The 85219-nt window shown below is 65.3% G+C and carries 84 protein-coding genes and 1 tRNA gene; 45 read left to right on the top strand and 40 right to left on the bottom strand.

Annotated elements, in window-relative coordinates; all coding sequences use genetic code 11:
* Nucleotides 1-79 precede the first annotated feature (79 nt).
* The 3 genes from B1A78_RS00420 to cysD are packed head-to-tail and all read right to left on the bottom strand — an operon-like array spanning nucleotide 80 to nucleotide 3640.
* Complete coding sequence (locus B1A78_RS00420; RefSeq protein WP_077145060.1) at nucleotides 80-835, bottom strand: 3'(2'),5'-bisphosphate nucleotidase CysQ; 756 nt, start codon at nucleotides 833-835, stop codon at nucleotides 80-82.
* Nucleotides 832-2733, bottom strand: a complete 1902-nt coding sequence (gene cysN, locus B1A78_RS00415; protein WP_077145059.1) for a sulfate adenylyltransferase subunit CysN — start codon at nucleotides 2731-2733, stop codon at nucleotides 832-834. The genes B1A78_RS00420 and cysN overlap by 4 nt, the downstream gene beginning before the upstream one ends.
* A 1-nt stretch (nucleotide 2734) precedes the next feature.
* The gene (gene cysD / locus B1A78_RS00410; RefSeq protein WP_077145058.1) at nucleotides 2735-3640 is read right to left on the bottom strand and encodes a sulfate adenylyltransferase subunit CysD; all 906 of its coding nucleotides are present in this window, start codon (nucleotides 3638-3640) and stop codon (nucleotides 2735-2737) included.
* Between the two features lie 136 nt (nucleotides 3641-3776).
* On the opposite strand from cysD, the gene B1A78_RS00405 reads away from it, so the two are divergent.
* From B1A78_RS00405 to B1A78_RS00390, 4 genes are all read left to right on the top strand, one after another.
* Complete coding sequence (locus B1A78_RS00405) at nucleotides 3777-4946, top strand: isovaleryl-CoA dehydrogenase (protein ID WP_077145057.1); 1170 nt, start codon at nucleotides 3777-3779, stop codon at nucleotides 4944-4946.
* Between the two features lie 34 nt (nucleotides 4947-4980).
* A complete protein-coding gene (locus B1A78_RS00400) occupies nucleotides 4981-5820 on the top strand; it encodes a hypothetical protein (RefSeq protein ID WP_218667917.1) in 840 nt (279 codons plus the stop codon).
* Nucleotides 5821-5955: 135 nt separating this feature from the next.
* Nucleotides 5956-6306 (top strand): hypothetical protein, encoded by a 351-nt coding sequence (locus B1A78_RS00395; RefSeq protein ID WP_077145055.1) that lies wholly within the window; start codon nucleotides 5956-5958, stop codon nucleotides 6304-6306.
* Nucleotides 6303-6581, top strand: a complete 279-nt coding sequence (locus B1A78_RS00390; protein ID WP_077145054.1) for a hypothetical protein — start codon at nucleotides 6303-6305, stop codon at nucleotides 6579-6581. The genes B1A78_RS00395 and B1A78_RS00390 overlap by 4 nt, the downstream gene beginning before the upstream one ends.
* Nucleotides 6582-6629: 48 nt before the next feature.
* On the opposite strand, the gene B1A78_RS00385 is transcribed toward B1A78_RS00390, so the two are convergent.
* Nucleotides 6630-8714, bottom strand: a complete 2085-nt coding sequence (locus B1A78_RS00385) for a M13 family metallopeptidase (protein ID WP_077145053.1) — start codon at nucleotides 8712-8714, stop codon at nucleotides 6630-6632.
* Nucleotides 8715-8860: 146 nt separating this feature from the next.
* Here B1A78_RS00385 and B1A78_RS00380 point away from each other — a divergent pair, with 146 nt between their 5' ends.
* The 5 genes from B1A78_RS00380 to B1A78_RS00360 all read left to right on the top strand — a co-directional run bounded on the left by B1A78_RS00380 (nucleotide 8861) and on the right by B1A78_RS00360 (nucleotide 13981).
* Nucleotides 8861-10459, top strand: a complete 1599-nt coding sequence (locus B1A78_RS00380; protein WP_077145052.1) for a carboxyl transferase domain-containing protein — start codon at nucleotides 8861-8863, stop codon at nucleotides 10457-10459.
* Nucleotides 10460-10461: 2 nt separating this feature from the next.
* Complete coding sequence (locus tag B1A78_RS00375) at nucleotides 10462-10752, top strand: hypothetical protein (RefSeq protein WP_077145051.1); 291 nt, start codon at nucleotides 10462-10464, stop codon at nucleotides 10750-10752.
* Nucleotides 10749-12590 (top strand): biotin carboxylase N-terminal domain-containing protein, encoded by a 1842-nt coding sequence (locus B1A78_RS00370; RefSeq protein WP_077145050.1) that lies wholly within the window; start codon nucleotides 10749-10751, stop codon nucleotides 12588-12590. Before B1A78_RS00375 ends, B1A78_RS00370 begins: the two co-directional genes overlap by 4 nt.
* A complete protein-coding gene (locus B1A78_RS00365) occupies nucleotides 12590-13042 on the top strand; it encodes a MaoC family dehydratase (RefSeq protein ID WP_077145049.1) in 453 nt (150 codons plus the stop codon). Before B1A78_RS00370 ends, B1A78_RS00365 begins: the two co-directional genes overlap by 1 nt.
* A gap of 87 nt (nucleotides 13043-13129) precedes the next feature.
* Nucleotides 13130-13981: a CoA ester lyase gene (locus B1A78_RS00360; protein WP_077145048.1), complete on the top strand. Its 852-nt coding sequence runs from the start codon at nucleotides 13130-13132 to the stop codon at nucleotides 13979-13981.
* On the opposite strand, the gene B1A78_RS00355 is transcribed toward B1A78_RS00360, so the two are convergent.
* The 6 genes from B1A78_RS00355 to hisI all read right to left on the bottom strand — a co-directional run bounded on the left by B1A78_RS00355 (nucleotide 13982) and on the right by hisI (nucleotide 20229).
* Entirely contained in the window at nucleotides 13982-15007 is a 1026-nt protein-coding gene (locus B1A78_RS00355) for a TIR domain-containing protein (protein WP_077145047.1), read from the bottom strand.
* 67 nt (nucleotides 15008-15074) lie between these two features.
* Complete coding sequence (locus tag B1A78_RS00350; RefSeq protein ID WP_077145046.1) at nucleotides 15075-16562, bottom strand: phospholipase D-like domain-containing protein; 1488 nt, start codon at nucleotides 16560-16562, stop codon at nucleotides 15075-15077.
* 407 nt (nucleotides 16563-16969) lie between these two features.
* The gene (locus B1A78_RS00345; RefSeq protein ID WP_077145045.1) at nucleotides 16970-18772 is read right to left on the bottom strand and encodes an acyl-CoA dehydrogenase C-terminal domain-containing protein; all 1803 of its coding nucleotides are present in this window, start codon (nucleotides 18770-18772) and stop codon (nucleotides 16970-16972) included.
* Nucleotides 18773-18838: 66 nt separating this feature from the next.
* Complete coding sequence (locus tag B1A78_RS00340; RefSeq protein ID WP_077145044.1) at nucleotides 18839-19270, bottom strand: MerR family DNA-binding transcriptional regulator; 432 nt, start codon at nucleotides 19268-19270, stop codon at nucleotides 18839-18841.
* Nucleotides 19271-19334: 64 nt separating this feature from the next.
* Nucleotides 19335-19868 (bottom strand): hypothetical protein, encoded by a 534-nt coding sequence (locus B1A78_RS00335; protein WP_256837371.1) that lies wholly within the window; start codon nucleotides 19866-19868, stop codon nucleotides 19335-19337.
* Complete coding sequence (gene hisI, locus B1A78_RS00330) at nucleotides 19855-20229, bottom strand: phosphoribosyl-AMP cyclohydrolase (RefSeq protein ID WP_077145043.1); 375 nt, start codon at nucleotides 20227-20229, stop codon at nucleotides 19855-19857. Before hisI ends, B1A78_RS00335 begins: the two co-directional genes overlap by 14 nt.
* Nucleotides 20230-20350: 121 nt before the next feature.
* On the opposite strand from hisI, the gene purF reads away from it, so the two are divergent.
* From purF to B1A78_RS00315, 3 genes are all read left to right on the top strand, one after another.
* On the top strand, nucleotides 20351-21808 hold the full coding sequence (purF, locus tag B1A78_RS00325) for an amidophosphoribosyltransferase (protein WP_077145042.1): 1458 nt from the start codon (nucleotides 20351-20353) through the stop codon (nucleotides 21806-21808).
* A 4-nt stretch (nucleotides 21809-21812) separates the two neighbouring features.
* The gene (locus tag B1A78_RS00320; RefSeq protein WP_077145041.1) at nucleotides 21813-22547 is read left to right on the top strand and encodes an SDR family NAD(P)-dependent oxidoreductase; all 735 of its coding nucleotides are present in this window, start codon (nucleotides 21813-21815) and stop codon (nucleotides 22545-22547) included.
* A gap of 64 nt (nucleotides 22548-22611) precedes the next feature.
* On the top strand, nucleotides 22612-23022 hold the full coding sequence (locus B1A78_RS00315) for a hypothetical protein (protein ID WP_077145040.1): 411 nt from the start codon (nucleotides 22612-22614) through the stop codon (nucleotides 23020-23022).
* Between the two features lie 30 nt (nucleotides 23023-23052).
* Here the strand turns inward: B1A78_RS00315 and B1A78_RS00310 are convergent, their stop codons facing one another.
* From B1A78_RS00310 to B1A78_RS00280, 7 genes are all read right to left on the bottom strand, one after another.
* The gene (locus B1A78_RS00310; RefSeq protein ID WP_256837370.1) at nucleotides 23053-24129 is read right to left on the bottom strand and encodes a serine hydrolase; all 1077 of its coding nucleotides are present in this window, start codon (nucleotides 24127-24129) and stop codon (nucleotides 23053-23055) included.
* 128 nt (nucleotides 24130-24257) lie between these two features.
* On the bottom strand, nucleotides 24258-25538 hold the full coding sequence (locus tag B1A78_RS00305; RefSeq protein ID WP_077145038.1) for a cyclopropane-fatty-acyl-phospholipid synthase family protein: 1281 nt from the start codon (nucleotides 25536-25538) through the stop codon (nucleotides 24258-24260).
* Between the two features lie 36 nt (nucleotides 25539-25574).
* The gene (locus B1A78_RS00300) at nucleotides 25575-26960 is read right to left on the bottom strand and encodes a deoxyribodipyrimidine photo-lyase (RefSeq protein WP_077145037.1); all 1386 of its coding nucleotides are present in this window, start codon (nucleotides 26958-26960) and stop codon (nucleotides 25575-25577) included.
* Nucleotides 26957-27907 carry a metal-dependent hydrolase gene (locus B1A78_RS00295; RefSeq protein WP_077145036.1) on the bottom strand — a complete coding sequence of 317 codons (951 nt, stop codon included), beginning with the start codon at nucleotides 27905-27907 and terminating at the stop codon, nucleotides 26957-26959. The genes B1A78_RS00300 and B1A78_RS00295 overlap by 4 nt, the downstream gene beginning before the upstream one ends.
* Nucleotides 27908-27949: 42 nt before the next feature.
* Nucleotides 27950-28342, bottom strand: coding sequence for a GxxExxY protein (locus B1A78_RS00290; RefSeq protein ID WP_077145035.1), 393 nt, complete (start codon nucleotides 28340-28342; stop codon nucleotides 27950-27952).
* 41 nt (nucleotides 28343-28383) lie between these two features.
* Nucleotides 28384-29424, bottom strand: a complete 1041-nt coding sequence (locus tag B1A78_RS00285; protein ID WP_077145034.1) for a 2-oxoacid:ferredoxin oxidoreductase subunit beta — start codon at nucleotides 29422-29424, stop codon at nucleotides 28384-28386.
* Complete coding sequence (locus B1A78_RS00280; RefSeq protein ID WP_077145033.1) at nucleotides 29421-31283, bottom strand: 2-oxoacid:acceptor oxidoreductase subunit alpha; 1863 nt, start codon at nucleotides 31281-31283, stop codon at nucleotides 29421-29423. Before B1A78_RS00280 ends, B1A78_RS00285 begins: the two co-directional genes overlap by 4 nt.
* Before the next feature lie 199 nt (nucleotides 31284-31482).
* Here B1A78_RS00280 and B1A78_RS00275 point away from each other — a divergent pair, with 199 nt between their 5' ends.
* A complete protein-coding gene (locus B1A78_RS00275) occupies nucleotides 31483-32430 on the top strand; it encodes an alpha/beta hydrolase (protein ID WP_077145066.1) in 948 nt (315 codons plus the stop codon).
* A complete protein-coding gene (locus B1A78_RS00270; protein WP_077145032.1) occupies nucleotides 32427-32903 on the top strand; it encodes an RNA pyrophosphohydrolase in 477 nt (158 codons plus the stop codon). Before B1A78_RS00275 ends, B1A78_RS00270 begins: the two co-directional genes overlap by 4 nt.
* Here B1A78_RS00270 and B1A78_RS00265 read toward each other — a convergent pair.
* Complete coding sequence (locus B1A78_RS00265; RefSeq protein ID WP_077145031.1) at nucleotides 32864-33553, bottom strand: uracil-DNA glycosylase; 690 nt, start codon at nucleotides 33551-33553, stop codon at nucleotides 32864-32866. The two genes, B1A78_RS00270 and B1A78_RS00265, sit on opposite strands and share 40 nt — an antisense overlap.
* 23 nt (nucleotides 33554-33576) lie before the next feature.
* On the opposite strand from B1A78_RS00265, the gene folK reads away from it, so the two are divergent.
* Together folK and B1A78_RS00255 are read left to right on the top strand one after the other, a co-directional pair.
* The gene (gene folK / locus B1A78_RS00260; RefSeq protein WP_077145030.1) at nucleotides 33577-34098 is read left to right on the top strand and encodes a 2-amino-4-hydroxy-6-hydroxymethyldihydropteridine diphosphokinase; all 522 of its coding nucleotides are present in this window, start codon (nucleotides 33577-33579) and stop codon (nucleotides 34096-34098) included.
* 43 nt (nucleotides 34099-34141) lie between these two features.
* Nucleotides 34142-34217 (top strand) — tRNA-Lys (locus B1A78_RS00255).
* A gap of 152 nt (nucleotides 34218-34369) precedes the next feature.
* On the opposite strand, the gene B1A78_RS00250 is transcribed toward B1A78_RS00255, so the two are convergent.
* On the bottom strand, nucleotides 34370-35272 hold the full coding sequence (locus tag B1A78_RS00250) for a hydroxymethylglutaryl-CoA lyase (protein ID WP_372236858.1): 903 nt from the start codon (nucleotides 35270-35272) through the stop codon (nucleotides 34370-34372).
* A gap of 140 nt (nucleotides 35273-35412) precedes the next feature.
* Between B1A78_RS00250 and B1A78_RS00245 the strand changes: the two genes are divergently transcribed.
* The 3 genes from B1A78_RS00245 to B1A78_RS22150 all read left to right on the top strand — a co-directional run bounded on the left by B1A78_RS00245 (nucleotide 35413) and on the right by B1A78_RS22150 (nucleotide 37606).
* Complete coding sequence (locus tag B1A78_RS00245) at nucleotides 35413-36576, top strand: CaiB/BaiF CoA-transferase family protein (RefSeq protein ID WP_077145028.1); 1164 nt, start codon at nucleotides 35413-35415, stop codon at nucleotides 36574-36576.
* A 4-nt stretch (nucleotides 36577-36580) separates the two neighbouring features.
* Entirely contained in the window at nucleotides 36581-37285 is a 705-nt protein-coding gene (locus tag B1A78_RS00240) for a glutathione S-transferase family protein (RefSeq protein ID WP_077145027.1), read from the top strand.
* A gap of 99 nt (nucleotides 37286-37384) precedes the next feature.
* Nucleotides 37385-37606, top strand: coding sequence for a hypothetical protein (locus B1A78_RS22150; protein ID WP_144037614.1), 222 nt, complete (start codon nucleotides 37385-37387; stop codon nucleotides 37604-37606).
* Here the strand turns inward: B1A78_RS22150 and B1A78_RS00235 are convergent.
* Entirely contained in the window at nucleotides 37603-38328 is a 726-nt protein-coding gene (locus B1A78_RS00235) for a glutathione binding-like protein (protein ID WP_077145026.1), read from the bottom strand. The genes B1A78_RS22150 and B1A78_RS00235 overlap by 4 nt on opposite strands.
* The gene (locus tag B1A78_RS00230) at nucleotides 38328-38834 is read right to left on the bottom strand and encodes a DUF3237 domain-containing protein (RefSeq protein ID WP_077145025.1); all 507 of its coding nucleotides are present in this window, start codon (nucleotides 38832-38834) and stop codon (nucleotides 38328-38330) included. Before B1A78_RS00230 ends, B1A78_RS00235 begins: the two co-directional genes overlap by 1 nt.
* 135 nt (nucleotides 38835-38969) lie before the next feature.
* Between B1A78_RS00230 and B1A78_RS00225 the strand changes: the two genes are divergently transcribed.
* The 3 genes from B1A78_RS00225 to B1A78_RS00215 are packed head-to-tail and all read left to right on the top strand — an operon-like array spanning nucleotide 38970 to nucleotide 42417.
* Nucleotides 38970-41207 carry a TonB-dependent receptor gene (locus B1A78_RS00225; RefSeq protein WP_077145024.1) on the top strand — a complete coding sequence of 746 codons (2238 nt, stop codon included), beginning with the start codon at nucleotides 38970-38972 and terminating at the stop codon, nucleotides 41205-41207.
* 5 nt (nucleotides 41208-41212) lie between these two features.
* The gene (locus B1A78_RS00220) at nucleotides 41213-41707 is read left to right on the top strand and encodes a nuclear transport factor 2 family protein (RefSeq protein ID WP_077145023.1); all 495 of its coding nucleotides are present in this window, start codon (nucleotides 41213-41215) and stop codon (nucleotides 41705-41707) included.
* Nucleotides 41707-42417, top strand: a complete 711-nt coding sequence (locus B1A78_RS00215; RefSeq protein WP_077145022.1) for a glutathione binding-like protein — start codon at nucleotides 41707-41709, stop codon at nucleotides 42415-42417. Before B1A78_RS00220 ends, B1A78_RS00215 begins: the two co-directional genes overlap by 1 nt.
* Nucleotides 42418-42421: 4 nt before the next feature.
* On the opposite strand, the gene B1A78_RS00210 is transcribed toward B1A78_RS00215, so the two are convergent.
* Nucleotides 42422-43189, bottom strand: a complete 768-nt coding sequence (locus B1A78_RS00210; RefSeq protein WP_077145021.1) for an SDR family NAD(P)-dependent oxidoreductase — start codon at nucleotides 43187-43189, stop codon at nucleotides 42422-42424.
* 108 nt (nucleotides 43190-43297) lie between these two features.
* On the opposite strand from B1A78_RS00210, the gene B1A78_RS00205 reads away from it, so the two are divergent.
* The 6 genes from B1A78_RS00205 (at nucleotide 43298) to B1A78_RS00180 (ending at nucleotide 47844) form a co-directional block, all read left to right on the top strand.
* Complete coding sequence (locus B1A78_RS00205; protein WP_077145020.1) at nucleotides 43298-44593, top strand: MFS transporter; 1296 nt, start codon at nucleotides 43298-43300, stop codon at nucleotides 44591-44593.
* The gene (locus B1A78_RS00200) at nucleotides 44590-45477 is read left to right on the top strand and encodes an SDR family oxidoreductase (protein ID WP_077145019.1); all 888 of its coding nucleotides are present in this window, start codon (nucleotides 44590-44592) and stop codon (nucleotides 45475-45477) included. The genes B1A78_RS00205 and B1A78_RS00200 overlap by 4 nt, the downstream gene beginning before the upstream one ends.
* 10 nt (nucleotides 45478-45487) lie before the next feature.
* Nucleotides 45488-45883: a nuclear transport factor 2 family protein gene (locus tag B1A78_RS00195; protein WP_077145018.1), complete on the top strand. Its 396-nt coding sequence runs from the start codon at nucleotides 45488-45490 to the stop codon at nucleotides 45881-45883.
* A 10-nt stretch (nucleotides 45884-45893) separates the two neighbouring features.
* Entirely contained in the window at nucleotides 45894-46541 is a 648-nt protein-coding gene (locus B1A78_RS00190; RefSeq protein ID WP_056347445.1) for a carboxymuconolactone decarboxylase family protein, read from the top strand.
* A 74-nt stretch (nucleotides 46542-46615) separates the two neighbouring features.
* Nucleotides 46616-47233, top strand: coding sequence for a glutathione S-transferase family protein (locus tag B1A78_RS00185; protein ID WP_077145065.1), 618 nt, complete (start codon nucleotides 46616-46618; stop codon nucleotides 47231-47233).
* 17 nt (nucleotides 47234-47250) lie between these two features.
* Nucleotides 47251-47844 carry a VOC family protein gene (locus B1A78_RS00180; RefSeq protein ID WP_083733670.1) on the top strand — a complete coding sequence of 198 codons (594 nt, stop codon included), beginning with the start codon at nucleotides 47251-47253 and terminating at the stop codon, nucleotides 47842-47844.
* Nucleotides 47845-47909: 65 nt separating this feature from the next.
* Here the strand turns inward: B1A78_RS00180 and B1A78_RS00175 are convergent, their stop codons facing one another.
* Together B1A78_RS00175 and B1A78_RS00170 are read right to left on the bottom strand one after the other, a co-directional pair.
* Nucleotides 47910-48299: a hypothetical protein gene (locus B1A78_RS00175; protein ID WP_077145017.1), complete on the bottom strand. Its 390-nt coding sequence runs from the start codon at nucleotides 48297-48299 to the stop codon at nucleotides 47910-47912.
* 13 nt (nucleotides 48300-48312) lie between these two features.
* Entirely contained in the window at nucleotides 48313-49875 is a 1563-nt protein-coding gene (locus B1A78_RS00170; RefSeq protein ID WP_077145016.1) for a long-chain-fatty-acid--CoA ligase, read from the bottom strand.
* Between the two features lie 65 nt (nucleotides 49876-49940).
* Here B1A78_RS00170 and B1A78_RS00165 point away from each other — a divergent pair, with 65 nt between their 5' ends.
* Nucleotides 49941-51023 (top strand): 5-methyltetrahydropteroyltriglutamate--homocysteine methyltransferase, encoded by a 1083-nt coding sequence (locus B1A78_RS00165; protein ID WP_372236857.1) that lies wholly within the window; start codon nucleotides 49941-49943, stop codon nucleotides 51021-51023.
* 185 nt (nucleotides 51024-51208) lie between these two features.
* On the opposite strand, the gene B1A78_RS00160 is transcribed toward B1A78_RS00165, so the two are convergent.
* The 6 genes from B1A78_RS00160 to B1A78_RS00135 are packed head-to-tail and all read right to left on the bottom strand — an operon-like array spanning nucleotide 51209 to nucleotide 57882.
* The gene (locus B1A78_RS00160) at nucleotides 51209-51901 is read right to left on the bottom strand and encodes an alpha/beta fold hydrolase (RefSeq protein WP_077145014.1); all 693 of its coding nucleotides are present in this window, start codon (nucleotides 51899-51901) and stop codon (nucleotides 51209-51211) included.
* Complete coding sequence (locus B1A78_RS00155; protein ID WP_077145013.1) at nucleotides 51901-52821, bottom strand: NAD(P)-dependent oxidoreductase; 921 nt, start codon at nucleotides 52819-52821, stop codon at nucleotides 51901-51903. Before B1A78_RS00155 ends, B1A78_RS00160 begins: the two co-directional genes overlap by 1 nt.
* Nucleotides 52818-54116: a phosphopyruvate hydratase gene (gene eno / locus B1A78_RS00150; protein WP_077145012.1), complete on the bottom strand. Its 1299-nt coding sequence runs from the start codon at nucleotides 54114-54116 to the stop codon at nucleotides 52818-52820. The genes B1A78_RS00155 and eno overlap by 4 nt, the downstream gene beginning before the upstream one ends.
* Nucleotides 54113-55090, bottom strand: a complete 978-nt coding sequence (locus B1A78_RS00145) for a phosphotransferase family protein (protein ID WP_256837368.1) — start codon at nucleotides 55088-55090, stop codon at nucleotides 54113-54115. The genes eno and B1A78_RS00145 overlap by 4 nt, the downstream gene beginning before the upstream one ends.
* Nucleotide 55091: 1 nt before the next feature.
* Nucleotides 55092-56219: an alpha/beta hydrolase gene (locus B1A78_RS00140; protein ID WP_077145010.1), complete on the bottom strand. Its 1128-nt coding sequence runs from the start codon at nucleotides 56217-56219 to the stop codon at nucleotides 55092-55094.
* Nucleotides 56220-56247: 28 nt separating this feature from the next.
* Entirely contained in the window at nucleotides 56248-57882 is a 1635-nt protein-coding gene (locus tag B1A78_RS00135) for a long-chain-fatty-acid--CoA ligase (protein ID WP_077145063.1), read from the bottom strand.
* Nucleotides 57883-58082: 200 nt separating this feature from the next.
* Between B1A78_RS00135 and B1A78_RS00130 the strand changes: the two genes are divergently transcribed.
* Complete coding sequence (locus B1A78_RS00130) at nucleotides 58083-58493, top strand: MarR family winged helix-turn-helix transcriptional regulator (protein ID WP_256837366.1); 411 nt, start codon at nucleotides 58083-58085, stop codon at nucleotides 58491-58493.
* Here B1A78_RS00130 and B1A78_RS00125 read toward each other — a convergent pair.
* Together B1A78_RS00125 and B1A78_RS00120 are read right to left on the bottom strand one after the other, a co-directional pair.
* Nucleotides 58490-59065, bottom strand: coding sequence for an NADPH-dependent FMN reductase (locus tag B1A78_RS00125; protein ID WP_077145008.1), 576 nt, complete (start codon nucleotides 59063-59065; stop codon nucleotides 58490-58492). The two genes, B1A78_RS00130 and B1A78_RS00125, sit on opposite strands and share 4 nt — an antisense overlap.
* A gap of 71 nt (nucleotides 59066-59136) precedes the next feature.
* A complete protein-coding gene (locus B1A78_RS00120; RefSeq protein ID WP_077145007.1) occupies nucleotides 59137-59643 on the bottom strand; it encodes a MarR family winged helix-turn-helix transcriptional regulator in 507 nt (168 codons plus the stop codon).
* Nucleotides 59644-59812: 169 nt separating this feature from the next.
* Between B1A78_RS00120 and leuD the strand changes: the two genes are divergently transcribed.
* The gene (gene leuD / locus B1A78_RS00115) at nucleotides 59813-60397 is read left to right on the top strand and encodes a 3-isopropylmalate dehydratase small subunit (RefSeq protein WP_077145062.1); all 585 of its coding nucleotides are present in this window, start codon (nucleotides 59813-59815) and stop codon (nucleotides 60395-60397) included.
* Here leuD and leuC read toward each other — a convergent pair.
* The gene (gene leuC / locus B1A78_RS00110) at nucleotides 60394-61815 is read right to left on the bottom strand and encodes a 3-isopropylmalate dehydratase large subunit (protein WP_077145006.1); all 1422 of its coding nucleotides are present in this window, start codon (nucleotides 61813-61815) and stop codon (nucleotides 60394-60396) included. The two genes, leuD and leuC, sit on opposite strands and share 4 nt — an antisense overlap.
* Nucleotides 61816-62163: 348 nt before the next feature.
* Here leuC and B1A78_RS00105 point away from each other — a divergent pair, with 348 nt between their 5' ends.
* Nucleotides 62164-64428 (top strand): TonB-dependent receptor, encoded by a 2265-nt coding sequence (locus tag B1A78_RS00105; protein ID WP_179101943.1) that lies wholly within the window; start codon nucleotides 62164-62166, stop codon nucleotides 64426-64428.
* 65 nt (nucleotides 64429-64493) lie between these two features.
* Complete coding sequence (locus tag B1A78_RS00100; protein ID WP_077145004.1) at nucleotides 64494-66209, top strand: sulfatase-like hydrolase/transferase; 1716 nt, start codon at nucleotides 64494-64496, stop codon at nucleotides 66207-66209.
* Between the two features lie 13 nt (nucleotides 66210-66222).
* Here the strand turns inward: B1A78_RS00100 and B1A78_RS00095 are convergent, their stop codons facing one another.
* Nucleotides 66223-66840 (bottom strand): cation transporter, encoded by a 618-nt coding sequence (locus tag B1A78_RS00095; RefSeq protein WP_077145003.1) that lies wholly within the window; start codon nucleotides 66838-66840, stop codon nucleotides 66223-66225.
* Nucleotides 66841-66909: 69 nt separating this feature from the next.
* Between B1A78_RS00095 and B1A78_RS00090 the strand changes: the two genes are divergently transcribed.
* Together B1A78_RS00090 and B1A78_RS00085 are read left to right on the top strand one after the other, a co-directional pair.
* Complete coding sequence (locus B1A78_RS00090) at nucleotides 66910-67323, top strand: helix-turn-helix domain-containing protein (RefSeq protein ID WP_077145002.1); 414 nt, start codon at nucleotides 66910-66912, stop codon at nucleotides 67321-67323.
* A complete protein-coding gene (locus B1A78_RS00085) occupies nucleotides 67320-67658 on the top strand; it encodes a YnfA family protein (RefSeq protein ID WP_077145001.1) in 339 nt (112 codons plus the stop codon). The genes B1A78_RS00090 and B1A78_RS00085 overlap by 4 nt, the downstream gene beginning before the upstream one ends.
* Here the strand turns inward: B1A78_RS00085 and B1A78_RS00080 are convergent.
* Nucleotides 67655-69184, bottom strand: coding sequence for an acyl-CoA synthetase (locus B1A78_RS00080; protein WP_077145000.1), 1530 nt, complete (start codon nucleotides 69182-69184; stop codon nucleotides 67655-67657). The genes B1A78_RS00085 and B1A78_RS00080 overlap by 4 nt on opposite strands.
* 111 nt (nucleotides 69185-69295) lie before the next feature.
* On the opposite strand from B1A78_RS00080, the gene B1A78_RS00075 reads away from it, so the two are divergent.
* The 5 genes from B1A78_RS00075 to B1A78_RS00055 are packed head-to-tail and all read left to right on the top strand — an operon-like array spanning nucleotide 69296 to nucleotide 74404.
* A complete protein-coding gene (locus B1A78_RS00075; protein WP_077144999.1) occupies nucleotides 69296-69604 on the top strand; it encodes a hypothetical protein in 309 nt (102 codons plus the stop codon).
* A 5-nt stretch (nucleotides 69605-69609) separates the two neighbouring features.
* Nucleotides 69610-71115 (top strand): class I adenylate-forming enzyme family protein, encoded by a 1506-nt coding sequence (locus B1A78_RS00070; protein ID WP_077144998.1) that lies wholly within the window; start codon nucleotides 69610-69612, stop codon nucleotides 71113-71115.
* Nucleotides 71116-71124: 9 nt separating this feature from the next.
* A complete protein-coding gene (locus tag B1A78_RS00065) occupies nucleotides 71125-72111 on the top strand; it encodes an enoyl-CoA hydratase/isomerase family protein (protein WP_077144997.1) in 987 nt (328 codons plus the stop codon).
* A complete protein-coding gene (locus tag B1A78_RS00060; protein ID WP_077144996.1) occupies nucleotides 72108-73073 on the top strand; it encodes a CoA transferase in 966 nt (321 codons plus the stop codon). The genes B1A78_RS00065 and B1A78_RS00060 overlap by 4 nt, the downstream gene beginning before the upstream one ends.
* On the top strand, nucleotides 73070-74404 hold the full coding sequence (locus tag B1A78_RS00055) for an amidohydrolase family protein (RefSeq protein WP_179101942.1): 1335 nt from the start codon (nucleotides 73070-73072) through the stop codon (nucleotides 74402-74404). Before B1A78_RS00060 ends, B1A78_RS00055 begins: the two co-directional genes overlap by 4 nt.
* Before the next feature lie 150 nt (nucleotides 74405-74554).
* Here B1A78_RS00055 and B1A78_RS00050 read toward each other — a convergent pair whose 3' ends face one another.
* Nucleotides 74555-75739, bottom strand: a complete 1185-nt coding sequence (locus B1A78_RS00050) for a thiolase family protein (RefSeq protein ID WP_077144995.1) — start codon at nucleotides 75737-75739, stop codon at nucleotides 74555-74557.
* Complete coding sequence (locus B1A78_RS00045; protein WP_077144994.1) at nucleotides 75736-76140, bottom strand: Zn-ribbon domain-containing OB-fold protein; 405 nt, start codon at nucleotides 76138-76140, stop codon at nucleotides 75736-75738. Before B1A78_RS00045 ends, B1A78_RS00050 begins: the two co-directional genes overlap by 4 nt.
* A 104-nt stretch (nucleotides 76141-76244) precedes the next feature.
* Between B1A78_RS00045 and B1A78_RS00040 the strand changes: the two genes are divergently transcribed.
* From B1A78_RS00040 to B1A78_RS00020, 5 genes are read left to right on the top strand one after another with little or no spacing between them, the layout of a single operon-like run.
* Complete coding sequence (locus B1A78_RS00040) at nucleotides 76245-77558, top strand: amidohydrolase family protein (protein WP_077144993.1); 1314 nt, start codon at nucleotides 76245-76247, stop codon at nucleotides 77556-77558.
* A gap of 11 nt (nucleotides 77559-77569) precedes the next feature.
* Nucleotides 77570-78850 (top strand): cytochrome P450, encoded by a 1281-nt coding sequence (locus B1A78_RS00035; protein WP_077144992.1) that lies wholly within the window; start codon nucleotides 77570-77572, stop codon nucleotides 78848-78850.
* Nucleotides 78851-78860: 10 nt separating this feature from the next.
* Nucleotides 78861-80336: an aldehyde dehydrogenase family protein gene (locus tag B1A78_RS00030; RefSeq protein WP_077144991.1), complete on the top strand. Its 1476-nt coding sequence runs from the start codon at nucleotides 78861-78863 to the stop codon at nucleotides 80334-80336.
* 12 nt (nucleotides 80337-80348) lie between these two features.
* The gene (locus B1A78_RS00025) at nucleotides 80349-81578 is read left to right on the top strand and encodes a CaiB/BaiF CoA-transferase family protein (protein WP_179101941.1); all 1230 of its coding nucleotides are present in this window, start codon (nucleotides 80349-80351) and stop codon (nucleotides 81576-81578) included.
* Nucleotides 81579-81588: 10 nt separating this feature from the next.
* Entirely contained in the window at nucleotides 81589-82698 is a 1110-nt protein-coding gene (locus B1A78_RS00020) for a Gfo/Idh/MocA family protein (protein WP_077144989.1), read from the top strand.
* 125 nt (nucleotides 82699-82823) lie between these two features.
* Here B1A78_RS00020 and B1A78_RS00015 read toward each other — a convergent pair whose 3' ends face one another.
* The 3 genes from B1A78_RS00015 to B1A78_RS00005 all read right to left on the bottom strand — a co-directional run.
* Nucleotides 82824-83993, bottom strand: coding sequence for a thiolase family protein (locus B1A78_RS00015; RefSeq protein WP_077144988.1), 1170 nt, complete (start codon nucleotides 83991-83993; stop codon nucleotides 82824-82826).
* Nucleotides 83990-84385, bottom strand: coding sequence for a Zn-ribbon domain-containing OB-fold protein (locus B1A78_RS00010; RefSeq protein WP_077144987.1), 396 nt, complete (start codon nucleotides 84383-84385; stop codon nucleotides 83990-83992). Before B1A78_RS00010 ends, B1A78_RS00015 begins: the two co-directional genes overlap by 4 nt.
* On the bottom strand, nucleotides 84382-85219 hold an 838-nt coding region (locus B1A78_RS00005; protein ID WP_144037613.1), incomplete at its 5' end, for an MFS transporter. The genes B1A78_RS00005 and B1A78_RS00010, both read right to left, overlap by 4 nt.

The raw sequence follows: 85219 nt of genomic DNA, 5'->3' as shown, positions 1-85219 counted from the left end.
TCGCTGCCCCTCCCGCAAGCGGAAGGGGTAATCAGAGCACCACTCAACGGCAGCTAACGCCCGAAACCAGCCCCGCGTCCTACTCCGCCACAAACTCCGCCGCATAGCGCAGTGCCGGCTCGGCCAGTTCCTTCCGGCAGATCAGCAAATCGGGCAGATACGGGTTCGCGCAATTATAGACGAGCGGCGACCCGTCGACGCGGCTGACATGCAGCCCCGCCGCCATCGCGACCGCGGCGGGCGCGCAATTGTCCCACTCATATTGGCCGCCGGTGTGGAGGTAGATGTCGGCCTCGCCGCGCACCACCGCCATCGCCTTCGCACCCGCCGACCCCATGCCGAGCAGTTCGGCGCCGATCTTCTCGGCGACGAACACCGCTTCGGCGGCGGGCCGGGTGCGGCTGACGAGCATTTTCGGCGGCACATTCGCTGGCTCGAGCGGCTTCGGCGCGCCCGACGTCAGCGTCAGCCCGAGGCCCGGCAGCGCCACCGCACCCACCGTCGGCACGCCGTCGACCGCGAGCGCCACATGCACGGCCCAGTCGCTGCGCCCCTCGCTATATTCGCGCGTACCGTCGAGCGGATCGACGATCCACGCCCGGCTGCTCTCGCAACGCACGACATTGTCCTTTTCCTCTTCGGAAAGGATCGCGTCGTCGGGCCGCGCCGCGCGCAATTCGTGCATCAGCATCGCGTTGGCGCGCGCGTCGCCGGCCTTACCCAGTGCCTTGTCGACGAACTCGCCCGACTTCTGCAACTCGAGCAGGATCAGCCCCGCCGCGGTTGCCAGCCGTTCGGCCAGCGCTTCGTCGCTTTCACTCGTCGCTATAGTCATCCCAGCAGCCGCTCCACGATCAGGTTTGCGGCGTCTTCGGGGGTCATCGCAGTCGTGTCTATCCGAATCTCGGCATCCTCGGGCGCCTCATAGGGGCTGTCGATGCCGGTGAAATTCTTGAGCTGGCCGCTGCGCGCCTTTTTGTAGAGGCCCTTGACGTCGCGCTTCTCGGCCTCGGCGAGCGGGGTGTCGATGAAGATCTCGACGAACTCGCCCTCGGGCAGCATCGCGCGCACCATGTCGCGTTCGGCCTTGAACGGGCTGATGAACGCGGTGATCACGATCAGCCCGGCGTCGGTCATCAGCTTCGCGACCTCGCCGACGCGGCGGATATTCTCGATCCGGTCGGTCTCTGTGAACCCCAGGTCCTTGTTGAGCCCGTGGCGCACATTGTCGCCGTCGAGCAGGAAGGTGTGCCGGTTCATCCGGTGCAGCTTCTTCTCGACGAGGTTGGCGATCGTCGACTTGCCCGATCCCGACAATCCGGTGAACCACAGCACCGCGGGCTTCTGGTTCTTCAGCCCCGCATGCGCCTCGCGGCTGATGTCGAGCGCCTGCCAATGGACATTCTGCGCGCGGCGCAGGCTGAAGTGCAGCATGCCCGCCGCGACCGTCGCATTGGTCAGCTTGTCGATGAGGATGAAACCGCCCAAGGTCCGGTTGCCCTCATAGGCCTCGAACACGAGCGGCTTGTCGGTGGTCAGCTCGACCACCCCGATGCCGTTGAGCTCGAGCGTCTTCGCCGCCAGATGCTCCATCGTGTTGACATTGACTTCATATTTGGGCGGCTGGACCGTCGCCGAGACGCTCTGCGTCGCGAGCTTCAGCCAATAGGAGCGCCCCGGGATCATCGCCTCGTCGGCCATCCACACCAGCGTCGCCTCAAACTGGTCGGCCACTTCGGGCGGCGTATCGGCCGCCGCGATCACATCGCCGCGCGAACAATCGACCTCGTCGGCAAAGCACAAAGTCACCGACTGCCCCGCGACCGCCTCGTCAAGGTCCTGATCGAGCGTGACAATCCGGCTGATCGTCGTCGTCTTGCCACTCGGCAACACGCGCACCGCATCGCCCGGCTTCACCGATCCGCCCGCGATCAGCCCGGAAAAGCCCCTGAAATCAAGGTTCGGCCGGTTAACCCATTGAACCGGCATGCGAAAAGGCTTTTCGACCTCACGCTGCGCGGCAACTTCGACACCTTCCAGATGCTCGACCAACGTCGGCCCCTTGTACCAGGGCGTGTTGTCCGACAGCGTCGTGATGTTGTCGCCCTTGAACCCCGAAATCGGGATCGCAGTAAAGCGCGTGATCCCGATCTCGGTCGCAAAGGCGCGGTAGGAGAGCAGGATGCGCTCGAACACCGCCTTATCGTACCCGACGAGGTCCATCTTGTTCACCGCGAGCACGATATGCCGCACCCCGATCAGATGCGCGAGATAGGAGTGCCGCCGCGTCTGCGTCAGCACGCCCTTGCGCGCGTCGATCAGGATCACCGCGAGGTCGGCGGTCGACGCGCCGGTGACCATGTTGCGCGTATACTGCTCATGCCCCGGGGTGTCGGCGACGATGAACTTGCGCTTTTCCGTCGTGAAGAAGCGATAGGCGACGTCGATCGTGATCCCCTGCTCGCGCTCGGCGGCGAGGCCGTCGACGAGCAGCGCGAAGTCGATCTCCTGCCCCTGCGTGCCGACGCGCTTGCTGTCGGCCTCGAGCGCCGCCAACTGATCCTCGAAGATCATCTTCGAGTCATAGAGCAGCCGCCCGATCAGCGTCGACTTGCCGTCGTCGACCGAGCCGCAGGTGATGAAGCGCAAGAGCGACTTCTGCTGATGCTGCGCAAGATAGGCGTCGATATCCTCGGCGATGAGGGCGTCGGTGACGTAAACAGGATCGGTCATCTCAGAAATACCCCTCCTGCTTCTTCTTCTCCATGCTGGCGTCGCCGCCATCCTTGTCGATCGCCCGCCCCTGACGCTCGCTGGTCGTCGTCAGCAGCATCTCCTGGATCACTTCGCTGAGGGTGGTCGCCTCGCTCTCGACCGCGCCGGTGAGCGGGTAGCAGCCCAAGGTGCGGAAGCGGATCGAGCGCTCGACCGGGACCTCGCCCTCGCGCAGCGGGAAACGCTCGTCGTCGACCATCAGCAGCAGGCCGTCGCGCTCGACGGTCGGGCGCGGCACCGCGAAGTAGAGCGGCACGATCGGGATATTCTCGCGCGCGATATACTGCCAGATGTCGAGCTCGGTCCAGTTCGAGATCGGGAAGACGCGGATGCTCTCACCCTTCGCTTTCCTGGCGTTGTAGAGGTTCCACAGCTCGGGCCGCTGGCGCTTCGGGTCCCAGCCATGGCTCGCGGTGCGGAACGAGAAGATGCGCTCCTTCGCGCGGCTCTTCTCCTCGTCGCGCCGCGCGCCGCCGAAGGCGACGTCGAACCCGTGGAGGTCGAGCGCCTGCTTCAGCCCCTCGGTCTTCCACATGTCGGTGTGCAGCGGGCCATGGTCGAACGGGTTGATCCCGCGTTCCTTCGCTTCGGGGTTCTGATAGACCAACAACTCCATGCCGGATTCCGCAGCCATCCGGTCGCGCAGTTCATACATCGCCTTGAACTTCCACGTCGTGTCGACGTGCAGCAGCGGAAACGGCGGCGGCGAAGGGTAAAAGGCCTTGCGCGCGAGGTGCAGCATCACCGCGCTGTCCTTGCCGACGCTGTACAGCATTACCGGCTTGGCTGCATCGGCCATCACTTCGCGCATGATATGAAGGCTCTCAGCCTCGAGCCTGTCGAGATGGTTCATCGTCTCCGTCATGGCGACGCCCAATGCCGCCGCACAGGGCGACAGGCAAGCAGTATGGGCTTTTCGGCATAATAGTCTGTCTTGTGCATCCCCTTCTGTTTGCGGCACCTTCCTGCTAGTCGCAACGACAAGCTGAACAGAGGATATTATGCGCGCCACCCCCGACTTCGATTTCGCGCTCGGCGAAAATGCCGAGATGATCCGCGAAAGCGCCGCCCGCTTCGCCGACGAAAAAATCGCTCCGCTCGCCGCCAGGGCCGATGCCGAGGACTGGTTCCCGCGCGACGAATTGTGGACCGCGATGGGCGACCTTGGCCTGCACTGCATCACCGTCGAAGAGGAGTATGGCGGTCTCGGCCTCGGCTATCTCGAGCATGTCATCGCGGTCGAGGAAGTCAGCCGCGCCTCGGGCGCGATCGGGCTCAGCTATGGCGCGCACTCGAACCTCTGCGTCAACCAGATCCGCCGCTGGGGCAATGAAGAGCAAAAGGCGAAATATCTGCCCAAGCTCATCTCGGGCGAGCATGTCGGCAGCCTCGCGATGTCCGAAGCCGGCGCGGGCAGCGACGTCGTATCGATGAAGCTCAAGGCCGAGAAGGTTCAGGGCGGTTACGTCCTCAACGGCACCAAATTCTGGATCACCAACGCGACCTGTGCCGACACGCTCGTCGTCTATGCCAAGACCAGCCCCGAGGCGGGATCGCGCGGGATCACCGCCTTCCTGATCGAAAAGGACATGCCGGGCTTTTCGATTGGACAAAAGATCGACAAAGTCGGCATGCGCGGCTCGCCGACCGCCGAACTGGTGTTCGACGATTGCGAGATTCCCGAAAGCCAGGTGATGGGACCTGAAAATGGCGGTGTCGGCGTGCTGATGTCGGGGCTCGACTATGAACGCGTCGTGCTCGCCGGGCTCCAGCTCGGCATCATGCAGGCGTGCCTCGATACCGTCATTCCGTACGTGCGCGACCGCAAGCAGTTCGGCAAGCCGATCGGCTCGTTCCAGCTGATGCAGGCCAAGGTCGCCGACATGTATGTCATGCTCCAGTCGGCGCGCTCATACGTCTATAACGTCGCCAAGGCCTGCGACGCCGGCCAGACGACGCGCTTCGACGCCGCGGGCTGCATCCTCCTTGCCAGCGAAAATGCGGTGAAAGTCGCCGGCGAAGCGATCCAGGCGCTCGGCGGCGCGGGCTATACCAAGGACTGGCCGGTCGAACGCTATTGGCGCGACGCCAAATTGCTCGACATCGGCGCCGGAACCAACGAAATCAGACGCATGCTGATCGGCCGCGAACTGATCGGCGCAGCAAGCTAGGATTCGCAAAGGGGCAGCGATGGTCGGTCAGTTCATGGGAAATGCGGGTCCGCCGAGCGGGGGACCCGATTGGTCGACGATCGACGTCAACGCGCTTCCGGTCACGCCGCCCGACCCCATCCGCGAATATTTTCAGCCGATGGACGTCGGCGCCTGGGCGCTGCGTAGCGTACCGGCGGCCGTCTGCACGGGCTATTGGGGCGAGGTCCAGCTCGCACAGAATCTGATCGTGCTGGCGCGGCGGCAAAAAGTGTGGATGTCGACCGCTCCGATGGAGTTGGAGAGTCAGCAGATCGGGGTCGATTTCGCGCGCGGGCATGTCGTCGTCTTCGGGCTCGGTCTCGGCTGGTCGACGGCGACGAGCGCCCTCAAGCCCGAGGTCGAGCGGGTCACCGTCGTCGAAATGGACGCCAATGTGCTGGAAATGCATGAACAGATCAAATTGTTCGAACGGCTGCCCGACGGCGCTGGCGACAAGGTGAACATCGTCCACGCCGATGCGCTGGAGTGGAAGCCCGACGGTCCCGTCGATTTGCTGATGCCCGACATCTGGGTCGAGTTGGTCAGTTGGGGACGCGCCGAGGAAGTGCATGACATGCAGGCCAATGTCGGCGCCGACATGGTTTATTTCTGGGGGCAGGAGCTCGAGCTGGCGCGCCACGCGGCGCGCCTGAATCGCCCGCTCGACGACGCCGGGCTGGCGGCGACCGCCGCCGAATTCGACCTGCCGCTGGTGGGATTGGACACGCCCGGTTATGCCGCGCGCACCCGCGCCGCCACCCGCGAATGGATGAAGGGCCGCTGGCTTGAGGGGACGGCGATACCCGACGATTTGCGCAGCGCCGCCGACGACGCCATGCTAAGCCAATCCTGATGCGAAGTCGCTCGACATCGGCGCCGGACCGAGGGACGTTCGTTGCATGCTGATCGGCCGCAAAAAGACAGGGGCCGGCTGAACCAAGCCAGAGGGGGGCTGAATGGGGACTATCGGCGACGGAGCGATCCGCGCATGAACTGGCTGTGGCTCGCCGCGGCGGCGATGACGCTGTCCGCCCTTACCCATTCGATCCTCGGCGAAAAACGGCTGATCCAGCCATTGCTGCGCATCAAGCGCGGCATTTTGCTCGCCGACCTGCCGCGAAAGGTCTTCCGCTTCGCCTGGCACGCGATGGCGGTGCTGATGCTGCTCTCGGCCGTCACCGTCGCATGGCCGGGGACGCCACGCGGACTGATCCTCGTCATCGGATTGGGGTGGCTGGGAACCGGACTCGTTAATGCGGCTTGTACCGGTGGACGGCACATCATCTGGCCCTTTCTCGCCGGGTCGGGGGTGCTGGCGCTGATCGGAGCCTGGGTTTGAACGAAGCGATACTGACCGGACTGCAATATTATGGCGCGGGCGCCGCGACATTGGCGGCGCTCGTCGTGTCGCTCAATCTCGGCCGGCGCTGGACCGGCTGGGCCTTTGTCATATTCGTCACCAGCAGCATCGCGCTGGTCGCCTGGGGTTTTCTGCAACCCGACAGCGAAGGCATCGGCTGGCAGAATATCGCGCTGCTCGTCATCAACGCGATCGGCGTCTATCGCTACCTGATCCTGAAGGAAAAGCCCGGGGACGAACAGCCTTCCGAATAGCCTTCGCCGCGACCCCGGCAGAAGCCGGGATCGCAACGACGGCGGCTTTTACCCCCAGACGCGCACGCGCTTGTCGGGCGCGAGGTACAGCTTGTCGCCTTCCTTGACGTCAAAAGCCTTATACCAGGCATCGAGGTTACGTACCGTCAGCGCGCGATACATGCCCGGCGCATGGCCATCGGTCGCCACCCGCGCGCGAAGCGCCTCGTCGCGCATCTTGGTGGCCCAGGTCTGCGCATAGGCGATGAAGAAGCGCTGATCGCCGGTGAAGCCATCGATCACCGGCGCTTCCTTGCCCTTCAACGACGCGCGATAGGCGTCATAAGCGGCCTGCAGCCCCGCGACGTCGGCGATATTCTCGCCCAGCGTCAGCTTGCCGTTGATCGCAAGGTCGGGAAACGGCTTGTATGTGTCGAACTGTGCCGCAAGCGCCGCACCGGAGGCGTTGAACTTCGACAGGTCGGCCGGGGTCCACCAGTTGCGCAGCGCGCCGGTCGAATCGAAGGCCGCGCCATTGTTGTCGAAGCTGTGGCTGATCTCGTGGCCGATCACCGCGCCGATCGCCCCATAATTATAGGCGGGGTCGGCCTTGGGATTGAAGAAGGGCGGCTGGAGGATCGCGGCGGGGAAGTTCAGGGCATTCTGCACCGGCAAATTCACCGCATTGACCGTCTGCGGCACCATCCACCATTCGCCCTTGTCCATCGGCTTGCCGATCTTCGCGAGCTGGTGCGCGGTCTCGGCCTTCTGCCCCGCGACCTCATTGGCATAGGCATCGGCACCGACGGTGTAGCCGCCATAATCGCGCCATGTGTCGGGATAACCGACACCGACGACGATCGTTTCGACCTTCTTGATCGCTTCCTTCTTCGTCTCGGGCGCCATCCAGTCGATGCCCTCTACGCGCGTCGCAAAGGCCGCCTTGATGTTGGTCACCATGTCGCCGACCTCGGCCTTCGCCGAAGCAGGGAAATATTTGTCGGCATAGGCCTTGCCCACTGAGTCGCCGAGATAGGTGTCGAGCGCGTCGAGCGCCCGCTTGTCGCGCGCGCGCTGCTGCGGCGTGCCCGCGAGCGTCGTGCCGTAGAAAGCGAAATGCGCATTATCGACCGCGGTCGGCAGCACGTCGCTGTGGCTGTTGATCTGGTGGAAGACGAGCCAGTCCTTCCAGGCGTCGATCGGCTCGGACGCGACGAGCGCCGACAGGCCGGTGATCGCGCCGGCATGATAGGCACCGAATTTCTTCGCGCCATCGAGGCCCGCGGCACTAATATAGGCCGGCCAGTCGATGCCCGGCGCCTTTTTCGCGAAATCGTCCTTGGTCCACACGCCCGCCGACTTGGCGAAATCCTCACTGTCCTCGCGCGACACATGCGCCTTGGCGATCTTGAGCTCGAGGTCATAGACGCGTTTGGCCTTCGCCGCCGCATCGGGCTGGCCGGCGGCGGTCAGCAGTTTGGCGATATAGGCCTGATACTCGCTGCGAATCTTCGCCATTTTCGGATCGGCCGAGAGATAATATTCGCGTTCGGGCAAACCGAGGCCGCCTTGCAGCACATAGGGGATCACGTCGCCGGGAGTCGCGAGCCCCTGCGTCACGAACAGGCCGAACAGATTCTCGGTGTAGAAGTTGGTCGCATTGAGCGGATCGACATCGACGCGGGTCTGCTCGCCCAGCACTTTCGACAACGCCGCCTTGTCGGCGATCGCGTTGAATCGCGCGAGATCGGCAGCCATCGGCTTCATGCCGGCGGCGTCGATCGCCTTCGTGTCCGTATAGGCCCTGTAGAAGGCGGCGATCCGCCCTTCATCGGTGTCGGCCGCCGCGTTACCCTTGGCGATCGCGTCGATCAGCTCGCGGTTGCGCTTTTCGGTTTCGAGTTGCGCGATGGTGAAGGCGCCGATGCTCGACCGGTCGGCGGGGATCTCGGTCGTTTTGGCCCAATTGCCGTTGGCATAGGCGAAGAAATCGTCGCCCGGCTTGGCGTTCATGTCCATCGCCGTCTTGCTGATGCCGAGTTCGGTCCCGACGGTGTAGGCAGCGCTGCTTTCTTCCTTGCCGCCGGTGCAGGCGGCGGTACCGCCGACGATCGCGGCGCTGGACAGGAGGATGGCGAGGAAGCGATGTTTCATAACGAACGACCTTGTTGTTTCAGAATATGCCGAAGCGATACGCCTGTGTGCAGGGGCTTTCAACGCCATGGGATTTCGGCGTGCGGCGCTTTCCAATCGACGAGCGACCGGCTAACTCCCCCTTTCTGAACGGGAGAGTAATCGACGTGAGCGCACCGGTCCTCGGAACCATGATCAACGCCGATAGCGACGCCTATCGCGTCAACGTCGCGCATAATGTCGCGCTGAAGGACGAACTGCGCGCCCGCGTCGCCGAGGCGGCACTCGGCGGCAACGAAAAGTCGCGCGAGCGCCACACGAGCCGCGGCAAATTGCTCCCGCGCGAGCGCGTCGAGCGGCTGCTCGATCCGGGTGCGCCCTTCCTCGAAATCGGCCAGCTCGCGGCGAACGACCTCTATGAGGGCGAAGTGCCCGGCGCAGGGCTGATCTGTGGCATCGGGCGCGTGTCGGGGCGGCAGTGCATGATCGTGTGCAACGACGCGACCGTTAAGGGCGGCACTTACTATCCGATGACGGTGAAGAAGCATCTCCGCGCGCAGGAGATTGCCGAGGCGAACCGCCTGCCGTGCATCTATCTCGTCGACAGCGGCGGCGCGAACCTGCCGCACCAGGACCAGGTCTTTCCCGACCGGGACCATTTCGGGCGCATCTTCTTCAATCAGGCGACGATGTCGGCGAAGCGCATCCCGCAGATCGCCTGCGTGATGGGAAGCTGCACTGCGGGCGGTGCCTATGTCCCCGCGATGAGCGACGAGACCGTCATTGTGCGCAACCAAGGTACGATCTTCCTCGCCGGCCCGCCGCTGGTGAAAGCCGCGACGGGCGAGGAAATCAGCGCCGAGGATCTCGGCGGCGGCGACCTGCACGCCAAGAAATCGGGCGTCGTCGATCATCTCGCCGAGAATGACGAGCATGCGCTGACGATCGTCCGCGACATCGTCAGCCATCTGGGCGAGGATAAGGGTTTCGAGGTCGCGATCAAGGCCCCGCGCCCGCCCAAATATGACGGCGAAGAGCTGTACGGCGTCATCCCGCAGGATGTCCGCGCCCCCTACGACGTTCACGAAGTCATCGCGCGGATCGTCGACGGCAGCGAGTTCCACGAGTTCAAGGCGAACTACGGCGCGACTTTGGTCTGCGGTTTCGCGCATATCTGGGGCATCCCGGTCGCGATCCTCGCCAACAACGGCGTGCTGTTCAGCGAAAGCGCGGTCAAGGGCGCGCATTTCATCGAACTGGCGCAGCAGCGGCGCATCCCCCTGCTCTTCCTCCAGAATATCAGCGGCTTCATGGTCGGTGGGAAATATGAGGCCGAAGGCATTGCGAAACATGGCGCCAAGCTGGTGACCGCGGTCGCGACCGCGACGGTGCCGAAGATCACGGTGCTGATCGGCGGCAGCTTCGGCGCGGGCAATTACGGCATGTGCGGGCGCGCCTATTCGCCACGGTTTTTGTTCACCTGGCCAAATGCGCGGATCAGCGTGATGGGCGGCGAACAGGCGGCGTCGGTGCTGGCGACGGTGCACCGCGACGCGGAGAAATGGACGGCAGAGGAAGCCGAAGCGTTCAAGGCGCCGATCCGCCAGAAATATGAGGATGAGGGCAATCCCTATCACGCGACCGCACGGTTGTGGGACGATGGGATCATCGATCCGGCGCAGACGCGGGATGTGCTGGGGCTGGCTCTTGCAGCGACGCTGAATGCGCCGGTCGAGGACCGCGGGTTTGGCGTGTTCAGGATGTAAAGATGAGCTGCAAAGCGACGCTCTCCGACGTTTTCGAGATCAGCGGGCGCGGGTGCGTCGTCACCGTTCAGACCGATGCTCGCAACTGCCGGGCGGGCGACATATTGGGAATAGGGGAATATTCTTGGGAAATTATCGGAATTGATATTCCTCGATATTCTCCGGAAACCCTCGAACAGATGAGAGAGGGATGGAAGCCTCCTATCGCCCTCCTTCTTAAAGATGCGATGAAGGCCCAACTCTCCAAGCTAATTGGCCAAGAAGGCCAACTGATTGATGGAAAACAGGAATGATCCACTCCCTCCTCATCGCCAATCGCGGCGAAATCGCCTGCCGCATCATTCGCACCGCGCGCGAGATGGGCATCCGGACCGTCGCGGTCTATTCGGATGCCGACGCCAAGGCGCTGCATGTGCGCGAGGCCGACGAGGCGGTGCATATCGGGCCGTCGCCGGCGCGCGAATCCTATCTGATCGGCGAGAAGATCATCGCCGCCGCCAAAGCGACCGGGGCCGAAGCAATCCATCCGGGTTACGGCTTCCTCTCGGAGAATGCCGCGTTCGCGCAGGCGGTCGCCGATGCCGGACTCGTCTGGGTCGGGCCCAAGCCGTCGTCGATCACCGCGATGGGCCTGAAGGACGCCGCCAAGAAGCTGATGGCCGAGGCAGGTGTGCCCGTGACGCCGGGCTATATGGGGGAGAATCAGGACCCCGCCTTCCTCGCCGAACAGGCGGCCGAGATCGGCTACCCCGTACTGATCAAGGCGGTCGCGGGTGGCGGCGGCAAGGGGATGCGCAAGGTCGATGCAGCGGCCGACTTCGCCGACGCGCTCGCGTCGTGCCAGCGCGAGGCCGCGGCGTCGTTCGGCAACGACCATGTGCTGATCGAGAAATATATCCTGACCCCGCGCCATATCGAGGTGCAGGTGTTCGGCGACACCCACGGCAATGTCGTCCACCTGTTCGAGCGCGACTGCTCGCTCCAGCGCCGCCACCAGAAGGTGATCGAGGAAGCCCCCGCCCCCGGCATGGACGAAGCGACGCGCGCCGACCTGTGCGCCGCCGCGGTGCGCGCTGCGAAGGCGGTCGATTATGTCGGCGCGGGGACGATCGAGTTCATCGCCGACGCCAGCGAAGGCCTGCGCGCCGACCGCATCTGGTTCATGGAAATGAACACGCGGCTGCAGGTCGAGCATCCGGTGACCGAGGAAATCACCGGGGTTGACCTCGTCGAATGGCAACTGCGCGTCGCGTCGGGCGAGCCGATCCCGCTGGCGCAGGACGAGCTGGCGATCAACGGCTGGGCGATGGAAGCGCGGCTCTACGCCGAGGATCCGGCGAAGGGCTTCCTGCCCTCGATCGGCACGCTCGAGCTGTTCCAGCTGCCCGAGCATAGCGGGCGCGTCGACACAGGCGTTTACGAGGGCGCCGAAGTCTCGCCCTTCTATGATCCGATGATCGCCAAGGTCATCGCGTGGGGCGAGGACCGCGAGGAGGCGCGCGAGCTTTTGTCGGAGATGCTTGAGGACAGTGCGATCTGGCCGGTGAAGACCAATTCGGCCTTCCTGATCGCCGCGCTCGACCACCCCGATTTCGTCGCGGGCAGCGTCGACACCGGGCTGATCGGCCGCGATGGCGACAGCATGACCGCCGAGCCCAAACCCTCGGCGCAGGCGCTGACCAACGCCGCAATGGCGATGACGCCGCGCTCGTTACAGGCGGGCTTCCGCCTAAACGCCCCCGATGTCCGAACCGCGCCCTTCCTGCTCGACGGCAAGCGCGTCGAAGTGGCGCTCCACGGCCCCGGCGCCGAAGAGCCAGCACCCGCGATGCTCGTCGCCGAAAGCGGCTCGGTTTGGCAACTCACGCCATGGCGCGCGGCGGGAAGCACTGGCGGTGCGGCAGGTGACGGCGCGATCCTGTCGCCGATGCCGGGCAAGGTCATCGCGGTCGATGTCGCTGCGGGCGACACGGTGACCAAGGGCCAGAAACTGCTGACGCTCGAAGCGATGAAGATGGAGCATAGCCTGACCGCGCCCTTCGACGGCGTCGTCGCCGAACTCAACGCGGTTGCGGGCGGCCAAGTGCAGGTCGAGGCGCTGCTGGTGCGGATCGAGAAGGAAGAAGGCTGATGGCCGGCAAATATTTCGACGAATGGCAGGTCGGCGACACGCTGACCCACGATATCCGCCGTACGGTGACCGAGACCGACAATCTGCTTTTCACGACGATGACGCATAATCCGCAGCCGCTGCACCTCGACATCGAGGCGGCGAAGGCATCGGAATTCGGCCAAATTCTCGTCAACGGCACCTTCACTTTCAGCCTGATGGTCGGGCTGTCGGTCGGCGACACCACGCTCGGCACGCTGGTCGCGAACCTCGGTTACGACAAGCTCGTCATGCCCAAGCCGGTGTTCATCGGCGACACGCTCTACGCGACGAGCGAGGTCGTGGGGCTGAAGGAAAGCAAGTCGCGGCCCAATGCCGGAATCGTGACCTTCCTGCACAAGGCGATCAACCAGCGCGGCGAGACGGTGTGCCAGTGCGAACGGTCGGCGCTGCTCAAGAAAAGCACCGCCTGACGGCTTTACGGGAGCGCTGCGCTTGTCGAAGCGCGCCTCCCGGTCGATAAGCCTGCATCGACTAGCTCAGCACAACGGAAAACAGACATGCGCCTTCGCTCCCTCCTTTTCGTCCCCGGCGACCGCCCCGAACGCTTCGCCAAGGCCGCCGCGTCTGGCGCTGATGCGATCATCCTCGACCTCGAAGATTCGGTCAGCCTCGCGAACAAGGACGCCGCGCGCCACGCGATCGCCGATTATCTGGCGGGGTCGCGCGAGGTCATCACGCTCGTCCGCGTCAACCCGCTCGACGGCCATCTGACCGCCGCCGACGTCGCCGCAATCGTCGCTGCGCGCCCCGATGCGATCATGCTGCCCAAGGCGGAGGGCGCGCCGAGCATCCTGCAGCTCGATACGATCCTGCGCAGCGAATCCGACGACGACGCGTCGCTTCCCGCGATCCTGCCGATTGCGACCGAAACCCCCGCGGCGATCTTCACCCTCGGCAGCTATCGCGAAGTGAAGGACCGGCTCGTCGGGCTGACCTGGGGCGCCGAAGACCTGCCCGCCGCGATTGGCGCGACGACCAGCCGCGAAGCCGACGGCAGCTATACGTCGCCCTATGAAGTCGCGCGCGCGATGACATTGTTCGCGGCGCATGCCGCGGCCACCGCCGCCATCGACACCGTCTTCCCCGCGATCAAGGACGAAAGCGGGCTCGCGGCCTATGCCGCGCGCGCGCGGCGCGACGGATTCACGGGCATGATGGCGATCCACCCGTCGCAGGTCGGCCCGATCAACGCAGCCTTCACCCCCGCCGCCGAAGAGGTCGCGCGGGCGCAGGCGATCGTCGACGCCTTTGCCGCCAATCCCGACGTCGGCGTGCTCCAGGTCGACGGCAAGATGGTCGATGCCCCGCATCTGAAGCAGGCGCGGCATATCCTGTCGCTCGCCGACTGATCACGCGCTGCACGACGGGCCGCGAACCCAGTTCTGGGTTTCGTGGCTGCGGAAACGCACCATGCCCTGGCTGGTCTGCATGGTGACGACATTGTCATACTCCATGCTCGTCCGCGTATAGGTTCCGCGCACGGTGACCTGCAGATTGCCATTGGGATCGCCGGCGATCTTGCAATTGAGGTAGCCGCTGATCCGTCCACCGTTCATCTTGAACGATCCGATGGTGCACGCCGACTGCTTGCCCGGGTCGAAGAGTTCGACATCGGGCTTCGCCGCGACCTTTTCGGTAATGCAATCCTCGGGATCGGGATCGGTCTCCATCAGCGTCTTGAACTGCTTTTCATATTCGGGGGCGATTTCCTCCGGAAACAGGATCTTCACGACCTCGCGCTTGCTCGTCCATATCCCCGGTTCGATCGGATTGTCGGCGACCGCTGCATCGGGATCCCCAGCCGCCTTCCCCGTGCTGCCGGTCCACCAGATGCCGCCGGCAAACAGGCCCGCGATCGCGAGAGCGCCGACCCCGACCAGCAGGGGGCGTCGCAGCGATGGTTTCACGACGGGCGTCGATGTCGCCTGGATCGGCCTTGCGGGCGATGCGGCCGGCGCGCCCGTCATCGCGGCGACGATCCGCTCGATCGCCTGCTCCTCGCCCGCGAACCAGTCGATCCACTGATAATCCTTGAGCCAATAGGCCAGCCCTTGCGCCGGCACATCCTCCAGCCGCACCGGCAGGATCACCTTGTTGCCGTCCTCGCCCAGCATCAGTTCGCGCTTCACATGGCGCGACTGATCGGATTGGGCGCAGAAAAGCAGGACGATGGCGTCCGACTTTGCGATCTGGTCGAGGATTGCCTGGTCGAAAGCCGTGCCCGCCGCGATATCGTCCGGGGCCAGCCAGCCGTCGATACCGCGCGCTGCGAGCAGCGTCTTTATCTGGCGGGCAGTCGCGACCTGCGAGCTGTGATGGCTGATGAAGGCGGAAAGCCGCTTTCCTTGGTCGGGCGTGATCGGGTCTTCGTTCATCGCCGGCCATCATATGACGGACCGCTGTCATCGCAAGTGCCTATGGTCACAGGCAAAATGAACGAGTTCAGCGACCGCGCATCCGCCGGATCCACGCCTTGCCCTTGTGCCAGTTCTTGCGCATCCCGCGTTCGGGGATGGCGTCGAACATCGCGTCGGGACTTTCGGGGTCGAGAAGTTCATGTTCGGCGATATATTGGTCGAACGGCCCCGGCTTCGTCAGGTCGAGCAGTTCGAGCGTCCGGCCTTCGTTCGCGCGTAGCGCCTCGATCGTCGCGACGAGCGACCCGCTGGCTTCGAACTGGCGAGCCACCTCCGCCGGTTCGACGCCCAGATGCTCGGCGATCAGGGATTCGCGCAGGCGCCGGATCGTCGGCTCGACCCCGATGTTAGCGGGCAGCGCGGCGTCGATCGTCACGTCGCACTCGCTGTCGAGTCCCATTGAACGATTGTTCATGTTCGCCGACCCGACGCGGATCATCCGGTCGTCGACGATCGCCGTCTTGGCATGGACATAAATGGGGTCGCCGCCCTTGGTATGCGGGACATAAACGCGCAGCCGGTCGCCATGCTTCGCCTTGGCGATTTCGCGCACCAACTGCACCCGCGCCGCATCCATCGCCATCTGCTCGAGCAAGCCGTCGGCGGTCTTGGGCATCACCATCACGAATTCGGGCGGATCGTCCTCGTTCAGCCGCTCGGCGATCGCCGCGGCGATCTTGGCGCTCGTGAAATATTGATTCTCGAAATAGATGAAGCGCTTCGCGGCCGCGATCATGTCGAGATAGAGCTGCTCGATCTCGCGGATTTCCTCATAGCCGTCATATTCGGCGCGGGTGCGCGAGATGGCGACATCGACCCCGAAGAAATCGGCGTCGAGCGTCTCGGGCCAGTTCTCCCCGTCGCCCTTGACCTCGCGCAGCGGCTTCTTGGTCGCACGCTGCCAGCGTTCGTTGCCGAGTTCGGCCAGCGCATTGCCCACCGGCCCCGCGAGGATCATCGTCGAGTCGTGCCAGGGCATATAGGGCTTGTTGTCGGGATCGGTGCGACGCGCATCCTCGTCGGGATGGTCGCGCGTGTCCCAGCGCCGCGCCGCGACGTCGATGCCGCCGCAGACCGCCAGATGGTCGTCGAACACCGCGACCTTCTGGTGATGGCTGCACCCGAAGGGATGCGCGCTGTCCATGCGAAAGCTGATCGAGCGCGTCAGTTTCCAGCGTGCGATCATCGTCATGATCGCGGGCGAGAAATATTGCTTCAGCCCGCCGAAGTTCCAGCGCAGGATGTCGATATCGCGGTCAGGCGCCTCGTGCGCGAGCCGCAGCAGATAATGGCCGAGCGCCTCGCCCTCGCCCTTCTCGTCGGGACACAGGGCGATGCGCGGGTCGAAGTCCCATCCGATCAGCAGGATGCGCTCCTTCGCCCCCGCCATCAGCTCTTTGAGCAACGCATAATAGTCGGCGGCATCGACGATCATCCGCGCCTTGTCGGCGCGTTCGATCCGCCAGCAATTGCGGCCTTCGACGACAATCGGGGAAAGCGCACCCTCGCTCATGACGGCACAGACGCGCTGCGGGTCAATTGGTTGCGGGTGCCCGGGGCAGGATCGAAAAATGCCCTTAAAGCGACAAAGGATACGGATGAACGCGTCCGAAATGTCTCCTTTGTCGCTTTAAGGCGGGGGCGTTGAGGCCTTCTCGAACCGCGATTCTGCGAGGTTGGCGACGTTGTCATCTCGCAGGGTAGATCATGGTGAGATTTATTAGGAAAGAAGTTTTTGCGAAGCAGTCGAACGGAGGGTTTCCGGCGTCTGCGGACATACGCAATCTGTACCCCGGCGACGGCCGGGGGCCAGACCGATAGAAAGCCGGCGTTGCACTGTTGCGCTCTGGACCCCGGCCTTCGCCGGGGTACACATAATGGAAGCTTCCCACGCCAAGGCCGACGTATCGACGGTCCGTATCAGGCCGCGTGAAACTGCTCGGGGGTCAGCGCCATCATCGTCTCGCTGCCCGCCTCGATCTTGCGGCGCAGCGCGCCGGCGTCGGGCAGGAAACGCTCGCCGAAATGACGCGCGGTCACCAGCTTAGCTTCGAGGAAAGCCTTGTTGCCGCGGCCCTCGTCGAGCGCCTTTTGCGCGGCTTCGGCCATGCGCAGCCACATCAGCCCCAGCGCGACGATCCCGGTCAGGTGCATATAATGATGCGCGCCCGCGCCGACATTGTTCGGATTGGACATGCCGTTCGCCATGAACCACATCGTCGCAGCCTTGAGTTCGCCATTCGCCTTTTCAAGGCGCCCGGCGAGATCGGCGAACGCCGGCTTGTCCTTCGCCGCCGCGGCTTCGCCGTCGACGACCGCAAAAAAGGCCTGGATCGCACGGCCGCCGTTCTGCGCCAGCTTGCGCCCGACAAGGTCCATCGCCTGCACGCCATTGGCGCCTTCATAGATCATCGTGATGCGGGCATCGCGGACATATTGGCTCATGCCATGTTCCTCGATGTAGCCATGGCCACCGAACACCTGCTGCGCATTGGTCGCGACGTCATAGCCCTTGTCGGTGCCATAGCCCTTGATCACCGGGGTCAGCAGACTGACGAGGTCGTCGGCCATCTGCCGCTCCTCCTCGCTCTCGGCGGCGTGCGTCAAGTCGACCTGCAGCGCGCCCCACAGGCACAGTGCGCGCAGCCCCTCGACCGTCGCCTTGGCATCCATCAGCATGCGGCGCACGTCGGGGTGGACGAACAGCGGATCGGCCTTTTCCTGCGGGTCCTGCGGCCCGGTCAGCGCGCGGCCCTGACGGCGGTCCTGCGCATATTGCACGGCGTTCTGGAAAGCGACATCGGCCTGCCCCAGCCCCTGGATGCCGACGCCGAGCCGCGCGGCGTTCATCATGATGAACATTGCGGCGAGGCCCTTATTCTCCTCGCCGACCATCCAGCCCTTCGCGCCGTCGTAATTCATCACGCAGGTCGCATTGGCGTGGATGCCCATCTTGTGCTCGATCGACCCGCACGACAGCGTGTTGCGTGTCCCGGGCGTGCCGTCGTCGTTGAGTATGAACTTCGGCACGATGAACAGCGAAATGCCCTTGACGCTGTCGGGCGCGTCGGGGGTCTTCGCGAGCACGAGGTGAATGATATTCTCGGCGAGGTCATGCTCGCCCGACGAGATGAAGATCTTGGTGCCGGTAATCGCGTGGCTGCCGTCCCCGTTCGGCACCGCACGCGTGCGGATGAGGCCAAGGTCGGTGCCGCAATGCGGTTCGGTCAGATTCATCGTGCCGGTCCATTCGCCCGACACCATCTTGGGCAGATAGGTCGCCTGCAGCTCGGGCGATCCCTTGACGAGGATCGCGGCGGTCGCGCCCTGCGACAGGCCGGGATACATCGCGAACGCCTGGTTGGCGGCGTTACGAAACTCCTCGACCGAAAAGCCGACGACGTGCGGCAGCCCCTGCCCGCCGAATTGCTCGGGCTGGGTCAACAAGGTCCAGCCCGCGTCGCAATAGGCCTTATAGGCTTCCTTGAACCCTTTCGGCGTGGTGACGCTGCCGTCGTCATGGCGCGTGCAACCTTCCTGGTCGCCCGACAGGTTGATCGGGAACAGCACTTCCTCGCAGAACTTCCCCGCCTCGGTCAGCACCGCCTCGATCATGTCGGGGCTGGCGTTGGCAAAGCCCGGCAGGTTCGCATAACGCTCGATGCCGAGCACCTCGTTGATCAGGAACAGCGTGTCTTGGACGGGAGCGCGATAAGCGGGCATGCGAAATCTCTCTGAAAAACAGGGTTTGATACGGTGTCTTGCCCGGGGAGGCAGGGATGTCGAGGGTCAGTTCGCCTTCTGGCGGGCGTCGACCTTTTTCACCATGTCGATGAAGCGTGACAGTTCGTCGACGGCGCTGTCGATGTCGTCGCGCTGGCCGCGGAGCAACGCGATGCGCTCCTGGCATTTTTCGATCGTCACCTGGCGCTGGGTCTTGCGTCCGTCGCCGACGTCGTAGAGGTCGATCATCTCGCGGATGTCGGCCAGGCTGAACCCCGTGCGCTTGGCGCGCAATATCCAGGCGAGCCGCGCACGGTCGCGCTTCGAATAGATGCGCGACAATCCCTTGCGCGACGGGCTGATCAACCCTTCATCCTCGTAGAAGCGCAGCGCACGCGCAGTGACGCCGAACTCCGACGACAGGTCGGTGATGCTGAACTGTTCGCGACCAAGGTGGTCGGGCGTATCGATATGGGCGTGGCCGTAGTCGTCGGTCATCGGAGCAGAATAGTTTCCGTTGACGTGAACGTCAAGGCTGGCGGCGGCGAAGGAAACCGGTGGATCAGGCGCCGCACGGTGCAACGATATTGCCGCGTTCGTCCTTCATCTGCAAGCGTTTCGCGTCCTCCGCGGCCCAGCTCGCACGCGGCAGCCGCAATCCCGACAAGGAGGCGCGCGCGGGGCAAAGACTGTCGCACTGCGGCGGAAGGCTGCCGGGCAGACGCAGCTCGTCTTCTTCCTCATGGACGAGCGCGCTGCACCCTTCCACACCGGCGAAATCGAGCCGCCAACGCTCGCCGTCGCGCACCACCGTCCCCCGCGCCGCGCACGACAGGCCGGGGCCGTAGGATGCGGTGAGCGCGAAGCGCCAGCGATCGGTGCCGTCGGGCACGACGCACATCGCATCGCGGCCGAGGTCATGGCGACGCTCGAACGCCCCGGTCAGCTCGGCAGCCTCGGCGCGCACGATGCCGCGCTCGCGCGCCGCGACCTCGAGCGGATTGCCGCTGTCCACCCCCTCGCCCGCGTCGGGCGCCGGGCGGCTGCACGCCGCGAGCAGCAGCAACAGGACGCAGACGAATTTACGCATCGTCATCGAGGAAAATCAGCCGCCCATCGGCCTCGACGCGGCGATAGAAGCACGACCGCCGCCCGGTGTGGCACGCGGGACCCGCCGGGGTGACGCGCAGCAGCAGCGCGTCCTGGTCGCAATCGACGCGCATCTCGACCATCGTCAGCCCGTTGCCCGACGTCTCGCCCTTGCGCCACAACGCGTGCCGCGACCGCGACCAGAAATGCGCCTGCCCCGTCTCCTGCGTCAGCCGGATCGCCTCGGCATTCATATGCGCGACCATCAGCAGGACGCCGCTGCCCGCGTCGGTGACGATGGCGGTCACCAGCCCGGCGGCGTCGAAACGGGGGTCGAAACGGTCGATGCTGTCACGAATATCGGTCATGAAAGCCGCCTTAGAGCAGGACAAATGCCGCTGTCACGCAAGAGTCCAAATTGGGGGGGCGACAATATCGATTCCGCTCCCTATATGCGCCGCAGTCACTGCCCCGCACAGCTGGACAAAAATGCTCACCACCCACCCGTTCGATGACGACAAACTCCGCGAGGAGTGCGGCGTCTTTGGTATTCATGGCGCCGAAAGCGCCGCCGCCGTGGTCGCGCTCGGCCTCCACGCGCTCCAGCATCGCGGCCAGGAGGCGGCGGGCATCACCGGCTTCGACGGCAAGGAATTCCACACCCACCGCGCGATGGGCCATGTCGCAGGCAATTTCGACCGCGACGACATCATGCGCCAGCTCGCGGGTGCCTCGGCGGTCGGCCATGTCCGCTATTCGACGACCGGCGAAACCGCGCTGCGCAACGTCCAGCCTCTCTATGCCGATTTGTCGACGGGCGGTTTCGCGGTCGCGCATAACGGCAATATTTCCAATGCGACCGCGCTGAAGAAGATTCTCGTGCGCCGCGGTTCGATCTTCCAGTCGACCAGCGATACCGAGGTTATCATCCACCTCGTCGCGACGTCGAACTATCGCACCCTGCTCGACCGCTTCATCGACGCGCTGAAACAGGTCGAGGGCGCCTATTCGCTGATCTGCCTGACCGCAGAGGGCATGATCGGCTGCCGCGACCCGCTCGGCATCCGTCCGCTCGTCATCGGCAAGCTCGGCGACGCCTTCATTCTCGCATCCGAAACCGTCGCGCTCGATGTCGTCGGCGCCGAATTCGTGCGCTCGGTCGATCCGGGCGAACTTGTGATCATCCGCGACGGCCAGTTGACCTCGCATCGCCCCTTTGCCGAGCGCCCCGCGCGCCCGTGCATCTTCGAATATGTCTATTTCTCGCGCCCCGATTCGATCGTCGACGGCACCAGCGTCTATTCGGTGCGCAAGGCGATCGGCGCCGAACTGGCGCGCGAAAACCAGGTCGATGCCGACCTCGTCATTCCCGTTCCCGATTCGGGGACCCCGGCGGCGCTCGGCTATGCGCAGGAATCGGGCATCCCCTTCGAACTCGGGATCATCCGCTCGCACTATGTCGGGCGCACCTTCATCCAGCCGGGCGACAAGGTCCGACACCTCGGCGTCAAGCTGAAGCACAATGCCAATAAGGCGCTGATCGCGGGCAAGCGCGTCGTGCTGATCGACGATTCGATCGTGCGCGGTACGACGAGCCTCAAGATCGTGCAGATGATGCGCGATGCCGGCGCCGCCGAGGTGCATATGCGCATCGCCAGCCCGCCAACCCAGCACAGCTGCTTCTATGGCGTCGACACGCCCGAACGCGCCAAGCTGCTCGCCGCGCAGATGACGGTCGGTCAGATGGCGAATTTCATCAACGCCGACAGCCTCGCTTTCCTGACCATCGACGGCCTGTACCGCGCGCTGGGCGAGGCGGAGCGCAGCGACGGTGCGCCGCAATATTGCGATGCCTGTTTCACCGGCGACTATCCGACCACGCTCACCGACTTCGACGAGCATGGGCTGGAAGATCAATTTTCCCTGCTCGCCGAACGAGTTGTCTGACACCATGTACAAACAGTCTGAAGAACTGGCGGGGCAGGTCGCGCTCGTCACCGGCGCGAGCCGCGGCATCGGCGAAGCGATTGCCGAGGCGCTTGCGGCGCGCGGTGCGCATGTCGTCATCACCGCGCGCACCGCGGGCGGGCTCGAAGAGCTTGAGGACCGCATCCACAATGCCGGCGGCAGCGCGACGATCGCGCCGCTCGACCTCACCGACGGCGACAGCATCGCCCGTCTCGCCAGCGCAATGGCCGAACGCTGGCAGAAGCTCGACATGCTTGTTTTGAATGCGGCCATGCTCGGTACGCTGACCCCGGTCGGCGCGATCGACGGCAAGGAATTCAACAAGCTGCTGACGCTGAACCTGATCGCGCAGCAGGCGCTGATCGCCAATTTCGATCCGCTGCTGCGCCGCGCCGCGAGCGGCCGGCTGGTCGCGCTGTCGAGCAGCGTCGCGCGCGAGCCGCGCGCCTATTGGGGCGCCTATGCCGCGACCAAGGCGGCGCTCGAGACGCTGGTCACCAGCTATGGCGCCGAAATGCGCAATATCTCGACCGTGCGCACCGCGATCCTCGATCCGGGCGGCACCCGCACCCAGATGCGCGCGCGCGCCTATCCTGGCGAAGACCCGCAGAGCATCAAGGACCCGGCGGCGGTCGGCGCCTTCGTCGCGCAGTTGATGGTCGAAGGCTTCGACAGCACCGCCTTCCACGCGCTGCCCAAGGTGATGGCAGAGGCTTAACGCGATCTTTGCTTTCCTGCCCTAGACGGTCCGTTCGATACGGATTTTGATTGAGGGCTTTGGAATGACCAGCGGACTTATTCGATCGGTGGTGGCGACGATCGTCGGCATCGTCGTGGCATTCGGCCTGATCCTCCTGTTCCAATATGCCAGCGCGAACCTGTTTCCCGCAGGCTATGACGCCGCGGTCTATGACGTCGCGGCCGAAGAGATCGAGGCACCGCTCGGCACCACCATCGCGCTGATCATCGGCTGGTTTGTCGGCACCTTCGCCGGCGGCTGGCTCGCGATGCGCGCCTCGGGCGGCAGCGGCGCCGGCTGGGTCGTCGCGGGCGCGGTCATGGGCGCCGCCATCTATCGCGCCTCGTCGCCCGTCGACGAATGGTGGATCTTTGCACTGGCCGTCCTCGTCCCCGCCGCCGCCGCATGGCTCGCACAGCGTGCCACGGGCTTCGCTGCACCGGCCACCGCGTAACCGCCGCCCCCGCGCGGGCGGGGGCCACGATCATTTTTGGCCGGCTTCGCGATCAACCGCGTCCTGTACCGCCATGTAAAACGCCTGGCGCGCGGCGCCGACGCCTTCGGGATCGGTCGCGGTCGGCCAGTTGCCGTTCGACGCGATCACCAGCTTGCGCTTGGGATCGATGAAAATCCCCTGCCCAAAGATGCCCTGCGCCGCGAAACTGCCGTCATCGTTGGTCCACCATTGATAGCCGTAGCCGCGACCGGGAAAATCGATGTCGGCCTGCTTCGTCGTGCCCGCCGCCAGCCAGTCGTCGGGCAGGACCTTCGCGCCGCCCGCAACGCCGCCGTTCAGGATGAACTGACCGAAACGCGCATAATCCTTGAGGCTCGCCGATATGCAGCAACCGCTGATCTCATGCCCCGTCGCGCCGAGCATCCACACCGCATCCTGCTCCATGCCGAAGGGCTTCCATACCTTCTCCGACAGATAGGCCGACAGCGTCTTGCCCGTCGCGCTCGACACCAGCACGCCGATCAAATTGGTCTCGCCGGTCTTGTAAACCCATTTCGACCCCGCCGGCGCCTCGCGCGGCAGCTTCTTCATATAGCTGACGGTGATGTCCTCGCCCGCGACCGGCTGCTGCAGGTTGAACTGCGCCACGTCGGATTTGGGGTCGGTATAATCTTCGTTCCATTTGACGCCCGAGGTCATGGTGAGCAACTGGCGCACCGACACATCATCATAGGCCGAGCCCTTGAGCGTCGGGATATAGGTCGTCACCTTGTCGTCTAGGCTCTTGATATAGCCGTCCTTCACCGCCGCGCCGACGAGCGTCGAGGTGAAGCTCTTGGCGACCGAGAAGCTCGTCCAGCGGCCCGCGGCGTCATAGCCAAGCGCATATTTTTCGAGCCGAATCTTGCCGTCCTGCACGATGATCAGCCCGGCGTTGCGCTGCTTTGCCATATAGACGTCGACGTCGGTGCCGACGTCGAGCGGCGCGCCCTGCGGAAGCGGATAGACCTTGCCGCCCGCCTGAACCGTATTGACAACAACCTTGGGCACCGTCTCCATCGTGCGGAAGGCGGTGTCGCGTTGATCCTGGGTCCAGAACAGCACATTCAGATCCTTTGGCAGAGTTTCGGTCGTGTTTTGGGCAAGGGCCGTGCCCCCGGCCACCGTACACAGCAGTGCCGCCGCCAGAAATCTTCGCATCCTGTCCTCCCTCACTATTTTCAGACCTGTTTTCAGGCCGTTTTTTCGAGCGTGACCTGCGCGACGTCGATCCCGCCGCCACGAAAGCCGCCCTCGCAATATTGCAGATAATAGCGCCACAGACGGACGAAGCGCTCGTCGAAGCCGGGCGGCAGTCGCCCTTCGTCGACCGCAGTGTCGAACCGTTCGCGCCACTGGCGCAGCGTCTCGGCATAGTCGCGCCCGAACCGCCGCACGTCGCGCCAGACGAGCCCGCGCTCTTCGGCGAGTGCGCGGAACCGGCTTTCGGACATCAGGCAGCCGCCCGGGAAGACATAGGCCTGGATGAAGTCGCTGCTCGCCGCATAGCGTTCGAACAGCGCGTCGCTGATCAGGATATACTGGATCGCCGCGCGGCCGCCCGGGCGCAGCAGCCGGGCGATCGCGTCGAGATAGGCGGGCCAATAAGCCTGCCCGACCGCCTCGACCATCTCGACGCTGGCGATCGCGTCATAAGGCCCCTTGGCATCGCGATAATCGCATAATTCGACCGTGCTGCGTCCCGACAGGTCGATCGCAGCGAGCCGCGCGTCGGCGATCTCGGCCTGCGCGGGCGACAAGGTGATGCCCGTATAGAGCACGTCGTGCCGCTCGACCGCGCGCTCGGCGAGCGCGCCCCAGCCGCAGCCGATCTCGAGCAGCCGGCTGCCCGAGCGCAGATCGAGCCGATCGAGGATCGCGTCGAGCTTTTCCGCCTGTGCTTCCTCGAGCGACTGCGATGTGTCGGTGAACAGCGCGCTCGAATAGTTCATCCTAGCATCGAGCCACAAGCGATAGAAATCATTGCCTAAATCATAGTGGGCGTGAATGTTGCGCTTCGACCCGCTGCGGCTGTTGCGGTTGAAGAAATGTGCCAGCCGGTTGATCCAGCGCCATGGCCCACGCGATCGCGCGGCATTGCCCAGCGACTCGCCGTTGCGCATGAACAGGTCGAACAGCGGCACCGGGTCGGGCGACGACCATTCGCCCTTGTCCCAGGCGCGATACCAGCCGACCGATCCCGACAGCGCGAGGCGCACCAGCGCCGCCCAGCTGTGCAGGTGGACGACCGCGACCGGGCCGCTGCCGCGCCCGCCGAGGATGCGCACGCTGCCGTCGGGCAGATGTCCCTCGAGCGTCCCATGCTCGAGCCCCGCGTCGATCTTGTCGAGCCGGCCGTGGAAAAAGGCCGCCGGCGCGCGCGCCATCGCCCAGGCGACCAGCCCGCCCGACCGAAAGGCGCGATCCGCCTGCAGCAATTGTCGGCCCCGCCCCGTCCTGACATGCGTGTTCATAAGGCCATCACTGCCGCAAAGCGGCGCGCCTGACAATCAAATGTCGTGCGCCTTCATGACGTCATACGCTGCCAGTGCCCGTGCCCGCGCCTCGCGATGCCCGATGATCTTCGCCGGATAATCGCGCGGCCGCACCCCATGGTCATCGGGGTCATGGACAAGATGTGCGCGAAGATCGGCCAATTCCGGCACCCACTCGCGAATATAGCCCGCCGCGTCGAACTTTTCCGACTGCGTCAGCGGCGCCATGATCCGGGGGAACATGTTGGAGTCGACGCCGGTGCCGGCAGTCCATTGCCAGTTTACGCTGTTGTTGCCGTAATCGGCATCGACCAGCGTGTCCCAGAACCATTGTTCGCCGCGGCGCCAGTCGATGAGCAGATGCTTGATGAGGAAGCTGGCGGCGATCATGCGGACGCGGTTGTGCATCCAGCCGGTCGTCCAAAGCTGCCGCATCCCGGCATCGACGATCGGATAGCCGGTGCGCCCCTGCTGCCAGGCCTTGAGGTCGGCATCGGCAGCTTTTCCAGTGCGCCAGGGAAAATCGTCGAAGGCCTCGCGGGCGTTGCGACCGCCATAGTCCGGGAACTGCAAGATCACATTCTGCGCATAATCGCGCCAGCCGACCTCGGAGAGGAAGACATCGACCGAACCGCCCGCATCGGCAAGCCGGTGCCAGACATAGGCCGGGGACACCTCGCCGAAGTGGAGATGCGGCGAGAGGCGCGAGCTCCCCTCCTCCGAAGGCAGATTGCGGCGGCGGTCGTAATCGGCGGCTTCGTCGATGAAATCGGCGACGCGCGCACGCGCGCCCTCCTCGCCCGGCGTCCATTCTCTTGCAAAGCCCGTTGCCCAATCGGGCTCGGTCGGCAGGAGCTCCCAGTCGGCGAGTTCGTCCGACGCCGGCCACTTCGGCGGCGCCGCGATGTCGCGCGGTCGGTTTGCCGGCGGCGGGGGCGGCATGCGCTCCTTGAGCGCGCGCCAGAAGGGGGTGTAGATCTTGTAGAGGCCGCCGGTGCCTGTGGTCACCGAACCTGGGGGTGCGAGATAATTGCCGTCGTGGCAGATCAGGTCGAGATGCTTGGCCACCGCGCGTTCGGCGTTGCGCCACCAGGGCTCGTAATGGCGCAGGCAATGGACCTGACCTGCCCCACTTTCCTCGGCGATTTGAGCAAGTTGTTCGTCGCTCTTGCCGCGGCGCAAAATCAGGCGTGAGCCTTTTTCGCGCAGTGCCGCATCGAGGCTGGCAAGGCTGCGGTGAAGCCACCAGCGCGACGCACCGCCCATTTTGCGATGCTTGGGCGTCTCGTCGTCGAGGATGTAGACGGGGATCACCGGCCCCGCCGACGCGGCAGCGAGCAGCGCCGCCTGGTCCGAGAGGCGGAGGTCGCGGCGAAACCAGACGATCGAGGGAGCGGTCAGGGCTTGGGTTCCGGTTGAGGGTCTACGACAACCTCAAACTGCCCGCGGCTCAGCGGGTTCCCGAAACGCTGGTCCGAGAGGATCAGGCGGCCCTTGGCGTCGAATTTCGCGACGGGCATGCGTGACCAGAAGAGGAAGGCCTGCGCGACCGCGCTGGTCGCCACCATCGGCGCGACGCGTGGGTCGTCCATGCCGGTCGAGGTGCCGCTGATGTCGACATCGCCGCCCGAGCCGAGATCGAAGCTGGCGCTGCCGTAAAGGTCGCCGCTGCGCCAAAAGACGTCGCGTTTCCAGAACATCAGCGGCGGCGGGCTCGCGACGACCAAAGCGCCCGGTCGCCCTGCCCCCTTCAAAACCGCCGAAATCTCGCGCTCGGCGGTGCCGGTGATCGCACCGTTGAACAGGATATAGGCGCAGACCCCGGTGAAACCGACCCACGCGGGGCGCGTCCAGCCGGCGACCTTGGCGCGCTCGCGGCGTAGCGACAGCCACACCGACAGACCGAGCGCGATCCATATCCACAGGTCGATGATGAAGATGCTGTCGCCATAGAACCAGCGATGGCTGAAGGGTTCGAGCAGACGGATGCCGTAGTTGTTGAGCCAGTCGAGCGCGGGGTGGCTGAGGCACCCGATATAGGCGAGCGCGAGCAGCCAGCCCCTATGGATCGGCAGGCGGTTTGCGGGTCGCCTGCCGCGCTTGGTCTGCCAGTTGTCGAACGCGATCATCGCGGCCCAGAGCAGGATCGGCAGCAGGACAAGCGCGATCGGGCCGTGGGTGATGCCGCGGCGCATCGACAGCGAAAGCTGGCCGTAAACGGTGCAGGCGGCGTCGATATCGGGAATATTCGCCGCGATCACCAGCGTGGGCATCGCGAGCCCGGTCTTCTTCTTGAGCCCCATCTGGCCGAGCACGGCGCCGACGAGGCTGTGAGTCAGGTTGTCCATTTTAGAGTGATCTCACACGAAGGCACAAAGGCACAAACAGTTCTATCGAGAGGGCCGATAATAGTCGTTGGCGACGCGTTTTACGCCATCGCGGAATGTTTCCTGGCCGAAGTTGATGAGTAACCCCAAGGGCAATTTCATAAGGCGTAGATAGGTCAACACCTGCTTGCCATGCACCGGCGCCATCCGCTCGACGGATTTGAGTTCGATGACCAGCCGATTCTCAACGAGAAGGTCGATCCGAAAGGCGTTATCGATCGTTACGCCCTTATATTCGATCGGCACAGGAACTTGCTTTGCGACTTGCAATCCGGCGTCGCGCAAGGCCTCGGCCATCAGAATCTCATAAACGCCTTCGAGCAGGCCCGGCCCAAGATCTTTGTGCAGATGGAATCCGCAATCGATGGCAGTGCGCGCAACGATCTCGATGTCCATTGCCACATTCTTGGTGCCTTTGTGCCTTTGTGTGAGTTAAATTAAAGCTCCGGGCCGCCCTCGGTTACCGTCCAGGTCTGGCCCTTTTTGAGCAGGCCTTGCAGGTCGGCGGTCTTGCCTTCGGATGCCGCCTTGTTCTGACGCCAGACGTCGGCCTCGAAGGTCGGGCGCGGGTCGTCGTAGAGGACGCCGAGCGCCATCGGGAATTCGCCGAAGCGCATTTCGACGAGCATGTGCGCGACGCTGCGGTTGGTGACGTCGTGGACGATCACCCCCGCCGACTGCCAGTCGCCATCGACGACGTCGACGACCTTGAGGTGCAGTTCTTCGCTATCGAGCGCGATGCCCTTGGTGCCTTTCGCAAACAGCATCGGTTCGCCGTTCTCGAGCCAGAGCTGGCGGTCCTCGGCGCCCTTCGGGGCGGCGAAATCCTCGAACACATCCTTGTTGTACACGATGCAGTTCTGGAAAATCTCGATGAACGCCGCGCCCTTGTGGGCGTGCGCCGCCTTGAGCACTTCGGGCAGCTTCTTCGACACGTCGAAACCGCGCGCAACGAAGCGCGCGCCGGCGCCGAGCGCGAAGGCCGCGGGCTGTGCGGGGCGATCGACCGAGCCATAGGGCGTCGAGGGGCTCGAGGTTCCGACACGGCTCGTCGGCGAGTACTGGCCCTTGGTGAGGCCATAAATCTCGTTGTTGAACAGCATGATCTGGCAATCGAGATTGCGGCGGATCAGGTGCATCGTGTGGTTGCCGCCGATCGACAGGCCGTCGCCGTCGCCGGTGACGATCCAGATGTCGAGCCCCGGATTGGCGAGCTTCAGCCCGGTCGCGAAGGCCGGCGCGCGGCCGTGGATCGTGTGGAAGCCATAGGTTTCCATATAATAGGGAAAGCGCGAAGAGCAGCCGATGCCGCTGATGAACACGGTGTTTTCAGGCGCCGTGCCGATTTCGGGCATCGTGCGCTGCACCGCCTTCAGGATCGCATAGTCGCCGCAGCCGGGGCACCAGCGGACTTCCTGATCGGTTTCCCAATCCTTGAGCGTCGTCGTCGGCTTGGCGATGGTGGTCATCTCGTTCACTTGAGTGCCTCCTCGATGGCGGCTTCGATTTCGGCGATGGTGAAGGGCTGGCCCGACACCTTGTTCACGGGCTTCGCATCGACCAGATATTGGTCGCGCAGCACGGTCTTGAGCTGGCCGGTGTTCATTTCGGGCACGATCACCTTGTCATAGCTCTTGAGCAATTCGCCGAGATTGGCGGGCAGCGGCCAGATATGGCGGATGTGGACATGGCTGACGTCCTTGCCCTCGGCGCGCTTGCGGCGCACCGCCTGGTGGATCGGACCGAAGGTCGAGCCCCAGCCGACGACCGCGAGCTTGCCGCCCTCTGCGCCCAGTTCGACGACCTGACCGGGCACCTTGATGCCGTCGATCTTGTCCTTGCGGATGTCGGTCATCGCCTGATGGTTCGCCGGCGCATAGTTGATATGGCCGGTATCGACTTCCTTCTCGATCCCGCCGATGCGGTGGAGCAGGCCGGGCGTGCCGGGCTTGACCCACGGGCGCGCGAGCTTTTCGTCGCGGCCATAGGGCTTGAAACCGCCCTCGGGCACTTCGGTCAGGAACTCGACCGGGAAATCCTCATAGCTGGTGAGGTCGGGCACCGCCCAAGGTTCGGCCGCGTTGGCGATATAGCCGTCGGTGAGCAGCATCACCGGGGTCATATATTGCACCGCGATGCGCACCGCCTCGATCGCGCATTCGAACGCGTCGCCGGGCGAGCGCGCCGAGATGACGGGCATCGGGGCGTCGCCGTTGCGACCATAGACCGCCTGATAGAGGTCCGACTGCTCGGTCTTGGTCGGCAGGCCGGTCGAGGGGCCGCCGCGCTGCGAATTGACGATGACGAGCGGCAGTTCGGTCATGATCGCGAGGCCCATCGCCTCGCCTTTCAAGGCGATGCCGGGTCCCGACGAGCTGGTCACGCCGAGCGAGCCGCCATAGCTTGCGCCGATCGCCGAGCAGATGGCGGCAATCTCGTCCTCGGCCTGGAAGGTCGTGACGTCATATTCCTTGAGCCGCGACAGGTGATGCAAAATTGCCGAAGCAGGCGTGATCGGATAGCCGCCGAAGAACATCGGCAGCTTGGCAAGCTGCGCGCCCGCGACGAGCCCGAGCGCGATGCCTTCCGCGCCGGTCAGCGTGCGATAAAGCCCCGGCGCGACCGGCGCGGGATCGACATGATGCTGTTTGAGCGGCCCCGCGAGCTCGGCGGTCTCGCCATAGGCGTGGCCGGCGTTGAGCGCCGCGACGTTGGCGGCGGCGAGGTTCGGATCCTTGGCGAACTTGCCGTTGAGCCAGTCGATCAGTGGCTGGCGGTCGCGGTCGAACATCCAGAGCGAAAGCCCCAGCGTCCACATATTCTTGCAGCGCAACGCTTCCTTGTTGCCGAGGCCGAAGGGCTTGACCGCATCCATCGTGAGCTGGCTGATGTTGAGCTTCAAGAGCTGCCATTTGGCGAGGCTGCCGTCCTCGAGCGGGTTGGCGTCATATTTCGCCTTGGCGAGGTTGCGGTCGTTGAACTCGCCCTCGTCGGCGATGATCAGGCCGCCCTGCTTCAGCTGCGGGACATTGGTCTTGAGCGCCGCGGGGTTCATCGCGACGAGCACGTCGGGCGCGTCGCCCGCGGTCTCGATCGCCGAGGAACCGAAGTTGATCTGGAAGGCCGACACACCGAACAGTGTGCCCTGCGGCGCACGGATTTCGGCGGGGAAGTCGGGGAAGGTCGCGAAGTCGTTGCCCGCGAGCGCCGACGAGAGGGTGAACTGACCACCGGTCAGCTGCATCCCGTCGCCGCTATCGCCTGCAAATCGAACCACCACTGCGTCGGAAAGGGGGGACTGCCGCTCGCCGGGCTTGTCCTCTACCGCTGTCGCCATTTTTCTTGTCTGCCTTTGAATCTTGCGAACCTGTGACTTTGGCCTAGGCCCGTCGGCGGCAAGCCGCAATTCAGAAAAAATTGTGCGCTGCAAAGCGAATGCGCGCGTCCGCCCGTCCAATCAGTTGCCAATTGCCATTGAATTATCGGCGGCGATGCCGAATAGCTGCGCCGAACAACATAAGCGAGGGATGATCAGGATGACCGACGGCACGACCCATTTCACCCGCCCCGACGTGGCGGGCTTCCTTGCCTTTCTGAATGCGCAGGAAGGCCCGAAGATGGAAGAATTGCCGGCCGACGCCGCGCGCGAGATGTTCCGGGCGATGACGCAGATGGCCGACAGCCCGCGCGGCGAGATCGCGAAGGTGGAGGATCGCACGATCCCCGGCCCGGCCGGCGACATTCCGATCCGCCTTTACGACAGCCGCCCCGACCGCGACACCGGCCCGGTGCTGGTCTTCTATCATGGCGGCGGCTGGGTGATCGGCGACCTCGACACGCATGACGGCTGGTGCGCCGAGGCCGCGCGCCAGCTCGACATACCGGTGATCGCGGTCGACTACCGGCTCGCACCCGAACATCCCTTCCCCGCCGCGCCCGAGGATTGCGAGGCCGCAACGCGCTGGGTGGCCGACAATATCCCCTGCACCGGGCTGGTGCTCGCGGGCGAAAGCGCCGGCGGCAATCTGACCATCGCGACCGCGCTGACGCTGCGCGACCGGCCGGCGTCGAAGCCGGTGCTGGCGATCCACCCCATTTACCCTGCGGTGACGACGCACGACGACTGGCAAAGCTATCGCGATTTCGGCGAAGGCTATCTGCTGACGCAGGGCAGCATGACATGGTTCGGCAACAGCTATGCCGCCGATCCGGCCGATTATCGCGCATCGCCGCTCGATTTCCCGGCCGAAGGGCTGCCGCCGACGGTGCTGACCACCGCAGGGCTCGATCCACTGCGCGACCAGGGCCGCGCCTATGCCGTGAAGCTGGTCGAAGCGGGGGTGACGACGGTCTATCGCGAGGGCGCGGGCACGATCCACGGCTATATCAACCTATCGCAGGCGATCCCGAGCGCGAAGGATGACATTCGGGGCGCGCTGACCGTCTTGAAAGCGCTGGTCGCCGAAGCTACCGGCGCGGCATGATCGACCATAGCAAACTTCCCTATCGCCCCTGCGCCGGGGTGATGCTCGCGAACCGTGAGGGCCGTGTCTTCGTCGGCCAGCGGCTCGACACGTCGAGCGAGGCCTGGCAGATGCCGCAGGGCGGGATCGACCCCGGCGAGGATGCCGAAGAGGCGGCGATCCGCGAACTGGGCGAGGAAACCGGCGTCCATGGCGGGCTGGTCGAGATCATCGCGCGCAGCCGCGAGGAATATTTCTATGACCTGCCCGACCATCTGATCGGCAAGATGTGGGGCGGCAAATATCGCGGGCAGCGTCAGCACTGGTTCCTGATGCGCTTCATGGGCGAGGACAGCGACATCGATATCGCAACCAAACACCAGGAATTTCGCGCCTGGCGCTGGTCCGAGCTGAACGAGATCGAGAAGCTGATCGTGCCGTTCAAGCGCGCGCTTTATCGCGGGCTGGTCGAGGAATTCGGGCCCCTGGTCTGATCGCCGAGCGCGAGCGCGGTCCGGAAGACGTCGGCGAACATCGCGGGCGTGAGCCGACCGGTGTTCGTGTTGTAGCGCGAGCAATGATAGCTATCGACGAGATGGCGGTCATTTGGGAGCAGGTGGACGGCGCCATGCGCGAAAGGAAAGGCGGCGAGACGGCCGCTGGCGGCGCGCACCGCGGCGTCATGGGCGATCTTGCCGAGCGCGATCACCACGCGGACCTTGGGCAGCGCCGCCATCTGGGTATCGAAGAAGGGGCGGCAGGCGGCGATTTCCTGCGGGTTCGGCTTGTTCTGCGGCGGCAGGCATTTGACGCTGTTGACGATGATCGCACCGTCGAGCGTCAGCCCGTCGTCGACGCGCGCCTCATAAGCGCCGCGGCTCAGCCCGAATTGCGCCAGCGTCGCGAAGAGCAGGTCGCCGGCATAATCGCCGGTGAAGGGTCGCCCGGTGCGGTTGGCGCCATGCTTGCCCGGGGCGAGTCCGGCGAAGGCCAGCCAGGCATCGGGGTCGCCGAACGCATAGACCGGCGCGTTCCACCAGTCGGGATAGTCGGCCCGGCATTGTTCGCGAAAGGCGACGAGGCGCGGGCAGCGTGGGCAGTCGCGCGGCGGCTCGGTACCGGGCAAGGGGCTTACAATCTCCAAGCCACTGCGTTAGTCGCTCGGCCATGGCCCACGCAACGCCCCTGCCTCTTTATGCCATCGGCCTCGGCTCGAACCGGCGCCACGCCCGCTTCGGCGATCCGCGCGGCGTATTGATGGCGGCGCTCGCGGCGCTCGAAAGCGACGATATCGAACCCGTCGATGTCAGCCCGATCATCGCGAGCGAGCCGCTCGGCCCATCGCGGCGGCGCTATGCCAATGCCGTCGCGCTGGTCGCCTCTGCGCTGAGCCCGCCGGAGATGCTCGAACGGCTGCAGGCGATCGAGGCCGATTTCGGTCGCCGCACCGGCCAGCGCTGGAGCGCGCGGACGCTCGACCTCGACATATTGCTCTGGTCGGGCGGCGCGTGGAGCGACGCCGCGCTGACCATCCCGCACCCCGCGATGACCAGCCGCGCCTTCGTCCTCGGCCCGCTGCGCGCGGTCGCCCCCGACTGGCACCACCCGTTGCTCGGCCGCAGCGTCCGCCAGCTCGCCGCGAAACTGGTGCGGGCAAAGCCGGTTGACCGGGGCGCATCGGCGCACTAGGGCGGCGGCTCACTTCGCGGCGCCCCTATGCGGCACCGCGCTGGGGCCCTTAGCTCAGTCGGTAGAGCAACTGACTTTTAATCAGTAGGTCGCTGGTTCGAACCCAGCAGGGCTCACCATATTTCGACTTCCGGAAAATATCGCGCCGACTAACCTGCATCAATGCGGGCGGCGAAAACGCGCGATATCCAGTCCGGACGACCCAGGGGGGAGAGTCGTCTCCTTTCAGACAAACTGGCGGCCTTTCGGGGTCGCCTCTTTGTTTTTGCGCTCAGTTCGGAAACGCCGGCGCCTTGCTGACCATTGCCGGCAAAGCGCGGCCCATGACGCCGGTGAACCAGGTCGCGGCGTCAACGATGGCGGGCAGGTCCAGCCCGGTCGCCATGCCGCCGCGCTCGAGCATATAGACGACATCCTCGGTCGGGACATTGCCCGCGGCGCCCGGCGCGAAGGGGCAGCCGCCGAGGCCGCCGAGCGACGCGTCTATCGTCGTCGCGCCTTCGGCGACCGCCGCCCAGACATTGGCGAGGCCGGTGTTGCGGGTGTTGTGGAAATGGACGCGAACCGGGAGGCCGGCGACGGCTTCGCTTACGCGGCCAACCATTTCGCTGACCTGCGACGGGACGCCAACGCCGATCGTGTCGGCGAGCGCGATTTCGCGGGGAGACGCGTCGGCGGCGCGCTTTGCCATGTCGACGACGCGGTCGATCGCGACTTCTCCCTCGAACGGGCAGCCGAAGGCGGTGGCGATGGTGATCTGGCCGCTGCGACCCGCCGATTTCGCGAGCGCGACGATCTCCATCGCGGCGGCGAGCGATTCGTCCGAGGTCTGGCCCTGGTTGCGGATGCCGAAGCTGTCACTCGTCACGCACACCGCCCCGAGTTCGTCGATGCGGCCGGTCGCGATGGCGCGCTCGGCGCCGCGGCGGTTGAGGACGAGACCGATGTAGGTGACGTCGCCGCGGTGCGGAAGCAAAGCGACCAGTTCTTCCGCATCGGCGAGCTGCGGGACTTTCTTCGGGTTCACGAAGCTCGTCACCTCGATGCGGCGTGCACCATAGGCGATCGCGCGTTGGATCAGCCCGAGTTTGTCGGCCGTGGAGACGGCAAGCCCTTCATTTTGCAGGCCGTCGCGCGGGCCGACTTCGACGATTTCGATGGTCTTTTGGTTCACGATCTTGCCTATCTTCACGCACATCCGAGATTCGAGTTGATAATTGCATAGCATTCTAAGTATATCATGGCCACAGGGATGAGGATGTCGGGCCGCGCGCGGCCCCTTCCTAGGCCAGATAGACGCCCGAAGGGAATGATATGACGGAAGCGAACAGCGCGGGCGCGCTGGAGGGGTTGAAGGTCGTCGAGATGGGGCAGCTGATCGCCGGCCCCTTTTGCGGCCAGTTGCTCGGCGACATGGGCGCCGAGATCGTCAAGCTCGAGCCTCCCGGCGGCGGCGACCAGATGCGCAACTGGGGCCAGGGCGACAAGCCCAGCTGGTGGCGCGTCATCGCGCGCAACAAATATTCGGTCGCGGTCGACCTGCGCAGCGAAGAAGGCCAGCAGCTGGCGCGAGAGCTGATCGCCAAAGCCGATATCCTGATCGAGAATTTCCGTCCCGGCACGCTCGAGAAATGGAATCTCGATCCGAAGATATTGCGCAAGACCAACCCCGGGCTGATCGTCGTGCGCGTATCAGGCTACGGCCAGACCGGCCCCTATTCGTCGCGCGCCGGCTTTGGCGGCATCGGCGAGGCGATGGGCGGGTGGCGCGGCATCGTCGGCTACCCCGACCTGCCGCCCGCGCGCATGGGGGTGTCGATCGGCGACACGCTCGCCGCCACCTACGGCTGCATGGGCGCGCTCGCGGCGCTGCATCACCGCAGCAAGACCGGCGAGGGCCAGATCGTCGATTCGGCGCTGTATGAGGCAGTGCTGCAGGTGATGGAATCGACGGTGTCGGACTATTCGGCGAGCGGCACCAAGCGCCGCCGCACCGGATCGACGCTGCCCGCGATCGCGCCGTCGAACGTTTACCCGTGCAAGGACGGCGAATATCTGATCGGCGCGAACCAGGACGGCGTCTTCGCACGGCTCGCAGCGGCGATGGGGCGCCCCGAACTGGCGACCGACGAGCGCTATGCGACGCACCGCGCGCGCGGGGTGCGGCAGGAGGAACTCGACGCGCTGATCGGCGAATGGACCAGGACGCTGACGATCGACGAACTCGAGGCGAAGATGGTCGAGGCGGCGGTCCCCGCCGGCCGCGTCTTCGACGCCGAGGACATGATGGCCGACCCGCATTTCGCGGCGCGCGACGCGCTGGTCACGGTCCCCGACGCCGAGCTGGGCGAAATCCGCATGCAGGGCATCTTCCCGAAACTGTCGGACACGCCGGGCACCGTCCGCCGCCCCGCCCCGCTGGTGGTCGGGCAGGACAGCGACGAGGTGCTGAAACGCTGGCTCGGCCGGGAGGGCTAGGCCGATGATCACCCTCTATGGCGGCCCGACCCCCAATGCGCGCAAGATCGCGATCGCACTGCTCGAAATGGGGTTGGAGTGGCGGCTGGAATATATCGACATCCTCGCGGGCGACCAGCTGACCCCCGAGTTCCTCGCGCTCAACCCGAACAACAAGACCCCGGTGATCGTCGACGAGCACGGCCCGGAAGGCGAGCGCTTCGTCTTGTGGGAGACCGGCGCGATCCTGCTCTATCTCGCCGAAAAGACCGGCCGCTTTGTGCCCACCGACCCGGTGGGCCGCGCAACCTGCTGGCAATGGCTGATGTTCCAGGTGTCGGGGGTCGGCCCGATGTTCGGGCAGGAGGCGCATTTCACCCATTATGCCAAGGACCGGCACGATTATGCGATCGAGCGCTATTCGCGCGAGGTCGACCGGCTGATGATGGTGCTCGACAAGCGGCTGGGCGAAGCGGCGTGGCTTGCCGGCGACGATTATACGATCGCCGACATGGCCACCCTGCCCTATCTGCGGCGCCAGCTGATCGACAAAGCGGGGCGCTTTCCGAACGTTGACCGCTGGGGCGCCGCGATGCTCGAACGGCCTTCGGTCGCCGAAGGCATGACCGTCGGCGTCGCGCGCGCCGAAACGATCGAGGGCGGGCTGACGGGCTTCACCGACGAGCATCGGGCGATCCTGTGGGGCGATCGGCAGCATGTGAAGCGCTAAAGCCGTGCCCCCCAACAAGTTTTGGGGGCCACGGCGCCGGCTGGACTTGGCAGCATATCCCGTGCCGCGAATCAGGGGATTCGCGAAAAGGGGAGCCTCATGTTCGATGCATTGGAAACTGCAGGCGGATTGACGAAACGACAGGAGAAGCGGCTGATAGCGCTTGCCCGCGCCTGCACGGCGATGCCGTGGAGCGAAGATGACGATCGACTGCGCTCGCTAAAACTGGTGCAACGCTCGGGATGGCCGCTGTCGGCACGCTTCGCCGAAATAAACGCTTGGGGCTGGACCGTCGCGTTGCATGTAACGGTCGAAGGCTAGCTCCGTCTTACGGCACCCCGGTTGGCGTCGCCGAACATGTTCGACCATTCCTTCTCGTCGAGTTTCTGGTGGCGACCGACATATTTGGCGGGGGCCTTGAGGTCTTCGCGCGTCATCGCGCGGGCGACCGCAGGCCGCTCGCGGATGCGTTCGAACCAGCCGTGCATCGCGGGCCAGTCGTCGAGGCCCATGCCCATGACAAAGGCCGACGCGCGGCCGGGCCAGATCGCCATGTCGGCGATGCTATAGTCGTCGCCCGCGACATAGGGGCTTTTCTCGAGCCGCTTTTCGAGCACGGTGAGCAGGCGGTTAAGCTCGCTGGTGTAGCGCTCGATCGCATATTCCTGCCCCGGCGGAGCATAGCGCAGGAAATGGCTCGCCTGCCCGCCCATCGGCCCGAGGCCGGCGACCTGCCATGCCAGCCACGACAGCGTCGCAGCGCGCGCCGCGCCCGAGGGGGCGAGGAAGCGCCCGCTCTTTTCGGCAAGATATTGGAGGATCGCGCCCGATTCGAAGACGGTGACCGGATCGCCGCCTCCCGCCGGCGCCTGGTCGACGATCGCGGGGAGCCGGTGGTTGGGGTTGATCCGGCCGAATTCGGCGGTGAGCTGGTCGCCGTTGAAGATGTCATAGGGGATGACGCGATAGTCGGCACCAATCTCCTCGAGCATGATCGCGATCTTCTGTCCGTTCGGGGTCGCCGAATAATGAAGGTCGATCATCACAGCACCTCGTATATCTGGTGACGAACGCCGAAATCGGTGCGGGTGCCGACACCGACCGCGAGCAGGCCGTTGAGCCAATCATATTTCGGGCTCGCAGTTTCGAAAACGGGGGCGATTCGCAGATAATAACGCGACGGGTCGACGGGCGGTGCGGCGGGGTCGGCGAACAGCGCGCGGACATCGTCGGGGACGACACTGCGCCCGCTGTAGCTCAGCTGGATGAGCGCGCCGTCATCGGCCTGCCACACCGCACGGGCATCGAAAGTGCCGACCGCGGCGCCCGATGCGAGGCGGCCGCCGCGCGACCAATTGCCGCCGCCGGGGAGGACGATACCGTTGATTCGGGGTCCGAAAAAGCGCCCGCCACTGATATATCCGATGCGCTGGTCGCCGAATGGCGAGGCGCCGATGCCGAAGATTCCACCCCCGACTTCGAATTCGACGGTGCATAAAAAGCGGCTCGAAAGGCCGTTCGGACCGTCGGCTGAAAAATCCTGCTCCATAGTGCCACTCCTTCTGCTGAGGCTCTGGACAAGCATAAGACCATTAGTATACTAAGGGTCAATCAGATTGACGGATCGGGCCGCAAAAACGCGCGCCCGTCAACTGTCGGCATAATCACTCAAGGGAGGGTGCGCATGAAGGGTTTCAATCAGTTTCTGCTGTCGGGTGTTGCGGCTGCCGCGATGATCGGCTGCGCCGCACCGGCGATGGCGCAGGATGCGGTTCCCGCCGACGACGCGGGCAATGACGAAATCATCGTCACCGCACAAAAGCGCGAACAGAGCCTGCAGGACGTGCCGATCTCGATGGAGGTCGTCACCGGCGACACGATCGAGGAAATGGGCGTCAACGACTTTGCCGACATGGCGTCGTACGTTCCCAACGTCGCGGTCCAGACCACCGCGGGCAATGACGTCATCTATATCCGCGGTTTCGGCTCGCCGCCGGCCAACTTCTCGTTCGACCAGGCGGTCAGCCTCTATATCGACGGCGTCTATGCCGGGAAGAGCCGCCAGACGCAGGCGCCCTTCTTCGACCTCGGCCGCGTCGAAGTGCTGCGCGGTCCGCAGGGCGCGCTGTTCGGCAAGAACACTGCCGCGGGCGCGATCAGTGTCGTGTCGGCCGCACCGACCAAGGATTTCGAAGCATCGCTGACCGGCAGCTATGATTTCGAATATGACGGCTTCCAGCTGTCGGGCCATGTTTCGGGGCCGATTTCGGACACGCTGAGCGTGCGCCTCGCGGGCCGCATCGTCGACAATGACGGCTATATCATGAACCGCGCGACGGGGCAGAAAAACCCGCAGACCAAGCAGCAGCTGGTTCGCTTCACCGCGCTTTGGGAGCCGAGCCCCGACTTCGATTTCACCGCGCGCATCGAATATGGCAACCAGGATATCAAGGGCGGCGTCACCGTCGCGGATGCGGTGCTGCTCGCGCCGAAACTGCGCCAATCGCGCTTCCTTGAAACCTCGGCGCTCGGCGAAGAGGGCATTCGCGGCGAGACGCTGATCGCGTCGGGTACCGCGAACCTGCAGCTCGGCGATTATACGCTGACCTCGATCACCGGCTACAGCTGGTTCGACAGCGCGATGATCAACGGCTTCGACCAGACGCTGCCCAATCCGCCGGGTGGGGTGACGTCCAATTCGACCTACAACAGCTATCCCGAGAATTTCGACCAGTTCTCGCAGGAAATCCGCCTGTCGTCGCCGGTCGGTCAGCCGATCGAATTCATCGTCGGCGCCTATTATGACACGTCCGACTATCACCTCGACCAGTTTGGCGGGTTCAACATTTCCAACCCGACGCTGACCTATTTCGGCCTGCTCCACACCTTCTTCGACCAGAAGACCGAATCCTTCTCGGTGTTCGGCCAGTCGACGTGGAATGCGACCGACTCGCTGCGCTTCATCGGCAGCCTGCGCTATACGCACACCAAGAAGGAAGCGACCTTCGACGGCGAGCGCATCTATGGCCCGTACAACCTGCGTCCGCTGACGCAGGCACAGGGCAAGCGCAGCGAAGACAATATCGATCCGTCGATCACTGCGCAGTATGACGTCAGCGACGATATCATGGTCTATGCGACCTATGGCCGCGGGTCGAAGTCGGGCGGCTTCGTGTCGAACACCTATGGCACCACCGACGCGACCTTCCAGTATGAGCCTGAAAAGTCACGCAATATCGAGGCTGGCGTGCGCGCATCCTTCGGCGCGATCACCGCGAACGTGTCGGTCTATGACACGAAGTTCAGCAATCTGCAGGTGTCGGTCTATAACCCGACGACCTCGACGTACCAGACGGGCAACGCCGCGAGCGCGGCCTCGACCGGCATCGAGAGCACCTTCACGCTGAAGCCGTCGCGCAACTTCGACGTCACCACCTCGCTCGCCTATCAGGACATCCGCTATCTCGACTATCCGGGTGCGGCGTGCCTCGCGAGCCAGCCGCTGAGCGAATGCAACCCGGCGAGCCCGGCAAGCATCGCGGCGAACAACATCGCCGGATCGCCCCTGCCCTATGTGTCCGATTTCTCGGGCAGCGTGCAGGCGCACAGCTGGGTTCCGATCTCGTCGGCGCTCGAACTCGACGTCACCGGCGTGGTGTCGTTCCGCTCGGGTTACTTCAACTCGGATACGCAGGATCCGGTCTTCGGCCACCAGAGCGGCTATGCGAAGGTCGACCTGCGCGTCCAGCTTGGCGATCCCGACGACCGCTGGCACCTTGCCTTCGTCGGTCGCAATCTGACCAACAAGCTGACCGCCGGCAGCGTGTTCCGCCTGCCCTTCCCGATCACCAACGTCACGCGTTCGATCCACTATCTGGAACCCGCGCGCAGCCTGGCGATCGAAGCGGGCGTGAAGTTCTAGCAACGATGTCCCAGCGATCGGCCGTCGTCGACGCTTTCCTCGACCGGGAAGCGGCGGCGGCGGCCGTGAGCTGTTACGCGGCCGCGCTCGATGCGCGCGACTGGGCGGCGTATCGCGCGCTGTTCACCGACGATATCGCGATCGACTATGGCGCGATCGGCTCGCTGGTCGGGGTGGTCGCGGCAGACAAATGGACCGACCGCTGCCGGGCGCTCGAAGGCTTCGACGCCACGGCGCATCGGCTCAGCAATATTTCAGTTGCGATTGATGGCGACAACGCGACGGTGACGAGCATCGTCGATGCGGCGCACTTCGTGACCGTGAACGACGCTGTGCTGCTGGGCGACCTCATCGGCCGCTACACCCACCATCTGGTTCGGGCCGACGGGTGGAGGATTGCCGGGGTAACGCTGACGGTCGTCGGCTATCCCGCAGGCAAGGACGCGTTCGACGCCGCCTTTGCCGCGGCGCGGGCGATATTTGCAAAAGGGAACGCGTGATGATCGATGTCTATTTCACCCCGACGCCGAACGGACACAAGATATCGATCATGCTCGAGGAAGTCGGGCTGGCGTACCAGCTGATCGCGATGAACATGCTCGAGGGCGACCATCTGACCCCCGAATATCGCCGCATCAACCCCAATGGTCGCCTGCCGGCGATCGTCGACCATGAGCCCGTCGGCGGCGGCGCGCCGCTGCCCGTGTTCGAGAGCGGAGCGATCCTGCTCTACCTCGCCGAAAAGTCCGGCCAGTTGCTGCCCACCGACCCGCGACGGCGGAGCCAGGCGCAGCAATGGCTGATGTGGCAGATGGCGAGCTTTGGCCCGATGCAGGGACAGGCGCATCATTTCATCCGCTATGCGCCCGAGGGCCAGACCTATCCGGTCGAACGCTATCGCAACGAGACGTTGCGGCTGCTTCATGTCCTCAACGGGCGTTTGTCGGAAGCGGACTATCTGGCCGGCGAATATAGCATCGCCGACATCGCGACTTGGCCATGGACGCGCGCGATCCGCGCGATCGGTCTGACGCTCGACGATTATCCGGCGGTTGCCGACTGGTTCGCGCGGATCGGCGAGCGGCCGGCGGTGATCGCGGGGACCGACGTCAAGAACGCGGCGAACCTGTCGAGCGCGCGCCCGGTACTGACCGAGGAGCAATGGTCGAACCTGTTCGGCCGGAATATGCTGGACGCGCCGAAAGGGTAGCGGGTCACAGCGTGTCGGCATGCCCCCACTGATATGCGACCTGGCCGTCCAGACGGCGCACCGCGAGCCAGTCGCCACCGGCGAGGCCATCGTCCTCGATCAGCGCGATCACCCCGCCCGCGATATCTTCCGGCAGGCAGGCTTCATTGTTGGCGAGCACGGTCTTCATCCATTCAGACTTTTCGCCCGCCCCCGTGGTGTCGAGGATCGGGGTGTCGACGAGGCCCGGCAGCATCCCCGCGACGCGGACATTGCACTCTTCCTTCAGCGGCGCGCAGCAACGGGTGAACATCATCACCGCCGCCTTGGTCGTCGCATACATCGCATCGTAGAAACCGGTGCCGAGCGCGACAGTCGAGACCGTGTTGACGATCACCCCGCCGCCGCGCGCCTTCATCTTCTGCACGACGATCTGCGTCGCGGCGACGAGTGAGGTGACATTGATGTCGACGATCCACTGGATGCGCTTCGCATCGACGTCGGGAAAGGCGGGAAGCCCCGCGACGACGCCGGCATTATTGTGCAGGATGTCGACATCGCCATGCGCCAGGAACCAGGCCTCGGTCGCGGGGATATCGGACAGGTCGAGACGGTGGACGGTCGCACGCGCGCCCTGCCCCTCGACCAGCCGCGCGGTTTCGGCAAGACCCGCTCCATTGACGTCGACGAGCGCGACATCCGCCGCGCCGCGCACCGCGAGCATGATCGCGGTCGCGCGGCCGATGCCGCTGGCCGATCCGGTGACGATCGCACGCTTGCCCGTGATATCCATGGCTTCTCTCCCGTCTCTTCTCGGTCTACCGTAAAGCACATTGACAGATAAACTTAAATACCTAAGTATTTTTTGAGCGAGAAGACTCGCCATTTTCTGGGGAGAGTTATGACCGAGGCCACCACGCTCAACGGCGGCGCCACAGCATCCGACAGCGGCCTTGCGCTGCGCCGAAACGTCGCGCTCGCGATGCTGTTCGTGGTCGGCACGATCAACTTCGTCGACCGCCAGCTCCTGTCCGTTCTCGTCGAGCCGATCCGTGCCGAAATGGATTTCACCGACACACAGTTCGGGCTGCTCACCGGCTTCGCCTTCGCGCTCTTCTATGCCGCAGCGGGCGTGCCGGTCGCGATGATCGCCGACCGCTGGAACCGCGTGAAGCTGATCGGCATCGCCTGCGTCGTGTGGAGCGGTTTCACCGCCGCCTGCGGCATGGTGTCGAACTTCTGGCAACTGGCGCTGATGCGCTTTGGCGTCGGTGCGGGCGAGTCCGGCGGTACAGCGCCGTCGCTGTCGGTGCTCGCCGACTATTATCCGCCCGCGCAGCGCCCGCTGGCGATCGGGCTGTTCACGCTCAACGGTCCATTCGGCGTGTTCGTCGGCGCGACCTTCGGCGCCTGGGCGGCGGCGAACATCGGCTGGCGCAACGCCTTCATCGTCATCGGCCTCGTCGGCATATTGGTCGTGCCGCTGCTGATCTGGCTGGTCCGCGAACCCGCGCGCGGGCAGATGGACACCAACAAACCCGCCGACGAAGCCCTGCCCTTTGCGCAAAGCCTGGCGATGTTCTGGCGGCGCCCGTCGCTGCGCATGGTGATGATCGGCAGCGGTCTCGCCGCCTTCACCAGCTATGGCATGCTGAACTGGATTCCCGCCTTCCTGATGCGGACGCAGAAGATGCCGCTCGACGCGATGGCCGCCTATTTCGGTCCCGCCGCCGGCATCACCTTCGGTATCGGCATCCTCGGCGGCGGCTGGCTGGTCAGTCATCGCGCGAAGGTGTCGGCACGCGCCTATGGCATGATCCCGGCGCTCGCGACCCTGGTGCTGATTCCGACCTTCATCGCCGCGCTGCTGGTCGACAGCTGGCAGCTTTCGCTCGGGCTGCTGCTGATCCCGATGGCGGCGTGTACCGCCTATGTCGCGCCGGCCCTCGCACTCGTCCAGAATTTGACGCCGCCGCGAAGCCGCGCGACCGCGGCTGCTGTGCTGATGCTGATGTTCAACATCGTCGGCCTCGGCCTCGGCCCGGTATTCGCCGGCATGGTCAGCGATTATCTGAAACCCGAATATGCCGACGAAAGCCTGCGCTGGGCGCTGATGGCACTGATGCCCTTTGCCGCCGCCGCCGGGGTTGCGCAGTTCGCGATGACCCGCCACCTCGAAAAGGATTTCGCCGAATGACCGACGTCGCCGGCAAGACCGCCTTCATCACCGGCGGTGCGAGCGGGCTCGGACTCGCCACCGCCAAGGCGCTCGTCGCCAAGGGGGCGGCGGTGATCCTGGCCGATGTCGACGGCGATGGCGCCGAAGCCGCCGCCGAATTGCTGCGCAGCGATGGCGCGAAGGCGCTGGCGCTGCAGCTCGACGTCACCAGCGAAGACAGCTGGGCCGCGGCGGGCGCAAAGGCGCGCGAATTCGGGCCGGTGCGTATCCTCTTCAGCAACGCCGGGGTCGGCGGCGGATCGGGGCCGTTCGAAGAATATGACACCGAGGTGTGGCGCTGGAACTATGCGGTCAACGCGCATGCGCATCTCTATGCCTGCCGCACCTTCCTCGCCGAGATGAAGGCATCGGGCGAGGCATCGCACCTCGTCATCACCTCGTCGATGGTCGCGATCGTGCCGCCGCCGATCTCGGTCGCCTATATCAGTTCCAAATATGCGACGCTGGGTATCGCGATGGCGCTGCGCAACGAGCTGGCCGAAACCAGGGTGGGCATTTCGGTGCTGATGCCCGGCATGTCGGCGACGCGGATCGTCGAGACAACGCGCGAGCTGCGCCCGGTAGAAGTCGAGGTCGGCAAGGCCGCGGCGACGAGCCAGGCGATGCAGGGCGTGCTCGCCGGTGGCATGTCGCCCGACAAGATCGGCGCGCGCGTCGTGCAGGCGATCGAGAATGGCGACTATTGGATCTTCACTCACCCCGAGTGGAAGAAGATGGCCGAACTGGTCACCGCCGATATGCTCGGCGCGTTCGGCACCTCGGCCGATCCCGAGTACCGGGGCGACGATATCGACGGGCTGATCGCGGCCAATGGCGGCCGTATGTTCGGCGCCAGGATTTGAGGAGACCGACATGGCAGAACAGGACGACATCCGCGCGATGGCGACGCGTTTCTTCGACGCGATCGAGGCGGGCGACATCGAGACGATGAAGAACAGCTTCACCCCCGATGCCGAGATCTGGCACAATACCGATGAGCTGATCGTCACCCGCGACCAGACCGCGACGACGCTGAGCGGCATGGTGACGCGGATCAAGGACCGTGAATATGCCGACCGCCAGCTGACCGTCTTTCCCGGCGGCTTCGTCCAGCAGCACGTCCTGAAGGGCGTGCGCACCCATGACGAGGGCGCCGTGCGCCTGCCCTGCGCGATCGTGTGCAAGGTGGAGGGCGGCAAGATCACGCGCCTCGACGAATATTTCGACAGCGCCCATGTCGCCGAATTCCGCAAATTTGCGAACGCCTGAGGAGTAAATCATGCCCGTCCTGCGCCAGGTTCCCCGGTCCGAAGTCACCGACGAAACCGTCCTTGCCTATTACAACCGCCTGTTCGGCGACCGCGATCCCGTCGCCGAACCCGGCACCGCGACCGGCACGCCGGGCGACTGGTGGACGGTGTTCGCGCTGTCGCCCGACATCTTCGAACATGCCGTCAAGGGCTTTGCCGTGTACCGCAACCCCGCGCGCACGATCGACCCGGTGCTGCGCGAACTCGGCCAGACGCGCGCCGGCTGGGTGAAGGGCAGCCAGTTCGTCTTCTCGCAGCATTGCAAGTCGCTGCGCGGCCTCGGCGTCAGCGACGAAAAGATCGCGGCGATCGCGCACTGGCAGGTCGCCGATTGCTATAACGAGCAGGAACGCACCGTGCTCGCCTATGCCGATTGCCTGGCGCAGGCGAGCGGCCGCGTGCCGCTCGAGGTGTTCGACAAATTGAAGACCTTCTGGAACGACGAGCAGATCTTCGAATTCACCTACATCACCTGCCTTTACGACATGCACGCGGTGATCACCCGCGCGCTGCGCATGGAATATGACGCGCGCGAAGACCCGATCGTCGAGGTCGCGGCACCCGAGGGCTTCAGCGCCGCCGACTTCCTCAGCGCACCGCGTCCCGCGGGCCAATGAGCGCGATGCCGATAACCGTCAACTTACTTGACGGTTATCGGCAAGCGTGATAAAAAGATCAGGAGAGGATGGGCATGAAATATTATAACTCCATCGGCCCCAACCCGCGCGTCGTGAACATGTTCATGGCCGAAAAGGGCATCGAGCTGCCGCAGGTCACGATCGACCTGCGCGGCGGCGAGAACCGGCGGGCGCCCTATAATGTCGAGGTCAATCCGGCGGGGCAGACCCCCGCGCTCGCGCTCGACGACGGGTCGGTGCTGACCGAGATCATCCCCATCTGCGAATATCTCGACGAGAAATTTCCCGAACCGACGCTGATCGGATCGACGGCGGAAGAACGCGCGATCACGCGCATGTGGGTGCGCCGCATCGACCTCAAGATCTGCGAACCGCTGACCAACGGTTTCCGCTTCGCCGAAGGGCTGCCGCTGTTCGAGCCGCGGCTGCGCTGCCTGCCCGAAGCGGCGGCGGGGCTGAAGGCGACTGCGCAGGACGGCGTCAAATGGGTCGACGGATTGATCGGCGGGCGCGAATTCGTGGTCGGCGACCGGCTGACGCTCGCCGACCTGATGCTGTTCGCCTTCCTCGATTTCGGCGCCGGGGTCGGCCAGCCGATCGACCCGGCCTTCACCAATATCACCGGCTGGTACGAGCGGATGAAAAGCCGCCCCAGCACCAATCCCGCATAAGCCCAAGGAGACGGATAATGGCTGCAACCAATAGCGAGTTCGAATTCCGCGGCGTCAATCATCTGGCGCTGGTGTGCAAGGACATGGCGAAGACGGTCGAATTTTACCGCGACATCCTCGGCATGCCGCTGATCAAGACGCTCGACCTGCCCGGCGGACGCGGCCAGCATTTCTTCTTCGACTGCGGCAATGGCGACAGCATCGCCTTTTTCTGGTTCGCCGATGCTCCCGAAGCGGTCCCCGGCATCTCGGCGCCCGAGGCGCTGCCCGGCGAGGGCAATTTCACCTCGGCGCACGGCTCGATGAACCATATCGCGATCAACGTCGCGGCCGACAAGTTCGACGCCTATTGCGACCGGCTCAAGGAAAAGGGCGTCCGCGTTTCGGGCGTGCTGAACCATGACGACAGCGAAACCAACCTCGCCGAAAAGATGCACCCCGGCGTGTTCGTGCGCTCGATCTATTTTTTCGATCCCGACGGCGTGTGCCTGGAATTCGCGGCGTGGACCAAGGAATTCGACGCGAGCGACGTGGCGCACGACCCGGCCCGCGCCGATGGCACGCGCGCCAAGGGCATGATCACCGGGCGGACGCCGGTGCCCGCCGAATAACATATCCTCCTCAGGAACTCCTCTTGGCCCGGTGTGCGAGCACCGGGCCGTTTTTTTGGGGGCGGTCAGCGGGCGACGGGCTCGTAGCTGATCTTGACGTCCGAGACGTTCTCTTCCTGCTTGAACAACCGCGATTTCGGAACGTAGCGTATTCGCAAATGGTCGGGCGCGAGCCATGTCATCTCGGCCCACGGACCACCCCAATCGCCCGTCGTGGCGGCGCCATGATCGTCGTCGGCCACAAACGCATTGCCCGCCCCCGAAGGCTGCTCACCGGACGGAACGATCGATATCTGGGTCGTGAAGCCGGTCGTCGCGCCGCAATTGCGATTGAACATCACCGCGCTGTGCGCTCCGCCCGTAGCATCGCTCCGCGTGATAATCTCATTGCCGCAACCGTCGTCGCAGCCGCCAACAAGCGTCGCGAGCAGTGCCAGCGGGATCAGCCTCCACATCGACGCGGCCGTCTTACCCGACCGCCCTACCCTTGCCCTCCCAATAAGGCGCGCGCAGTTCGCGGCGGAGCACCTTGCCCGAGGGGTTGCGCGGCAGCGCCTCGATGAATTCCACGCTCTTGGGGGTCTTGTAGGCGGCGATGCGTTCGCGCGCCCAGGCGATCACCGCGGCGGGATCGGGCGCGCCATCGGGCGACGCGACGATCAGCGCCTTCGCGGCCTCACCCCATTTGTCATCGGGCACGCCGATCACCGCGACATCGGCGACGCCGGGGCAGCCCATGATCGCGCTTTCGACCTCGGCAGGGTAGATATTCTCGCCGCCCGACACGATCATGTCCTTGATCCGGTCGTGGACGAAATAGAAGCCGTCGGCGTCGCGGTAACCGACGTCCCCGGTGTGGAGCCAGCCGCCCGCAAGCGTTTCCTCGGTGGCGGGGCCGCGGTTCCAATATTCCTTCATCACGATGCCGCCGCGGATCGCGATCTCGCCGATCTCGCCGTCGCCGAGTTCGCCGCCTTCGCCGTCGAGGATCGCCATCGCAACCCCCGGCCAAGGCTTGCCGCACGAGGTGAGCTTGCCCGGAATGTCGTGCGCGCTCGGCGAAAGATAGGAGCCGCCGCCGGCCGACTCGGTCATGCCGTAGAACTGCACGAAGTCGCAGCCGAAGGTCGCGCGCGCACGGCGCAGCACATCCTCGGCGATCGGCGAGGCGCCATAGGCGATCGATTGCAGCGCCGGATAGGGCCCCTCGCCCGCCGCGGGCTGCATCAGCATCATCTGGATCATCGCGGGGGCGAGGAAGGCGTGCGCAACATTCTCCTCGCGCATCATACGGATCGCGTCGGCGGGGGTAAAATCCTTGACGAGCAACAGGCGGCCGCCCTGCGCCAGCCCCGAGAAGCTGACATTGGTCCCCGCGACATGGAAGAGCGGCATGACGATGATCACCGTCTCGTCCTGGCCATAGGCGAAACCGTCGACCTCGGTCGCGGCCTCGAGGAAGGTGCGGTAATTGCGGTGCGTCAGCACGACGCCCTTGGGCAGACCCGTAGTGCCGCTGGTGTAGAGTTGCAGCACGTCGTCGGCGAGGTCGGGACCGGACAGCGCGGCGTCGGAGGCGTCGCCAAGCCATTCGTCGAACGGCGTGAACTGCGGATGCGCGCCATAGAGCGCGACGAGGCGCGGCGGGTTGGCGAGCCCCGCGACCGCGGCGAGCGCGCAGTCGAAGAAATCCTCGCCGACGAACAGATATTCCGGGGCAGCGTCGCCGACGATGAAGCCGACCTCGGCCGGGACGAGCCGGTTGTTGATCGGCGCGAAACAGGCGCGCGCGAGCGCGGTGCCGAAGAAGAGCGGATACCAGGCGTCATGATTCTTGGTGAGCGCCGAAACACGGTCGCCGGGCTGGATGCCCGCGGCGATCAGCGCATTGGCGACGCGGTTGGATTGCCGGTCGAGGTCGGCGAAACTCGTTTCGCGGTCGCCATATTTGACGGCGATCGCGTCGCCGCGCGCGCGCGCCTGCGCGCCCGGGATATGGGCCAGGGTCCGGATGGCATCCAGATCGATCATTTCACTCTCCCCAAACTCGATTTCGGTCAATTTTTCTTGAATTAGATAGAATACTAAGCAAATGCTTGGCCAGCAAAAAATCGAGAGGACAAGCGTTGCAGAACCTTCCCATATTGCCGACAACAATCGTCGGAAGCTACCCCCAGCCCGACTGGCTGATCGACCGCGAAAGATTGAAGGCGAGCTTGCCCCCGCGCGTGCGCGCCGAGACGCTGTGGCGTATCCCCGAACCTTGGCTCGCCGACGCGCAGGAGGCCGCGACGCTGATGGCGATCCGCGATCAGGAAGAACTGGGCATCGACATCGTCGGCGACGGCGAGATGCGGCGCGAAAGCTATTCGAACCGGCTCGCGACCGCGCTGTCGGGGATCGACACCGAAAAGCATGGCACCGCGATCGACCGCACGGGCAACGCCAATCCGGTGCCGCTGGTATCGGGTCCGATCCGCCGCGTGGCACCGATCGAGGCGCAGGATGCGGCGTTCCTCCGGCGTCATTCGACCAAGCCGGTGAAGCTCACCCTACCCGGCCCCTTCACGATGACGCAGCAGGCCGAGAACGGCTATTATCCGGACCTGCGGTCGCTCGCGATGGACTATGCCGATGCGGTCAATGCCGAGATCAAGGATCTGTTCGCGGCGGGGGTCGATGTCGTCCAGCTCGACGAACCCTATCTGCAGGCGCGCGCGGCCGAGGCCAATGCCTATGCGATCGAGTCGATCAACCGCGCGCTCGACGGCGTTGGCGGGATGACCGCGCTGCACATCTGCTTCGGCTATGCGATGGTCCACCATGGTGCGGGCGCGACGGGGCCGAAGCCCAAGGCCTATGACTTCCTTGCCGAGCTGGAGGCGTCGGCGATCGACGTGATCTCGATCGAGGCGGCGCAGCCCGGGCTCGATCCGTCGATCCTCGCCGAACTGCCGACCAAGACAATCATGTACGGGGTCCTCGACCTGTCGATCCCCGAGGTCGAGACGCCCGAAGTGGTCGCGGGACGCATTCGCGAGGCTTTGCGCTATGTCGATGCCGAACGTCTGTGGATCGCGCCCGATTGCGGGATGAAATATCACAGCCGCGAGCATAGCCAGGCCAAGCTGAAGGCGATGGTCGATGGGGCGGCGATGGTGCGGGCGGAGCTCAAATAACCCATATCGTCATCCCCGCGCAGGCGGGGATCCAGCTTATTCCTTCTTTGTGGCCTTTTCGCCTTTGCGTGAGATTTTCTTGGTTTCACGCAAAGGCGCGAAGGCTCGAAGAATAAGGAAGAAAAGAAAGCTGGATCGTGCCGGGAGTCACGTGCCTCCCGACACCCTCCGCGGGATGACGTAAGTTATTGATCTACGAACGCCGTAAGCAATGGCACCACCACCTCGGGCGCCTCGACCGTCGGCAGATGCCCGGCCCCCGCGATCACCTCGAGCTTCGCGCTGGGGATGGCTTCCAATATTTCGTCATGATGCGCGCGGCTGGTGATGCCGTCCTTTTCGCCCCAGATCAGCAAGGTCGGAACCGCGATCTCGCCGAGGCGCGGGCGGCTGTCGATGCGCGCCATGATCGCGCGCTGCTGGGCGAGGAAAGTGTCGGCGCCGGTGTCGGCGGCCATCCGGCGCGCGATGCCAAGGAGGCGGGTGTCATTCCGCCTTTCCTCGGGAAAGAGGATCGGGAGGCGTTCCTCGACGACCTGGTCAAAGTTTCCGGCTTCGACGAGGTCGATATAGCCCTGCCGCCGTGCGGTCTGCGCGGGGCCGTCGGCCGAAGCGAGCGTGGAGATCAGCGCGAGCTTCGCGACGCGTTCGGGGGCGCGGCGCATCACCTCGAAGGCGACGAAGCCGCCCATGGCGTGGGCGACAAGCGCAAATTTCGGCGGTGCGTTGTCGAGGAGGCGCTGGGCAAAGCCTTCGATCGTGTCATCGCTTTGGTTGTCGGCAACGATGATCTCGCGGTCGGACCAGGCGTCCAGCAGCGGTTGCCAGACGGCGTCGGTCAAAAGCTGGCCGGTGATGAGGACGATGGGGAGCGACATTAGACCACCTGATGCACGAAGGGTTCGCCGGCGGCGAGGCGGCGGCAATTCTCGTGCGCGACGGTCAGGCTGCGCACGAGCGTTTCGGGAGTGAGCCAAGCGATATGCGGCGCGAGCACCGCATTGGGCAGGCCCAGCAGCGGATTGCCGCGCGGCAGCGGTTCCTCGGCGAAGACGTCGAGGCCGGCGCCGCGCAGATGGCCGCTGGTCAGCGCGTCGACGAGCCTGGCTTCGTCGACGAGTTCGCCGCGCGCGGTGTTCACCAGCACCGCGCCCTGCTTCATCGCGAAGGGATCGATGCTGGCGCGCGTCTCGTCGGTCAGCGGGATGTGCAGCGAGACGATGTCGCTGGTCGCGAGCAACTCGTCGAGAGGTAGGAACTCGTAGGGCACGTCGCGCTGGCTGCGCGCCGTATAGGCGATCTTCGCGCCGAGCGCCGCGAGCGCGGGCGCGAGCAACTGCGCCGAATTGCCGAAGCCGACGAGGCCGATCGTGCGCCCGCCGATTTCGCCGACCTGATCGAGTTCGGACGGGTCGGCGGTCCAACCCTGCCCGGCGCGGGTACGCGCGTCGAAAAAACAGGTGCGGCGCAGCACCGCCATCATCAGCGACAGCGCCATTTCAGCGACCGCCTGGCTGTTGGTGCCGGGCATGTTGCACACCGCAACGCCATGGTCACGCGCCGCGTCGAGCGCGATGGTGTTCACCCCGACGCCGAGTTTCTGGACGAGCTTCAATTTCGGCGCCGATGCGATGAACCCGGGGGTCACCGGGGTCAGCACATGGAGCAGCGCGGTGATGTCGGGCGCGACATCGTCGAGCGGTGCAGCCTCGTCGACATGCGTCACGACGCCCGGACCGAAGATCGCATCCACGGCTTCGCGAAAGCCGGGGCTGGGACGCGCGTGGAGGACGATCATGCCGCGACCGCGCCGATGCTGCCCGCGAAGGCCGAGAAGCCCGCGAAGACCGCATCATCACCCATCGCTTCCTCGATGCGCAGCATCTCGTTCCACTTCGCCATGCGCTCGGAGCGGGTGAAGCTGCCGACCTTGAGCTGCCCCGCGTTCCAGCCGGTCGCGAGATGCGCGATGGTGACGTCCTCGCTCTCGCCCGAGCGCGCCGAGACGATCGCGCCCCAGCCGCGCGCCCTGGCGGCATCGAGCGCGGCCTTGGCCTCGGTCACGGTGCCGACCTGGTTGACCTTGATCAGCGCGGCGTTGCACACCCCCGCGTCGCCGGCGCGCGCGACGCGCTCGGCATTGGTGACGAGCACATCGTCGCCGATGATCTGGACGCGGTCGCCGATCGCGGCGGTGACGGCGGCCATCGCGGCCCAGTCATCCTGCCCCGCGGGGTCCTCGATCGACAGGATCGGATAACGCCCCGCCCATTCGATGATGCGCGCGGCCATCGCTTCGCTCGTCAGCCGCCCATCGTCGAGCGCGAGGCGGTAGCCCGAAGCGTCGCCGAGTTCGTTGGCGGCGATGTCGAGCGAGATGAAGACATCCTCGCCCGCGCGGTGGCCGCTCGCCTCGATCGCTTTCGTGAGCGTGTCGAGGGCATCCTCGTTCGACGCGAAATTGGGCCACCAGCCGCCCTCGTCGGCAACGCCGCTGAGCGGGCCTTTCGCTTCCATCAGCCTGCCCGCGGCGCGGTAGACATCGTCCGTGATCTCAAGAGCGCGACGGAAGCTGCCGGCGGTCGGGCACATGATCATGAAGTCCTGCACATCGGTGCGCCGCCCGGCGTGCGCACCGCCGCCGAAGATCTGGATTTCGGGGAGCGGAATGCGGACTTTCGCATCGCCCGCAAGGTAGCGCCACAGCGGCTGCCCCGCATCGGCGGCGGCGGCGTGGAGCACCGCCATCGACACCGCGACGACGGCGTTCGCGCCGAGGCGTGCCTTGTTCGGCGTGCCGTCGAGCGCGCAGAGCGCGGCGTCGACCGCCGCCTGATCATGCGCATCCATGCCGGTGATCGCTCGCGCGATCTCCGACCCGATACCCGCCACCGCGCGATCGACGCCGAAGCCGCCAAAGGCGGTACCGCCGTCACGCAGGTCGATCGCCTCATGCGCGCCGCGCGAAGCGCCCGCAGGTGCGATGGCGCGGCCAACCGCGCCCGAGACAAGCGTGACTTCGGCCTCGACCGTGGGGCGGCCGCGCGAGTCCCAGAGCTGGCGGCCGGTGACGGAAGCGATGGGCGAAGTCATTCAGAAGTCCTTTTCCAATTGGCAACGAGCGCGTCGATCGGCCTAGGCGCGCGGACCAGCGCGCGCGCCTGATCGCGCACGATGGTCTTATGTTCGGGGTCGGTAAGATAGGGCGCAGGCGATTTGCCCTCGACGCGCGCGAGCAGCAGCGCTGCGGTGAGCCTGCCCGCACGGAGAAGCAGGCCGTCGGCATCCTCCCAGTCGATGCCCGCGCGGTAAGCGGCGACCAGCGCCGCAGCGGCTTCCTTCATCCGCGCGTCGCCCGACCAGACCGCCTTGAGCAGCAAGTGCGTGGTGCAGAAGGCCAGGTCGAACGCTGGGTCGCCATAGACCGCGCATTCGGCGTCGAGGAAGACCGGGCCGTCGGCGCTGACGAGGATATTCTTGGGGCTGACGTCGCCATGGACGAGCGCGATCTTGCGGCCCGAAAGATCCTCGGCGAGCGCGGTGAGCGCGGGCGCGAGTTCGGCGTCATGCTGCGCAACATAGAGCAGGAAGGGATCGACGCGCAGCGCGCGGAACATGTCGTCGTTGGGGAAGTCGGCGCGGTCGGCGTCGTTATGGGCGGTGGCGGCGTGGACGGCGGCGATGCCCTTCCCGACCTGTGCGGCGAAATCGGCATCGACGCGCCCCGCCATCAGCTCGTCCTTCCACACCGGACAGCCCGGAAGAAAGCGCATCGCAAAGGAATGGCCCGGCAGCTCGGCGAGAACCTCGGGCGCGATATGTGGATCGACACCGCGCGCGCGGCGCAGCCAGCGCACCTCGCTGGTCCCGCGCTCGACGGGGGCGAGCCATTCGGCGGCGACACGCAGTTGCGGCAGCGGGCGCTTGACGACGATCGGGCCGACCGGACTGTCGACCCTCCAAACATCGCACGACACGCCGCCGGTCAGCGGCTGGAGGACGACCTCGCCCTCCCCCGCCAGCCCGGCAGCGCGCAGCGCGTCGATGATGTCGGCGTCGGCCGTCACGTCACAGCTTCTCCCGGATCCATGCACCGACGAGATCGGCAGCGTCCTGCCGTTCCTTGATCGAATCCTCGAAATAATGCGCGCCAGGGATCAGTTCGATCCTTTTGTCGGTCGAGCCCAGAAAGTCGAAGATCTTGCGCGCGTCGCTGGGGAAGACGCCGGTGTCGGCGAGACCCTGCACGACCAGCGCGGGGGTGTCGTGCTTCGCGAGATGCGGCTCCCCCTGGCACGGCGAGGTTTCGAGGCTCCACATGTTGAGCCAGGTCTTGAGCGTGTTGGCGCGGCCGATGCTGGGGGTGCGGTTGGCGATCGCGGGGTCGCCGCGGTAGCACCAGTTGGGCTTGCGCTCCGACGGGTCGATCGCCGGATCGACGCAGCGGATATCGCCCCAGCAGCGGAACAGCGGGAAGATGCGGTCGGGAATGCCCGCCGCGTTGAGCCGCGCGAGTTCGGCCTTCGCCCAGTCGGTGATCCGCTGGTTGCGCGCGCGCTGGCCGGCGCGATATTTGGCGATGAAATCGTACGAATAGGGCGGGCCATTGTCGGGGTTGAACGGATCGAGTTCGGGGTCGGTCAGCGTCGGATCATTCTCGTCGATCACCGAGGCGTCCATCCAGTCGGTGAGGACTTCGGGACGGCCCTGATGCGCGTTGAAGCTGATATAGAGATCGCCCTTCACCAATTGCGCGAGCGCATCCTGGCCGACCGACGGCAGGCGGTCGGTGAGCGTCGGCGCGATCGCCTCGGCCTGATAGGCGCCCATCAGCGAACCGCCGCCCGAATTGCCCAGAATGACGATCTGCTCGACCCCGGCCTCTTCCTTGAGCCATTTCATCCCGACGCCGATGTCGAGCACCGCATGTTCGAGCAGGAACTGGTCCTCGAAACCGCGATAGCGGGTGTTCCAGCCGAGAAAGCCGAAACCCTGCCGCGCGAAATAGGGCGCGATATAATGTTCGGAGAAATCGACGTTATAGTGGGTGGCGATGATCGCGACCTTCGGGCGCTTGCCCGCCTCGGTCCAGTAGATGCCTTGGCACGGATGGCCGCCCGCTTGGATGCGCGGCGCGGTCGGCGGCGCGCGGCCGATGAAGGTCGCGTCGAGGCCCTCGATGCCGTTGGGATCCATAAGTCTCTCTCCTGTTGTTGCAGTTGTTCTAGCGGCTGACCTCGAAGGGCAATGTATAGCCCTCCAGCCCGGCGCGGATCGCCTTCTTGTCGATCTTGCCTGTGGGGCCGAGCGGGATGTCGTCGACGAAGAGGACATCGTCGGGCATCCACCATTTGGCGATCTTGCCGTCGAGGTAGCCGGTGAGGTCCGCCGCCTCGGCGCTGGCACCGGGCTTGAGCTGGCAGAGCAGGATCGGGCGCTCGTCCCATTTGGGATGCGACACGCCGACGACCGCGGCGTTGGCCACCGCTTCATGCCCCATCGCGATATTCTCGATCTCGATCGAGCTGATCCATTCGCCGCCCGACTTGACGACGTCCTTGGCGCGGTCGGTGATCTTCATATAGCCTTCGCCGTCGATCGTGCTGACGTCGCCGGTGTCGAAAAAGCCCTCGGCGTCGAGCACATCGCCGCCTTCATTGCCGAAATAGGCGCCGGCGATCGTCGGGCCCTTGATCATCAGCCGGCCCGGGGTCTTGCCGTCGTGCGGCAGGCGGTTTCCGCCATCGTCGACGAGCTTCATTTCGAGCCCACAAAGCAGGCGGCCCTGCTTGAGCTTGTAGACCATCTGCTCGGGTTCGGATTTCGCCGCGACCGCGGCGTTGGGAACCGAGACTGTACCGAGCGGCGAGGTTTCGGTCATGCCCCAGCCCTGGATGACGTCGACGCCATAATCATCGCGGAAGGTGCGGATGATCGATTCGGGGCACGCCGAGCCGCCGATGGTGACGCGTTCGAGCGTGGTGAAGCGTTTCCCGTTTTCCTGCATATATTGCAGCAGCATCTGCCACACGGTCGGGACGGCAGCCGAGTAGGTGACGCCCTCCTCTTCGATCAGATTGTAGATCGATTCGCCGTCCATCCGCTGGCCGGGCAGCACGAGCTTCGCGCCGACCGCAGGCGCCGAATAGACGACGCCCCAGGCATTGGCATGATACATCGGGACGACGAGCAGCACCGTGTCGCGCGCCGACAGGCCCAGCGCATCGCGCTGGAGCGTCATCAACGCGTGGATATAGTTGGAGCGGTGCGAATAGAGCACGCCCTTTGGATTGCCCGTCGTCCCGCTGGTATAGCAGAGGCCGCAGGCGGCGTTCTCGTCGAACCCGCCCCATGCATAGTCGGCGGGCTGGCCGGCGATCCAGTCGTCGAAGGCGATGGCAGGAAAGCTGGTCTTGGGCAGCGAAGCTGCGTCGCAGAAGAAAATCACCTTCTCGATGCTCGGCACCTGCGGCAGCAATTCTTCGACGAGGTCGGCGGTCGCGGGGTCGGCGATCAGCAGCCGGTCGCCGGCGTGGTTCGCGATATAGGCGATCTGTTCGAGAAACAGGCGCGGGTTGAGCGTGTGGAGCACGACGCCCATGCCTGCTGCGCCATACCAGGCCGACAGATGCCGCGCGCTGTTCCAGCCCATCGTCGCAACGCGGTCCCCCGGAACGATTCCTTCGGCCGCGAGCGCGTTCGAGACGCGCTTCGCATCGGCGTGGATATCGGCATAGCTCGAGCGGGTGACCCGGCCCTCGGCATCGCGCGACACGATTTCGCGGGCCGCGTGCCAGTTCGCGGCGTGATCGAGGATGCGATCCACCGTCAGCGGAACATCCTGCATCAATCCCATCATGGCCGTTGTCGCTCCCATCATCATGGCGTCTAGCGCCGGTTAAAAGGATAGTATACTAAGTATTTCGGATATGCAACGCCGCGCTGCCTTGCGTCCCCCCTGCCCTTCTTCTAGCACGGACCAAAGGCAAAGGGGGCCGACCGCAGCATCATATGCGCACCAACCAATTGATCATCGCACTTTTTCAGCGCTTTTGCTGGATGGACGAAGGGCTGCAGGCGCGGCTGCACGATCGCGGCTGGCCCGACGTCAGCCGCCCGCAATCGATGGTGATGACCAATGTCGTCAGCGGTGTCGTCCGCCCGTCGGACATCGCGCGCAACCTGGGGGTTTCGCGGCAGGCGATTCACAGCACGATCAACCAGATGATCACGCTCGACATGGTCAAGCTCGACACCGATCCCGACGATCGGCGGCACATGATCGTGTCGCTGACCGAGACGGGCGCGCGGATGCGGCAGGACGCCCAGCGCGCGATGGACGCGCTGACCGCGCAGATCGCCGAGGTGCTGGGGCAGGACCGCTTCGATGCGCTGCTCGCCTCGCTCGAGGCCGACTGGGGCGACAATATCGAGCGTGATCCGGCGCCGGCGAAAAAGAAGCGCGCCTAGGCCGCGAGCGCCTTGGCCACCGCGACGAGGCGCGCCGCGGTCATGTCGACGAGCGACGCGGGCAGCGCCTCCTTGAGCTGGCCGTCCTCGTCGAAGGCCGCATGCGCATTGGGGACAAGCACCTGGTCGGGGATCACGAGCATCTGGATGGTGCCGAGGATCTGGCGCAAATGCGCAAGCGCGCGAATGCCGCCGAAGGGGCTGACCGAGGCGCCCATGATCGCCGCCGCCTTGCCGCGAAAGGCGGTCAGCGCGAGCGGACCCTCGCCCTCGGTCGGGCGCGAGGCCCAGTCGATGGCGTTTTTAAGCAGCGCCGGAATCGAGCCATTATACTCGGGCGAGATCACGAGCAGCCCGTCCTGCGCGGCGAGGACTTTTTTGAGCTTCAAGGCGTCGGCCGGAAAGGCATCGGCCTCGAGCGCGGCGGTGTAGATCGGCAGGTCGAGCGCCGCGAGGTCGACGACGATCACCTCGGCGCCATGCGCGGCAAGCTGCACCGCTGCGAGCGCGCCGAGCGCCCGGTTGAACGAGCCGTCGCGCGTGCTGCCGACGATCACCGCAATCTTCGTCATAATCTCTCCCGCCCGATATGGTTAGAATGCTAACCGATTCGCGGCGGGCATCGCAACTTAGATGCGCAGGATCAAGCCTTGACGTCGGACAGCACCGACAGCTTTTGCGTTTCGTCGGCGAGATTGCCGATCACGCGGCGCATCAGCGATTGCAGCACCTCGACCTCCTCGTCGCTCATTCCACGCGTCGCGATCTCGTGGATCTCGGCATTCATCGGCGCGAGCACCAGTTCGAGCTTGCGTGCGTGCGGGGTCAGGAAGATGAAGGTCTTGCGGCGGTCGTCCTCGGTCTTCTTGCGGGTGATGAAACCCGCCTTTTCGAGGCCCTTCAAGGCAACGACTGTCGTCGGTTCGCGCATGCCGACACGCTCGCTGAGTTCGCGCTGGGTAATGCCGTCCTCGCGCCACAACTGGCGCAGGAAGCGCCATTGGCCCGCCGAGACATCATGCGTCAGCGTGCGGCGCTCGAGCAGCCGCGAGAAGGAACGGAAGACGACGCGCGCGAGATAGCCGATACTGTTTTCGGGATCGGTGTAATATTCGGCGGGATGCCGAAAGCTCTCTCTTGTCTTCGCCAATGCCTTGCTCCCCTGCGGCCCCGCGGCCTTGTGTCTGACCCAATTCTTAGAGGCCGAAGAATCGGGCGGCAACCTCTATCGTCGCCGGACACGATGAGGAGATCAAATGATTGGACAAGCCGGCCAATCGCACTTACTTAGATTACTAAGTTATTAGCCGGAGGCCGTGGTGCAGCAATTCGTCCGGGTGCGCGGGGTCGCGGCGCCGCTGCCGCTCGCCAATGTCGACACCGACATGATCATCCCCGCCAGCTTCATGAAGGCGCTGACCCGCGACGGGCTCGGCGCGCACCTGTTCGAGGCGCTTCGCTTCGCGACCGACGGCAGCGAGCGCGACGATTTCATCCTCAACCGGCCGGCGTGTCGCGACGCGCAGATATTGATCGCCGACCGCAATTTCGGTTGCGGATCGTCGCGCGAGCATGCGGTGTGGGCGCTCGACGATTTCGGCATCCGCTGTGTGATCGCGCCAAGCTTCGGCGACATTTTCGCGAACAATGCGCGCAAGAACGGCCTGCTGCTGATCCGGCTGCCCGAAGCGCTGTGCGAACGATTGCGGGGCGAGATTGCGCTCGCGCAATTTGCGCCGGTCGAGGTAGACTTGGAAGCGCAGGAAATCCGCCTCGCCTCTGGCGAGGTGATGGCCTTCGCGGTCGACCCCGACGACCGGCGGGTGCTGATGGAGGGACTCGACGATATCGGGCGTACGCTGCGCCACGAAGACGCCATCGCGCGGTTCGAGACGGCGGCCTAGTCCAGCATGTCGGGCGAGGCGATCGCCCCGGCGATCGCGCTCGCCGCCGCGAGCGCCGGACTCATCAGATGCGTTCGCCCACCGCGGCCCTGGCGGTTTTCGAAATTGCGGTTCGAGGTCGAGGCGCAGCGTTCGCCGGGGGCGAGCCGGTCGGGATTCATGCCGACGCAGAGCGAACAGCCGGGTTCGCGCCAGTCGAAACCGGCGGCGGCAAAAATGACGTCGAGCCCCTCGGCCTCGGCCTGGCGCTTGACGAGCCCCGACCCCGGCACGACCATCGCGCGGATATGCGGCGCGACGTGGCGGCCCCGCGCGATCGCGGCGGCGACGCGCAAATCCTCGATCCGGCTGTTGGTGCAGCTGCCGATGAAGACGCGGTCGAGGCGCAGGCCGGCGATCGGCATAGCCGGCGCGAGGTCCATATAAGCGAGTGCGCGCTCGGCGCTCGCACGCGCGTCGAGGTCGGGCAGGTCCGACGGATCGGGCACGCGGTCACCGATCGCGACGGCCTGGGACGGGTTGGTGCCCCAGGTCACCATCGGGCGGATGGCGGCGGCGGCGATGCGCAATTCGCGGTCGAACGTCGCATCGGCGTCGCTCGCGAGCGCGCGCCAGCGGGCCACCGCCCTGCCCCACGCCTCGCCCGACGGCGCCGAGGGCCGGCCCGCGAGATAGGCGAAGGTCACATCGTCGGGCGCGACCAGCCCGGCGCGCGCACCCATCTCGATGCTGAGATTGCAGAGCGTCATCCGCGCCTCCATCGACAGCGCGCGGATGGCGGGGCCGGCATATTCGATGACATGGCCCGTCGCGCCATCGACGCCGACCGCGCGGAGCAGGTGCAATGCGAGGTCCTTGGCCGAGACATGATCGGGAAGCGTCCCGTCGACGGTGATCCGCATGCCCCGCGACTTGCGCTGGCGGATCGTCTGCGTCGCGAGCACATGTTCGACCTCGCTGGTCCCGATGCCGAAGGCGAGCGCGCCGAACGCGCCATGGGTCGAGGTGTGGCTGTCGCCGCAGACGATCGTCATGCCGGGCTGCGAGCGCCCCTGTTCGGGGCCGACGACATGGACGATGCCACCCCGCGGATCGCCCATCGCGAAGCGCTCGATGCCTGCACGGTCGGCATTGACCTCGAGCGCCAAAAGCTGCGCGCGCGCCTGTGCGTCGGCGACCGCGGCGGCGCCCGCCGCCTGCCCCTCGGTCGGCACATTATGGTCGGACAGCGCGAGCGCGCGTTCGGGGCGACGGACCGGACGGCGGGCGGCGGCGAGCGCGGCGAAGGCCTGCGGCGAGGTGACTTCGTGGAGCAGGTGCAGGTCGATGTAGAGGATCGATTCGCCCTCGTCGTCGGCGACGACATGCGCGTCCCAGATCTTGTCGTATAGCGTTCGTGCCTTCACCGGATCCGTCATGCAGCCTCGCCCCGTCGGCGCCGTTCAGAGCGGCGCGATAATACTTAGATATCTAACTTATACGGCATGCCTGCCACCGGTATCAAGCGCTTTTCCGCCGATGTCGATTTTCACAATCATGAAATACTTAGTAGTTGAAGTATTTTTTCGGCGTGATATGAGGGCTTCGGGAATGAGGATAGACCGACGGTACGAACCGAGGATGATAATCCCCGACCGGCGATAACGCGGCACAAGCCGTCACACCCGTTCCTTGGACAATGGAGCCGGATGCGCACGCCGCAATTCCGAACGCGATCACGCGTGCGGAAGCGGACCCGGTGCGCCCCCGGTGAACGGGAGGATGACATGAAGACCGCTTTGCTATTGCTTTCGACCGCCGCGATCGCGCTTTCGGCCGCCCCGGTGCATGCTCAGGATGCCGCCGCCGATACCGCGACCGACGATACCACGGGCACCGACGAGACCTATGGCGAGATCCTCGTCACCGCGCAGCGCCGCTCGGAAAGCGTACAGGACGTGCCGATCGCGATTTCGGCGTTCAACAGCGACATGGTCGAGGCGAGCGGCAGCACCAATATCACCAGCCTCAACGGCCTCGCGCCCAACGTCGTGCTGCAGACGCAGGGCCTGGTCGCCAACGTCCCGATGATCTCGATCCGCGGCATGAACACCTCGGACCCCGATCCCAATGCCGACCCGAAGGTCAGCACGATCATCGACGGCGTCTATATCCCCTTCGTGTCGAGCACGATGCTCGATCTGTTCGACGTCGAGCGCATCGAAATCCTGAAAGGCCCGCAGGGCGTGCTGTTCGGCAAGAACAACCTCGCCGGCACGCTCAACGTCATCACCGCGCGCCCGACCGACGATTTCGGCGGCGAGGCGCGGGTGTCGCTCGGCTCCTATGGGCTCAAGCAATTCCGCGGCAAGGTCAACTCGGGCCGCTTCGCGAACGACGCGCTGGCGGCGAAGGTCGCGGTCAATTTCCGCGACTACAACGGCTATTCGCGGAACGTCATCACCGGAAACCGGCTGAACGGCGCCAATGTGAAGTCGGTGCGCGGGGCGCTCGAATATGACGCCGGCGGTGCCTTCGATTCGACCCTGATCGTCGACTGGCTGAAGCAGAAGACGACCGGCCCCGCGCCGCATGTGCTCGATAATGGCGATCCGAACTGGGACCTCCTGCCCGATGTCGTGAAAACCGACGTGCGCAAGGCGGCGGTGCTGTTCGATCCCTTTGCCAACACCGAGAGCTGGGGCGGATCGTGGAACTCGAACCTCGACGTGGGCTGGGGCACGGTGAGCGCGGTGCTAGGCTACCGCGACCTCAAATATATCACGCGCGGCGACTTCGACGGGCTGATCACCCCGGCGCCGCAGCTCGACGTGACGCGCGACTTTGCCGGTGATTCGAAGAGCGCCGAACTGCGCTATGTCTCGCCCGCGGGCGAGCCGGTCGATTTCGTCGTCGGCCTCTATTATCAGGCCGATAAATGGCGCCAGTTCAACACAGTGCTGGCGACGCCGACGACCACGACGCTCGCGCAGCTGCACCAGGACACCGAAAGCTATGCGCTGTTCGCGCTGGTCAACGCGCATCCCGCTGACGGGCTGACCTTGTCGATGGGCGGCCGTTACAGCCACGACCGCAAGAAATACGACATCGCATCGCAGGTGCGCGTGAACGGCAACCAGACCTCGTCCTTTGCGAGCAGCCTCGAGGCGAGCTGGGCCGAGTTCACCCCGCGGCTGACGGTCAATTACGAAGTCACCCCCGACATCATGGTCTATGCCAACTATTCGCAAGGCTACAAAGCCGGCGGCTATAATTCGCGCGGCACGATTCCCGAGAATGTCGGCCCCTACGACCCCGAGCGCGTCACCGCCTATGAAGTCGGCGCGAAGAGCGACCTGTTCGACCGCCTGCTGCGCCTCAATGTCGCGGGCTTCCTCAACAAATATACCGACCTGCAAAGCTCGGTGACCAAGATGGGGTCGGTCCGCGCCGAGAATATCACGACCAATATCGCGGCGGCGGAAATCTATGGGTTCGAGATCGAGAGCGTGCTGCGCCCGGCGCAGGGTTTCACCATCGGCGCCAACCTCGCCTATCTGCACGCGCGCTACACCGACTTCTGCGCCGACACCAACGGGGTGTTCACCAATGGCGCGCCCGAGCCGGGCCAGTGCGGGCCGGCGGTGCCGATCCTGATCAACGGCGTGCCCAACGGCACCTTCGCAGTGCCGACCGACTCGTCGGGGCTCGACCTCGCCAACGCACCGAAATGGAGCGGCAGCCTGTCGCTCGACTATGCGATCCCGACCTCGTTCGGCGAAGTGAAGCTGCACAGCGACGCGCGCTATTCGTCGCGTTTCAACACCTGGGGCCGCAGCAACCTTCCGGGCTATTATCGTGACGAGGTGGTGCTGCTCAACGCGAGCATCGCGGTCGCGGGCGAGGACGAGAAGTGGAAAGTCACGCTCTACGGCACCAACCTGACCGATCAGGAGGTGATTTCGGGCGCGACCAACGCGGGCGCGACGCCGATCAGTCAATTCTATCAGGCGCCGCGCGAATTCGGGGTCGATCTGTCGTTCAAATTCTGACCATCTGGCGCCCGCGATGCAGGCGTTGCATCGCGGGCCGACCGTCATGATCATGGGAGATTAGGATGAGCTGGAATGTCGATCGCCGCACCTTCGTCGGCGGCATGGGTGCGATGGCGGCGGCGGGGCTCGCGATGCCCGCGCTCGCGAAGAACGGCAAGAAGCTGAACGTGCTGATGATCGTCACCGATCAGGAACAAAGCGTTGCGAGCTATCCCGCCGGGCTGCTCGAAAAACTGCCGCATCACCGCGAGCTGATGGAACGCGGGATGCTGGTCGAAAATTACCATGTCCACACCACGCCCTGCACCCCGTCGCGCTCGACGATCTTCCAGGGGCATCACACCCAGCAGACGGGGCTGTTCCTGAACAGCGACAATGCGCCCAACCCCGTCGCGGCGGAGGATATGCCGACGCTGGGCCATATGATGCAGGCCGCGGGATATTACACGAGCTACAAGGGCAAGTGGCACCTCGCCCGGATGAATTTCGAACGCAACTGGAACCGCGTGCCCGGCGGCGTCTATCCGAGCACCGAGCGGATGATGGAGAAATACGGCTTTCACGATTATGGCTTCGACGGCGAGGAACTGGGGCTGACCTGGGACGGTTACCGCGCCGACATGTATGTCGCGGGCGATGCGGCGCGCAGCATCTTCGACTTCGTGCGCCGCGACAAGGCGGGCGGCAGGCCGTGGTTCATGGTCGTCGGGCTGATCAACCCGCACGACATCATGTTCTATGACGCGACCGGCGAGCAGGCGAAGCATCGCGTCCATCCCGACCTGCTTGCGCCGCTGCGCCGCGAGCCGGGCGATCCGATCTACGAGGTCGACAACAAGTTCGACCTGCCCGAGAGCTTCTATAAGGACGACCTCAGCACCAAGCCCGAGGCGCACAAGGGCATCCAGCGGCTCAACGATCTTTTCTATGGCCCGATGCCGCTCGATGACCTCGACAGCTGGCACCGCTTCAACAATTATTACTACAACTGCCTGCGCGACGTCGACCGGCGGCTCGGGCAATTGCTGTGGGCGCTCAAGGAGAGCGGCCAGATCGACAACACGATCATCATGTATACGAGCGACCATGGCGAGCGCGCCGGCGCGCACGGGCTGCGCCAGAAGGCGGGCACGATGTACCGCGAGGAAACCAACATCCCGATGATCATCGCGCATCCCGATGTGAAGGGCGGGCAGACCACCAAGGGCCTGATGGGTTCGATCGACATCGCGCCGACGCTGATGACGATCGCCGGCCTGTCGGCGGACGAAGGCAGGAACCGTTTCCCGAACCTGCCGGGGGTCGATGTGTCGGGCCTGCTGTCCTCGCCCACCGCACCGACCGAGCGCGACAAGCGCGGCCATTTCTTCAACTATGCCGTCGCGCATATGTGGGAGCCCAATTCGACCAAGGTCGTCGGCCCGCGCCCGCCGGGCGAGAAGGTGCCCGACTACAGCGCGATCTACGACCTCGAAAAGCGCCGCCTGCATCGCGGCGTCCACGACGGGCGCTGGAAATTCGCGCGCTATTTCGCGCCGGCGCATCATCACCAGCCCAAGGACTGGAAGACGCTCAATGCGCGCAACGACCTCGAACTCTACGACACGCACGCCGACCCGAAGGAGATGGTCAACCTCGCCAATGATCCGAAGCACCGCAAGGAAGTGATGCGGCTCAACGCGATGGTCAATGCGCTCGCCGACCGCGAGATCGGCGTCGGGCTCGACGATGGCCGCGAATATCCGGGGCCGACCGAGATGTACAACCAGCCGGGTTGAGGCGCTCGTCCCGTCAGGCGGCGGCGAGTTCGCCGCGCGCCTGACGGAAGACTTCGAGGCTGCCCCAGATGGCGAGGCCCGCCATGATCCCCGCCACAACGAGGTCGGGCCAGCCGCGGCCGGTGCCGAACACCCCGAGTGCTGCGCCGAGCACCGCGAGATTGCCGATCGCGTCGTTGCGCGAGCAGATCCACACCGAGCGCATATTCGCATCGCCGGTGCGCCAGCGATAGAGCATCAGCGCGACGACGACATTGGCGACGAGCGCGGCGAAACCGATCACGCCCATCGTCTCGGCATGCGGCGTCGTTCCGGTCATGAAACCCCAGATCGTCGCACCGAGCACGCCGAGGCCGAAGGCGAGCATCGTCGCGGCCTTGAACAGCGCGGCACGCGCGCGCCACGCGAGCGCCATGCCCGCGACGCCAAGGCTGATCGCGTAATTGGCGGCGTCGCCGAGAAAATCGAGCGCGTCGGCCTGAAGAGCGCGCGAGTCCGCCGCGACCCCCGCGGCAATTTCGACCGCGAACATGGCCGCGTTGATGAGCAGCGCGATCCACAGGACGCGCCGCCATTTGGGGTCGTTCAGCGCGGTCTTGCCGCTCTTACCGGCGCAGCATTGGTCGGCCATCTGCCGAATCTCCTTGGGGTTTCGAGTCGACATCTACTATGCACCCTGTAGCAACTACAGGGTCAAGGCATGAAAATCGGCGAACTTGCGCGGGTGACCGGCGCCAATATCGAGACGATCCGCTATTACGAGCGCATCGGGCTGCTTCCCGAGCCGCATCGCACTGCGGCCAATTACCGCCGCTATGGCGAGGCGCATCGTTCGCGGCTGGCCTTCGTGCGCCATTCGCGCGACCTCGGCTTCACGATCGAGGAAATCCGTTCGCTGCTCGACCTGTCGGACCATCCCGAACGCGACTGCGGCGAGGCCGATCGGATCGCGACGAGCCACCTTGAACAGGTCGAAGAAAAGATCGCGCAGCTGGAATTGCTTCGCGATGAGCTGGCGCGGATCATCGGACGCTGCCGCGGCGGGCTGGCGGGCGACTGCCGCGTGATCGAGGCGCTGGGCGACCACAAATATTGCGAAGGGACACACGCATGACCGCGCCGCTCGCGACGATCGGCTGGTATATACTCGCGGCGCTGGGCGAGATCGGCGGCTGCTTCGCTTTCTGGGCGGTGCTGCGGCTCGACAAATCGCCGTGGTGGCTGGTACCGGGCGCACTCGCCCTCGCGTTTTTCGCTTATGCGCTGACGCGGGTCGAGGCCGAGGCGGCGGGGCGCGCCTTCGCGGCCTATGGCGGCGTCTATATCCTCGCCTCTCTGGTGTGGCTCAAGCTGGTCGAGGGAGTTTCGCCCGACCGCTGGGACCTGCTCGGCGGGCTGATCTGCCTCGGCGGCGCGGCGCTGATCCTGTGGGGTCCCGGAAGAAGTTAGGGCCAATAGCGCTTGCGCACCGCCTGTTTGTAGAGCTTACCCGTATCGTGGCGCGGGAGCGCGGGGTCGAAATCGACCGAGCGCGGGCATTTGATCGGACTGAGATGCTCGCGGCAATAGGCGATGAGCCGCGCGGCGAGGTCGGGACCGGCGGCGTTCCAGTCCATGGGCTGGACCACCGCTTTCACCTCCTCGCCCATCTCGGCGTGGGGAACCCCGATCACCGCGACGTCGGCAACCTCGGGGTGCTGGATGAGGAGGTTCTCGGCCTCCTGCGGATAAATGTTCACCCCGCCAGAGATGATCATGAAGCTCTTGCGGTCGGTGAGATAAAGATAACCGTTGGCATCGACATGGCCGATGTCGCCGAGCGTGCTCCAGCCGGAATGCAGAGGATGGCGCGCATCGCGGGTCTTGCCGGGGTCGTTGAGGTACTGGAAATCCCAGCCGCCCTCGAAATAGACGAGTCCATCGACGCCCGGGCCGACCTCCGCACCATCCTCGCCGCAGATGTGGAGCGTGCCCCAGTCGGCGCGGCCGACCGAACCGGGGTGCTCAAGCCATTCCTGCGGCGTGATGAAGGTCGAGCCATTGCCCTCCGACCCGCCATAATATTCATAGACGATCGGGCCGAGCCATTCGATCATCCGGCGCTTGACCTCGACCGGACATGGTGCAGCGGCGTGGACGATCTTTTCAAGCGACGAAATGTCGTATTTCAGCCGGACTGCATCGGGAAGCGCGAGCAGGCGGATGAACATCGTCGGCACCATTTGCATGAAGGTGACGCGGTGCTTCTCGATCAGGCGCAGCGCCTCCTCGGCGTCGAACTTCTCCATGATGACCACCGTCCCGCCGAGGCGGTGCGCCGACATGCCGTAAGCGAGCGGTGCGGTGTGGTAGAGCGGCGCGGGCGAGAGGAGGACGGCGTCGGGGCCGATACCGTAACGCGCCGCCATGCGTTCGGCGAGCATATGCGGCGCATCGGCGGGCTCGCCCGACAGCGGCAGGCGGATGCCCTTGGGCCGTCCCGTGGTGCCCGACGAATAGACGAGATGATAGCCCGCCGATTCGTCGGCGATGCGGGTTGCGGGCTGATCAGCCACCGCCGCCCGCCAGGAGAGCGCGAGGCCGGTGCCGAGGTCGAAGATATGCGCGACACCGGGGATCAGTTCGGCGCGCGCCGCGACGAGCGGATCGGCGGCCGGCACATCGGCGTGGGTGATGAGCAGCTTCGACCCGCTGTCGTTCAGGATGTACGCGGCTTCGTCGGGCGTGAGCCGGCTCGAGATCGGACAGAGGTACAGCCCGGCGCGCTGAGCCGCCCAGTATATCTCGAAATATTCACGGACATTCTTGAGCCAGACGGCCACGGTGTCGCCGGTGCCGATACCGAGCGAGCGGAACAATTGCGCGCCGCGATTTGCGACGGCTTCGAGTTCGGCGTAGCTTGTCGCCGCTCCGTCCGCCGCCATGACGATCGCCGGGCGATCGGCCGCCGCTTGCGCAAAATGCCGTGGATGCATCGCTCTCCCTTTGCTCTTTTGAGTTATATAACTACGTTTACTTTCTATGTCGATTGACATATTGGCGGAGCAAAGGCGACAGACGGGCGCCACGGGAAAGGACCGAGTGACATGGAACTGAAGCCGGGTTCGCGCTGGAAATCCGCGGTATGCGATGCGCAGCTGGTGGTGGTGCGGCCGCCGAGCGCCGCCGGCGAATTGCAGTGCGGCGGGGCGCCGGTGCTGCCGATCGACGATGCAACCGCGCCGGGCGGCGACGTCAGCGCCGATTTCGCCGAGGGCGTGATGATCGGAAAGCGCTACACCGACGAGGCGAGCGGCATCGAGGTGCTGGGCGCCAAGGCGGGCAAGGGATCGCTCGCGTTCAATGGCGTCGCCATGACGATCAAGGGCGCGAAGCCGCTTCCCGCCTCGGACTGACCGCGATGCGCACGCCGCTGCTCCTCGACATCGCCGCAGACGCGTGCAGCGACCGCCCGGCGGTCGGCGGCCGCGCGGATGGGCTCGATTTCGCCGCCTATCGCGCGCGCGCCAGCCGCGTCGCGGCCTGGCTGGCCGGCAAGGGCAAGGCGAACACCGCCTTCCTCGGCATGAACGGCGACGCGCTGCCCGTGCTGCTGTTCGCGAGCGGGATGGCGGGCACGCCCTTCATACCGCTCAACTATCGGCTCGCCGATGCTGACTTGGGCAAGCTGGTCGCGCGGACCGCGCCCGCGGTCCTGGTCGCCGACGACGAGATGCTCGCGCGGATCGCGCCGGTCGATGGCGTCGAATTGGTCGCACGCAGCGACTTCGAGGTCGAGTTCCTGCAGGGCGACGTGCCCGAACCCGTGCTGCTCGACGAGGCCGAGAACGACATTGCGGTGCTGCTGTTCACCAGCGGCACCACGGGCGAACCCAAGGCGGCGGTCCTGCGCCACGGCAACCTCACCTCTTATGTAATGTCGACGGTGGAGTTCCTCGGCGCCGACGAGGACGAGGCGGCGCTGGTGAGCGTGCCGAGTTACCATATCGCGGGCATCTCGGCGATTTTGACCGCGGCCTATGGCGGGCGGCGGATCGTCTATTTGCCCGCCTTTACCGCCGAGGATTGGGTTGCGACGGCGGCGCGCGAAGGCATCACCCATGCGATGGTGGTGCCGACGATGCTCGATCGCATCCTCGACGTCATGGCGGCGACGGGCGAAGCGCTCCCTGCCCTGCGCGCGCTGTCCTATGGCGGCGGCAAGATGCCCGAGCCGGTGATCGCGCGCGCGCTTGCGATGTTGCCGCACGTCGCCTTCGTCAACGCCTATGGGCTGACCGAGACGAGTTCGACGATCGCGCTGCTCGGCGCCGACGACCATCGCGCCGCCTTTGCCTCCGACGATCCGGTGGTGCGGCGACGCATCGCATCGGTGGGGCAACCCCTGCCAACGCTCGAACTCGAAATCCGCCGCGAGGACGGCAGCTGCTGCGATATCGGCGAACATGGCGAGATCCATGTCCGCGGCGAGCAGGTGTCGGGCGAATATCTGCACAAGAAGGCGATCGCCGACGACGGCTGGTTCGCGACCAACGACGCCGGCTGGCTCGACGAGGGCGGCTATCTGTTCGTTGAGGGGCGGCTCGACGATGTGATCGTGCGCGGGGGCGAAAATATCTCGCCCGGCGAGATCGAGGATGTGCTGCGCGGCTTTGCCGATATCGCCGACTGCGCGGTGCTCGGCATCCCCTGCGAGAAATGGGGTGAGAAGGTCGTCGCGGTGATCGTGTCGCGATCGGGCGCGCCCGATACCGGGGCGATGGCGGCAACGATCAAGGCCAAGCTGCGTTCGACAAAGACCCCGGAACAATGGTTTGTGCGCGATGAGCTTCCTTATAACGAGACCGGAAAGCTGCTCCGCCGCATCCTCAAGGCCGAACTGGCGGAAGAGGTCTGCGCCGGGTAGGACGGCGCAATGACCGGCCATATCGACCATCTTGGCGCCGACCGCCTGTCCGCGCCGGGCGGCGAGCCGGTGCTGGTCGTCGACGCCGCGCGTTGGGTGCGGCCGCATATGCCGATCCAGGCGGTGGTGATCGGTATCGATCGCGAAGGCCTGTTGCCTGCTATGGTCGCCGACGATTTCGACCTGTTGCTGACCACCGCACGCGAGGCGCCTGCCCCTTGGGTGACGATCCGCAACGCCGCCCTGGCCGACCACCTTGCCGATGCGGCGCGCGAAAACGCGCTGGCGGCAACGATCGCCGCGCGCGTGCTTCGGCTGACGGCAAAGCTCACGTTCGACGATGCGCTGACGGTCGAATCGCTGGCCTATTCGGCGTTGCTCGGCGGATCAGAGTTCGCCCGCTGGCGTGGCCCCGACGATGAGGCCTCCCCGCCGCCGGCCCCTGCCGATCCCGTGCGGATCGAACGCAATGAAGACCGCATCACTTTAACGCTGGACGACGCCGATACTCACAACGCGATGTCAGCGGCGATGCGCGACGCGCTCTATGAAGCGCTGGCCAATGCGCTCGACGACCCGGGCGCGCCCGACGTGCTGCTGCGCGGTGCCGGGCGGTGCTTTTCGACCGGCGGCGCGCTGGCGGAGTTCGGAACGGCGCACGATCTGGCCGAAGCGCATGCGGTGCGGACGCTGCATAGCTGCGCGCGCGCGCTCGATGCCTTGGGCGCGCGGGCGAGCGCCTATCTTCACGGCGCCTGTGTTGGATCCGGGATCGAGATTCCCGCCGCCGCGCATCGCAGGATCGCCGCGCCCGACGCCTGGTTCCAGCTTCCGGAACTGACGATGGGCCTGATCCCGGGCGCGGGCGGGACGGTGACCGTTGCGCGGGCGATCGGGCGGCACCGGACGATGTGGATGCTGCTTTCGGGCAAGCGCATCGGCGCGTCGCAGGCGCTCGACTGGGGACTGGTGCACGCGATCGGGGATGCGCCTTGACCGCGCTGCTCGATGCGGTTGCGGCGGCGGGCGAGCGGCTGGTCGCGGCATCGGGCGGACGCATCGCCTTTGATCCGCGTCGCGCGCTGTCGCGGCATGACGACCTGACGCTCGCCGAGCCGGGCGAGTGGTCGCCGAACCGCCATTGCCGGATGGTGAAGTGCCGCGACGGATGGATGGCGGTGTCGCTGGCGCGAGAAGAGGACCGCGAGCTGGTTCCTGCGTGGACGGGCTCGGCGATCGATGAGGAGCCGTGGCGGGCGATCCTGCGCGCGGCTGATGCGCGCCCGGCGGAAGCGATGGTGACGGCGGCGGCCGAACTGCACATGCCGGTGGCACGGGTCGGCGAGGCCGAACCGCTGGCACAGACCAAACTCGCCACCTGCGCACCCTGCAACGGGATCGTCGTCGACCTTTCGGCGCTGTGGGCGGGCCCCTATTGCGGGGCGCTGCTCGCCGAGGCGGGGCATGCGGTCGTGAAGGTCGAGAGCGACGGGCGGCCCGACCCGACCCGGCTCCATACGCCCAAGCTCGATGCGCGGTTAAACGGCGACAAGAGGCGGGTGCGCGCCGACCTCGACGGCGCCGAGCTTCTCGCGATGATCGGCGAGGCGCGGGTGCTGATCACATCGGCGCGGCCGCATGCGCTCACGCGGCTGGGGCTCGATGAAGAGCATCTGTTCCGGATCAATCCCGACCTGTTGTGGATCGCGATCACCGCGCATGGCTGGTCGGGCGAGGCGGCAATGCGCGTGGGTTTCGGCGACGATTGCGCCGCGGCGGGCGGGCTGGTCCGCTGGGACGAGGATCGGCCACAGTTTGACGGCGACGCGCTCGCCGATCCGCTGACCGGGCTGACCGCGGCGACGCTGGCGCTCGAGGCGCTGGCGGCGGAGCAATGCGGGGTGATCGACGTTTCGCTTGCACGGACCGCCGCGACTTTCGCAAAAGCGATGGCGTGAGCGAAAAGTTCGACCTGATCATCCGCAATGCGTGCGGCGCCGATGGCGCGCCCTTGGCGGTTGGCGTGCGCGATGGACGGATCGCGGCGATGGGCATGACGGTGGCGGGACATAGCGCCGAATATGATGCCCGCGGGCTGACGCTCGGCGGCGGACTGCACGATCATCATTTGCATCTGCTGGCGACGGCCGCGCGGATGGAGTCGGTCGATCTGAACGATTGCCGAAGCGTCGATGCGGTGGTCACGAGGCTGCGCGCCGGAGCCGGGGCGCCGGGGACATGGGTGCGCGCCATTGGCTATGACGAGCGGGTAGCGGGGCTTCCCGACCGCGCCCTGTTGGACGGCTGGCTGCCTGACCGGCCGCTGCGCGTGCAGGACCGGACGGGGGGCTATTGGTTCCTCAATAGTGTGGCGCTCGCCGAACTCGGCGAAGCGCCCTTGCCTGCCTGCGTCGATCTTGGCGCCGACGGCCGACCCAATGGCCGCATCTGGCGCGGCGATGCCTGGCTGCGCGAACGGATCGGCGGGGCGCCGCCTTCGCTCTCGACTTTGGGCCAGAGACTGGCGAGTTGGGGCGTGACCGGGGTGACCGACGCTGGCGCTTCGAACGGCGCGGCGGAAGCGGCGCTGCTGGCAGGCGCGATGCCGCAGCGGCTGGTGATCATGGGGACCGAGGGCTTGCCCGCGGGCGATGGCCATGCGCTGGGGCCGGTGAAGCTGCTGCTCGACGAGAATGATCTGCCGCCGGTCGAGGCCGCGGCGGCGCGGATCGCGGCGGCGCGAACGCTGGGGAGGAATGTCGCGGCGCACTGCGTGACGCTGGGCGAACTGGTCTTTTATCTGGAAGCGCTGGCCATTGCAGGCGGCGCGAAGCCCGGCGACCGGATCGAGCATGGCGGGGTGATCGCGGCAAGCCTGATCGGCGACATCGCGGCGGCGGGGCTCACGGTGGTGACACAGCCGAACTTCATCCACGACCGTGGAGATCGCTATCGCGCGCAGATGGACGCCGATGCGCTGGACGACCTCTATCGGCTCGGATCGCTGATGCGTCGCGGGGTGAAGGTGCTTGGGGGATCGGACGCGCCCTATGGCGATGCCAATCCCTGGGTTGCGCTGCGCGCCGCGACGGACAGGCGAACGCGTGAGGGAGAAGTGATCGGCGGCGGCGAAGCGGTGAGCCGTGCGGCGGCATTGGCACTGTATCAGGTGCCGCTGGCGGTCGGCGCACCAGCGGACCTGATCCTGTACGACTGGCCCGAGTATACCGGCGCTCTTGGCACGGTCGCGATGACGTTGATCGACGGCGAGATCGTCTGGCAGCAATAGCCTTATCGTCATCCCCGCGAAGGCGGGGATCCAGCTTGTCTCTTTTTTCTCGTTGTGCCTTCGTGTGAGGTCACCAAAATCTCACACAAAGGCACAAAGGCACGAAGGAGGAAAAGCTGGATTCCCGCCTTCGCGGGAATGACGAGGGGGCTAGTCTCTTACTAGCAGCATCGCCCCCGCGAGCGGGCCGCCCGAGGTCGAGGTCGCGCAGACCTGCGGGTCGCCCTTGACCTGCCGCGCGCCTGCCCGCCTCCATAGCTGGGTGCAGGCTTCATGCACCGCGCCATAGGCGTGGAGACGGCCGCCCGACATCGCGCCCCCGCCGGTATTGACGGGTAGCTCGCCATCGAGCGCGATGCGGTGACCGCCGTCGATGAAGTCCTTGGCGCCGTAGCGCTCGCAGAAGCCGAAATTTTCGAGCCAGTTGATCGTGTGGAAGCTGAAGCCGTCGTAGAGCTGCGCGATGTCGACGTCGGCGGATTTGAGGTCGGTGCGGCTCCACATCATCTCGGCAACCTTCGGCTGCGCCTGCGTGTCGAGTTCGGCGAGCTGGGTCCAGCTGTTGCGGTAGCGCATCGACGAGCCGATTGCTTCGATCCGGATCGGCGGATTCCGAAGGTCGCGCGCGACGTCCATGCGCGAGACGATGATTGCGGCGGCACCGTCGATCGGGACGTCGCAGTCGTAGATGCGCAGCGGGGTCGCGATCAGCGGCGCGGCCAGATAATCGTCGATGCTGATCGGGGTCTTGTAGATCGCCTTCGGATTGAGCGCGGCGTTGCGGCGCTGGTTGACCGCGATCTGGCCCACTTGCTCGGGACGAATGCCGCTCTTGTGGACATAGAGGTTGAAGAAGAGCGCCTGCTGGAGCGCGGCGGCATAGGTATAATAGGGTGCATACCACGAAAACGGCCCCGCCTGCCGCTGGCCTTCGCGAAGGAGCGAATTGGCGTAGGCGGTCTTGCGCGCGGTCGCCTCGTACATGGTGCGGAAGATCAGGACGTTCTTGCATAGCCCCGCCGCGATCGCGCCGATCGCGTTGAACACCGCGCCATATTGGCCGGGCGCCTCGCCGCCGCCGCCATACCAGCCGACCTCGAGCCGAAGCGCATCCTGCAGCGCGGCGCAGCCTACGGGCGAGAAGCCCGAGCCGTCAGCGCGCTCGCCGGGCCAGGTCGCGATGCCGTCGATGTCGGCGCGGGTCAGCCCGGCATCGGCGATGGCCTCGAGCGCGGCGTCGACGGTGAGCGCGAGCGCAGATTTGTTGGCGCCGCGCGAGACGTCGGACATGCCGATGCCGGTGATCGCGGTATTTTTCTCGGCGAAGCGGGTCATGCAGCCACCGGACGGAAAAGCGGAATCCACAGGTCTTCGACCGGCTCGAAAACGACCTCGACCTCCATGTTGAAATCGACCTTGTTGGCATCGCATTCGACGATGTTGCACGCGATGCGCACATCGTCTTGTTCCGCGATAGCCACCAGCGCGAGGACGTAGGGATCGGCCAGATCGGGCACCCACGCCTTGTGGTTGACGGTGAAGGTCACCACCCTGCCCCGCCCCGACACCGCCTGCGGCGCGACGTCGCGGCTTTCGCAGCGCGGGCAGAAAGGCACCGGCGGATGGACGAAATATTCGCAGGCGGCGCAGCGATGGATCGCAAGCTTTCCCTCGCGTCCCCACGTCCAATAGGCTTCATTGTCCCGGTCTATCACCGGCAGCGTTCGCGCGACCATCTGCACCTCCCACTTATTTAACTATGTCATAAACCAAGAGTTGACACATCGTCAATTTTTGCGATGATGATCCCAACAACAAACCATTTGAGAGGAGAGTCGCCATGCAGATGGACGACATGGTGATCATCAGCGTCGACGATCATGCGGTCGAACCGCCCGAGGCCTTCATCCGCCATTATCCCGAAGGGAAGAAGGACCGCGCCCCGCGCATCGTGCAGGACAACGGCAAGGATATCTGGTCGTGGAACGGCCAGCGTTTCCCGACGATCGGGCTCAACGCCGTGGTCGGCCGGCCGCGTAGCGAATATGGCATGGAGCCGAGTGCCTTCGAACAGCTCCGCCCCGGCACCTATGATCCCAAGCTGCGCGTCGACGACATGAACGCAAATGGCGTGCTCGCATCCTTGAACTTCCCGACCATGCCGAGTTTTGCCGGAGGAACTTTCGTCTCGATGGCGCAGAAGTATCCCGAGGAAGCCCTGCTCGCCTGCCGCGCGTGGAACGACTGGCATGTGCAGGAATGGTGCGCGTCCGCCCCCGGCCGCTTCATCCCGATGTGCCTGATCCCGATGTGGAACATGGACGACACGCTCGCCGAACTGAAGCGGATGAGCGACCTCGGCGTCCATGCCGTCAGCTTCTCCGACAATCCGTCGAACATCGGCCTGCCGAGCATCCATAATGAATATTGGGAGCCGTTCTGGAAGGCGTGCAGCGACTACAAGATGGTCATCAACTGCCATATCGGCACCGGCGCGCGCGCAATGCACCCGTCGCCCGAAAGCCCGATCGACGCATGGATCACCGCGATGCCGATCTCGATCGCCAATTCGGCGGCCGACTGGACCTTCGCCAAATTCTGGCAGCGCTACCCCGATTTGCGCATGGCGCTGAGCGAGGGTGGCATCGGCTGGATCCCCTATTTCCTCGAACGCGCCGATTTCACCCACGAACATCATCATGAATGGACCTTCACCGATTTCGGCGGCGAGCGGCCCTCGGACCTGTTCAAGCGGCACATCATCTGCTGCTTCATCGACGACCAGTTCGGGGTGAAGAACCTCGACTATATGAACACCGATATGGTCGCCTATGAATGCGACTATCCGCATTCGGACACGGTATGGCCCAATGTCCCCGAATATCTGTGGGCGTCGGTGAACGGGCTCGACAAGACCATCATCGACAAGATCACGCACCTCAATGTGATGCGCGAATACAGCTTCGACGCCTTCGCGCTGAACGGCGGGCGCGAGAATTGCACCGTCGCGCATCTGCGCGAACTGGGCAAGGACGTCGACGTCAGCCCGCGCCACAACCTCGGCGGGCTCAAGACCGACAGCATGGATGCGATCGGCAAGGCGCGCCGGCCGATCACCTCGGGCGACATCGAACGCATGTTCGCTTCGGCCTGAACGGAGGACCTATGACCGAGACGACGCTCTCCCGCTGTCCGATCGCGCATGCCCCGGCGGACGCCCCGCCGGTGCCGGCGCATGTCCCGGCCGACCGGGTGCTCGACACGCGCTTCGCGCAGGGCCAGATCGCCTATGATTTGCCCGACCCCTATCTGCCGTCGGACGTGATGCGCGACCCCGAGGTGCCGCGGATCCTCTATTATCCTTGGCCGACGAGCGGGCGCCAGCATGGCGCGTGGACGGTGTCGCATTATGAGGACATCCGCCGCGTCTATGAAGACAACGAAATCTTCTCGACCGAAGGTGCCGCGCAGTTCCAGGCGCTGGCGGGCGAAACCTTCCCCTCGATCCCGCTCGGCATCGATCCGCCCGACCATGGGCGCTATCGCCGCTTCCTGAACCCCTGGTTCACCCCCGTGGCGATGAACGACATGGAGCCCAAGATCCGCGCGATCGTCACCGAGATGATCGACGCCGTGGCCAAGGACGGCGAGGTCGATATCGCCTATGACTTCGGGCGCATCTATCCGGTCCGCGTCTTCCTGAACCTGATGGGTTTCCCCTTCGGCATGTTCGACCAGTTTCTCGAATGGGAATATGCGATCCTGCACAACCCCGACATCGGCGCCAAGGCCGAGGCGGTGAAGGGCATCCTCGCCTATCTGCGCGGCTTCATCGCCGAGAAGCAGGCAAACCCCGACGAGACGCTGGGCAGCTATATCGCCAATGGCCAGATGGACGGCCAGCCGCTGACCCCCGACGAGACGATCGGCATGACCTGGTTCCTGTGGCTCGGTGGGCTCGACACCGTCGCCTCGACGATCAGCCAGATGTTCCGCCGCATGGGGATGGACACCGCGCTGCAGGCGCGCATCCGCGCCAATCCGGAGATCATCAACAGCGCGGTCGAAGAGTTTTTGCGCGTCCAGCCGCTGGTCAACAGCGGACGGCGGATCAAGCGCGACTTCACCTGGCACGGAGTCGAGTTGAAGGAAGGCGACTGGATCGCCTGCATCAATAGTTCGGGCAATTTCGACGAAAAGCAGTTCGCCTGTCCGCGCGATTTCGACCCCGAGCGCAAGAACAACCGCCATTTCACACTGATCGGCGGGGTGCATATCTGTCTCGGCGCGCATCTGGCGCGGCGCGAACTGCGCGTGCTGCTGGGCGAATGGCTATCGCGCGTACCGCCGTTCACGATCAAGGAAGGGGCCGATACAACGGTCATTCCGGGACTGCTGTCGATCCGCAACCTGCCGATCGTCTGGGACGCCAAAGCCGTTTCATAAGGACAACAATATGGCTTTCTTGAAATATGACGACGCCATCTATGTGGGCGGCGAATGGCAGAAGACCGACCAGCGCGAGGCGGTGATCAACCCCGCCGACGAGAGCCTGCTCATCGAGGCGCCGGTCGGCAGCGCGGCACAGGTCGACGCCGCGATCGGCGCGGCGCGGACCGCGTTCGACCAGGGCGATTGGGCCTATATGCCGGTTGCCCAGCGGCAAGCGGTGCTGACGAAATTTCTGGATGCGCTCGATGCGCGCAAGGGTGAGATCGTCGACATGATCGTCGCCGAAGCGGGCGCGACGCGGATGCTCGCCGAGTTCCTGCAATATGGCATCCCGATGAAGCATGCGCGGCGGACGATCGAGGTCGCCTCGCGCCCCGCCGTCTCGTCGCTGCCGGTCGAACTGACGCCCAATGCGCTCGGCCGCACGACGCTGGGCACCGGGGTGGTCAGCCGCGAGCCGGTCGGAGTCGTCGCGGCGATCTCGCCCTATAACTTCCCCTTCTTTCTCAACATCGGCAAGGTGATCCCCGCGCTCGCGGTCGGGTGCACCGTGGTGCTGAAACCCTCGCCCTACACGCCGATGCAGGCGCTGATCCTCGGCGAAATCGCCGACGAGGTCGGGCTGCCCAAGGGCGTGCTGAGCATCGTCACCGGCGATATCGAGACGGGCAAATTGCTCACCACCGACCCGCGCGTCGACCTGGTCCACTTTACCGGATCGGACAAGGTGGGATCGATGATCCAGGCGCAGGCGGCGCCGACGCTGAAGCGCATCGTGATGGAGCTGGGCGGCAAGTCGGCGCTGATCGTGCGCGCCGACGCCGATATTGCGAAAGCCGCGGCGGCGGGGATCATGGGGTTCACGACGCATGGCGGCCAGGGCTGCGCGCTCACGACGCGGCACCTGGTCCACAACAGCGTCCGCCCGCAATTCGTCGAGGCGATGAAGGCGATGCTCGGGCATTTGAAAATCGGCAATCCGGTCGATCCGAGCGTCAACTATGGCCCGCTGATTCGCGAAGTCGCGCGGCGGCGCACCGAGGACTATGTCACGATCGCGCAGGACGAAGGCGCGACGCTCGTCGCGGGCGGCAAACGGCCCGAGGGGCTCGACAAGGGCTATTATTACGAGCCGACCTTGTTCGACAATGTCCGGAACGACAGCCGCATCGCGCAGGAAGAAGTGTTCGGGCCGATCGGCGCGGTGATCGGTTTCGACGATGATGCCGAGGCGATCACGATGGCGAACGACAGCGATTTCGGCCTGTCGGGCGCGATCTACTCGGCCGACGCGGGCGAAGCCTATCGCATGGCGCTGAAGATCCGCACGGGCGGGGTGTCGATCAACGGCGGCGCGGGGACGATGCAGTCCGACGCGCCCTTCGGCGGCATCAAGCGCTCGGGATACGGCCGCGAATATGGCGAGGATGGCCTCAACGAATTCACCTATCAAAAGGTGATCAGCTTCCACGCCGAATAGGGAGAGACGGCGATGACAAAGGTCATGGAGGGCATCCGCGTCCTCGAGGTTGCGCAATTCACCTTCGTTCCTGCGGCGGGCGGGGTGATGACCGACTGGGGCGCCGATGTGATCAAGATCGAGCATCCGGTACGCGGCGATGCGCAGCGCGGCATCCAGATGCTGCAACGGCTCGCGGTCAATCCGCAGCGCTCGTCGCTGATGCAGCATCCGAACCGTGGGAAAAGGAGCGTCGGGATCGACATCTCGACCGAGGAAGGCCGCGAACTGCTCTACGAGATCGCGAAGACCGCCGACGTCTTCCTGACCAATTATCTCCCCTCGGCGCGTCAGAAGCTCAAGATCGACATCGAGCATATCCGCGCGGCAAACCCCGACATCATCTATGTTCGCGGCAGCGCATTCGGCGACAAGGGGCCCGAGCGCGACAAGGGCGGGTTCGACAGCACGGCGTACTGGGCGCGCGGCGGGTCGGCGATGCTGGTCACGCCGACCGAGCTCGAAGGGCCTCTGACCCAGCCGGGACCGGCCTATGGCGACACGATCGGCGGCATGAACATCGCGGGCGGGATCGCCGCGGCCTTGTTCCACCGCGAGCGCACCGGCGAGGCGACCGAGGTCGACGTATCCTTGCTGTCGTCGGGCATCTGGGCGACCGCGTGCAGCATCGACGTGTGCATGGACCTTGGCACCAACCCGTTCAAGAACCCGCTGCCGGGGCAGGATGCGGTCGGCACCAACCCGTTCATGGGGGTGTTCAAGACGAGCGACGGGGGTTTCATCAACCTGACCGTGTTGTCGCCGGGGCCGCTGATCGAGGACACCTTCACGCACCTCGGCCTTGCCGAATATGCGCAGGACGAGCGCTTCTCGGTCGTCGAGCGGTTGATGGAAAATGCGCCGGCGGCGCATGCGCTGGTCAAGGAGGCGATGGCGAAACAGAGCTTCGCTCACTGGACCCAGCATCTGAAAACGATGCGCGGCCAATGGGCGGTCTATCAGTCGCCCGCCGACGTCGGCAGCGACGAACAGGTGCTGGCGAACGACCTGATCTTCGAGGTCGAGTCTGCCGACGGCGGGCCGCCGATCCGGCTGGTCGCCAACCCGGTGCAGTTCAACCATGAAGGCGTCCAGAACAGCCGTGCGCCCGAGGCGTCGGAGCATACCGAGCTGTTCCTGATGGAACTCGGGCTCGAATGGGACCGCATCGAGGATCTCAAGAACAAGAAGGCGATCGCTTGAGGGCGTAGCGATGTCCCCTCCCCTTCGCGTCGGCATCATCAGCGCCGCCTGGGGCGCGAAAGCGCATTTGCCCGCCTGGCGCAGCCTCCACGGGGTCGAGGTGACCGCGATCTGCACCTCGCGGCCCGAAACGGCGGCGAAGGCGGCGGAGGATTTTCAAGTCGCGCGAGCCTTTCACGATTTCCGAGCGATGGCCGCCGATCCCGCGATCGATATCGTCGATTGCGGAACGCGGCCGCCGCTGCGTTTCGACATGGTGATGGCGGCGCTCGGCGCGGGCAAGCATGTGTACAACGGCATTCCTTTCGCCAAGGATCTGGACGACGCGCGTGCGATGACCGATGCGTGGCGAGAAGCCGGTACGGTCGCGGTGGTCGACGCCTTCATGCAGGCGGTGCCGCCAATGGTGCAGATGAAGGCGATGCTGGACGCCGGCTGGATCGGCGACGTGTTCGGCGCCGATGTCGCGTTCGAGGTGCCGTTGTTCAGCGCGGCGCAGACCAATGTGCCGGGCTATGTGTGGTTCGCCGACCCCGCCAATGGCGCGAGCGCGGGGCGCAATCTGGGCAGCCATATGCTGCACCTGCTGGTGCATTTCTTCGGGCCGGTGGCTTCGGTGGCGGCTGACCAGTCGCTGGCGTTGAAGGCGTGGCCGCTGGAGGGCGAGACGATCCGCCCGGCGGTGCCCGACCGCGCGTCGATGCTGCTGCGCCACGCCTCGGGACTGCCGACCCGGCTCGAGGCGAACTGGTGCAAGATCGGCGGCGACGGCTTTCGCTTTTCGGTGTGGGGGTCGAAGGGCCGTCTCGAAGCGCGCGCGCCGGTGTTTCCGATGGCGCATGATACGCGGCTGTTCGGGACAAGGGATGCGGCGCTGGGCAGCGCGGTGCTGGAGAATATACCGGTCGAGCCTGAGTATCTGTCGGTACCCGGATGCAGCGCCATTGCCGACCGGCCAGAGACGGGACTGCTGGCGCTGGCGTCGATCTTCGCGAAGATGCGCGATGCGATCAACGGCACTGGGACGGCCGCGCCGGATTTTGCGCAGGCCCTGCATGTCCACGAGGTCGTCGAGGCGGCGGTGCGGGCGTCAGACGAGCGGCAGTGGGTCAACCTCTAACTCCCCTCCCGCAAGCGGGAGAGGTCGGGGGTGGGCAGCGACGTCGCAATGGCCCACCCCGCTGCGACTAACGAACAAGTTCGTAAGTCTCGCTGCCCCTCCCGCTTGCGGGAGGGGATGATCGACTAATCCCGCCGCAGCAGCATCGAACCCGCGATAAAGCCGCCGCCCATGCCGCAGGCGCCGATCTTGGCGCCCTCGACCTGGCGTCCGTCGGCCTGCCCCCATAGCTGGGTGCAGACCTCGTGGAGCAGGCCGAACCCGTGCAGTCGTCCGCCCGACAATTGCCCGCCACCGGTGTTCACCGGAAAGCGCCCGCCGGGGCCGATATTCCCTTCGGCGATGAAATCCTTCGCCTCACCATGGCCGCAGAAGCCCATGGCTTCGAGCCAGAAAGGCACGAAGATACTGAAGCCGTCGTAGAGGCCGAGAACATCGACGTCGGCGGGCTTCAGATCGGTGCGCTTCCACATGTCGGCGGCACTGTCATGCGCGCCCATGGTGGTGAGGTCGGCGCGCTGGTCCCAGGTCTCCTGCGAGCCGAGCGCAGCGCCCATCGCCTCGATCGTCAGCGGCGCCCGCGCGCAATCCTTCGCGGCGTCGGCGGCCGAGACGATCACGACGCAAGCGCCGTCGATCGGCACGTCGCAATCGAACAGCCCGAGCGGCGACGAAATCATCCGCGCGCCGAGATAGTCGTCCATCGTTAGCGGCGTGCGCATCACCGCCGAGGGATTATGCTGCGCAAAGGCGCGCTGGCCGGTGGCGACGAGGCCGAGATGTTCGCGCGTCATGCCATATTCGTGGAAATAACGCTGTGCCATCCAGCCCGCCCAGTTCGACGCCGACATGGCATTGGCGGGGACGAGATAGGAATACCAGCCGCCGAGCCGTGCGCGGCCCGCGCCGGGGATGCTCGCGCGCTGCGTCGCGGTCTGCGACGAGCTTTCGGTGAGCGCGCGGAAGCAGAGGACGTGCCGCGCCTGCCCCGTCGCGACCGCCATCGCCGCCACTTGTATCGGCGCCATCTGCGACGGGCCGTCGGGAACCGCGCTGTGCCAGCGGGTCTTCAGACCGAGCGCATTGCGTACCTCGCCGGTGCCGAGCGGCGACATGCCCGGTGAATTGTCGGCCTTGCCCGGATAGGTCGAGATGCCGTCGATATCGTCCCGCGTCAGCCCCGCGCATTCGAGCGCGCGGCGCGCGGCCTCGGCAAGGTGGATCATCGCGGGACGATTGGTCTTGCGGCCGATGTCGGACATACCGACGCCGGTGATGGCGGCGTTGAGCGTCATTGCGCGGGCTCCCACTGCGGGAACCAGATATCGTCGATGTTGAAGAAGCTGACCTTCATCTTCTGGCCGATAGCTATGCTTTCGGGATCGGCATTCACCACCTCTGCGGTGACGCGGACGCCGGGCGCGCCATCGATGTCGACCACCGCGAGCGCAAAGGGGACTGGCATGTCGGGCATCCAGGGCTGATGGTTGACGGTGTAAGTATAGACCGTGCCGGTGCCGGGGACGGCGCGGCTTTCGACCTTGTCGCTCCAGCATTTCGGGCAGATCAGCTGGGACGGATGGATCGCATGGGCGCAGTCGCCGCAGAAGGCGATCATCAATTTCCCTTCGGCGCCCCCGGTCCAGAAGGCTGTGTTTTCGGGGGTGAGTTCGGGAAGCGGTCTCATGGCTGTTCCTGCGAGGAATGTTGGCGCGGCAGCGCGAGCGCGGTCAGCACGGCAGCGGCGCACAATGCGGCGATGACCGCGACGGTGATGTCGTAGGCGAAGGGCGACGGATAGACCTCGCTGCCGCGGCGAACGATGTCGGCGGCAAGCAAGGTCGTCACCATCTGCGCGCCGATGCCCATGAAGAGCTGGCGGATCACCGTGAGCAGGCCAGAAATCTCGCTGATCCGCTCGGGCGGCGACGCTTGCGCGATGATCGTCGGGGCGACCGAGAAGAGCATCGTGGTGCCGAAGCTGATGATGATGAGCTGCGCGACGACCTTCGGAAAACTGTCGACGTCCATGACAAACCAGAGCAGCCAGCCCGCCACGGTCACGGCGCCACCCGCGATCAGCGCGAAACGCCCTCCGCCGCGCGCCGCGAGCCAGCCGCCGAGCGGGCCGGCGAAGACCGAGCTGAGGTTCGAGGGCAGCTTCGCGATGCCGGCAAGCGTCGCGGTGAAACCCAGCCCGGCGAGCGTCCAGACCGGCGCCTGCATCATCAGCGAGAAGAAGACGGTGATCTGGAGCGCGCTCATCGCGACGAGCGCGGTCACCGCGCTGCCGATCGCGATGGTGCGGTCGGAGAAGCTGCGCACCGCGATCAGCGGGTTCGGGCTGGCAAGGCTGGAGCGCCACCACCAGACGGTAAGCAGCGCGCCGACGCCGAGCGCGGCGAGCGGCAGCGGGCTGGCCCAGCCCCAGTCCTTGCCCATCGAGAAATAGACGAGGACGAGCGCGACGCCCGGCGCAAAGGCGAGGCCCGATAGCCAGTCGACGGGTTCGCTCGCGGCT

It is taken from the genome of Sphingopyxis sp. KK2 (assembly GCF_001990265.1).
Taxonomy (GTDB): domain Bacteria; phylum Pseudomonadota; class Alphaproteobacteria; order Sphingomonadales; family Sphingomonadaceae; genus Sphingopyxis.
The sequence above is the reverse complement of the archived record's forward strand: the minus strand, read 5'-3'. Positions and strand labels throughout refer to the sequence as shown.

Bases quoted from the DNA above. Each gene is read 5' to 3' on its own strand.
- B1A78_RS00420 (WP_077145060.1), bottom strand. From the start codon at position 835: ATGACTATAGCGACGAGTGAAAGCGACGAAGCGCTGGCCGAACGGCTG.
- cysN (WP_077145059.1), bottom strand. From the start codon at position 2,733: ATGACCGATCCTGTTTACGTCACCGACGCCCTCATCGCCGAGGATATC.
- cysD (WP_077145058.1), bottom strand. From the start codon at position 3,640: ATGACGGAGACGATGAACCATCTCGACAGGCTCGAGGCTGAGAGCCTT.
- B1A78_RS00405 (WP_077145057.1), top strand. From the start codon at position 3,777: ATGCGCGCCACCCCCGACTTCGATTTCGCGCTCGGCGAAAATGCCGAG.
- B1A78_RS00400 (WP_218667917.1), top strand. From the start codon at position 4,981: ATGGGAAATGCGGGTCCGCCGAGCGGGGGACCCGATTGGTCGACGATC.
- B1A78_RS00395 (WP_077145055.1), top strand. From the start codon at position 5,956: ATGAACTGGCTGTGGCTCGCCGCGGCGGCGATGACGCTGTCCGCCCTT.
- B1A78_RS00385 (WP_077145053.1), bottom strand. From the start codon at position 8,714: ATGAAACATCGCTTCCTCGCCATCCTCCTGTCCAGCGCCGCGATCGTC.
- B1A78_RS00375 (WP_077145051.1), top strand. From the start codon at position 10,462: ATGAGCTGCAAAGCGACGCTCTCCGACGTTTTCGAGATCAGCGGGCGC.
- B1A78_RS00370 (WP_077145050.1), top strand. From the start codon at position 10,749: ATGATCCACTCCCTCCTCATCGCCAATCGCGGCGAAATCGCCTGCCGC.
- B1A78_RS00365 (WP_077145049.1), top strand. From the start codon at position 12,590: ATGGCCGGCAAATATTTCGACGAATGGCAGGTCGGCGACACGCTGACC.
- B1A78_RS00360 (WP_077145048.1), top strand. From the start codon at position 13,130: ATGCGCCTTCGCTCCCTCCTTTTCGTCCCCGGCGACCGCCCCGAACGC.
- B1A78_RS00355 (WP_077145047.1), bottom strand. From the start codon at position 15,007: ATGAACGAAGACCCGATCACGCCCGACCAAGGAAAGCGGCTTTCCGCC.
- B1A78_RS00350 (WP_077145046.1), bottom strand. From the start codon at position 16,562: ATGAGCGAGGGTGCGCTTTCCCCGATTGTCGTCGAAGGCCGCAATTGC.
- B1A78_RS00345 (WP_077145045.1), bottom strand. From the start codon at position 18,772: ATGCCCGCTTATCGCGCTCCCGTCCAAGACACGCTGTTCCTGATCAAC.
- B1A78_RS00340 (WP_077145044.1), bottom strand. From the start codon at position 19,270: ATGACCGACGACTACGGCCACGCCCATATCGATACGCCCGACCACCTT.
- B1A78_RS00335 (WP_256837371.1), bottom strand. From the start codon at position 19,868: ATGACGATGCGTAAATTCGTCTGCGTCCTGTTGCTGCTGCTCGCGGCG.
- hisI (WP_077145043.1), bottom strand. From the start codon at position 20,229: ATGACCGATATTCGTGACAGCATCGACCGTTTCGACCCCCGTTTCGAC.
- purF (WP_077145042.1), top strand. From the start codon at position 20,351: ATGCTCACCACCCACCCGTTCGATGACGACAAACTCCGCGAGGAGTGC.
- B1A78_RS00320 (WP_077145041.1), top strand. From the start codon at position 21,813: ATGTACAAACAGTCTGAAGAACTGGCGGGGCAGGTCGCGCTCGTCACC.
- B1A78_RS00315 (WP_077145040.1), top strand. From the start codon at position 22,612: ATGACCAGCGGACTTATTCGATCGGTGGTGGCGACGATCGTCGGCATC.
- B1A78_RS00305 (WP_077145038.1), bottom strand. From the start codon at position 25,538: ATGAACACGCATGTCAGGACGGGGCGGGGCCGACAATTGCTGCAGGCG.
- B1A78_RS00295 (WP_077145036.1), bottom strand. From the start codon at position 27,907: ATGGACAACCTGACTCACAGCCTCGTCGGCGCCGTGCTCGGCCAGATG.
- B1A78_RS00290 (WP_077145035.1), bottom strand. From the start codon at position 28,342: ATGGACATCGAGATCGTTGCGCGCACTGCCATCGATTGCGGATTCCAT.
- B1A78_RS00280 (WP_077145033.1), bottom strand. From the start codon at position 31,283: ATGGCGACAGCGGTAGAGGACAAGCCCGGCGAGCGGCAGTCCCCCCTT.
- B1A78_RS00275 (WP_077145066.1), top strand. From the start codon at position 31,483: ATGACCGACGGCACGACCCATTTCACCCGCCCCGACGTGGCGGGCTTC.
- B1A78_RS00270 (WP_077145032.1), top strand. From the start codon at position 32,427: ATGATCGACCATAGCAAACTTCCCTATCGCCCCTGCGCCGGGGTGATG.
- folK (WP_077145030.1), top strand. From the start codon at position 33,577: ATGGCCCACGCAACGCCCCTGCCTCTTTATGCCATCGGCCTCGGCTCG.
- B1A78_RS00245 (WP_077145028.1), top strand. From the start codon at position 35,413: ATGACGGAAGCGAACAGCGCGGGCGCGCTGGAGGGGTTGAAGGTCGTC.
- B1A78_RS00240 (WP_077145027.1), top strand. From the start codon at position 36,581: ATGATCACCCTCTATGGCGGCCCGACCCCCAATGCGCGCAAGATCGCG.
- B1A78_RS22150 (WP_144037614.1), top strand. From the start codon at position 37,385: ATGTTCGATGCATTGGAAACTGCAGGCGGATTGACGAAACGACAGGAG.
- B1A78_RS00235 (WP_077145026.1), bottom strand. From the start codon at position 38,328: ATGATCGACCTTCATTATTCGGCGACCCCGAACGGACAGAAGATCGCG.
- B1A78_RS00230 (WP_077145025.1), bottom strand. From the start codon at position 38,834: ATGGAGCAGGATTTTTCAGCCGACGGTCCGAACGGCCTTTCGAGCCGC.
- B1A78_RS00225 (WP_077145024.1), top strand. From the start codon at position 38,970: ATGAAGGGTTTCAATCAGTTTCTGCTGTCGGGTGTTGCGGCTGCCGCG.
- B1A78_RS00220 (WP_077145023.1), top strand. From the start codon at position 41,213: ATGTCCCAGCGATCGGCCGTCGTCGACGCTTTCCTCGACCGGGAAGCG.
- B1A78_RS00215 (WP_077145022.1), top strand. From the start codon at position 41,707: ATGATCGATGTCTATTTCACCCCGACGCCGAACGGACACAAGATATCG.
- B1A78_RS00210 (WP_077145021.1), bottom strand. From the start codon at position 43,189: ATGGATATCACGGGCAAGCGTGCGATCGTCACCGGATCGGCCAGCGGC.
- B1A78_RS00205 (WP_077145020.1), top strand. From the start codon at position 43,298: ATGACCGAGGCCACCACGCTCAACGGCGGCGCCACAGCATCCGACAGC.
- B1A78_RS00200 (WP_077145019.1), top strand. From the start codon at position 44,590: ATGACCGACGTCGCCGGCAAGACCGCCTTCATCACCGGCGGTGCGAGC.
- B1A78_RS00195 (WP_077145018.1), top strand. From the start codon at position 45,488: ATGGCAGAACAGGACGACATCCGCGCGATGGCGACGCGTTTCTTCGAC.
- B1A78_RS00190 (WP_056347445.1), top strand. From the start codon at position 45,894: ATGCCCGTCCTGCGCCAGGTTCCCCGGTCCGAAGTCACCGACGAAACC.
- B1A78_RS00185 (WP_077145065.1), top strand. From the start codon at position 46,616: ATGAAATATTATAACTCCATCGGCCCCAACCCGCGCGTCGTGAACATG.
- B1A78_RS00180 (WP_083733670.1), top strand. From the start codon at position 47,251: ATGGCTGCAACCAATAGCGAGTTCGAATTCCGCGGCGTCAATCATCTG.
- B1A78_RS00175 (WP_077145017.1), bottom strand. From the start codon at position 48,299: ATGTGGAGGCTGATCCCGCTGGCACTGCTCGCGACGCTTGTTGGCGGC.
- B1A78_RS00170 (WP_077145016.1), bottom strand. From the start codon at position 49,875: ATGATCGATCTGGATGCCATCCGGACCCTGGCCCATATCCCGGGCGCG.
- B1A78_RS00160 (WP_077145014.1), bottom strand. From the start codon at position 51,901: ATGTCGCTCCCCATCGTCCTCATCACCGGCCAGCTTTTGACCGACGCC.
- B1A78_RS00155 (WP_077145013.1), bottom strand. From the start codon at position 52,821: ATGATCGTCCTCCACGCGCGTCCCAGCCCCGGCTTTCGCGAAGCCGTG.
- eno (WP_077145012.1), bottom strand. From the start codon at position 54,116: ATGACTTCGCCCATCGCTTCCGTCACCGGCCGCCAGCTCTGGGACTCG.
- B1A78_RS00140 (WP_077145010.1), bottom strand. From the start codon at position 56,219: ATGGATCCCAACGGCATCGAGGGCCTCGACGCGACCTTCATCGGCCGC.
- B1A78_RS00135 (WP_077145063.1), bottom strand. From the start codon at position 57,882: ATGATGGGATTGATGCAGGATGTTCCGCTGACGGTGGATCGCATCCTC.
- B1A78_RS00130 (WP_256837366.1), top strand. From the start codon at position 58,083: ATGGACGAAGGGCTGCAGGCGCGGCTGCACGATCGCGGCTGGCCCGAC.
- B1A78_RS00125 (WP_077145008.1), bottom strand. From the start codon at position 59,065: ATGACGAAGATTGCGGTGATCGTCGGCAGCACGCGCGACGGCTCGTTC.
- leuC (WP_077145006.1), bottom strand. From the start codon at position 61,815: ATGACGGATCCGGTGAAGGCACGAACGCTATACGACAAGATCTGGGAC.
- B1A78_RS00105 (WP_179101943.1), top strand. From the start codon at position 62,164: ATGAAGACCGCTTTGCTATTGCTTTCGACCGCCGCGATCGCGCTTTCG.
- B1A78_RS00100 (WP_077145004.1), top strand. From the start codon at position 64,494: ATGAGCTGGAATGTCGATCGCCGCACCTTCGTCGGCGGCATGGGTGCG.
- B1A78_RS00095 (WP_077145003.1), bottom strand. From the start codon at position 66,840: ATGGCCGACCAATGCTGCGCCGGTAAGAGCGGCAAGACCGCGCTGAAC.
- B1A78_RS00090 (WP_077145002.1), top strand. From the start codon at position 66,910: ATGAAAATCGGCGAACTTGCGCGGGTGACCGGCGCCAATATCGAGACG.
- B1A78_RS00085 (WP_077145001.1), top strand. From the start codon at position 67,320: ATGACCGCGCCGCTCGCGACGATCGGCTGGTATATACTCGCGGCGCTG.
- B1A78_RS00080 (WP_077145000.1), bottom strand. From the start codon at position 69,184: ATGCATCCACGGCATTTTGCGCAAGCGGCGGCCGATCGCCCGGCGATC.
- B1A78_RS00075 (WP_077144999.1), top strand. From the start codon at position 69,296: ATGGAACTGAAGCCGGGTTCGCGCTGGAAATCCGCGGTATGCGATGCG.
- B1A78_RS00070 (WP_077144998.1), top strand. From the start codon at position 69,610: ATGCGCACGCCGCTGCTCCTCGACATCGCCGCAGACGCGTGCAGCGAC.
- B1A78_RS00065 (WP_077144997.1), top strand. From the start codon at position 71,125: ATGACCGGCCATATCGACCATCTTGGCGCCGACCGCCTGTCCGCGCCG.
- B1A78_RS00050 (WP_077144995.1), bottom strand. From the start codon at position 75,739: ATGACCCGCTTCGCCGAGAAAAATACCGCGATCACCGGCATCGGCATG.
- B1A78_RS00045 (WP_077144994.1), bottom strand. From the start codon at position 76,140: ATGGTCGCGCGAACGCTGCCGGTGATAGACCGGGACAATGAAGCCTAT.
- B1A78_RS00040 (WP_077144993.1), top strand. From the start codon at position 76,245: ATGCAGATGGACGACATGGTGATCATCAGCGTCGACGATCATGCGGTC.
- B1A78_RS00035 (WP_077144992.1), top strand. From the start codon at position 77,570: ATGACCGAGACGACGCTCTCCCGCTGTCCGATCGCGCATGCCCCGGCG.
- B1A78_RS00030 (WP_077144991.1), top strand. From the start codon at position 78,861: ATGGCTTTCTTGAAATATGACGACGCCATCTATGTGGGCGGCGAATGG.
- B1A78_RS00025 (WP_179101941.1), top strand. From the start codon at position 80,349: ATGACAAAGGTCATGGAGGGCATCCGCGTCCTCGAGGTTGCGCAATTC.
- B1A78_RS00020 (WP_077144989.1), top strand. From the start codon at position 81,589: ATGTCCCCTCCCCTTCGCGTCGGCATCATCAGCGCCGCCTGGGGCGCG.
- B1A78_RS00015 (WP_077144988.1), bottom strand. From the start codon at position 83,993: ATGACGCTCAACGCCGCCATCACCGGCGTCGGTATGTCCGACATCGGC.
- B1A78_RS00010 (WP_077144987.1), bottom strand. From the start codon at position 84,385: ATGAGACCGCTTCCCGAACTCACCCCCGAAAACACAGCCTTCTGGACC.